The 113,913-nt window shown below is 60.6% G+C and carries 94 protein-coding genes and 6 pseudogenes (1 of these 100 cut by a window edge); 41 read left to right on the top strand and 59 right to left on the bottom strand.

Annotation, left to right across the window (positions count from 1 at the left end; all coding sequences use genetic code 11):
* The first annotated feature begins 149 nt into the window (after window positions 1–149).
* The 7 genes and pseudogenes from ILFOPFJJ_RS27895 to ILFOPFJJ_RS27925 all read left to right on the top strand — a co-directional run bounded on the left by ILFOPFJJ_RS27895 (window position 150) and on the right by ILFOPFJJ_RS27925 (window position 6,348).
* A complete protein-coding gene (locus ILFOPFJJ_RS27895) occupies window positions 150–551 on the top strand; it encodes a plasmid mobilization protein (protein WP_127518991.1) in 402 nt (133 codons plus the stop codon).
* Window positions 552–554: 3 nt separating this feature from the next.
* Complete coding sequence (locus tag ILFOPFJJ_RS27900; protein ID WP_173513817.1) at window positions 555–3,002, top strand: relaxase/mobilization nuclease domain-containing protein; 2,448 nt, start codon at window positions 555–557, stop codon at window positions 3,000–3,002.
* 6 nt (window positions 3,003–3,008) lie between these two features.
* A pseudogene (locus ILFOPFJJ_RS36285) lies at window positions 3,009–3,220 on the top strand (hypothetical protein).
* 686 nt (window positions 3,221–3,906) lie between these two features.
* A complete protein-coding gene (locus tag ILFOPFJJ_RS27910) occupies window positions 3,907–4,356 on the top strand; it encodes a thiosulfate oxidation carrier protein SoxY (RefSeq protein ID WP_173513818.1) in 450 nt (149 codons plus the stop codon).
* 45 nt (window positions 4,357–4,401) lie between these two features.
* A complete protein-coding gene (soxZ, locus tag ILFOPFJJ_RS27915; protein WP_173513938.1) occupies window positions 4,402–4,704 on the top strand; it encodes a thiosulfate oxidation carrier complex protein SoxZ in 303 nt (100 codons plus the stop codon).
* A gap of 79 nt (window positions 4,705–4,783) precedes the next feature.
* Window positions 4,784–5,077: a c-type cytochrome gene (locus ILFOPFJJ_RS27920; protein ID WP_246299839.1), complete on the top strand. Its 294-nt coding sequence runs from the start codon at window positions 4,784–4,786 to the stop codon at window positions 5,075–5,077.
* A complete protein-coding gene (locus ILFOPFJJ_RS27925) occupies window positions 5,074–6,348 on the top strand; it encodes an NAD(P)/FAD-dependent oxidoreductase (RefSeq protein ID WP_173513820.1) in 1,275 nt (424 codons plus the stop codon). The genes ILFOPFJJ_RS27920 and ILFOPFJJ_RS27925 overlap by 4 nt, the downstream gene beginning before the upstream one ends.
* A 116-nt stretch (window positions 6,349–6,464) precedes the next feature.
* Here ILFOPFJJ_RS27925 and ILFOPFJJ_RS27930 read toward each other — a convergent pair whose 3' ends face one another.
* The 3 genes from ILFOPFJJ_RS27930 to ILFOPFJJ_RS27940 all read right to left on the bottom strand — a co-directional run bounded on the left by ILFOPFJJ_RS27930 (window position 6,465) and on the right by ILFOPFJJ_RS27940 (window position 8,931).
* Window positions 6,465–6,935, bottom strand: a complete 471-nt coding sequence (locus ILFOPFJJ_RS27930; RefSeq protein WP_136509897.1) for a c-type cytochrome — start codon at window positions 6,933–6,935, stop codon at window positions 6,465–6,467.
* A gap of 13 nt (window positions 6,936–6,948) precedes the next feature.
* On the bottom strand, window positions 6,949–8,088 hold the full coding sequence (locus ILFOPFJJ_RS27935) for a metallophosphoesterase family protein (RefSeq protein ID WP_085025850.1): 1,140 nt from the start codon (window positions 8,086–8,088) through the stop codon (window positions 6,949–6,951).
* A 123-nt stretch (window positions 8,089–8,211) separates the two neighbouring features.
* Complete coding sequence (locus tag ILFOPFJJ_RS27940; protein WP_173513821.1) at window positions 8,212–8,931, bottom strand: carboxypeptidase regulatory-like domain-containing protein; 720 nt, start codon at window positions 8,929–8,931, stop codon at window positions 8,212–8,214.
* A 257-nt stretch (window positions 8,932–9,188) separates the two neighbouring features.
* On the opposite strand from ILFOPFJJ_RS27940, the gene ILFOPFJJ_RS27945 reads away from it, so the two are divergent.
* The 3 genes from ILFOPFJJ_RS27945 to groL all read left to right on the top strand — a co-directional run bounded on the left by ILFOPFJJ_RS27945 (window position 9,189) and on the right by groL (window position 12,839).
* Complete coding sequence (locus ILFOPFJJ_RS27945; RefSeq protein ID WP_173513822.1) at window positions 9,189–9,797, top strand: SCO family protein; 609 nt, start codon at window positions 9,189–9,191, stop codon at window positions 9,795–9,797.
* 36 nt (window positions 9,798–9,833) lie between these two features.
* The gene (gene hemA / locus ILFOPFJJ_RS27950; RefSeq protein WP_173513823.1) at window positions 9,834–11,117 is read left to right on the top strand and encodes a 5-aminolevulinate synthase; all 1,284 of its coding nucleotides are present in this window, start codon (window positions 9,834–9,836) and stop codon (window positions 11,115–11,117) included.
* Between the two features lie 81 nt (window positions 11,118–11,198).
* The gene (gene groL / locus ILFOPFJJ_RS27955) at window positions 11,199–12,839 is read left to right on the top strand and encodes a chaperonin GroEL (protein ID WP_173513824.1); all 1,641 of its coding nucleotides are present in this window, start codon (window positions 11,199–11,201) and stop codon (window positions 12,837–12,839) included.
* Between the two features lie 188 nt (window positions 12,840–13,027).
* Here the strand turns inward: groL and ILFOPFJJ_RS27960 are convergent, their stop codons facing one another.
* Window positions 13,028–13,270, bottom strand: a complete 243-nt coding sequence (locus ILFOPFJJ_RS27960; RefSeq protein WP_173513825.1) for a hypothetical protein — start codon at window positions 13,268–13,270, stop codon at window positions 13,028–13,030.
* Between the two features lie 427 nt (window positions 13,271–13,697).
* On the opposite strand from ILFOPFJJ_RS27960, the gene ILFOPFJJ_RS27965 reads away from it, so the two are divergent.
* From ILFOPFJJ_RS27965 to ILFOPFJJ_RS27985, 6 genes are all read left to right on the top strand, one after another.
* The gene (locus ILFOPFJJ_RS27965; protein WP_173513939.1) at window positions 13,698–15,140 is read left to right on the top strand and encodes a cbb3-type cytochrome c oxidase subunit I; all 1,443 of its coding nucleotides are present in this window, start codon (window positions 13,698–13,700) and stop codon (window positions 15,138–15,140) included.
* Window positions 15,137–16,801 carry a cbb3-type cytochrome c oxidase subunit II gene (locus ILFOPFJJ_RS27970; RefSeq protein WP_173513826.1) on the top strand — a complete coding sequence of 555 codons (1,665 nt, stop codon included), beginning with the start codon at window positions 15,137–15,139 and terminating at the stop codon, window positions 16,799–16,801. Before ILFOPFJJ_RS27965 ends, ILFOPFJJ_RS27970 begins: the two co-directional genes overlap by 4 nt.
* Before the next feature lie 151 nt (window positions 16,802–16,952).
* A complete protein-coding gene (locus ILFOPFJJ_RS27975; protein ID WP_173513827.1) occupies window positions 16,953–17,177 on the top strand; it encodes a hypothetical protein in 225 nt (74 codons plus the stop codon).
* Between the two features lie 153 nt (window positions 17,178–17,330).
* Window positions 17,331–17,453, top strand: coding sequence for a hypothetical protein (locus ILFOPFJJ_RS36055; protein WP_013845677.1), 123 nt, complete (start codon window positions 17,331–17,333; stop codon window positions 17,451–17,453).
* Window positions 17,454–17,472: 19 nt separating this feature from the next.
* Entirely contained in the window at window positions 17,473–18,204 is a 732-nt protein-coding gene (locus ILFOPFJJ_RS27980; RefSeq protein ID WP_173513828.1) for a sulfite exporter TauE/SafE family protein, read from the top strand.
* Window positions 18,201–20,387: a heavy metal translocating P-type ATPase gene (locus ILFOPFJJ_RS27985; protein ID WP_173513829.1), complete on the top strand. Its 2,187-nt coding sequence runs from the start codon at window positions 18,201–18,203 to the stop codon at window positions 20,385–20,387. Before ILFOPFJJ_RS27980 ends, ILFOPFJJ_RS27985 begins: the two co-directional genes overlap by 4 nt.
* An 89-nt stretch (window positions 20,388–20,476) precedes the next feature.
* Here the strand turns inward: ILFOPFJJ_RS27985 and ILFOPFJJ_RS36290 are convergent.
* The 3 genes and pseudogenes from ILFOPFJJ_RS36290 to ILFOPFJJ_RS36790 all read right to left on the bottom strand — a co-directional run.
* Window positions 20,477–20,621: pseudogene (locus ILFOPFJJ_RS36290) on the bottom strand (VOC family protein); the annotation flags it as partial.
* Between the two features lie 70 nt (window positions 20,622–20,691).
* Window positions 20,692–22,104: a PhoPQ-activated pathogenicity-related family protein gene (locus ILFOPFJJ_RS27990; protein WP_173513830.1), complete on the bottom strand. Its 1,413-nt coding sequence runs from the start codon at window positions 22,102–22,104 to the stop codon at window positions 20,692–20,694.
* A gap of 402 nt (window positions 22,105–22,506) precedes the next feature.
* Window positions 22,507–22,635, bottom strand: coding sequence for a hypothetical protein (locus ILFOPFJJ_RS36790; RefSeq protein ID WP_446677093.1), 129 nt, complete (start codon window positions 22,633–22,635; stop codon window positions 22,507–22,509).
* 212 nt (window positions 22,636–22,847) lie between these two features.
* Between ILFOPFJJ_RS36790 and ILFOPFJJ_RS36540 the strand changes: the two genes are divergently transcribed.
* Window positions 22,848–23,207 (top strand): AMP-binding protein, encoded by a 360-nt coding sequence (locus tag ILFOPFJJ_RS36540; protein WP_376741464.1) that lies wholly within the window; start codon window positions 22,848–22,850, stop codon window positions 23,205–23,207.
* Here ILFOPFJJ_RS36540 and ILFOPFJJ_RS36545 read toward each other — a convergent pair.
* From ILFOPFJJ_RS36545 to ILFOPFJJ_RS36550, 12 genes and pseudogenes are all read right to left on the bottom strand, one after another.
* Window positions 23,104–23,325: pseudogene (locus ILFOPFJJ_RS36545) on the bottom strand (IS110 family transposase); the annotation flags it as partial. The gene ILFOPFJJ_RS36540 and the pseudogene ILFOPFJJ_RS36545 sit on opposite strands and share 104 nt — an antisense overlap.
* A 475-nt stretch (window positions 23,326–23,800) precedes the next feature.
* Window positions 23,801–24,865 carry a VOC family protein gene (locus tag ILFOPFJJ_RS28005; protein ID WP_246299841.1) on the bottom strand — a complete coding sequence of 355 codons (1,065 nt, stop codon included), beginning with the start codon at window positions 24,863–24,865 and terminating at the stop codon, window positions 23,801–23,803.
* A 131-nt stretch (window positions 24,866–24,996) separates the two neighbouring features.
* Entirely contained in the window at window positions 24,997–26,061 is a 1,065-nt protein-coding gene (locus ILFOPFJJ_RS28010) for an OmpP1/FadL family transporter (RefSeq protein WP_173513831.1), read from the bottom strand.
* 211 nt (window positions 26,062–26,272) lie between these two features.
* Complete coding sequence (locus ILFOPFJJ_RS28015) at window positions 26,273–27,229, bottom strand: fumarylacetoacetate hydrolase family protein (RefSeq protein WP_173513832.1); 957 nt, start codon at window positions 27,227–27,229, stop codon at window positions 26,273–26,275.
* A gap of 98 nt (window positions 27,230–27,327) precedes the next feature.
* On the bottom strand, window positions 27,328–28,005 hold the full coding sequence (locus ILFOPFJJ_RS28020) for a VOC family protein (RefSeq protein WP_173513833.1): 678 nt from the start codon (window positions 28,003–28,005) through the stop codon (window positions 27,328–27,330).
* The gene (locus ILFOPFJJ_RS28025; RefSeq protein WP_312032742.1) at window positions 28,002–28,412 is read right to left on the bottom strand and encodes a VOC family protein; all 411 of its coding nucleotides are present in this window, start codon (window positions 28,410–28,412) and stop codon (window positions 28,002–28,004) included. The genes ILFOPFJJ_RS28020 and ILFOPFJJ_RS28025 overlap by 4 nt, the downstream gene beginning before the upstream one ends.
* 130 nt (window positions 28,413–28,542) lie before the next feature.
* A complete protein-coding gene (locus ILFOPFJJ_RS28030) occupies window positions 28,543–30,471 on the bottom strand; it encodes an acyl-CoA synthetase (RefSeq protein WP_173513835.1) in 1,929 nt (642 codons plus the stop codon).
* Between the two features lie 31 nt (window positions 30,472–30,502).
* Window positions 30,503–31,219, bottom strand: a complete 717-nt coding sequence (locus ILFOPFJJ_RS28035; RefSeq protein ID WP_173513836.1) for a TetR/AcrR family transcriptional regulator — start codon at window positions 31,217–31,219, stop codon at window positions 30,503–30,505.
* The gene (locus tag ILFOPFJJ_RS28040) at window positions 31,209–32,087 is read right to left on the bottom strand and encodes a 4Fe-4S dicluster domain-containing protein (protein WP_173513837.1); all 879 of its coding nucleotides are present in this window, start codon (window positions 32,085–32,087) and stop codon (window positions 31,209–31,211) included. The genes ILFOPFJJ_RS28035 and ILFOPFJJ_RS28040 overlap by 11 nt, the downstream gene beginning before the upstream one ends.
* A 10-nt stretch (window positions 32,088–32,097) precedes the next feature.
* Window positions 32,098–33,591 (bottom strand): molybdopterin dinucleotide binding domain-containing protein, encoded by a 1,494-nt coding sequence (locus ILFOPFJJ_RS35260; RefSeq protein WP_246299842.1) that lies wholly within the window; start codon window positions 33,589–33,591, stop codon window positions 32,098–32,100.
* Window positions 33,588–35,096, bottom strand: coding sequence for a molybdopterin-dependent oxidoreductase (locus tag ILFOPFJJ_RS35265; protein WP_246299843.1), 1,509 nt, complete (start codon window positions 35,094–35,096; stop codon window positions 33,588–33,590). Before ILFOPFJJ_RS35265 ends, ILFOPFJJ_RS35260 begins: the two co-directional genes overlap by 4 nt.
* 409 nt (window positions 35,097–35,505) lie before the next feature.
* Entirely contained in the window at window positions 35,506–36,090 is a 585-nt protein-coding gene (locus ILFOPFJJ_RS36550; RefSeq protein ID WP_376741462.1) for a DUF982 domain-containing protein, read from the bottom strand.
* Between ILFOPFJJ_RS36550 and ILFOPFJJ_RS28055 the strand changes: the two genes are divergently transcribed.
* Genes ILFOPFJJ_RS28055 through ILFOPFJJ_RS28065 form a run of 3 tightly spaced genes read left to right on the top strand, consistent with a single transcriptional unit; the run spans window position 36,004 to window position 41,028 of the window.
* Window positions 36,004–37,107, top strand: a complete 1,104-nt coding sequence (locus tag ILFOPFJJ_RS28055) for an HlyD family secretion protein (protein ID WP_246299844.1) — start codon at window positions 36,004–36,006, stop codon at window positions 37,105–37,107. The two genes, ILFOPFJJ_RS36550 and ILFOPFJJ_RS28055, sit on opposite strands and share 87 nt — an antisense overlap.
* On the top strand, window positions 37,100–39,901 hold the full coding sequence (rbbA, locus tag ILFOPFJJ_RS28060; protein WP_173513839.1) for a ribosome-associated ATPase/putative transporter RbbA: 2,802 nt from the start codon (window positions 37,100–37,102) through the stop codon (window positions 39,899–39,901). The genes ILFOPFJJ_RS28055 and rbbA overlap by 8 nt, the downstream gene beginning before the upstream one ends.
* A complete protein-coding gene (locus ILFOPFJJ_RS28065) occupies window positions 39,901–41,028 on the top strand; it encodes an ABC transporter permease (RefSeq protein WP_173513840.1) in 1,128 nt (375 codons plus the stop codon). The genes rbbA and ILFOPFJJ_RS28065 overlap by 1 nt, the downstream gene beginning before the upstream one ends.
* A gap of 211 nt (window positions 41,029–41,239) precedes the next feature.
* Here the strand turns inward: ILFOPFJJ_RS28065 and ILFOPFJJ_RS28070 are convergent, their stop codons facing one another.
* The 6 genes from ILFOPFJJ_RS28070 to ILFOPFJJ_RS28095 form a co-directional block, all read right to left on the bottom strand.
* The gene (locus tag ILFOPFJJ_RS28070; protein ID WP_173513841.1) at window positions 41,240–42,568 is read right to left on the bottom strand and encodes a glucoamylase family protein; all 1,329 of its coding nucleotides are present in this window, start codon (window positions 42,566–42,568) and stop codon (window positions 41,240–41,242) included.
* A 191-nt stretch (window positions 42,569–42,759) separates the two neighbouring features.
* Window positions 42,760–43,371, bottom strand: coding sequence for a sll1863 family stress response protein (locus tag ILFOPFJJ_RS28075; protein ID WP_173513842.1), 612 nt, complete (start codon window positions 43,369–43,371; stop codon window positions 42,760–42,762).
* A 381-nt stretch (window positions 43,372–43,752) separates the two neighbouring features.
* Window positions 43,753–45,045 carry an alpha/beta hydrolase gene (locus ILFOPFJJ_RS28080; protein WP_246299845.1) on the bottom strand — a complete coding sequence of 431 codons (1,293 nt, stop codon included), beginning with the start codon at window positions 45,043–45,045 and terminating at the stop codon, window positions 43,753–43,755.
* A gap of 1 nt (window position 45,046) precedes the next feature.
* On the bottom strand, window positions 45,047–48,097 hold the full coding sequence (locus ILFOPFJJ_RS28085) for an efflux RND transporter permease subunit (protein WP_173513843.1): 3,051 nt from the start codon (window positions 48,095–48,097) through the stop codon (window positions 45,047–45,049).
* The gene (locus ILFOPFJJ_RS28090) at window positions 48,094–49,191 is read right to left on the bottom strand and encodes an efflux RND transporter periplasmic adaptor subunit (RefSeq protein WP_173513844.1); all 1,098 of its coding nucleotides are present in this window, start codon (window positions 49,189–49,191) and stop codon (window positions 48,094–48,096) included. Before ILFOPFJJ_RS28090 ends, ILFOPFJJ_RS28085 begins: the two co-directional genes overlap by 4 nt.
* A 1-nt stretch (window position 49,192) precedes the next feature.
* Window positions 49,193–50,257, bottom strand: a complete 1,065-nt coding sequence (locus ILFOPFJJ_RS28095) for an efflux RND transporter periplasmic adaptor subunit (protein WP_173513941.1) — start codon at window positions 50,255–50,257, stop codon at window positions 49,193–49,195.
* Between the two features lie 201 nt (window positions 50,258–50,458).
* Here ILFOPFJJ_RS28095 and ILFOPFJJ_RS28100 point away from each other — a divergent pair, with 201 nt between their 5' ends.
* Window positions 50,459–51,088, top strand: a complete 630-nt coding sequence (locus ILFOPFJJ_RS28100) for a TetR/AcrR family transcriptional regulator (RefSeq protein ID WP_173513845.1) — start codon at window positions 50,459–50,461, stop codon at window positions 51,086–51,088.
* A gap of 112 nt (window positions 51,089–51,200) precedes the next feature.
* On the opposite strand, the gene ILFOPFJJ_RS28105 is transcribed toward ILFOPFJJ_RS28100, so the two are convergent.
* Together ILFOPFJJ_RS28105 and ILFOPFJJ_RS28110 are read right to left on the bottom strand one after the other, a co-directional pair.
* Window positions 51,201–51,788, bottom strand: coding sequence for a Pycsar system effector family protein (locus tag ILFOPFJJ_RS28105; RefSeq protein WP_173513846.1), 588 nt, complete (start codon window positions 51,786–51,788; stop codon window positions 51,201–51,203).
* 14 nt (window positions 51,789–51,802) lie between these two features.
* On the bottom strand, window positions 51,803–52,009 hold the full coding sequence (locus tag ILFOPFJJ_RS28110) for a hypothetical protein (RefSeq protein ID WP_173513847.1): 207 nt from the start codon (window positions 52,007–52,009) through the stop codon (window positions 51,803–51,805).
* A 369-nt stretch (window positions 52,010–52,378) separates the two neighbouring features.
* Here ILFOPFJJ_RS28110 and ILFOPFJJ_RS28115 point away from each other — a divergent pair, with 369 nt between their 5' ends.
* Window positions 52,379–53,038: a TetR/AcrR family transcriptional regulator gene (locus ILFOPFJJ_RS28115; protein ID WP_173513848.1), complete on the top strand. Its 660-nt coding sequence runs from the start codon at window positions 52,379–52,381 to the stop codon at window positions 53,036–53,038.
* Between the two features lie 113 nt (window positions 53,039–53,151).
* Here the strand turns inward: ILFOPFJJ_RS28115 and ILFOPFJJ_RS28120 are convergent, their stop codons facing one another.
* Entirely contained in the window at window positions 53,152–53,754 is a 603-nt protein-coding gene (locus ILFOPFJJ_RS28120) for a TetR/AcrR family transcriptional regulator (RefSeq protein ID WP_173513849.1), read from the bottom strand.
* A 144-nt stretch (window positions 53,755–53,898) separates the two neighbouring features.
* Here ILFOPFJJ_RS28120 and ILFOPFJJ_RS28125 point away from each other — a divergent pair, with 144 nt between their 5' ends.
* Window positions 53,899–54,519 (top strand): FMN-dependent NADH-azoreductase, encoded by a 621-nt coding sequence (locus ILFOPFJJ_RS28125; RefSeq protein WP_173513850.1) that lies wholly within the window; start codon window positions 53,899–53,901, stop codon window positions 54,517–54,519.
* A 1,064-nt stretch (window positions 54,520–55,583) separates the two neighbouring features.
* Window positions 55,584–56,623 (top strand): annotated as a pseudogene (locus tag ILFOPFJJ_RS36795) (IS110 family RNA-guided transposase).
* Window positions 56,624–56,856: 233 nt separating this feature from the next.
* Here ILFOPFJJ_RS36795 and pyrF read toward each other — a convergent pair.
* From pyrF to ILFOPFJJ_RS28160, 6 genes are all read right to left on the bottom strand, one after another.
* A complete protein-coding gene (gene pyrF / locus ILFOPFJJ_RS28135; protein ID WP_173513851.1) occupies window positions 56,857–57,759 on the bottom strand; it encodes an orotidine-5'-phosphate decarboxylase in 903 nt (300 codons plus the stop codon).
* 576 nt (window positions 57,760–58,335) lie between these two features.
* Window positions 58,336–58,653: a c-type cytochrome gene (locus tag ILFOPFJJ_RS28140; RefSeq protein ID WP_173513942.1), complete on the bottom strand. Its 318-nt coding sequence runs from the start codon at window positions 58,651–58,653 to the stop codon at window positions 58,336–58,338.
* Between the two features lie 70 nt (window positions 58,654–58,723).
* Entirely contained in the window at window positions 58,724–59,014 is a 291-nt protein-coding gene (locus tag ILFOPFJJ_RS28145) for a hypothetical protein (RefSeq protein ID WP_173513852.1), read from the bottom strand.
* 114 nt (window positions 59,015–59,128) lie between these two features.
* Window positions 59,129–59,710, bottom strand: coding sequence for an NAD(P)H-dependent oxidoreductase (locus tag ILFOPFJJ_RS28150; RefSeq protein ID WP_173513853.1), 582 nt, complete (start codon window positions 59,708–59,710; stop codon window positions 59,129–59,131).
* A 227-nt stretch (window positions 59,711–59,937) separates the two neighbouring features.
* Window positions 59,938–60,384 carry an alpha/beta fold hydrolase gene (locus ILFOPFJJ_RS28155; protein ID WP_246299847.1) on the bottom strand — a complete coding sequence of 149 codons (447 nt, stop codon included), beginning with the start codon at window positions 60,382–60,384 and terminating at the stop codon, window positions 59,938–59,940.
* Between the two features lie 110 nt (window positions 60,385–60,494).
* Complete coding sequence (locus tag ILFOPFJJ_RS28160) at window positions 60,495–62,822, bottom strand: heavy metal translocating P-type ATPase (RefSeq protein WP_173513854.1); 2,328 nt, start codon at window positions 62,820–62,822, stop codon at window positions 60,495–60,497.
* 207 nt (window positions 62,823–63,029) lie between these two features.
* On the opposite strand from ILFOPFJJ_RS28160, the pseudogene ILFOPFJJ_RS28165 reads away from it, so the two are divergent.
* A pseudogene (locus ILFOPFJJ_RS28165) lies at window positions 63,030–63,707 on the top strand (YoaK family protein).
* Between the two features lie 147 nt (window positions 63,708–63,854).
* Entirely contained in the window at window positions 63,855–65,105 is a 1,251-nt protein-coding gene (locus ILFOPFJJ_RS28170; protein ID WP_173513855.1) for an MgtC/SapB family protein, read from the top strand.
* Here the strand turns inward: ILFOPFJJ_RS28170 and ILFOPFJJ_RS28175 are convergent.
* Window positions 65,092–67,770 carry a cation-translocating P-type ATPase gene (locus tag ILFOPFJJ_RS28175; protein ID WP_173513856.1) on the bottom strand — a complete coding sequence of 893 codons (2,679 nt, stop codon included), beginning with the start codon at window positions 67,768–67,770 and terminating at the stop codon, window positions 65,092–65,094. The two genes, ILFOPFJJ_RS28170 and ILFOPFJJ_RS28175, sit on opposite strands and share 14 nt — an antisense overlap.
* A 12-nt stretch (window positions 67,771–67,782) precedes the next feature.
* Window positions 67,783–68,457, bottom strand: coding sequence for a BON domain-containing protein (locus ILFOPFJJ_RS28180; RefSeq protein ID WP_173513857.1), 675 nt, complete (start codon window positions 68,455–68,457; stop codon window positions 67,783–67,785).
* Between the two features lie 144 nt (window positions 68,458–68,601).
* Between ILFOPFJJ_RS28180 and ILFOPFJJ_RS28185 the strand changes: the two genes are divergently transcribed.
* On the top strand, window positions 68,602–69,057 hold the full coding sequence (locus tag ILFOPFJJ_RS28185; protein WP_173513858.1) for a pyridoxamine 5'-phosphate oxidase family protein: 456 nt from the start codon (window positions 68,602–68,604) through the stop codon (window positions 69,055–69,057).
* Window positions 69,058–69,115: 58 nt separating this feature from the next.
* Here the strand turns inward: ILFOPFJJ_RS28185 and ILFOPFJJ_RS28190 are convergent, their stop codons facing one another.
* From ILFOPFJJ_RS28190 to ILFOPFJJ_RS28200, 3 genes and pseudogenes are all read right to left on the bottom strand, one after another.
* Window positions 69,116–69,949: a universal stress protein gene (locus ILFOPFJJ_RS28190; RefSeq protein ID WP_173513859.1), complete on the bottom strand. Its 834-nt coding sequence runs from the start codon at window positions 69,947–69,949 to the stop codon at window positions 69,116–69,118.
* Between the two features lie 184 nt (window positions 69,950–70,133).
* Window positions 70,134–70,961 (bottom strand): universal stress protein, encoded by an 828-nt coding sequence (locus tag ILFOPFJJ_RS28195; RefSeq protein WP_173513860.1) that lies wholly within the window; start codon window positions 70,959–70,961, stop codon window positions 70,134–70,136.
* Window positions 70,962–71,036: 75 nt separating this feature from the next.
* Window positions 71,037–73,731, bottom strand: a pseudogene (locus ILFOPFJJ_RS28200) (bifunctional acetate--CoA ligase family protein/GNAT family N-acetyltransferase).
* 183 nt (window positions 73,732–73,914) lie between these two features.
* Here ILFOPFJJ_RS28200 and mgtA point away from each other — a divergent pair.
* The gene (gene mgtA / locus ILFOPFJJ_RS28205; RefSeq protein WP_173513861.1) at window positions 73,915–76,539 is read left to right on the top strand and encodes a magnesium-translocating P-type ATPase; all 2,625 of its coding nucleotides are present in this window, start codon (window positions 73,915–73,917) and stop codon (window positions 76,537–76,539) included.
* A gap of 30 nt (window positions 76,540–76,569) precedes the next feature.
* Here the strand turns inward: mgtA and ILFOPFJJ_RS28210 are convergent, their stop codons facing one another.
* Together ILFOPFJJ_RS28210 and ILFOPFJJ_RS28215 are read right to left on the bottom strand one after the other, a co-directional pair.
* On the bottom strand, window positions 76,570–78,447 hold the full coding sequence (locus ILFOPFJJ_RS28210) for a hybrid sensor histidine kinase/response regulator (RefSeq protein WP_173513862.1): 1,878 nt from the start codon (window positions 78,445–78,447) through the stop codon (window positions 76,570–76,572).
* Between the two features lie 16 nt (window positions 78,448–78,463).
* Window positions 78,464–79,168: a Crp/Fnr family transcriptional regulator gene (locus ILFOPFJJ_RS28215; protein WP_246299882.1), complete on the bottom strand. Its 705-nt coding sequence runs from the start codon at window positions 79,166–79,168 to the stop codon at window positions 78,464–78,466.
* A gap of 186 nt (window positions 79,169–79,354) precedes the next feature.
* Here ILFOPFJJ_RS28215 and ILFOPFJJ_RS28220 point away from each other — a divergent pair, with 186 nt between their 5' ends.
* Entirely contained in the window at window positions 79,355–80,095 is a 741-nt protein-coding gene (locus ILFOPFJJ_RS28220; protein ID WP_173513864.1) for a response regulator, read from the top strand.
* 47 nt (window positions 80,096–80,142) lie between these two features.
* On the opposite strand, the gene ILFOPFJJ_RS28225 is transcribed toward ILFOPFJJ_RS28220, so the two are convergent.
* Window positions 80,143–80,586 (bottom strand): hypothetical protein, encoded by a 444-nt coding sequence (locus ILFOPFJJ_RS28225; protein ID WP_173513865.1) that lies wholly within the window; start codon window positions 80,584–80,586, stop codon window positions 80,143–80,145.
* A gap of 307 nt (window positions 80,587–80,893) precedes the next feature.
* Between ILFOPFJJ_RS28225 and ILFOPFJJ_RS28230 the strand changes: the two genes are divergently transcribed.
* Window positions 80,894–81,898 carry a Rossmann-fold NAD(P)-binding domain-containing protein gene (locus ILFOPFJJ_RS28230; protein WP_173513866.1) on the top strand — a complete coding sequence of 335 codons (1,005 nt, stop codon included), beginning with the start codon at window positions 80,894–80,896 and terminating at the stop codon, window positions 81,896–81,898.
* A 355-nt stretch (window positions 81,899–82,253) separates the two neighbouring features.
* Here the strand turns inward: ILFOPFJJ_RS28230 and ILFOPFJJ_RS28235 are convergent, their stop codons facing one another.
* The 7 genes from ILFOPFJJ_RS28235 to ILFOPFJJ_RS28265 form a co-directional block, all read right to left on the bottom strand.
* Window positions 82,254–82,880, bottom strand: coding sequence for a DUF6448 family protein (locus ILFOPFJJ_RS28235; RefSeq protein ID WP_173513867.1), 627 nt, complete (start codon window positions 82,878–82,880; stop codon window positions 82,254–82,256).
* A 131-nt stretch (window positions 82,881–83,011) separates the two neighbouring features.
* Window positions 83,012–83,377 (bottom strand): hypothetical protein, encoded by a 366-nt coding sequence (locus tag ILFOPFJJ_RS28240; RefSeq protein WP_246299849.1) that lies wholly within the window; start codon window positions 83,375–83,377, stop codon window positions 83,012–83,014.
* Between the two features lie 405 nt (window positions 83,378–83,782).
* Window positions 83,783–85,153 (bottom strand): adenylate/guanylate cyclase domain-containing protein, encoded by a 1,371-nt coding sequence (locus ILFOPFJJ_RS28245; protein ID WP_173513943.1) that lies wholly within the window; start codon window positions 85,151–85,153, stop codon window positions 83,783–83,785.
* A gap of 77 nt (window positions 85,154–85,230) precedes the next feature.
* The gene (locus tag ILFOPFJJ_RS35270; RefSeq protein WP_246299851.1) at window positions 85,231–85,458 is read right to left on the bottom strand and encodes a hypothetical protein; all 228 of its coding nucleotides are present in this window, start codon (window positions 85,456–85,458) and stop codon (window positions 85,231–85,233) included.
* A gap of 127 nt (window positions 85,459–85,585) precedes the next feature.
* On the bottom strand, window positions 85,586–85,795 hold the full coding sequence (locus ILFOPFJJ_RS28255; protein WP_173513868.1) for a DUF2933 domain-containing protein: 210 nt from the start codon (window positions 85,793–85,795) through the stop codon (window positions 85,586–85,588).
* Window positions 85,792–87,618, bottom strand: a complete 1,827-nt coding sequence (locus ILFOPFJJ_RS28260) for a copper-transporting P-type ATPase (protein ID WP_246299853.1) — start codon at window positions 87,616–87,618, stop codon at window positions 85,792–85,794. Before ILFOPFJJ_RS28260 ends, ILFOPFJJ_RS28255 begins: the two co-directional genes overlap by 4 nt.
* 196 nt (window positions 87,619–87,814) lie before the next feature.
* Window positions 87,815–88,432 carry a glucoamylase family protein gene (locus ILFOPFJJ_RS28265; protein ID WP_173513870.1) on the bottom strand — a complete coding sequence of 206 codons (618 nt, stop codon included), beginning with the start codon at window positions 88,430–88,432 and terminating at the stop codon, window positions 87,815–87,817.
* 330 nt (window positions 88,433–88,762) lie between these two features.
* On the opposite strand from ILFOPFJJ_RS28265, the gene ILFOPFJJ_RS28270 reads away from it, so the two are divergent.
* Complete coding sequence (locus ILFOPFJJ_RS28270) at window positions 88,763–89,392, top strand: Spy/CpxP family protein refolding chaperone (protein WP_173513871.1); 630 nt, start codon at window positions 88,763–88,765, stop codon at window positions 89,390–89,392.
* A 54-nt stretch (window positions 89,393–89,446) separates the two neighbouring features.
* Here ILFOPFJJ_RS28270 and ILFOPFJJ_RS28275 read toward each other — a convergent pair whose 3' ends face one another.
* A complete protein-coding gene (locus ILFOPFJJ_RS28275; RefSeq protein ID WP_173513872.1) occupies window positions 89,447–89,599 on the bottom strand; it encodes a hypothetical protein in 153 nt (50 codons plus the stop codon).
* A gap of 371 nt (window positions 89,600–89,970) precedes the next feature.
* Complete coding sequence (locus tag ILFOPFJJ_RS28280; RefSeq protein WP_376741463.1) at window positions 89,971–90,543, bottom strand: CYTH domain-containing protein; 573 nt, start codon at window positions 90,541–90,543, stop codon at window positions 89,971–89,973.
* 527 nt (window positions 90,544–91,070) lie between these two features.
* Between ILFOPFJJ_RS28280 and ILFOPFJJ_RS28285 the strand changes: the two genes are divergently transcribed.
* Window positions 91,071–91,826, top strand: a complete 756-nt coding sequence (locus ILFOPFJJ_RS28285; RefSeq protein WP_173513874.1) for a pentapeptide repeat-containing protein — start codon at window positions 91,071–91,073, stop codon at window positions 91,824–91,826.
* Between the two features lie 81 nt (window positions 91,827–91,907).
* On the opposite strand, the gene ILFOPFJJ_RS28290 is transcribed toward ILFOPFJJ_RS28285, so the two are convergent.
* Window positions 91,908–93,410 carry a CYTH and CHAD domain-containing protein gene (locus tag ILFOPFJJ_RS28290; protein WP_312032746.1) on the bottom strand — a complete coding sequence of 501 codons (1,503 nt, stop codon included), beginning with the start codon at window positions 93,408–93,410 and terminating at the stop codon, window positions 91,908–91,910.
* A 380-nt stretch (window positions 93,411–93,790) separates the two neighbouring features.
* Between ILFOPFJJ_RS28290 and ppk2 the strand changes: the two genes are divergently transcribed.
* The 8 genes from ppk2 to ILFOPFJJ_RS28330 all read left to right on the top strand — a co-directional run bounded on the left by ppk2 (window position 93,791) and on the right by ILFOPFJJ_RS28330 (window position 103,782).
* Entirely contained in the window at window positions 93,791–94,633 is an 843-nt protein-coding gene (ppk2, locus tag ILFOPFJJ_RS28295; RefSeq protein ID WP_173513876.1) for a polyphosphate kinase 2, read from the top strand.
* Window positions 94,634–94,681: 48 nt separating this feature from the next.
* Window positions 94,682–96,790 carry a mechanosensitive ion channel family protein gene (locus ILFOPFJJ_RS28300; RefSeq protein ID WP_173513877.1) on the top strand — a complete coding sequence of 703 codons (2,109 nt, stop codon included), beginning with the start codon at window positions 94,682–94,684 and terminating at the stop codon, window positions 96,788–96,790.
* A gap of 337 nt (window positions 96,791–97,127) precedes the next feature.
* Window positions 97,128–97,919 (top strand): MarC family protein, encoded by a 792-nt coding sequence (locus ILFOPFJJ_RS28305; RefSeq protein WP_246299854.1) that lies wholly within the window; start codon window positions 97,128–97,130, stop codon window positions 97,917–97,919.
* A 193-nt stretch (window positions 97,920–98,112) separates the two neighbouring features.
* Window positions 98,113–99,258 (top strand): calcium/proton exchanger, encoded by a 1,146-nt coding sequence (cax, locus tag ILFOPFJJ_RS28310; RefSeq protein ID WP_173513878.1) that lies wholly within the window; start codon window positions 98,113–98,115, stop codon window positions 99,256–99,258.
* Window positions 99,255–99,932 (top strand): VIT1/CCC1 transporter family protein, encoded by a 678-nt coding sequence (locus ILFOPFJJ_RS28315; RefSeq protein ID WP_173513879.1) that lies wholly within the window; start codon window positions 99,255–99,257, stop codon window positions 99,930–99,932. Before cax ends, ILFOPFJJ_RS28315 begins: the two co-directional genes overlap by 4 nt.
* A gap of 235 nt (window positions 99,933–100,167) precedes the next feature.
* Window positions 100,168–101,763: an MBL fold metallo-hydrolase gene (locus ILFOPFJJ_RS28320; protein WP_173513880.1), complete on the top strand. Its 1,596-nt coding sequence runs from the start codon at window positions 100,168–100,170 to the stop codon at window positions 101,761–101,763.
* A gap of 55 nt (window positions 101,764–101,818) precedes the next feature.
* Entirely contained in the window at window positions 101,819–102,172 is a 354-nt protein-coding gene (locus ILFOPFJJ_RS35275; protein ID WP_246299855.1) for a hypothetical protein, read from the top strand.
* A gap of 278 nt (window positions 102,173–102,450) precedes the next feature.
* Entirely contained in the window at window positions 102,451–103,782 is a 1,332-nt protein-coding gene (locus ILFOPFJJ_RS28330) for a trypsin-like peptidase domain-containing protein (protein ID WP_173513881.1), read from the top strand.
* 83 nt (window positions 103,783–103,865) lie between these two features.
* Here ILFOPFJJ_RS28330 and ILFOPFJJ_RS28335 read toward each other — a convergent pair whose 3' ends face one another.
* From ILFOPFJJ_RS28335 to ILFOPFJJ_RS28365, 7 genes are all read right to left on the bottom strand, one after another.
* Entirely contained in the window at window positions 103,866–105,065 is a 1,200-nt protein-coding gene (locus ILFOPFJJ_RS28335) for an efflux RND transporter periplasmic adaptor subunit (RefSeq protein ID WP_173513882.1), read from the bottom strand.
* Between the two features lie 3 nt (window positions 105,066–105,068).
* On the bottom strand, window positions 105,069–107,432 hold the full coding sequence (locus tag ILFOPFJJ_RS28340) for an ABC transporter permease (RefSeq protein WP_173513883.1): 2,364 nt from the start codon (window positions 107,430–107,432) through the stop codon (window positions 105,069–105,071).
* Between the two features lie 5 nt (window positions 107,433–107,437).
* Window positions 107,438–108,157 (bottom strand): ABC transporter ATP-binding protein, encoded by a 720-nt coding sequence (locus ILFOPFJJ_RS28345; RefSeq protein ID WP_173513884.1) that lies wholly within the window; start codon window positions 108,155–108,157, stop codon window positions 107,438–107,440.
* 66 nt (window positions 108,158–108,223) lie between these two features.
* Complete coding sequence (locus ILFOPFJJ_RS28350) at window positions 108,224–108,670, bottom strand: host attachment protein (RefSeq protein WP_173513885.1); 447 nt, start codon at window positions 108,668–108,670, stop codon at window positions 108,224–108,226.
* 36 nt (window positions 108,671–108,706) lie between these two features.
* On the bottom strand, window positions 108,707–109,537 hold the full coding sequence (locus ILFOPFJJ_RS28355) for a universal stress protein (RefSeq protein WP_173513886.1): 831 nt from the start codon (window positions 109,535–109,537) through the stop codon (window positions 108,707–108,709).
* 90 nt (window positions 109,538–109,627) lie between these two features.
* Window positions 109,628–110,155 carry an Hsp20/alpha crystallin family protein gene (locus tag ILFOPFJJ_RS28360; protein WP_173513887.1) on the bottom strand — a complete coding sequence of 176 codons (528 nt, stop codon included), beginning with the start codon at window positions 110,153–110,155 and terminating at the stop codon, window positions 109,628–109,630.
* Window positions 110,156–110,640: 485 nt separating this feature from the next.
* A complete protein-coding gene (locus ILFOPFJJ_RS28365) occupies window positions 110,641–111,633 on the bottom strand; it encodes a glucokinase (protein WP_246299856.1) in 993 nt (330 codons plus the stop codon).
* A 138-nt stretch (window positions 111,634–111,771) separates the two neighbouring features.
* On the opposite strand from ILFOPFJJ_RS28365, the gene ppsA reads away from it, so the two are divergent.
* Window positions 111,772–113,913 carry the 5' portion of a phosphoenolpyruvate synthase gene (gene ppsA / locus ILFOPFJJ_RS28370; RefSeq protein ID WP_173513888.1) on the top strand. 243 nt of this gene lie beyond the right edge of the window, so the window shows 2,142 of its 2,385 coding nt (coding positions 1–2,142); its start codon is at window positions 111,772–111,774; its stop codon lies beyond the right edge, outside the window.

Below are 113,913 nucleotides of genomic sequence, written 5' to 3' on the forward strand. Positions count from 1 at the left end.
CTGGAGAGGCTGGAGAGGCTGGAGAGGCTGGAGAGGCTGGAGAGGCTGGAGAGGCAGGATACGGAAAAATGTGCTACGCCCTTTTCCTGCAATCGAGGGACGAGCCCTCGATCATCTGACGCAAGCGCCAGTAGGGGGCCAACGGCCAAATGGATGACGGGAAATTCAACGCTCTTCTCGAGCCGGCAAAGAAAGATCGCACTGTGCATGTCCGCGTCACGGGTGACGAACATGCGGCGATCGAGAAGGCCGCCGAGGATGCCGACATGACGGTATCCAGCTTTTTCCGGTCGCTGCTTCTGGAAGGGGCAGGGGTTCGGCCGATGCTGACCGGCGATGACCGCCTGGTCATGGCGGCTCTTCTTGAAGACATGCGGATGATCGGGATCAACCTGAACCAGGTTGCGAGGGCGCTCAACAGCGGCCGTGGTGTCCACCCGAGCGAATTGGACATCAACCTGGAGAACGTGCAGCGGGTTCAAGCGGCCGTGATGAGCGAGCTGCGTGCTCTGACGCGGCGAGCTGGTTATCAGCGTCGAGGGGAGAAGTAGCCTTTGGAAATCTTCTTCGGCGCATTCACCAGCGAATGGGAGCAGCGGCGCGCAGCGCTGCTGCACGAAATGTCGTCTGGCGGGCGAGGCGCTTCGGCAGAAGAAGAGATGCGAAAGCGCCTGAAGCAGTTGGCTCAACTCGGCGCTGCAGGTGGCGGCGGAGGCTCGGGCGGCGCTTCGGGTGTTCATGGATCCGCATCGAAGGGGAGGGGGGCTCCTCGAGCGCAGGCGACGTCGGCGACGACGGTCGCCCGCCCGATGGAGGCGCGGCTAGCGGCCATCGCAAAGGGAAGCCAGCCGGCAGTCGTCAAAATCGCGTCTTATGGCGGCGGTGCTCGGGTCGGTGCGATGCTGAACTATGTGTCCCGTGGCGGCGAGCTGAAGGTGGAGAATGAAAGCGGCAGGATCCTCGAGGGGCGGGAGGAATTGGCGCGCATCCGTGGCGATTGGGACCACCTTTTTCAAAACCGCGCAGAAAGCCGCGACATTGGCAGTTTTTCCGTCGAAATCGCAGCGTCCGGCTTTGCATCGGACGAGGCATTGCACGAGCAGGTGAGGATCACCCTCACGAGCGGCTTTGGCGACCGGCGCTATGCCTATGCGATTGCGAAAAACGAGGGCGGCTCGGTGAGCATTCAGGGACTCGTCGTATTGCGAAGCGGGCAGGGGGAACGGCTGACGGGCGACGCGAAGGCGGCTGGCATCATCCAGGGCCGATACGACGCCAGCGCGGCCGCGGGCGAGGCTGCTGCGAAGTTCTCCTTTCATGGCCACGGAAATGGCGTCGAGTTCGGCGCCAGCCGCTTGCGCGGGCTGGTCGATCGGCATGACGACGTCCGCGACGATCGCGGCCAGCCGATAGCGAATGAGAAGAACGCGGGCGACCTAGTGCAGAAGGAATGGCGCGGCGAGCTCCACAGCCGCAAAAGCCGCGACGTGATGCACGTCATCATGTCGGCTCGGGCCGGAACCGATGTCACCGCCTTCGAAGCCGCGGCTCGCGACTTTCTGGCGCATCAGTTTGCGGGCCACAGGTATGTCTTCGCCATGCACGATCCCGCCAGCGATCCGAAAGAGGCAGGGGAGGGGGGTAAACGTCCGCATGTGCATGCCCATGCCATCGTGGCGATGAAATCGGATTCCGGTGATCGAATCGAGACGACGCCTGCCGTGTTTCGCGAATGGCGATCGGTGATGGCAGAGAGGGCGCGGGAGCACGGCATTCAGATGGAAATGACGGACCGGCGCGAGTTTGCCACCTCGCCGGCATTCACGCGCACCCAGGTCCGGCCGGTGAGCCGCGAAGGCCGCACAGAGCATGTCGGGACGAGCGAGGCGGCACAGGCGCGATACGACGCCAAGCGTAGCGGCCGACGTACGATCGCGAAGAGCGATCGGAGCCGGCAGTACATCATAAAGGTGCAGGAATCGTGGCAGAAGGTCGCTCTGGCGGGTGGTGATCGTCAGACCGTGGCCTATGCCACGCAGCATCAAAAGTATTTAGAATCAAGCGTTTCGACAGCGCAGACGGAAACGAGCGGCACTGTCATACGCGCGGATTTTGGATCGAACTTCCGCATCAATTTGGCTACATTGCAGGAGATGGTTTTGGAGGGTCAGGAATTGCGCGAAATGTCACGAGCAGAGTTTGAGACCTACGAGAAGAAGGTCGAGACGGCCTTGTTCAAGTTGGAGCGGTCGGTCTCGGCAGACGATCGGGCGGACTTTGACGAGATAGCCGGCCTGGCCCGAGATTTCGTCAATCAGAAGCCTGAGCTGGTGGACCTCTACGAGAAGCGCAAAGAGGCATTGGCGGAGCAAGGTAGCGAAGCGCCTCGCAGCGAGCCGCGTGATCCGGCCAACGACGAGTGGGACGCTGCGGTCGCCAAGCACGGCGAGGCTGTTGTTGAGGCCGGCAACGAGGCCATGATCGAAATCGAGCACTACCGAGAGGGACTTGATCAGATCGAGGCCGGCGAGTTTTCGGCCGACCGCAAGGAGGGAATGCAGGCCGGGCTCAATCAAGCTTTGGGGCGGGCTGCGCAGTTGGCTATCGAGGGAAACAGTTACGTTCGGGAAGTTGCCGAGCAGGATCGTGGCTTACAACGGGCAATTCAGCAGGAGGAAAACAAGTCCGATCGTCCGGAGGATGTGAAGGACAAGGCACCGACGAATGCTGAGACAGTCGACGAACAGCAGCGGGATTTGCGTGCCCAGCAAGAGGATCGGCAGCCGATTGACGACGACGCGCGAGCCGTTCACGAGCTGGCTTCAGCCGTCGATGCTACAAATCGCCTGCAAGATCGTCTAACTAAGGATAAGGAAGCCGCTCAACCCGGCGGAGAAGCGACACGGACGGACCCTGCACAACAGCATATTCCTCGACTCGAGGACCTTGAGCGGGAGCAGATGGAACAGAGGGAACGCGACCGCGACGACCGGGATCGCTAAAGGGACATGCTGAACGATAACCGCCACAACACGTCATCCGGAGCAACGACCCCAAAGGCGACGAAGGGTTCGGGAAGTTCTTGGGTGTGATTATCGAGTTTGTGATGTTTTTAGGCGTCGTCCAGGTCGTCTATGACTCGGCTATAGCATGGTATCGCGACATGATCGTTTGGCTCGATGATACCGCAACCTATCTTGCCGGCTTCTGGCCCTTCTAAGCTCACTTCTTTTTTCGAGATCGGCGTCTATCGCGCCGATCTTATCGCCCGGACCTGACTGCTTTGGGTGGTGAACAGACGTCGAGAAGAAGATCCCTGGCCGCCCGCTAGGCGCGACGAAGCCGCCGTTCAGGGTGACGCCCGCGAAATTGGGGCGTTGTCGTTATCGCTGCGTGACGAGAGATCTGCTGAGATGCTATGAAATGATCCAAGCCGAGACCATCTTACGCGCAATGGCCCGGCAACCAATTCCGGCATAACTCAATCATCAGCCCGTCTACCCCGCGGGGATTTTATGCTTTTGGCTGATAGGGTCTGATACTCGCCGCTGTCCTCGTGACCGGGTTTGATTCAGCAGCGAGTTCGTGATTCGGCACTTCCGGTTGTCTCCTCGTGCTCCAATATCGTCCTTCCTGTAAATGACGTTGCGCAAATCCAGGGCCTGTCCCTCGCGCGCTTTTTGGTCGACCAGTGCCTGCCACCCCAACGAAGCGATATGGTTAAGTTCGATAATCGCCGCAGTCAGTAATGCGCGGCATGCTTCAATGTGATGCCGACAGACTCTGGGATCGTGCGCAATTTACGGGGCAATGGACAGGGTGTATTCTTTTCCAGAACCGCGGTGGCGACGTTTGATCGGCAGGAAATTCCTTTTGACTGCGTGCAAGCCGCCCGGAGACACAGCGATGAGCCTGACGCGACGTCATATGCTGGCCAGCACAATCGGGACAGTGGCATGTGCGGTTGCCTTGCTGGCGCCGAAGCATACCCGGGGAGCGGATGAGGTAGAGGACTTTCTCCTCCGTTTGACCGGGCGGAAGGCAACGCCTTCGAACCGGCTTCGCCTGGTGATGCCGGCGGAATTCTCGACCGGTTATACCGTGCCTATGAGCATCTCGGTCGATAGTCCGATGACCGAGGCCGACCACGTCAAATCGGTCCGTGTATTCGCTCCGAAGAACCCGCTCGTCGAAGTGGTACAGTTCCATTTCGTTCCCGGGCGCAGCCTTCCCCGCGTCTCGACGCGCGTCCGGCTAGCCGCCCCGCAACATGTGCTGGCACTTGCCGAGATGAGTGACGGTAGCCTGCTGATGGCAAAGGCCTGGGTGACGGTCGCCACCAATGGCTGTCTCTGAAAGTTACGCAAGGAGGTAGGCGTGACCACTCCCATACCCCGCGTGATGGTCCCAGGCTCGGTGGCAAGAAACGAGGTGTTCACGGTCAAGGCCATCATCCAGCACCAGATGGAGACGGGGCTGCGCACCGATTCCGCAGGCAAGACGATCCCACGGAAGATCATTAATCAGTTCGTCTGCCGCTACGGCGGGCTCGAGGTCTTCCGTACCGATCTGCACGAAGCCGTCTCGGCCAATCCGTTCCTTGAGTTCCAGTTGCTCGCGACGGAAAACGGTCGCCTTGAGTTCTCCTGGCGGGAGGACGGCGGCGCGACTTATTCGCTGTTTCACGATATAGTGGTCACCTGACATGAAGCGGAAACGGGCGGCCGGGATTGTCTCGCGTGCGAAGGGTCTCGCAGCCGAAATCCGGTGGTTGCTTAGTCTTTTGCTTTCCGCGATCCTGTTTTTTCCCGAAAGTTCCGCTCCTGCGGACGTCAGCCAAGGCGCGCAGATCGCCGCGACCTGCGCGTCCTGTCACGACCCGACTGGCGGCGGGCAGGCCATCCCGCCGATTGCAGCATTGGACGAACAGGCTATCGTGAAAGCCATGCTCGCCTTTCGTGCAAGTGAAAGCCCCAGCCTTGTGATGCATGCGGTCGCATTGTCACTCAGTGACGACGAACTGGCCGCAACGGCGCGCTATCTCGCTAACAGAGCCAACGCCGGGAGGCAGCCGTGACGGATTGGACGCGTCGCCAGATCGGCGGCCTGATCGGAGGAGCGCTGCTGGCGGTGGCTGCACCACACGTTGTTCGCGGTCAGGGACGGGCTAAGGTTGTAGTGATCGGCGGCGGCATCGGCGGCGCAACGGTTGCCCGATACCTCGCGGACATGAAGTCGATTGACGTTACACTGGTCGAACCGAACCCCACCCACGTCACTTGCTTCTTCAGCAACCTCTATCTTGCCGGTCTTCGCTCGCTCGCATCCCTGACCTTCGACTTGGAGACGCTGGCCGAAGGCCGCGGCATAACGATCATTCGCGACAGCGCGGTGGCGATCGACCCCGCAGGAAAGATTGTCGAACTTCGCGGCGGCACAAAGCTCGCCTATGACCGCCTCGTCGTCGCCCCGGGGATCGCCTTCAAGTTCGGCGAGATCGAGGGCTATGATGAGTCTGCGGCAAAGATCATGCCGCATGCCTGGATTGCCGGACCCCAGAGTGAACTGCTGCGCCGGCAACTCGAAAGCATGGACGACGGCGGTGTGTTCGTTATCGCTGCGCCTCCAAACCCGTTCCGCTGCCCGCCGGCCCCATATGAGCGGGCCTCGCTGGTCGCCTACTATTTCAAGCAGTTCAAGCCGAAATCGAAGATACTCATTCTCGACGCGAAGGATAAGTTTTCGGGTCAGGAACTGTTTCAGGACGCGTGGTCGCGCCACTATCCGGGCATGATTGAAAGGCTACCGTCTCAGTTCACCGGGGCAATCAAGGCCGTAGATGTTGCGGCGCGATCGGTGGTGACAGAAGGCGAGACGTTCAGGGCGGCGGTCGCCAATATTATTCCGGCTCAGAAGGCGGGGCTCATCGGCGAGAAGGCAGGTCTCACTGACGCATCCGGCTGGTGCCCGGTCGATCCTGTGACGTTCGAGTCGACGTTGCAGCCCGGCATCCATGTCGTTGGCGACTCAATTATCGGCGGCGACATGCCGAAGTCCGCCTTCTCTGCCAACAGCCAGGCCAAAGCATGCGCTTTTGCCATTGCGGCTTCCCTCACGGGCTCGCCTCAGTTTCCGCCGCACCTGTTCAACTCGTGCTACACGTTTCTAGCGCCCGACGACGCTTTCACCAATGCTCTCACCTTCGCACCCGAGGGCGGAAGGATAAAAACCGTCAAAATGTTCATCAGCAAGGTGGGCGAGAGCGTTGAAGCCCGCCGCCGCACCGCCCATCACGCCGTGGGCTGGTATTCCGCCTTCACTGCGGACGTGTTTGGCGGAGGCTCCTGAAGGAATACCTGAACCTGCCGACCAGCGATCTCTGGTGGATCCGGGTCTGGCAGGCACTGGAGCCGCATCGCATTCGTAACGTTCGATCCGGCCATGACGTTCGAACAGCGGCCGCCTTAAAACTTGCCTGGCTGCAGCACCGAACCAGTGTTGGACCATGTGATGTACGCTTCGAGCGCCTTCATTGCCTCGGATTCCGGATCGATCTTCACACCCTGGTTCGGCTTCTCGATGCACCAGTTGATCATGTCGCGGAGGGTAGCGAACTTAGCGATCTGCGCCTGGAACTTCGGGAAGGATTGGGGGTGTGTGTCGGACGCCATGGGATGACACATCGCGCAGGCCATGCCAGTTTTCGAGAGGTCGTCGGCAACACCTAGCTGCTCGGCCATCTTCTGGTCGCCATGGAAGAGAAGGTCACCCTTCCTGACCTCTTCCATGAACACTTCTTGGTAGAGCTTCAGCTGCTCCTGCTTTACCGGATCTTTATGGGCGCTGGTCGGTCCCGCGAAAACGGCGGCAATGGCAATTCCCCCCACCAAGCCGAAGCGCCGCAGTGAACAGCGGATTTTCGAATGGGTTGTCATGACCCTCCCTCCGCTAACGATATGGCCACATGTTGTCGGCGATCCTCGGGCGAATAACCTCCGAAACATGCTTGTCATGGTCTTCCGGGGACTGCACGAAGACTTCCTTGCGCCCCCACATGATATATTCCGTCTCCAACTGGTCGTTGGCCGCCACGTCGATCTTGCTCCAGCCAACACCATCATAAGGATCGCCGGGGTCGACACGAATCATAGGCTTGGTGAGCTTCGGCAACCCCTCCGGCGCATAGGGCCAAGGCCAGGACGTCGCCAACATCCCAATCGAGCGCAACGTCCCGATCTCGTTGTAGAGGACCTGGTGCACGTGACCGTGAATGTTCGTGACCTTGGCATAGGGTTTCAGCACCTCATGGACTTCACGCCAGTCACGCACCCAGAAATTCCACGGCGGATAATACTCGTAGAGGGGGTTGTGGCTGAAGATGACGACTGGGCGCTGCTTGTCCCAGTCGGCGAGGGTCTTTTCCATCCAGTCGAGCTGATCCCGGCCGACGCCCGCCCATGGTCCGGCGACGGTGCCGTCGAGTGTGGCCATATGGCCCATGCGCTCCTCGGGCGTCATGTTCTTGGCCGTCCAATAGTCCGGTCCGCGGCTGACGGTGTCGAGGCCAATGAAGCGCACACCCTTATGATCGAAGGTCCAGTTGGGCTGGCCAAACAGCTCGCCCCATTTCTTGCCCATGTCGAGGTACCAATCGTGCTCGCCGGGGATGTAATGTTTCGGGATCTTGATCTCCTTCAATAGGTCGACGCCGAGTTCCAACTCCTCGATCTTTCCAAGTTGGGCCAGGTCACCACCGAAAATCAGGAAATCGGCCGGCGGATCCATCGCCTGGACTTCTTGGGCCGCACGCACCACCTTGTCTACGAAGCGTGTGTTCAGGGATCTTGGATAGAGATGGGTGTCGGAGATCCAGGCGAACTTGAAGGGCGTCTCGGCCGCGTGCGCGATGTCGAGCGTGTTGAGCAGCGGCCACCAGGCGAAGGCCTGGCCGACAGTTGCCGCGCCGAATACCAGGGATCCGTGAATAAAGGTGCGGCGGGTAATTTTCAGTGAGTCGTCGGGCCGAACCCCTTCGGGTTGCAGTACCGAATGCATTTCGCGACGTATGCGATCAAGCTCGTCGGACATGACGAATCCTCCTCTCAGGCCGAAAAGAAGAACTCGGCCCCACAGAGGCAGACATGGCATGCAAGCCAGTCAGTGCTTTTCTTGTTCTTTTTTACGTTTCTCACGCCGACGCGTTTACTCGTGCTACTTCTTCTTAAGCTCGATATCGAACTTGGTGGCTTTCCCGCCCTCGACTTTAACGGGCATTTCCGTGGGTCCGATAAAGGGCTGCACTGCCACGAGCTTGTAGTCGCCCGGCGGAATGTCAGTGATGGAAAACTTGCCGTCAGCGCCGGTAACTGCGTAGTAGGGATTGTCCACCACGTAAATCCAGCCTTCCATCCAGCCATGCGCGTCGCAGTCGATGCGCACCGTGCCCGGCCGCGGCAATTCAACCGGTATGCGCTGACCTTTGTTCGGCAGGGCCAGGTTAAAGGCGGTGCGCTTGCCGTAATAGCCGTGCGTGTTGTGAAGCATCGGGTCCGAGTTGATCACGTCAAGCGGGCCTGCGGCGATCACCTGCACTTGGGGTTCGAAGCGGCATTTCAGGTTGTTCAGCTCGGGCGTCTTGCCGGGTGCCGGCCATTCCTTTCCCGACGCGACGTCGACCAGATATACAACCGCGCTTTCGACCGCCTGATCGGCGCCAACGCGGATTAGCGGTTCGTCCCGGGGTTGCCCGCAAACCTCAACATCCTTCGTCGGAATGATCTTGGTCGTCGGGACGTCGCCGCGATAGACGATGACGCCTTCAATGGACCCGCCTCCGGTTACGGCGCTTACCTCATAGGATAGGGCCGGCGGTGCGATCATCATAACCGCAGCAGTTCCAAGAAATTTAGAGAAGAAGCGGTGCTTTGTCACAGCAAGCCTCCCTCGCCTTGAAGGAAACGTTGTATTTTCATTCAGAATGATTCTAATATCAAGGCGAAATCGCGATTTTGGCAGGGCTGGCGACGAATGTAGATAGACGCCAGCGGGAAACACCCGGCCGCGTCATATCTCTACGTGTCCATTGCAAGGCTGAGCTATCGGAGCAGTTCTTCGGCCTCGCCAGGCATCCGGTTCGCATCGCCGCTGAGAGCGTGCAGCGAAGTTGGCCCGCGATGAGGAGGCACGACATGAAGAGGCGGAACGATCTGCTTTGGGCTTCGACCTGCAGACGCGTGGTTCTCCATGGATTGATTTCGGCTGCGGTATTCGTAAGCACCGTGCCTGGATTCGCAGCGTCGCCGGTCACCGTGGGTGGACCGTTCAGTCTCATCGAACCGGGTGGCGCCGTAGTGAGCGACGCGAAGTTCCGCGGCAGATGGATGCTAGTCTTCTTCGGTTACACCTCCTGTCCGAGTCTTTGTCCGACGACGCTGAGCGAGATTGCCATCGCTCTCGACAGGCTTGGCCCCGAGGCAGCGAAGGTGCAGCCAATCTTCATCACAGTCGATCCCGAACGCGATACGCCCGCTGTTATGGGGCAATATACCGGCGCCATCGACCGGCGAATCCTGGGACTGAGCGGAAGCGGGGAGCAGATCGCCGCGGTGGCGCAGGTATATGGCGCTTACAGCGACCGCCATCTGCAGGGAACAGGCGCCGACTATATCGTCGACCACAGCACCTACATCTACGTCATGGACCCTCAGGGCAAGTTCGTTCGTGGCCTGCGGGCCGGAATGTCCGGTGATTCCATGGCCGATATGCTGCGGCAAGTGATGACGAAGCATCGCGAGTGAATCGTCAATCGGTTGCAACTCGGAGACAAGGAGGCCATGTCTGAACGCTTGTCTCCCCCTCAAAGGTTCGTGACAGCTCGATACGATCGCTTCTTCGCCGACGCGACGGCCCAACTCCATGCCGAGCATCGGTACCGCGTATTCGCAGACCTCGAACGGATCGCCGGGATTTTTCCGCGCGCAATCTGGCACGGACCGAGCGGGTCGAAAGAAGTCGTTATCTGGTGTTCCAACGACTATCTAGGCATGGCGCAACACCCGAGTGTGATCGGCGCCATGACTGAAACCGTGAAGCGTCTGGGGACGGGCGCGGGGGGCACGCGTAATATATCCGGAACCAGTCATCCGCTGGTCGAGCTGGAAATTGAGCTCGCGGATCTTCATCACAAGGAAGCAGCGCTGGTCTTCACCTCAGGATATGTGTCAAACCAGACATCTATCCCCACGATTGCGAAGCTGGTCCCCGATTGTGTCATCCTCTCGGATGCGCTCAACCATAATTCGATAATCGAGGGTATACGGCACTCGGGCTGCGAAAAGCGGATCTTCCGTCATAATGATCTCGGCCATCTCGAGGAATTGCTGAGGACGGCCGGGCAGGGGCGGCCGAAATTAATCGTGTTCGAAAGCCTCTATTCGATGGATGGAGATATCGCTCCGATCCGCCACATCTGCGATCTTGCCGAATGTTACGGGGCCATGACTTACCTCGATGAGGTCCATGCCGTCGGAATGTACGGCCCGCGCGGTGGCGGCATCGCCGAAAGGGACCGCGTCATGCACCGGGTCGATGTTATCGAAGGAACGCTTGCCAAGGCGTTCGGCTGCCTTGGTGGTTACATTGCGGGAAGCGCCCCGCTCATTGACGCAGTGCGCTCCTACGCGCCGGGATTCATTTTCACCTCAGCTTTACCGCCGCCAATTTGTGCCGCGGCGACCGCCGCGATCCGCCATTTGAAGGTGTCGCACTTTGAGCGATACGCTCAACAGGACCGCGTCAAGCGAGTGAAGGCGGAGCTAATCGGGGCGAGGCTGCCCGTCATGGCCAGTGGCAGTCACATCGTTCCAGTGCAAGTCGGCGATCCCGCGAAGTGCAAGTCGGCGAGCGACATGCTGCTCGCGGAGCATCGCATCTGCATCCAGCCGATCAACTATCCTACCGTCGCGAGGGGAACCGAGCGGCTGCGCATCACGCCCTCTCCGTGCCATGACGACATCATGATCAGCCAACTTGTGGCCGCGCTCAGCAAGGTTTGGGATGAACTCGGGCTGCCACGCGAAAGTGCCGCCCCTGCGGCGGAAAGAAGAGACACCGCGTAGCCCTACAAGGACCGAGCGAATTAAAAAGCGTCATTGCGTCCTTCGGTCATCCGATGCGCGACGCAAGAAAGGGAGGGAGACATGACGGCCAAGGAGATCAGGCTCGCTTTCCAGGCCCGCGATAGCATGCTGCATGGCATTGATACGCTTGCGCGCGCTGTGGGCGTGACGCTTGGGCCGCGCGGTCGAAACGTAGCCATCAACCGCTCCTTTGGCACGAAAATCACCAAGGACGGTGTGACGGTCGCGAGGGAAATCGAACTTGAGGACAGGTTCGAGGATATGGGTGTTCAGTTGCTCAGGCAGGTCGCCATCAAAACCTCCTATCAGGCGGGCGACGGAACGACGACAGCGGTGGTCCTCGCCGACGCAATCCTCAGGGGCGGTGTGCGGGCGGTCACTGCCGGCATGAACCCGATGGACCTGAAGCGCGGGATTGATCGTGCGGTCGAGGCGGTCGTCGCGGAGTTGAAACAGAATGCAAGAGCTGTCGCTTCAAACGTCGAGATCACGCAGGTCGCCACAATTTCGGCCAACGGAGATCGGGAGATCGGCCACATCATCGCCGAGGCGATGGCGAAGGTCGGCAACGACGGCGTGATTATGATCGAAGAAGGGAGGTCGCTCGAAACCGAAAGCGAAGTCATCACTGGCATTCAGTTCGACCGCAGCTACATTTCTCCCTATTTCGTCACCAATCGAGACAAAATGCGGGTGGACATGGAAGAGGCACTTATCCTCGTTTGCGAGAGGAAGCTGTCGAGCCTTAGCGAAATTTTGCCGCTTTTGGAGAAGGTGGTACAGGCTGACAAACCGCTTCTCATCATCGCCGAAGACATCGAGGCTGAAGCCAGGGCGGCGCTTGTTATCAACAGGCTCCGTGGCGGCCTCAAAGTGGCGGCTGTCAAGGCGCCGGCCTATGGCGAGCTCCGCAAGGCGATCCTGCAAGACATTGCACTGCTCACCGGCGGAACGCTTATCTCAGAGGATCTAGGTCTTAAGCTCGAGAGCATATCACTCGACCATCTCGGGCGTGCCCGCAAGATTACGGTAGACAAACAGAATACCACGATTGCGGAAGGAGGCGGGTCAAGCGGGGAAATCGCTGCGCGGATCGCTGCGATCAAGGCACAGCTCGAACTAAGCACGTCCGACTTTGATCGCGAAAAACTTCAGGAGCGGCTGGCACGGCTCTCCGCCGGGATTGCCGTGATCCGAGTCGGCGGCGCGACCGAGTCGGAAGTCAGGGAGAAGAAGGACCGTATCCGCAACGCCATGCATGCCACCCGTGCCGCCGTAGAGGAGGGCATCGTGCCCGGCGGTGGCGTCGCTCTCCTGCGCGCAAGCAGGGCAATTGGGACTCTGAAGGCCGAGAACCTCGACCAGCAGGCCGGCATCAACATCGTCAGGGAAGCCATAACCTGGCCGGCGAAACAGATTGCGTCCAATGCGGGCGTGGATGGCTCGCTCTTCGCCGCCCAGATTCTACAAAAAGATGACTATGGATGGGGCTACGATGCGCAAGCCGGAACATTTTGCGATATGTTGGTGGCCGGTATTGTCGATCCCGCCAAGGTCGTGCGCACAGCACTTCAAGGTGCCGCCTCAATGGCCGGTCTCATGATCATGACGGAGGCGATGGTGGGCGAGGTGCCTGGCCCGCCGCCGCCCGAGCTTCCCGGCCACCACGATCACGAGGACAATCTCGACATTGATTTCTAGCTCCTCCCGCCGGTTCAACGTGGTAGAGCTCTTCCGTGACAGGTTGGAGGCCGAGAGAAGGTTTTCGGCGCCGTCATGGAGCAGGTTTGCCGGTGTGCAACGCTGTGGGGTTCCGCCATCGCCCAATTCCCCGATTGCATAAGAATTATGTCGAAGCGCGATGGGCACCGATCCCGCTCGCATCGTTCTCACGACTCCCGTTCAGGAAGGTCGAAGTTGAGCTGCAACATTCGCGCAATGTTTATCAGAATGGTCTCGCAGACCTTATCTTGATTAGGATCCAGATATTTGACAGTCCAGTTTGCCCCGTTCTCCTTGGTGTCGAGCCGCTGAATCACAAAATCGGTGACGTGCTCGCATCCCGGCTCCTTATGAAGATCCGCGAGGATCAATTCCTTGAGCTCCGAAGCTTCCTTTGTATGTCTTTGCATGGCCGCTCTCCTTCCGGATGGCAACTTTCAACGCATCGCTCAACTGCATAATCGCGATCTCCGTCATGGCTAGACATGATACTGTTTTGGCTCTATTTTTAAAAGTTGCCCTCGTCCTCATGAAGGAGGTGGCTTCTATGACGATGAGCGGGTTACTGGTGCATCGAGAAGCCGAACCACAGCGAGAAGATCGATCTTGAATCGGAGGCGATGAAGGCGCTCAAGGCGTACATCACCTGGTCGAACACCGGCTCGGTGTTGGTGCCACGCAAATACTAGTTTAGTTGACAGACGGGCACCGGCTGCAGGGAGCGCGCCGCGAGTCCGACATCGGGGTCATCCCTCGATGTCGGAAGGGTGGGGTTGAAGCAGTCGTCGTGCGGTCCAGAACCGCGCGGGGGAGGTCTATGCGGTGGCAGAGACTGGGGTGGAGCTGCGCGGCAACTTCGCGAATGTGGACCTGGATGCGCTGGTCGACAACCGAGTCGTGCGGACCTGGCTTTATTTCGGCATGTTCTGGCTGATGGTGACGCCATCCGTCGGCGTTTTGATCTCGAGCACCTTCAACTATCCCGACTATCTCGGATCGGGGAACCTCGAGCTCACCTTCGGCCGGCTGCGCCCGGTCCACGTCAACGGTGTCATCTTCGGCGCCTTCTCGACACTTTTCATCGGCCTTTGCTACTATCTCGTGCCGCGTCTGTCGGGGGTGCGGGTGATATGGTCGGAGTGGTCGGTTCTTCTCGCATGGGTCTGGAACGTCGCAACACTGGCCGGTTTGGTCGGCTTGCTGATCGGCGACAGTGACGGTTTGGAAGCCGGAGAGCTTCCGCTCTACGCGAAGGTCGCTTTCTTCATCGTGGTGGCTATTGCTACCGCGCAGTTCCTGATCACGATTAGTCGAAGGCTCGAGCCGGCGATCTATGTCGCGCTATGGTACCTGATCGCTACTTTCGTGTGGACGACGATGAACTTCGTGCTTGGAAGCTTCATCCTGCCGTACACGATCTCCGGCATCAACAGCGCCGCCTTCCATGGTCTCTATCTCCACTACATCGTCGGCCTATGGCTAACACCCGCAGGCTACGTGATCATCTACTATTTCCTGCCGGTCAGCGCCCGAAATCCGCTCTATGCCCATAAGCTCTCGCTGGTAGGCTTCTGGTCCCTGGCATTGTTCTACCCGTTCGTCGGCATCCACCATTACCTCTACAGCCCGATCGCCGACTGGGCCGAGACCTTGGCCGTTGTCACGTCGATGCTGCTGATCATTCCGGTGTGGACGGTGCTGGTGAACTTCTTCGGCACCATGATGGGCAAGTGGCATGAGTTCGGCAGGAACCTGCCGGCGAAGTTCCTGATCATGGGCTCGCTCATGTATCTCGTCGGCTGCTTCCAAGGCTCGACCGAGGCGCTGCGGCAGCTGCAGCAGCCGACCCATTTCACCGATTTCGTCATCTCGCATTCGCACCTCACCGTCTTCGGCACCTTCGTCGTCTGGGCGATGGGGGGCCTCGTCTATACTTGGCCACGGCTGTTCGGGCGCGAACTCTGGTCATTCAAGCTCGGCAACTGGTCGTTCTGGCTGATCACCGTCGGCATCGCGACCATGGGCCTGGTCCTCACAGCGGGCGGGCTGCAGCAGGGTTATCAATGGATGAATGGGGTCGAATGGCTCGATTCGCTCGTCTGGGTGAAGCCCTACTGGCTGGCGCGGACCCTGTCAGGCATCAGCATGGATATCGGCATGTCGCTGCTGGTGGTGAACCTGATGCTGACCGCACTGACCAGCCCGGCGGCTGAAGCGCGACGCGTCCGCGGGCCGGTGGAGCCGACTGTCCCGGCTCCGGCTGGAGGGCTTGCACGGTGAACGTTCGCTTCTTCGCGCTGTTCGCCGGCGTCTTCTGCATCACCCTTGCGGTGATCACGCAGGGCGTGTTGCCCTTCGTGGAGCCGTCCTCGCGAACTACGCGCGTGACCTCGGTGGTGCGCACTGATTTCGGCCAGCTGAAATGGATGGTTTCAGAGGCGACGGACTACACCGAGCAGCAGCTTCGCGGCCGCAACATTTACCTGCGCGAAGGCTGCTGGTACTGCCATTCGCAATTCGTGCGGCCAGTGACCGGCGAGATCCGCCGCTGGGGACCGGTCAGCGAGGCGGGCGAATACGCCTATGACGTGCCGCACCTGTTTGGCACACGCCGGATCGGACCGGACCTGACGCGCGTCGGCCTGAAATACAGCGACGAATGGCACCTGGCGCACTTCTACGATCCGCGAATGCTGGTGCCGGACTCGATAATGGCGCCGTATCGCGGCCTCTTCCACGAGCCCGACGCAACCGTCCGTATCGTTGACGATGGCGCTGGCAATCGGACCCCGGAAAGGACAGAGGTCACTGAAGGCCTGTTCGACTTTGACAGCCAGCAAGCGATCCAACTGACGCCGAATGCGTCCGGATTGCTGTTCGTGCCGCTGAAGGCGCGCGAAAGAAAGCCGATCATCCTGACGCCGAACGACGAATACACAGGAGAAACCGTCAGCATCGTGGCGGAGACGGAATCGGTGGCGGCGCTCGTTTCCTACCTCCAGAAGCTTGGCACGAACCGGGGTAAATGGCGTGACCTTTTCGAGCCGCAAAGCCTGGAGGTCATGGATGCGACGATGCCGCGCTCCGAGGAATGGATTGCTTATGGCAAGGAAGTCTATGAGCGCCGCTGCATCGGTTGCCACGGTGCCAAGGGCGACGGCAACGGGCCGGCCGCCACCTTTTTGTATAACCAGCGGCCCAGGGATTTCACGTCAGCAGTCTTCAAGTTCAGGCTGACAAAGGAGCCCCTGCCGACGGACGGCGACATGCTGCGCACCATTACTCGCGGCATCCGCGGCACGGCAATGCCCCCTTGGTACGAACTGCCGCTCAACGATCGGCTGGCGGTGATCCAGTACATCAAGTATGAGCTAGCGGTTGACCGTTCCGATCCCGCCGCTCCTTACGCCTTCTTCGTCGAGGAACCGCCTGGCCCACCGTTATATATCGGGCGCCCACCGACCCCGTCCCAGACGATGCTAGAACGCGGCAAGGAGGTCTGGCAGGCGGCGAAGTGCTGGGAGTGCCACGGCCAAGAGGGCAAGGGCGATGGCGAGAAAGCCGCCGGTCTCAAGGATGACCTCGGCTTCCCGATGGTGCCGGCCGACCTCACCAGCGGCCAGTTCAAGTCTGGCCCGGCCGTCGAAGACATCTTCCGGACGATAACTACCGGCCTCAGCGGCACGCCGATGCCGTCCTATCGGAATGCCTTTCCGGACGAGGACCGGTGGGCGCTTTCCTATTTCGTGGTGGCGCTTTCCGCCTATAAAGACCCGCTCTCGCTGCAGCCGCTCTCGATTACGAAGGAGGCCCGCGGGGCGCTGAACGATTTGGAACTGGTCGCTGACAAGCCTGAGCGAGCCTATGTGCCCGATCCGTCGGTGCCGGCGTCGGGCCCGCCAGCGCCGCCTGGAGAGGAACAGACACCCAGCGGAGGTTAGCGCATGCTCGGTTTTGAAGTCACCGGACCCTATGCGGGCGCCATGTTGATGAGCCTAGCGGCCCTGTTCTTGTTCATCTGGGGCGTCCTATCCGGCGCGATGAGCGGCACCGACAATGCCGCCAAGCGGTTTTTTGAAAGGGAAATGGAACATGAGCGATCTGCAGAGCAGCGATCCGGAGAGCCCGAGGCATCCGGAACTGGAAGTGCGTCAAAGCTCGCACCCTGAACTGGAAGACTATGCCGGCGGCCTGATACAGGCGCGTGTGGGATTCATTCCGCGATGGCTTCTCGTCGTCTACGTGCTGCTGTTCGCCTGGGGTCTGTATTACATGTATGTTTATTGGGGCGGGCTCGGCCCCGGCCGTCTGTTCTAGGAAGACTGTCGCAAGGGCCGGTAAGACAGGAGTGATGGAGATGTTGATAGCCAAAATTCTCCTTGGGGTCGCCGCACTGAACCTCCTATTCCTGGCCTTCGAGGTGGCGATAAACGTGCTTCGTCTTTATTTCGGCTGACATAGGAGAGGCGGATGCTACAGGACACCGTCTTCAAGCTCGCTGACGCCGGCTTGCCGCAGATGCTCGGATTCCTCATCTATGGCGGCTGCACCGTCGGCTTCATCATCTATCTTTTCTATCTTGTGCGGCAATAGCGGCGCAGCGAAAACGCCAATGATCTACTACCTCATGATCTTCGCCGCTGGATTTGCAGGCAGCTTTCATTGCATCGGCATGTGCGGCGGCTTTGCCTGCGCGCTGGGCCGCGATCAGCGAGGCGGAGGCGCAACCGTCCTTCGCCACCTGCTCTATAATACCGGCCGATTGACAACCTATTGCTTTCTGGGCGCGCTCGCGGGTGCGATCGGTCAGGTCATCTGCACCACGCAAGGTCAAACGGCGGCGCCGCTCTTGAACGGCTCCCTCGACATCGGCCAACGAATTCTCGCGATCGTCGCTGGGCTGCTGATGATTGCCATGGCGTTGCAGTTCTTCGGCTTGCTGCAGGTCTTTCATCGCCTTACGATCGGATTTGGGGGCAGTACATTCGCATTGTCCCTGCGCGGTCTGTTGACGGCCCGGAGCAGCGCCGCACCGCTCGCCTTTGGCGTTTTCAACGGCTTCCTGCCATGTCCCCTGGTTTATGCCTTCGCCGCCCAGGCGGCGAGCACCGCCGGAGCGCTTCCCGGGTTCCTCGTCATGGCATGGTTCGGACTGGGAACCTTCCCCGCGATGCTGATGATGGGCGGCGTTGGCCGAATACTCGGGCCAGCCTCGCGGCGGCGCGGCGTGCGGCTGGCTGGTGGCTTCATTCTTTTGCTCGGTCTCATCACGCTCGGCCGTGGTCTCCTGCCTAATCACGCGCAGCATATCGGCCTTGCCTGGCTGAACGGACATCCCGCATGACTGCGCATGACGATATCCTCTGTAGCCATTGTTCGCTGCCCGTCGGCCTGCGCCCGACGGAGCGCAGGCTCAACGGTGAGGCTTGCGCGTTCTGCTGCTACGGCTGTTGCATCGCCTTTCAGGTGAAGAGCGGCAGGCACGAAGAGTGGGAAGCCGCCTGGCTGCTGATCCAGCTCGGCGTGGGAGGCTTTCTCTCCATGAATATCATGATGTTCAGCCTCCTCCTCTATTCGGACGCGTTTACCGGTGTCGATGCGGGCGTGCTGCCGTGGGTTCACCTTTTGCTCTGGATCTTCGCGACGCCGGCGGTGGTGATTCTCGGCGGACCCTATCTGCGCGACATTTGGCACAATGGCATTCAGGGACGAGTGACGTCGTCGGCACTCATCGTCCTTGGCGTCGCCGCCGCTTACCTCTATTCCGCATTTGCCGTGTTCGAGGGCAGCACGCATGTCTATTTCGACACCGCCGTGATGGTGCTGATGCTATTCACCGCTGGCCGCTATCTCGAGGCTGTTGGCCGCGCAAGGGCGGCGCGCGACCTCGAACCTCTTCTGGCTGCAGAAAGCGAGCGCGCGACCGTGGTCGAGGGCGCGGCAGAGATCCGCCGTCCGGTGCGGGAGGTGTCGGCCGGCATGCTGGTGCGGGTCCGGCCAGGGGAGCGCATTCCGGTCGACGGCGTGGTTGTCGAGGGGGAATCGAACACCGATGAAGCCGTGATTACCGGAGAAAGCAGGCAAGTGATAAAGGGCGCCGGCTCCAAGGTGATTGCCGGCAGCGTCAATATCGACGGTCCGCTCCTGATCCAAAGCAGCGGTGACGGAACCGCAACCCGCTGGGCTCGGATTTGCCGGTCGGTGCGCGAAGCGCTGGGCCGTCGCAGTCCAACCCAGCGCCTTGCCGATCGCGTCGTTGGCGTGTCCGTGCCGCTCGTCCTCGCCCTCGGCGGTCTGACGGCCGTTTACTGGGCGCAGTCGTTGCCGTTCGATCGGGCGTTGCTGATTGGCCTCTCGGTACTGGTGGTTGCCTGTCCTTGTGCCGTCGGCCTCGCTGCTCCGATGGCGACATCACTCGGCATCGGCCGGCTGGCGCGGCACGGCTGCCTCGTCCGCGACCCCGGCGCGCTCGAAACCCTCGCGCGTGTACGGTTGCTCGCCTTCGACAAGACCGGCACTCTGACGGCAGGCAACGCGCGTCTCGTCGGCGTCGACCGCGAGGAGGTCGGCATCGACGAAGTACTGGCACGGGCCGCCGGTCTGGAGCGCCTTTCCGAGCACGGTCTGGCGCGGGCCATCGCGGCAGCCGCCGCTCAGCAGGATATCACGCCGCTCGTCACCCGCGATGTTCGGACGGTTCCAGGCCGCGGCATCCGCGGCAGCGCCGAAGGCCGGCCCGTGGCGGCAGGGAACGGCAGATTGATGAATGATCTGGGCTGGCCGCTTCCCCCGTCGCTGGCCGAGCGTGCGCGATCGCTGGAGGCGAGCGGTCATTCGGTGGTCTATGTCGGTTGGGGCGAGCGGGTTCACGCCGTGCTGTCGCTCGATGACTCACCGCTTCCAGAGGCGCAGGCCGCGATCGCGTCCCTGCGTGCGCGCGGGCTCGACGCCACACTGTTGACCGGCGACTTGGCGCAAGCGGCGGAGCGGATCGCGGCCCTGGTTGGAATCAAGCACGTTCAAGCGGGCCTTTCGCCGGAGGCCAAACGGCTGGCCGTGGATCGGCTCCGCCATGACCACGGTTCGGTGGCTATGGTCGGCGATGGACTGAATGACGGGCCGGTTCTGGCCGCCGCAGATGTCGGTATCGCTGTCGGCTCCGCCACCGATCTCGCCCGCGAGACTGCGGCGCTCGTGCTGCCTCCGGATGGATTGTGGATGCTGCCCTGGATCGTCGACGTGGCCCGCGCGGTCCGCAGGACCATTCTCACCAACCTTATGTGGGCGTTCGGCTACAACCTCGTCGCGCTGACGTTCGCAGCGTTTGGACTTCTGCAGCCAATCCTTGCGGCGGTGGTCATGGCCGGCTCGAGCATCCTCGTTGTGGTGAATTCGCTGCGGCTGGAGCGGCTGCCCGACCCTGTTCCAGCGTTGATCCCTGAGCAGCGATCCGGCACCAAAGCGGAGCGTATCGACGACGGCACCGGCATTGCCGCAATGGCCGGCCCGGCCGTCGAGCGGAGTTGAGTTTCAGCCAAACGCCTCGTGCGTGTGGGCGTCATACGAGCCTTCGGCCGCGCTCAGCCTGCCGCCGGTCCGATGACTGAATACCGAAACTGATACAGGCACAATGAAGCCTTACCCTTTAGGCTAAGCTCGACACCGTACGAAGGCGGTCCCTCCGGACCACAGCTACGCCGAGCGGTCCGAGCGCTTTGCTCGCTGTATAGTCGCTGACTCCGAATTGGCGTGGTCAAACATGAGTTCTCCCGAAGTATGTGGGCCTGCCTACGATTCTCACGGATAGCTGCCAACCCACAGCGTCTTCTGATCATTCGCGCTTGGCAGGAGGTGTTTGGCTTTCCATCCTGCGCGGAGGCTCGAACGGCAGAACTTCCGGCACCACGCGCACACCGGTGGTAAACTTGAGCGAATGGCCGAGCTCGTTCGGATACGCCATCTCGAGGAAAAAGGCGATCCAGCCTCGGGCTGGCGTCGCCACCTTGCCCGTATTGACGCCGTCCCCTTCGTCGTTCAGCACTGAGCTGCGAAAGGCTGGCCCGATCGTCTCGAGACGGAAGTCGCGTGCTGTCGGGTTCGCCGCCTGCCACAATCGCACGACCGTCGGCTCCGTCTGCGTCCTGACACGGATCGATCCGTCCCCTTCGAAGCTCCACTCAAATCGCGGCCGTTCCTGGCCGGCGATGATCGACTGGTAGAAGGCGAGGGCGCTCTCGGCCGCGTCCGAACCGCGCAGTGAGTGGTCGGTGTTCGGCACGTAGCGCAGATAGGTCTCGCCCTTCAGGCCATCGATGTAGAACTGCGACGAGTCCGGCAGGAAATACTGATCCCCCGTCGAATTGACGATCATCTTCGGCATCGTCAGCCGATCACGATAGGCGTAAGGATCCTCGATCGCGAGGAGCTCGCGCAATTGCGCCGCGCCGAGCCATTGCATGAGCCCGGCTTCCTGATAGGGGCCGAGCGCAGAGGCCCAGCGTCCATAGGCGCGATAGTGGTGCTCGAAGGAGGGCTCGATGTTCAGCATGTCGATCACCACCGGGACGATCGCCACCACTCGCTTATCGACGGCGGCCGTGGTCCAGGCGGTCCAGCCCCGCTTCGATCTGCCTCCGACCACGAACCGATCGACGACTGTGGCGCCGCCCTGCGTGCTGGCACAAAACGCGGTCACCGCGTCCATCGCCCGGACCGCGCTCTTCGTCATCGGCAGGCGGAGCGGCCATGCCTCATCGCCGGTCCTGAGATACTTCTCCCAGCTATAGGCGATGATCGCGTCCTCCGAGCGCGGCCTTTCCTCCCCTGCGAACGTGAGCGGCTGGTTCGGCACCATGCGCACTTCGCTCACCACCGAGCGCGTCATGATCGCAAGCGACGTGAGGAAAGGATCGACGCGCGCTGGCGGACGGCTCGAGGTTGAGCCTCCGCCTATGACGAGAACGCCGATGCGGGTCTCGACACGCTCAGGCCTGACGATGATCAGCCAATGCCTCCAGAGCGGTTTATCAACCTCCCTCGCCGCGCGCCATTGTTGCGAGGTCATGTCGAGGACGTGCGCCGTGTAGCCGTCGCCCGGTATTGTCGTCACGAGCTCATACCGGTAGGCCGGGTCGGCCGCGGCGACATAGCGGTCAAGCGCTGTCTCGCCGTGAGCCACTGCGGATGGCGTCTGCACCAGGGCCAACAGGGAAGCGAAGATAGCGGCAAGCGTTGCCTTCGGCATGAGCAGGGCTCCGGTGCTGCAGAGCTGTATTCTACACCACTTTTAGCCGTGGAAGGCTGCAGGCGGTGCAAAGCATCGCCATCTTCGAAAGGGCAATCGGGCAAGCCCCCCGGGGCACGTCTAACAAGCCCGTGAGACAGAGGGGCGCGTCGGGTGCCTTGTTGCAAAATCGGATGCCGAGGGCTCTTCTGCCTTGGCGTCAGATTGAATAGATGCCGAATTGGCCTGCTGGTTGGCGTGAGCACCTTGAAGAACTCGGCTTGCTCATATGCAAGACGATTGTCTCACAATGCACTATTGTAATTCTCCATTTCGAAGGAAACTGGGCAGCCGATTTCACCTGCCGCAGTTGACGGGCAGGATCTGGGCGCTCGCGACCTGATTGCGATCGTCACGGAATTCCTACGCGAGTTGCACCCGCAGCAGCCACGCTCGATCGATGTTGCTCCATCGAGCAGGATCGAGCGCGATCTCGGCATCGACAGTCTCGGCCGAACCAAATTGGCATTGCGGATCGAGCGCGCCTTCCATATGAAGCTACCCACCCGCGAGTGGCCGAAGCCGAAACCGTGTCCGATCTTGTGCGGGCGCTGGACCGGGCCCGACCGGCGGGCGAACGAAGCGCTCCCGGCGGACGCCTGACCGCCGTCCTTCCGACCGTCCCCGCTGCGACCGAGGCACGTACACTGGTCGAGGCGTTGGAGCGGCACGAAGCGCTGCATCCAGAGCGGCTGCACCTTACCGTGCTGGAGGACGAGACCACCACCCTCGGTGCCCTTACCCATGCTGACCTCGGCAGGCGAGCGCGCCGGCTTGCCGGCGCACTCGTCGCTCGCGGTATCGCGCCGGGCGATCGGGTCGCCCTGATGCTCCCGACCGGGCTCGATTTCTTTGTCGCATTCTTCGCCATCCTCTACGCCGGCGCCAGTCCCCGTGCCCATCCAACGCCGCTTTTGCGGCGGAAAGGTCTGTCTTGGCCTGTCGGCGCGCACGCACGACGTCCCGAATCGCCTCATGCGCCTCATCGGGAACCCAGACGGCAACGAGTTCTCCGGCGCGCAACTGACGGGCCAGCATCTGGGCATCCTTGCGGTCGGTCTTGATCCGATCGCTCGCCCGGCGCGGCATCGCAGATGGCGATATGACGGTACAGTCAATCCCGACTTTCCGGAGATAGCGATAGATGACAAGCCACAAGGGCCGGATTCGTAGCAGACGCAAAGCTCGAAACCGCCCTGAGCGATTTTCTTCAGCGCTGCGTGCAATGCTTCCGGTCGGTTCGCCACCGTGCCGAAATAGCGAACCTCCCGGTCGTCGCCTTCATCGGCCAACGCAATGGCGACCGTCTCCTGATGAACGTCGAGGCCGATGTACTTCCTTCCCGCCGACATGTGAGCTTCCTTCCTGTTGCTCGTCCACGAAGAGCACATTCAAAAAGCCCCGACCTTGGCGCAAGTGATCGTCATCGGGTCAACCTGGCGGGCGCGGGCCTTCGGCTGCTCCGCTCCCTGAGGGTCGCTGCGGCCGCTTGCCGGCCTCTGCCGGCGCGGCTGGAAAACGCCTCGCGGCCACGCTGAACTTCTCAACAGGGGTGGAGTCCGGAAGTTCGTCGGGATGGTGCCGAGTGACTGCTGTGACCACAGTTGCGGACGTTTTGTCCAAACCCCGTTTGACTGTCGACCCAGAATGCACGCATTCAAACCCTACAGGCGCACCGCTGGTCGACAGATCGATCGTGGCGACCTGGTGCGGAACGCCGATTTCCTCGAGAAGGATCCGGATCCCCAGCGAACAGGATCGGGGAGCATGAAAGAGTCGCATAAATCTGACCTTTGCTTCCGAAGTCGACTTCGCCGGCGTCCTCAGGCCTGCGCGAGGCTGAAGGCGAACTCGGTTCCCAGGCGGCGAGTTCCGTGAGCTTCCATTCGCGCGGAGCCATGGGATAGTGCCCGTGCCAGGGGCGCGCCTCGCACATGTTCAGTTCCGGGATGAACACGTCCATGTCGGTATAAAGTTCGATCAGCACTTGATCGGGGTCGTAGTGATAGCCGGCAATGTTATGACCGGCGGTATGGCGTGACGGGCCCCATTTCACCGGAAGACCGCGCTCGGCCAGCAAGTCGCACGCCATGGCGTGGCTGGCATTGCCTTTGAGCTGGAAGGCGATGTGGTGGACCCGGTTCTCCGGCATGCTCACCACGTTGACGACATGGTGTTCGCGGTTGCAGGTGATGAAGTTGGAGATGCCGGCGATCGTGTCGGTGAACCAGAAGCCCAGAAAGTCCATGAAGAAAGTCTTCAGCTTCGGACCTTCGGGCGAGATCACCGCCACGTGTCCGAGCCGGAGCGGCGACACGCCGGTGCGCTTGAAGCCGGGTGCAGGAGCATCGATGTCGGTATAGAGCTGGAGCGTGGTGCCTGGCACCGGCTCGACCTCGACCAGCTCGCGGATCCCCGGCTGGCTGTCGGACTTGATCTGAGCGCTCAGGCCGAAAGCGCCGAGTTCTCCTACAAGCTTCTTCAGATCAGTGCCGGGATTGAGCTGGAAGCCGAGATGGCCCATCGCCTTCCGCTTGGCCTGACGCAGGACGATGTTGTGGTGCTCATAGCCAATAGACAGATAGCTTTCTCCCTCATGACCGGTTGCGGTCTCCGTCATGCCGATTGCTTCTGCGTAGTGATCCTTGGCGCGCACGATATCGGGCGTTTCCAACGCCACATATCCCAGTTGGAACACTCTCGGGTCGAATTGTTTCTGCATAGTTTTCTCCATCTAGTGCTGTCTGGGTGCCGGACTATGGCCGTCCAGACGATATGCGGCATGGAAACCTTCCGATAATCAATCACGAGCAACCGCGAAGCTGGGCACTCGAGGCGTTTCCAGAAGTCCGGTCAAAACGAGTACCCCACCTTGACGGCGGCGCTGACCACATCATTGTCCGTGAAGTCTCCGAATGAACCCGAAGCGTCACCGAACTGGTAATACGAGACAGCGGTCGTCACTTTCACTTTGTCTTTCGTGTAGATCGCGCCGAGCGCTGCCCCCCACAGACCGTCTGTCGCGTCGATTGGCGCGTCAGCCGATACGTCGGTTTCTGGCTCGTAGGTCAGAGCCGTGAAACCCGCCCAATTCTGGTTGAGCATCTGGACTACGCCGAGCCTGTAGGTCGTCGTGTCGTTGAAGTGAGTCAGTGAGCCCAAAGGGTAACCCGGTGGACTGATTGTGGTTTCGCTCCATTCGGCCCAGCGAACCGTCGCAAAGAGCAGCGTCGAATGACTGACCGGAGCCTGAAGATCGATGTTAACCGATTGCGGCATCTCGACGTTCGTCGTCCCTACGTAAGCGCCGGAAGTGTCGAGATCGTAGTCGATCGCCGAGTTGTAGGTGACTGCGACCCGAACATGGGCCTCCGGGATTTCAAAGGCGCCCCCGACCACGTAGCCCGCCGCCCATTTGTCTTCAAAGTCGACGTCCGCGAACCCCGCTGGCACGCCGCCTGCAAAGACTGAGATATCAGTGTTGCCTCCGAGACGCTGAAGTCTGGGGCCGCCAAAGATGCTGAAACGATCCGTGAGCTTGTAGCGCAACAAGCCTGTGATCGCGAACGACTCGACTTCTCCCGTCAGCCCGGACAGCGGCCCGTTATTGTACTCGAGGTTGCGCCCGTAGGGATTGTCTACAATGACCGCTCCCGAGAATTGCTCGTTGATATCGGCCTTGAAGGCGCCATTGTAAAATGGAAGCATGGGCGCCGTATCGCCCGAAGCAAACGGGGGGCCGGCGGCAGTGATCTGCCCCTCCACGTTCGGACTGGCAAAACCTAACCCGAACTCTATGTAGCGTCCTGGCTCGAAGAGGACGTCATTCGGCTGCCCCAGAATATCGAACCCTCCTGCGACCGCGGGTGCTACGAACAGACAGCTAAAGAATCCAGTCAGCAAATTGATAGCTTTCATGCGGGTCTCCCTCCTCAGAGACGCGTCGCTTTTGCGCGAAGCCCAAGGTCAATGGACATTTCTCACTTTGGCTGAAGCACCTGCGGCTCGCCTCCAGCTAGGCGGCGGCCCCAGGGGGGTGGACCAGGAGGTCACACTTCGGACCTTCACCCCTCGGGGATCGGGCTTTGGTGTGGGCGGCGACGGCGCGCGCGTCCTGGTCCCGTCGAGGTCACGCGTCCACGATTTCGAGCAGTTGCCTGCCGAAATCGACGCTGCGGTCATCGGTGCGCATTTCGGCACGCAGAATGTCGCCCGCCGTGAGGTAACGTGCGCGTGCGGTCGCTTCCTCGACGATCGCATCCTTCCGCTCCGAATCCTTGAAGAGCTTGGTCGTCAGAATTTGGCCGAGAGGGGCGGTCGCTTGCAGGATCACGCCGCCCGGCGTTCCGGTCAGGACGAGGTCGCCTGCCGACAGGTCCATCAGGGACGCAATGTCGTTGAGGCAGGCTTCCGGCCGAAAGATGAGGTCTCGCGTGTGAGCGGACTGCCGCAGTTCGTCGTTCAGCCACAGACGGATCTCGATCCTGTCGAGCAAATCAGCGACCTCGTCAGGCTCCGGAATGACCAGCCAAGGCCCGCATGGGCAGAAGGTGCGGGCGCTTTTTCCACGGAACCACTGCAAGAAGGCTTCGCCGAACATGACGTCGCGGGCTGACACGTCGTTGCACAAGACGAGTCCACCGATAAAATCGCCGAGAGTCCCTCGGGTGACGTGATCGCCTGCACTTAGTGATCGCTTCAGGACTAGCCCGAGTTCCACCTCATAGTCGAGCATCTGACACCCGGCCGGCCGAATAACCGGGTCGAACGCTCCCGACAGCGAAGAGGCGGCCTTCATGAACAGCAGGTTCGTCTGACGTGGCGCATGCCCCGATTGATCGGCGTGATCCGCATAGTTCAGACCCTGGCAGACGATCTGCGCCGGCGCTGTGACGGGGCTCAGAATGTTTGCTGAACTGGCCGCGAACCGCTCGGTGCCTGCCCGCGACCTGAGCTCTGCAGGAGCAAAGCGCAAGATGTCGGCTGTTGAGAGGAAGGTGCCTCCGAGCGGTGCGATCTCGTCTCCGTCAACAATCCCCCATAAGGGTTCACCGCCGATCGTAAATCGGGCCACTTGCACTACCATTTCATTTCCTTTCTTTGGATGGGCCGCTCTTTGGATGGGCCGCATCGAAAGCGGTCCGAATGTCGTCTCAGAGCGCTGTTTGAAGGTCGGAGCGCGGGTCAAGCGCGGTCCTTGCCCTTGAGGTCCCCGTATCGCGAGCGATAGTTCTCGATCGTGTCCATGGCGCCGCAGAACTCGACATTGTGCCAGTCGGGGTCGTAGAGATAGCAGGCGACGTTGCCACCGGTTTCGCCGTCGCCCAAAGGCGGTTCGCTGTTGTGGCGGACCGGACCGTAGTTCAACTGGAAACCGTCGGCCTGCTGTTGCTTGGCAAAGGCCAGGACATCCTCCAGTTGGTTTCCTTTCACCTCGAACGCGAAATGGAAGAAGCTCATGCCCGAAGGCACGGTGATCCTGCCGGAGGGGTCGTATTCCTCGACGAGCACGAGGCATTCCTCGTGGTCGGTTGCGCTCATGTAGCAGCAGCGAATGCGCCAGCCTTCCTTGAAGGGATGCGGTTCGGGCTCACAGGTGCGGCTGTGGATCATGCCGGCAACTTTCTCGTACCAGGCCCGGCTTCGCGCGATGTCGCGCACATAAATCGAGAGCTGCCCAATGTGGGAAACGAGCGAAGGCCTGAAGACGCCGTAGTCTTCCGTCTTGTTGGAGAAACGCCGCTTGGTCAGCGTCGGCCACAACAGCACCAGTTCGCGAAACCATTTCCGCTTCAGGAGGCCGGCGAAGCGCAGTTTGAATGGCGGCAGGACGTTCGGGGGAACGAAAACGGTGTTGCTCATCTGCTGGGCTCCTCAATAATCTCAATCCAGTGCTGGTCTGGGTCCCGGACGCAAAAAGCACGCGAGACAGGGCGCGCAGAGGCAAGCATGCGCCCTTCGCGGATCGAGAGGCCCATCTCTCCTGCGCGGCGCCTGACGTCGTCGAATGCCTCTGCGTCCTTCACCGCTAACGCGAAGTGCAGCATGGAATTGTTGTCCATCTTCAGCTTGTGATGCTTCACCAGGCAGAGGTCGTGATGGTGGAAGCCGAACGAGAAGAAGTGCATTTCCTGCTGCGACAAGCGCATTGCGGCGCTGCTGTCCGGGTGGTTGAGAGCGGAGAACTGCAAGTCAAAGAGCTTGCTGTAGAAAGCCTTTGAGCGCTCCAGGTCGGTCACGTAGAAGACGTGGTGCTGAAGGTTGGTCACGGGAATCCGAGTTGGAACATTCATGACTGGTTTCCTGACTGATGGTTTGCCCAAGGGAGTGCTGGCGCCCCGTTCTCGTAACGGGCAAGATTGATCGCCATGGTCGACGTCCTCTTCTTCTCGCGAATTTTCAGAGGAACTGCGCCTTGAAGGCGTAACGACCCAGTTTTTCGCGGAGAGGGCTCGGATCGCCCTCAGTTGCAATTCTCGCCAGCAGCCCGAGCCGGGGATCTTGAGCGACCGAGAGCGAGTCCAGCTTCACGCCGGCCGACGCCGCCTCCTGGCGCACGACATCCTCGATCTCCAGCATCGACAACGCTGGTTTGAAGATCTTGCCAACGGATGTGACGGGCAGCGCGGTCAGAATCCGGACCGACTTCGGGTGTGCGGCGCGCTCTGGAATACGGCCGACGGCATGAGCAACGAGGTCCGCCTCCGATGCCGTCGTCCCCGGCTTCAACTGAACATAGAGGACTGGCAGTTCTCCGGCGCGTGCATCGGGCCGTCCAACCGCTGCCGCGAGTTGCACCGCCGGGTGGTCCTGCACGGCGTTTTCGATCAGCTTGGGGTCGATGTTGTGGCCGGCTCGGATGATAAGCTCCTTCTTACGGCCCGTCAGCCAGAAGTAACCATTCGCGTCCTGGCGGGCGAGATCGCCGGTGTTCAGCCAGCGTTCGTCGTCGATCTCAATCCAGATCCCCTTGTCGTGTTCGGGATTGATGTAGCCGGCAAAGACATTCGGCCCGCGGATCGCGAGCACGCCGGCTTCGTCCGGCCCGGCGAAGCCGGTGAAGCTGCCCGAGTCGTCAAGTCTGACGACTGCCATTTGCTGGTAGGGGAGGCGTAGGCCGATCGAGCCGACACGTCGCTCGCCTTCCGGTGGATTGACGCTGGAAACACAGGCGCCTTCCGTCAGCCCGTAGGCCTCCAGAATGCGGATTCCAATCGTCTCTTCGAAATTGCGGAACAGTGCCACCGGCATCGGGGCCGCTCCGCAAAAACCGTAGCCTACGCTCGATATGTCGCGGCCGCCGACCGGCACCTGCAGCAGTGCCGAGTACACGGTCGGAACGCCCGAGAATGCCACGACCCGATAGTGTTCGACGATCTCCCAAAAGGACGGGATAACACCCTCTCCGCGATAGCCCTGCGGCGTGCCAATGACGACATGTCCGCCTTGCGACCAGGGGATGAGGCCCGTTACCAGCTGTCCATTGACGTGGAAGAGCGGCAGGCCGCAGAAGATCGTCTTGCCCGGTGCGAAGGCGTCGCCAATGAAGGCTCGGGCGGACCAGGCGTCGAATACTTCAGACAGATGGGTGCGAGCGGCGATCTTGGGCAGTCCGGTCGTGCCGCCTGTGCAGAAGTATGAAGAGATATCTCCGGGGCTCGGCATCGAGAAGGTCAACCCGTCGCCGCGTTCCGCGGCAATTTCCTGACGCAGGCTGAGAACGGGGATCGAAAGGCCGTCGACGCTCGGAGCCTGCGCGTGTACCCCGGCCGCGTCCCCTGCGGCGTCGCGGAGATACGGCGCGAGACTGACGGTCAGAATTCCTTGCAAGTCCGGCACACTCGCCGCGGCCGTGATCGCCTTCTCCCAGATGTCGGTTCCCGGAAAGGGGGCGAGAGTAACGAGCCATTTTGCCTTCCCGGCGACGAGGAGTTCGCAGATCTGTCCCGCTTCAAGCAGCGGGTTGATCGCGAAAGCGATCCCTGCCGCCTCGCCGCCCCAGATCACGAAATGCGTTTCGGGCAGATTGGGCAGCACGAAGGCGACTGCGTCATCGCGACCGATTCCCAGCCGCCGGAGGGCATTGGCTGTCCTCGTGATGTCGGCGAGGAGCTCTGCATGAGTCCAGACGAAAGGATCACGAAAGTCGCCGGAGCGCAGAAAGAAGGACATGGCAGGTTGATCGGGCGCGATAGCGGCGCCGCGCGCAATCATCTCGTAGGTGCTTGCCGGAAGATTGCGTTCCCGCAGCGGCGTTTGCTCGAAAGCCTCGACATCTCCCAGAGTGGCAAGGGGGCGCCCGCAATCGTCAAGGGGTGTTGTGAGCATGAATGTCCTCCTCCAATCGATCCGCGCTGCCTCACTTGGGGAGCCGCGGTAACTCCAAATGCGACGGGCTTCCTCCGGCTCCATCTCCAGTGCCTGGAGCACGAACTCCGCGGCCGCTGACCCGGAGAGCCTCGATGCTGAAGGAAACCAAATCCTCGGGTGTGGTGATCGAGCGCCTGAAGTGGAAGTTCTTGATAGCTTTCGGCTCCCAGAGCGCCGCGGTTGACGCGCAAAGGCATTCGGCGGCCCGAAGACTGTCCTGTTGGCGAAATTCCTGTTCGCGGACACCCACTTCGACAAATTCAGCGACGATGGCCCTCACGCGTTTTGCGTGTGCCTCGAAGGCGGGCCAGCGCTCATCGTCGGCGTGGGTGAGTAGCTCGAAGAGGTTTGCTTCCTCGTGCATGAGAGCAAGCACACGTCGGTGCAGCTCCAGGATGAACGCTCGAAGACTTTCTGCACCCGTAAGCGTTCCGGAGCCGGGTCGCAGGACGGGAAAATTGTTGTCGAGCACGCGCGCAACAAGCGCGTCGTATATCGCCAGTTTGGAAGGGAAGAACCTGTAGACATTTGCTGGCGACATATTCAGGTAGGTGGCGATGTCGCAGACATTCGTCTTGCCGGATCCGTAACGCGCACACAAAGTCTCTGCCGCAGTGAGAATGCGGGCAACGTTCGCTCCCCGGCTCTCCCGTCGTTTTGTTTGCCAATCGGTCACGTCCGAGCGGTAATGATGGCTATCGAGCATCGGGCCCTCCAGGCGCGTCTGTGGCGCCGGGGCGGACCAACCGCAATTCGCCCAGATAGATGCTTTCGCTTAGGACACAGTCGCGCCAGACGCGGCCATTTGCGTGGGATACTTCGACGCGATATGTGCTTCCGTCACCCGGAAAACCGTCGAAGGCAAAATCGCCGAATTCGTTGGTGGTGGCCTTCGCGAGGCGCTTGCCTCCTTGGGAAAGGGTCACCTCCGCCCCCTGAACGCAATCGACCACCCCGGCACATTCGGCGCTGACGCTCCCGCCGATGAAACACGTCTCCCACCGCTCCAATCCTCGGTACCAAATGCGGGGTTTCGTCGCGAGGTTGGGTTTGAGCACCTTGAGCCCTTCCTTCTCTGCTTTTTTCTCCATCGCGGCGTCATCGAGTTTCACCGCCTCAAAGACGTTCGTCGGGCAGACCTGTTGACAGCGGGGCTGCTGCCAGCCCTGATCCAGCAGGTGGGCGTCGAAGAACCATGTTTGCGGTACCTGTTGCTCCTCGTTCCAGACGATTGCGCCATAGGGGCAGGAGCGGACGATGTCCTTGCGGCCACGCGATTTCACCGGATCGATGATGACGATGCCATCGTCGCGTTTGCGGATGGCGTCGCCGGCACGGCGAATGCAGGGCGCGTCATCGCAGTGATTGCACATCACCGGCAAGTAGGTGGTCTCCACCATGGGCGCGCTGCCCTGCGTGCGTCGCAGGATGCGGATGGGGCTATCGCCCACGGCAGCGGCCGGCGCCGCGTAGCCCGGGAAGTCGTTTCCGACGTGTTCATCCCGGTTCGCGATGACGCAGTTGTGGCAGTTCTCGCAGCGGCCAACATTGATGATCATGTTCCACTTGCTCATGGGCTTCCTCCTAAGCTGCCCGATCCAGTTTGAACGCCTCGGCGTTGCGCCACTTCTCGATCTGTACCAGGCAGGAATTGGGAGCCATGCTGCTGGTTCCGCGGGTCTGCGATCGGTCCGGGGTCAGGATGTTCAGGCAGCCGCCGACCTCGACGGTCTCCCCCGCGACGTCGATGAGCTGGAACTCGGCGCTGGCCTCGTAGGACTTGACGACGCCTGGGGTCACCAGCGGTGATATGTCGGCGGCGCAGATTACGGCGCCGCGGTCGTTGAAGATTTTTACCAGGTCACGATGGCGAATGTCCCGGGCGGCGGCATCGTCAGGGTTGAGCCGCAGCAGCCAAAAGCGATGGCCGGCAATCAGGGCGCGATGGTCTTCCACCTGATTGACCGCGCTGTTCTTGCCGTCCATGCTGGTGTGGAAGCTGTAGCGGCTGTGAGTTGCGATCATCTGCAGCGGATAGCGCTCCTTCAGCTCGGTGTTGCGCAGCCCTTCCCAGGAGGGGATGTAACGATTGACCGGTGACCGGTCCGGATTGTCTGCCGTGTTCCGCTTGAGGATCTCGGGCACGAATTCGAGTTTTCCGCTCGGGGTCTGCAGACCCATGCCGAACTCTTCGGCGTACTGGGATGGCATCGGAGCCGGTTCCGGAAGATCCTTGCGCCTTCCCTCGGCAAACCAGCGCATGTCGACGGGCTGGCGCAGTTCCGGCTTTTCCGGCGGCACGACGTAGTAGCCCTTGCGACAGAATTTCTTCCAGGAGATTTCGCCGGGCAGATCTGACGAATCGAACACGCGCTTGACCCAGTCGAGCTCGCTGCAGCCCTCGGTGAAGACAGCGCCCAGGCCCAGCCGGGTCAGGATGGCGGTGAATATGTCGTAGTCGGACTTCGATTCGCCCAAGGGCTCGATGCACTTATGCTGGAGGGTGATGACGCGATGATTGACGACGTTGACGCCGTGATGGGCATAGCCGCCGGAGTTCGCCCATTCGCCGATGTCCCAGCGCTCCAGCGACGTGCAGGCCGGCAGGATGATATCGGCAAACTGCGCCTCGCCCTCCATCCAGATGGACTGGTTCACCACGAACTCGATGCTCTCGTGCCGATAGGCATCCACCCAGCGTCCCGATCGGGTCACGGTGCTGAGCGACGAGCCGCCATAGCGGTAGATCATGTGTATCGGTGAGTAGCCCGGCATGGGATAGCTGAAAGGCGCGAACTGGGCCTCCTGGGCCATGCCGTCCCAGAGATAGCCAGTGGCGTGACCGTTGATGATCGCGTCCGGCAGTTGCTGGCGCGGCACCATCTGCTTGACGGGATTCATCGTCAGGATGTGCGGCATGCGCTGGTAATTGTTGACCGCGTTGCCGGTCCACGCCAGGTCGCCGGAAATCCCCCCGTCGGCATAGCCCGGAAAATAGAAATGCAGGTCGTGCGGGACGCCGATCTGGAGACCGCCGAAATTGACGCCCGGTTTGCCCCAGCCCTGCATAGCCATCATCGCGCCCATCGCGCCCATTGCGCGCCGGTCGCGCCGCGGCCTGCGCCGCCGAAGCCGGTGCCGGTCATTCCGACGGCAAGATAGACCTTCCTGCCGCCCCACTTGCGGGCGAGCGCGCGCACGTCCCTGGCAGGGATGCCGGTCTCGGTCTCCTGCCATTCCGGCGTCTTGGGGACGCCATCGGTTTCGCCCAGCAGGTACGCCTTCCATTCGTCGAAGCCGGTGGTGCGGGTGGCGACGTACTCCTCGTCATATAGGCCTTCCGTGACCCAGACATACATGATTGCCTGCGCCAGGGCCGCGTCGGTCTGCGGCCGGACGGGAAACCAGCGTCCGCCCAGCAACTGGGCTGTCGGATTACAATGCGGATCGATGTGCACGAAATCGATGCCGAGCTCCTTTGCCCATAAACGACGCGTCGTGCCCTCAAACCCCGCATAGGCTCCGTTGGTGCTTTCGGGGTCGCAGGACCAGAAGACGATCATCTCGGCTTCCTTCAGGCAATCCTCTACGCCGCCATAGCCCGCAGGCACGCCGACGCGCATTGAATTGCCGAAATGGTGCATGGCACCCCAGTACCAGCCTTCCCAACTGTCCGGATTGGCAGCGACCCGGGTGAAGCCGATCAGGTTGGCGAACCGCATCAGCGAGCTCAGGTAGTAGCCCACGTTTCCCCACTGGTGATGGGACGACATGGGGAAGGTGATGGAGCCGGGTCCGTGGACGCGCTTCTGCCGGTTGATCTCCTTGGCGACGATGTCCAGCGCCTCGTCCCAGCTGATTTGCACGTAGCCGGATTTTCCGCGGTTCTGGGGATTGCGTTCGCCATCGGGATCGAAATCCACCCGCTTCATTGGGTAAAGGATGCGCTTGTCCGAATAGACCAGCGATTTCATTGTCAGAGCGTGGGGGGCTACCAGCGCGCGGCGGGGCGGGCTGAACTTGCGCCCGCGGGCTTCGATCACCCAGGTGGACGGGTCGCTGCCGTCGAACTCGAGGGGAGTAACCCGCAGTATCCTGCCGCCCTTGACGTATACGAACAGGGGACCGCCGTTGGTGCAGGTGGTGTAGCGAAGGCTGCCGTCGTGCATCGGCGTCCCCATGGACAGGCCCGCAGTTTCGCTCATGTTGAGCGTCTGCGTAAACCAGACGACCAGATCGTCTGGTCCCGTGGTCGCGACCTTGAAGTTCTTGGCCGCGTGGATGATTTCCAACTGATCGCGATTGGGCATCAAGAGCTTCAACGCCGTCGCCGCGTCCTTGAAGGACATGGCCACTTCGGCCTCGGCCGGCGAACCCGCACGGGAGCGGAATCTGCCGCCGCGGATTTCCACAATGCGCCCGATGCTACCGTCCTGGAGGCCGATCCAAGCGACGAGGTTGCGCTGTTTCAGCCGTTCAGCAAATGCCGGGACGCGGGAGGCGGTGAGGTTCATCACTTTGGGCAGGGCAAAGAGGATGGCCCTGAGAACCTGCCGGTTCATCTTCGGCTTAAGGGCTAACATGTGCGCTCACCGGGTCCGAGCGCCCAGAAATTCCGGTCCTGTCGCGATTGCGCGCGCGGCTTGCTGTTTCATAGGCGTCTCCTCCCTACCACTACAATTGACTAATAAGTCATAATGACGATTAAGTCAATAACGCGGAGGTTGAGCCATAACCGGCAATTTTGATCACCGGCGTTCAGAACTTTTGAGTTGTCTCCGTGAGGGGGAGGATCCAAACGCGTGGTGGCGGAATGCCCCTCCGCCCGCTCGGTGGTTCGGCGCGTGGCGGATACGACCCTGGCACGGAGGAAATCTACCAAAATGCCAGACAAGGCACCCATAGCGTGTTGAGGGCTTTAGGGAATTGCTCTGCCGCGCCGCGCGAATGCTCGAAAGCTGGGGCGCCAAGGGTGCCCCAGCTCGACCCTTTCTAGGCAGGCGAGGGGTGGCCGCCAGCGCCAGTCATTGTCCCGAGCGGCCCATCCGCGGCCGTCGACATGCCCGCATCTCCGCAGGCATCAATGAACGCTTCGCGCGCGATGGCAACTGGCGTCACTCGGTTTAGGGCGCGGCGGCATGTTTGAACCACCCGATTATATTTTCTACCTCGGTGGCCCGACCCCCTTCGAGAGCGTCGTTGACAGAAGCGAAGACCTGAAAACAGCCGTCCTTCATGCGGACGGTGACGGGCGCCATCCAAACCAATTCCGGGTTTAGCGGAATGTCCTCTCCTTTCGCTCAATGCGGACAAGAGACCGTCCCGGGATCGCTCAATTGGCGTAGCGCCACCGCATATGTGCCATCGCAGCGTCCATTCGACCATCACGGCGCGCGTGTTTTTCGGTTGGGCTTTGACGTGGATCAAGGCTGCCCTTGCGGCGAGGGAGTAGACAGATACGTAGATTCTTTCTTTGAAGGGAATATCGCGTTGTCGATCGATCATCTGCCGACCGCGAAGGATCAGCAACAGCGTGCGGTTCCGCCAGGAGCGGAGAAAACCGAACGCGAGCACCATGCGGTCGAAGTCCAAAGGAAGGCGCCTCTCAAGCGGTACGTGACCGTGGCGGTGGTGCTGGGCGCGCTGGGCCTTGCCGGGGGCGCCGGCTTCTACCTTTGGAAGCAACAAACAGCCAGTGCCCTGCCGGAGGGCATCGTCAGCACCAACGGTCGCGTCGAGGCCACTCAATTCGACATCGCGACGAAGATCGCGGGCCGCGTCATCGAGATCGTGCCACGTGAGGGCGATGTGGTATTGGCGGGGAGCATGGTCGCCCGCCTCGATCAGGCTGAGCTCGAAGCGCAGCTGCGTCAGGCGCAAGCTGAAGTCAAACGCGCAAGTCAATCGCTTGCGGCGGCGCAGGCGCTGGTCGAAAGCCGCAAGGCCGAGCTGACATTCGCCGACCAGGAGCTTGAGCGCGCCGAAGCGCTCCTCGAGAAAGGCTTTGGGACACGCGAGAAGCAAGAGGAGCGGAGACAGCTAATTGTAAGCGCCGCAGCCGCCCTCAAGGCGGCGAACGCTCAGGTCGACGAGGCGCACGCGGCGATCGCGGCGGCGGATGCCCAGGTCGACCGGCTGAAGACAAGCCTCGCTGACGCGACAATCACCTCGCCTGGGCGCGGCCGGGTGCAGTATCGGCTGATCGAGCCGGGAGCAGTTTTGCCGGCGGGTGGTCGCATTGCCACCGTGCTCGACCTGTCGGACGTCTACATGACCGTCTTTCTCCCGGCTGGGGTTGCGGGACGACTAGCCATTGGCGATGAGGCGCGCGTAGTGGTCGATGCCGCTCCGGAATACGTCTTTCCCGCTATCGTCTCATTCGTGGCGCCTGAATCGCAGTTCACTCCGAAGACGGTGGAGACCCAGTCGGAACGCGAGCAGCTTTATTTCCGGGTGAAGCTAAATGCGCCACCCGAGTTGCTCAGAGGAATGGAGGAGGCGGTGAAGGGCGGCCTTCGCGGAATTGGCTACGTTCGGGTCGATGCCACGGCGGCCTGGCCCGCCTGGCTAGCCGTCAAGGTTCCCAATGCATGAGCGCGCCACACAGCCGAGCGTTGACATTGCGGTCGCCGCCTCGCTTGAGGGTGTCTCGCACCGTTACGGCAAGGTCGTCGCGCTCGACGACGTGAAAGTCACCATTCCGGGCGGCTGTATGACCGGGCTGATCGGTCCCGATGGCGTCGGCAAATCGACCTTGCTGGCGTTGATCTCGGGTGTGCGCAAGATCCAGTCGGGCTCAGTCTGGGCATTGGACGGTGACATGCGCGACCGGGCGCACCGCCAGCGCAGCTATGCGCGCGTCGCTTATATGCCGCAAGGTCTGGGGCGCAATCTCTACCCGACCCTCAGCGTCTTCGAAAACCTCGACTTCGTCGGGCGGCTATTCGGACAGCCGGAGGCCGAGCGGAAGGCACGCATCGACGATCTGTTGCGCAGTACCGGTCTCGATCCGTTTCCGGACCGGCCCGCAGGGAAGCTCTCTGGCGGCATGAAGCAGAAGCTGTCTCTGTGCGGCGCGCTGATACACGATCCGGACCTTCTCATCCTCGACGAGCCGACGACGGGCGTCGACCCGCTTTCGCGCCGGCAGTTCTGGGAGTTGATCGATCGCATCCGTGCGCGCCGGCCGCAGATGAGCGTCATCGTCGCGACCGCCTATATGGAGGAAGCCGATCAGTTCGCCTGGCTCGCCGCGATGGACGCCGGCCGTGTCATCGCAACCGGATCTCCCGCCGAAATCAAGGCGCGAACCGGCGCCGACACCCTCGAACAAGCCTTCATTTCGCTGCTGCCGAAGGACAAGCGCGGCGACCATAGAGGCGTCCAGATCCCGCCTCGCGTGACGCAGGCCGGCCCGCCGGCGATCGAGGCCGATGGGCTCACGAAAAAGTTCGGCACGTTCGCCGCGGTCGATCACGTGAGTTTCCGCATTGAGAAGGGGGAGATCTTCGGCTTTCTCGGCTCGAACGGCTGCGGCAAGTCGACGACCATGAAGATGCTGACCGGCCTCTTGCCTGTATCGGAAGGGAAGGCGTTCCTGTTCGGCAAGCCGTTGAACGCAGACGACATCGAGACGCGCCAACGCGTCGGCTATATGTCGCAGGCGTTCTCGCTCTACAGCGAGCTCACGGTCTACCAGAATTTGCAGATGCACGCCAAGCTGTTCGACCTGCCGGCTGCCGAGCAGGGGCCGCGCATCGAGGAAATGCTCAACCGCTTCGGCCTCAGGGACGTCGCTGACACCATGCCGGAGAGTCTGCCGCTCGGCATGCGGCAACGGTTGCAGCTGGCGGTCGCCGTCCAGCACCGCCCCGAGATGCTGATACTCGACGAGCCGACTTCGGGGGTCGACCCCGTGGCCCGCGACCAGTTCTGGGAATCGCTTGTCGATCTATCGCGCAAGGACGGCGTCACGATTTTCCTGTCCACGCACTTCATGAACGAAGCGGAACGTTGTGACCGCATTTCGCTAATGCATGCAGGCAAGGTGCTGGCGGCGGACGCGCCGCGCGCGCTCACCGAGGCGCGCCACGCCAAGACGCTCGAAGAGGCGTTCATCGCCTATCTCGAGGATGCGGTGGCCGCCGCCAAGGGACCAGCGAAAGCGCGCGAGCCTGCAGCCGAGTTGGTGTCGGCGACTCCCACCGCGGAGCGGACAAACAGTGCGCGATTCAGCCTTGCCCGGCTGTGGGCCTGCGCACGGCGCGAGACCGTGGAGATCATCCGCGATCCGGTGCGCATCGCCTTTGCCCTGCTCAGCCCCGTCCTCCTGATGTTCGCGTTCGGCTATGGCATCTCGTTCGATGTCGAGCATCTGCGCTTCGCGGTATTCGATCAGAGCCGCTCACTCGAAAGCCGGGAGTTCCTGGAGGGTTTCGAAGGCTCGCGCTTCTGGAGCCGGCAGCCGGATATCACCGCTCCTGATCAGATCCCGACTCGCCTCCGCGCCGGCGAGCTGAAGTTCGCGATCGAGATCCCACCTCTCTATGGCAGCGATTTGCTTAGGGAACGCCGCCCGGAGATTGGTATTTGGATCAACGGCGACATGCCGAACAGGGCCGAGACCACGCGCACCTATCTGGGCGGATTGACGCTCGACTATCTGGCCAAGCAGTCCGCACGCCGCGCCGGGGACATGGCTGCCTTGCCCGGCACTGCCACGGGCAGCGAATCATCTGCCCTGCCTGTCAATTTCGAATCCCGCTTCCGCTACAACCAGTCGCTCAAAAGCGTCTATTCGATGGTGCCGAGCGTCATCATGATGATGCTGATCCTGATCCCTGCCATCATGACGGCGCTGGGCGTCGTGCGCGAGGTCGAAACAGGATCTATCGCCAACTTCCGCTCCACGCCGCTGACCAGCATCGAGTTCCTGCTCGGAAAACAGGTGCCTTATCTCATCATCGGTCTCATCAGCTTTGCTACGCTGATGGTGTTGGCGCTGTTCGTGTTCGCCGTGCCGGTGAAGGGCTCTTGGCTGGCGTTGATTGTCGGCGCGTTCATTTATCTCGGGGCCTCCACTGCGTTCGGCCTGGTTGTGTCGACCCTCACCCGCACTCAGGTGGCTGCGGTGTTCGCCACTGCGATCATCGCGCTGATCCCGACTTCACAGTTTTCAGGACTCCTGGTTCCCGTCTCCTCGCTGTCAGGTGCCGGCCGCGCTCTCGGACTCGCTTTCCCGGCCTCATGGTTCCAGCAGATCAGCATGGGCACGTTCAACAAGGCGCTCGGTTTCTCCGAGCTTTGGCTCAACCATTTGGTGCTCGCCGTATTCGTCCTCGCCTTCGTTACCGCGGCAAGCCTGATTCTCAGGAAACAGGAGTCCTGATGCGCAAGCGGCTCATCAATATTCTGGCACTCGGTGTCAAGGAACTTTACAGCATCCGCGCCGACCCAGTCATGCTGGTGCTGATCCTCTACACGTTCACCTACGCCGTGTACGCGGTTGCGACTGGCGCCAAGCTCGAGGTCTACAACGCCTCGGTTGCCATCGTCGATGAGGACCGTTCCGAAATCTCGAGGCGCATCAAGGAGGCCATCCTACCGCCTTTTTTCCAGGCGCCGCAGGAAATTTCGGCCAGCGAAATTGGTCCGGCCATGGACTCCAACCGCTTCATCTTCGTCATCGAAATCCCGCCGAAATTTGAACAGGACCTGCTTTCTAATCGGAGACCAAGCGTACAGATCAACGCCGATGCAACGGCGATTGCCATTGCAGGCAATGGTTTGGGCGACCTGCAGCAGATAATTGGCCAGCAGGTCCTGAGCTATGTCCAGAATGCCAGCGGGGGACCTTCGCTGCCGGTCAATTTCGTGTTCCGCGTCATGTTCAATCCCAATCTGCACTCGCACTGGTTCACGTCGGTGATGCAGATCATCAACAATATCACCATGCTGTCGGTCATCTTGACCGGCGCCGCTTTGATCCGTGAGCGCGAGCATGGCACCATAGAACACCTGCTTTCCATGCCGGTGACACCCAACGACGTCATGCTCGCCAAGATTTGGGCGAACGGCCTTGTCATCGTCTTCGCGGCCGCAGTGTCCATGATGATCGTGGTGCAGCTCGTCCTTCAGGTTCCGATCGCCGGCTCGCTCTGGCTGTTCCTGGCAGGTACACTGCTGTACCAGTTCTCGGTGACGGCGCTCGGCATCCTGATTGCGACCTTCACGACCTCTATGGCGCAGTTCGGGCTCTTGTGTATCCCGATTCTCGTGATCCTGCAGTTGCTGTCGGGCTCGAGCACGCCGCTCGAAACCATGCCGCAATGGCTCCAGAATGTGATGCAGCTCGCGCCTACGACACATTTCGTCAGCTTCGCCCAGGCGGTCCTCTATCGCGGCGCCGGCCTCGCGATAGTATGGCCGCAGATGCTCGCGATAACTGTCATCAGCGCCCTGATTTTTGTCTTATCCGGCCTTCGCTTTCGCAAAACACTCGTCGCCATGCAGTAGGCAGCCGACAAAGAGGCCGGAACGCTGTACTTCGAACAACTCCAAATCCTCATCCTGCTTCCGAGCGTTCGATCACCTGCATGAACAACAGGGAGATCTCCGGAATGCGTGATTTCTTCGACGCGATCCTTGAACCCATGTCGATGGATATGGAGCCCGCACCGGACTCGATTCGGGCGGAGCCCAGCTTGACGCTCAAGGCAGCGGAGGATCAATGCTGTTCCAGCCACCCTCCCGAGAAGCCGGCCCTGCGCAGGCCAGACACTACCCGTGGACAGCGGCGCATGATGTTCCAAATCAAGCCCGTGCGATAGTTTTCGACCATCAAGACGACCGGCCCCTGATCGATGCCAAAATGATAGGGGCTGATCCACCATCCGGTGGGGCTATCCTCCGCAGCAAACGTCCGGTTGAACGAGGGCACGAAGCCGTAAAGTCGCGTCATCCCGAGGCTCATCGTGGCAAAGTTGCCCGCCGTCGGGATCACGATCTCCGGCGCGAAAGGGAGGGAGGCGATGACGACCCACGGTGATACCGTCCCGTCGTCGGGGCCGAACGGCGCACCGCGAGCGATGTAGTCGAAGAACTCCCGCTTGACCCCGTCCACCTCGCGCGTGACCCAACCGGGCCCGTCGCTCGCAGTGAACCCCCAACAGCGTTCTCCGTAACCGACAAAGTTCATGGGATTGCGAATCGCATATTCCTGCTGGACAAAAGTTGCGTGACGACTGTTCTCGAAATAGTCGCTGTCGTGCTGCCGCATGAACTCGTCGCGGATGCCGCGGAAGTCCACCCACATATGCGAAAGCTGATGGGTAAAGAGCGGTCCCGAATAAAGAAGTTCGCGGCCGTAAATCTTTGTCCATTGGTAGGTTTCGGTATAGGCCGCGTAGCTTTCCGACGGCAGCGCATGGGTCGGTGATCCAAGGCCGAGAAGGTACAGCAGCAGGCCTTCATCGTACCCACGCCACCGATGGGGGATGAACCCGTGTTCTGGACGCCAGCCATGCGTCAGCGTCGGGCCACCGTCGCAGGCCCAGTTCCAGTCGGCGCGCTCATAGAGCGCCGTTGCTTGCCGGCGAATTTCGGATTCGTCTGGTGTGTCACGATCGAAATACGCCGCGACAGTCAGAGCCCCCGCGAAAAGGAACGCCGAGTCGATGGTAGACAATTCGCACTGCCAGACGCGCCGCCCCGTCTCGATGTCCAGGAAATGATAGAAGAAACCCTTATAGCCCGATGCGTCCGGCTCTGGTCCCTGGGGAAGCTCCATCAAGTATCGCAGCACCCTGCGGGTGATCTTCGCCGCAAACTCGCGGATGATGATGCCGCGTTCGACGCCGACGGGGGTCGCCGCCAACGCCATGCCGATTGCCGCGATGCTTGCCGGGGCATCTGGTGCCGTCTTGTCGCGAACCAGACCGTTGTCCGGGTTCGTTTCATGAAGATAGTACAGCAATGTGGTGAACTGCAGCCGACGCCAGTCGTCGTCGGTCGGGAGTCCTTGGAGGTCAGCTTCGGTCGGCGGCATCTCCCGCATGGCTGTCAATCACGTGTTAAATGAAAGTCGCTCGGAGGGCCGTCGTCAATTGTCATGGCTGGGATCTCGTCGAGTCGGAATCGGCCACAGCAGAGAACGCATCTTTATGGCAACTTCAACTGGCTGCTCCACGACGACATCACCAAGCGTGACGGCGTCGCATTGAAATCGTTGGCTCGCGGCAACCCGGCTCAGGATCTCGGGAAAGCGGCGCGCTTGAGCGCATCCCACCCCCGCTGGTTCGCCTGATCGAACGCCTTGCGCGCCTCCGACAAGGCCGAGCTCATCGATATCCAGGAGTCGCTTCCCGCCTGCTTCAATTTCTGCAGTCGGGCTTCGGCCTCCGCCGCATCCACCCTCATCTGCTTGATAGCCGCATCCATGTCGGCGCGCCTAGTGGCGGCGACCCTGGCCGCTTCGTAATGGAGCTTGTCCGCAGCCTCGCGCCAAGCTTTTGCTTGCGCAGCGGCAACCTTGCGGAAAGTCGCTTGTTGCTGCTCAATCTGCTCGCCGATAGTCTCGAAATAGCTTTCGACCTGGGCTTCGAAGCCGTGCCACAGCGACTCCAGCTGTGCGTTGCTGGCCTTTATGGCGGTTTCGCCCGCTTCAGCCTGTGCCTTGACCTGGGCCTGAAACTCGTCGCGCCGCTTGCTCAAGTCGGACATCAGTTGATCGACCCTGCGTCGAAGCTCTGTCTTCCCCTGATCGGTCTTGGTCTCAAGCGATGCCAATACGGCGTCCATCTCGTCGAGACGTTCCTTGGTCCAGCTCAGGTAGGAATGCATACTGCTTTGCTCCGGCATGACAGCCTCCCTTTTTGAGCATATTGCCTAAACGAGGTCCTGCACACTTTGATTGAGATCAAAGCCGACACCGTTTGAAGGTCGGCGGCCCAAAAAGTCGTGAGTTGGAGGGGGACTTTGGTTAGGTCACCACATCGCTTTTCAGCCAGCTATGCAGCCGGGCATTAGACGGTTAAGGAGGGACCCACCTTCTCCACCTGCTTGCCACGGCAAACTTGCCGAGAACGGCAAGTTTGCCCGGACCGAGATCGGTCACCTCGCGGGCATGACTCCACGGGCAGGGAGCAGACCGCGCTCCCTGGCAGGACCGCACGCACGCGAAGGATCCGGGGCCCTCGCGCGGCAGCCGCCGCGGTGATGGACTGCCCAGCGGTCCTGACCTCAGTACGAGATCTGCCCGTCCACGATCTCTCCGCTCGAGGGGGAAAGCTCGCGTTTCAACACTTCGCGTGCTTCGCCGCTGATGACAGCGACTGGAGCCACGACGGCCACGCGCGCTGCCGAACCTGCGAAATTGGCTGCCGCCACGCCTGCCCGATCCACGAATGTCACCTCGCCTCCCGAAAGCGTTTGATCGGCCAGGCGCCGGCCGAGCAGACGCACGATCTCAGGGCTGTCGGCGAAGGCATTATGGCCAAGCGGATCGTTCGAGGCGATGGCGCTTGTGTCGATAACCGAAACACCAAGCTCCTCCAGCGCGGCGGCATAGGGCCTGAGATCGGACCCTCCGACCCGGTCAATTCCGCCCGACAGCCAGCGAGAAGCCTCGAGCGCCTTGTCTCGCGTCGATGTCAGGATCGCGAAATGCGGCCGTTTGGGCCCCATCTCGATGAACTGGCGGCGAAACACATCGATATCGATGTCCGGCGACGCAAGTACGACATTCTTGATTTTGGCCGGGATTGCTTTTTCGCGCATGGCAACGCCGCGCAACGCCTCCGCGGCGAGCCAGCTTCCCATCGAATGCGCAAGGATCGTCACATCGGCGACGTCGGGGCTCCTTGTCGCTTGGAGGATCAGGTCCTCCAAGGCTCGCCGCGAGTAGTTGGCGCTTTCCTTGTCATAGAGATAGTCGAAAACGCGAGCCCGCGACGGCCAGGCGAAGAGGATCGGTGTCGCATTGGTGCCTGAGTCGTGAACGATCTGGGCGAAGCGAAAAACGGCATCGGCATAGGTGTTGTTGAATCCGTGGACAAAGATGAGCACCTGCCGCTTGGCGTTCCGGTTCTTGCGAAACCATGCGAGTGCCTGACCTTCCGTAGCAACCTTGCCGACTTCAAGGACTGAAAACTCCTTTTCCGGGTTCGGCGGCATGCGCGAGGGCCATTGCACCTCGCCGATCTTGCGGTTTCGATCCGGAGGAATGGAGACGGTGACGTTGTTGAGTGAGATCGCCGTTCCACGCTCGCCCGAATAGAGGCGACCGGGATCGTCTGATGACTTGCGCGTCGTCGCCACCAGCATGTTCACCCGATTGGCGTCGCTGGCGGCCACCTGAAGAGGCTGAAGGACATTCTCCACCCGGGTAGCGCAGCCGGGTGCGACGAGGCAAAGCACCAACAGCGAAGCAAGCGCCCGCTGCGGAAACGGATGTATCGCAGTGGTCCGGTGCGGCCGGGCCTGCTGCCCCCGGGCGAAACGACGCCCGGGGAAAGAGAGACTGGAAATCGCCATGTCAGTTCTGCTCGATCTCACGCGGTATCCGGAACCAGGCGACATAGAGCGCCGGCAGGAACAGCAGCGTCAGCGCCGTTCCCACGACGATTCCACCCATCATCGCGTAGGCCATTGGTCCCCAGAATATCTCGTGCGAGATCGGGATCAGCGCCAGGGTGGCGGCGGCAGCGGTCAGCATGATCGGCCGCATGCGATGTTCGGTCGCCTCGATGACCGCCTTCCACGGCGACAGGCCCTCTGCGCGCAATTCCTCGATCTGCACGATCAGGATCACCGAGTTGCGGATGAGGATGCCGACGAGCGCGAGCACGCCGAGCAGCGCGACGAAGCCGAGCGGGGCGTTGCTCACAAGCAGAGCGGCGACAACACCGATGAGAGCCAACGGCGCAACCGAGAAGACCAGGAACAGCCTATGGAAGCTCTGAAGCTGGATCATCAGGAGCGTTGCCATGATGAGGAGCATGGCCGGCACCACCGTCGCAATGGGACCCTGCGACTTGGCGCTTTCCTCAACCGCACCGGCGATTTCAACGTGATAGCCGACCGGCAACGTCTGCTCGAACGCCGTAATCTCGTCGGCTAGCGCCTTCACGATGGTTGCGGGCTGCGTCGTATCACTGATCCCGGCTTTAACCGTGATGGTCGGGAGCCTATCGCGCCGCCAGATCGTCGGCTGTTCGAGTTCATAGCGAAACCTTGCGACCGAGGACAATGGGACAGACTGGCCGCTGCTGGATTGCAGTTGCAGATCCAGCAGCGTGTCGATCGATCCGCGCTCCGTTTCTGCTGCCCGGCCGACCACATTGACCAGATAGATGTCGTCCCTGACCTGCGTTGCCGCGTCCCCGCGTACGACGGTGTTGAGCGCCATGGCGATGTCCTGGGATGAGACGCCGAGCTGCCGCGCCTTGTCCTGCAGCACGTCGAGCTTGACGACGCGCGCCGGTTCATTCCAGTCAAAGGCGAGGTTCTTAAGGGAAGGATGCGTGCCTACGATAGAGCCCAGTTTGTGTGCGAGATCGCGCACGGTTTGGAGGTCCTCGCCGGACACGCGGTACTGAATCGGTTTGCCGACCGGCGGACCGATTTCGAGGAGCTTCACATAGGCATCAGTTCCGGGAAAAGTCCGCTGAAGATACGCCTCCACGTCCCGCTTCAGCTCGTCGCGAGCCTTGAGCCCTTTGGTGACGATGACAGTCTGCCCGAAGGCAACGTCGGCCGGCTGCACGTCGAAGGAAAGGATGAAGCGCGGCGCGCCCCTTCCGACATATGTCGACCAATGCTCGACCGCAGGGTTGCCGGCCAGCACCTCACGCTCGAACTGACCCATCTGGCGGCTTGTTTCGGCAATCGAGCTGTTCTGCGGCAGATTCCAGTCGACGATGAGTTCCGGCCGGTCGGAGCTCGGAAAGAACTGCTGTTGCACCATCGACAGGCCGACGACCGATCCGGCGAAGAGGAGGGCCGTGGCGACGATCGTTATCCAGCGCCAGCGAAGGCAGAATTGCAGCAGCCGCGAAAACGCCCTCGCGGACCAGCCCTTGTGTTCGGCGTGCTTCTTCATCGTCTTGGGCAGCAAGGTCACGCCGAGCAGGGGCGTGAACAATACGGCAACGATCCAGGACACGATGAGCGATACGGCGATGACGACGAAGAGAGAGAAGGTGAACTCGCCAGCGCTGCTCTTGTTGAAGGCGACGGGGATGAAGCCCGCGACGGTCACGAGCGTGCCGGTCAGCATTGGGAAGGCCGTGGACGTGTAGACGTAGGTGGCGGCCTTTTTCAGGCTGTCACCCAATTCCAGCCGCGCCACCATCATCTCGACTGCGATCATCGCATCGTCGACGAGAAGACCGAGCGCGATGATGAGCGCTCCGAGCGAGATTCGCTGCAGCGAAATCCCAGTATAGAGCATAACCATAAAGGTGATGGCGAGAACGAGCGGGATCGCGATCGCCACGACCAGGCCGGCCCTTAACCCGAGACTGATGAAACTGATCACGAGCACGATCGCGACCGCCTCGAACAGGGCCTTTGTGAAGCCCCCGACTGCCTCGTGAACGACTTTCGGCTGGTCGGACACCTGTTCGACCGCGACGCCGACCGGAAGGTCCTGAACGATCCCGGCCATCGTCTTTTCCAGCGTTTCGCCGAAGGCAAGCACGTTGCCACCTGTCTTCATGCCAATCGCGAGCCCGATCGCCGGCTTTCCATTGAAGCGGAAGAGCGAGCTTGGCGGGTCGACATAGCCGCGGGTGACGTTGGCGACGTCCGTCAGCGGGAAGAAGCGGTCGTTTACCCTGAGATTGATCCCGCGCAAGGTGTCTTCGGAGATGAAGCGGCCGCCGACGCGCAGGGCGATGCGCTCCGGTCCCGCCTCAACGAAACCTGACTGCGTCACGGCGTTTTGCGCCTGCAGTGCGGAGACGATCGCGGCGCGGTCGATGCCGAGAGCTGCGATTTTGCGGGTGGAGAATTCGAGATAAATGGCCTCGTCCTGTGCACCGACGATGTCGACCTTGCCCACGTCTCGAATCTTGAGGATCTGCGTTCGGGCGTCCTCCGCGAAATCGCGCAATTCCCTGTGACTGAGGCCGTCGCCAATAAACGCATAGATATTGCCGTAGACGTCGCCGAACTGGTCGTCGAAGAACGGACCGATAACGCCCTGCGGAAACTCATGCGTGATATCGTCAATCAGGTTGCGCACCCGCGACCAGGTGGGTTTCACATCCACTGCGTTAGTCTCCGGCAGCAGATCGACGAAGACGATCGTCTGACCGGCGGTGGTGATACTGCGCGTATGTTCGAGATTGTTGAGTTCCTGCAGCTTCTTTTCGATGCGATCGGTAACCTGCTGCGTCACTTCCTGAGCGGAGGCGCCGGGCCACTGGGCCTGGATCACCATTGTCTTGATGGTGAAGGACGGATCTTCCTCGCGGCCGAGGGCCATATAGGCGTATGCGCCTGCCACTGTGAAGATGATCATGAAATACCAGACGAGCGAGCGATGCCCGAGCGCCCAGTCTGAAAGGTTGAACTTGTTCACGGGCGCTGCTCCTGTTCGATTCTCACGCTCTGTCCCTCGGTCAGTTGATTCACGCCGGCGATGACAACATTGTCCCCGTCCGTAAGCCCGGAGAGGACGCGGACGGAACGGATGTCAGCGGAGGAAATGTCGAGCCGCACGGGTCTCAGTGAAACTGTGTGGGTCACCGGGTCGACCACCCAGACATGGTCGGCGCCATCCTTCTTTACGACGGCCGCCGCAGGCAGGCCGATCCGAGGCGCTTGCTGCACCTCTGGTGGAGCCGCGGTCACCACTGATCCGAGGCGGAAGACCTCCGGCGCCTGTTCGATCGCGATTTTCAGCCTGTGCATGCGGGTGCCGGCATCGGCCTGCGGTCCGATCTCGCGCAGAACGCCGGAGGTCCTGAGCGTTTCGTCGAGCTGAAGGGCGATGTCGAACCGCACCCCCAGACGCAGGGATCGCAAGTGGGTTTCCGGAACGTCGACGACAACGTCGCGCCGATCGAGGCGCGCTAGTCTCAGCACCGGCTGACCGGCGGTTACCGTCTGCCCGACTTCGGCCGAGGTGGCGGTGACAACACCATCGAACTCGGCCTTCAGCTCGGCATAACCAAGCTGCTCGCGCGCCTTGTCGAGGCTGGCATTTGCCTTTCCGACATTGGCCCAGGCCGATTTCAGCGCCTGCTCGGCAAGATCCAGATCGGCGATGCTCGCCGCGCTCGTCGAGGAAAGCCGGCGCTTGCGGTTCTCCGTTAACATGGCGTTCTCAAACTGCGCTTCAGCGTTGCGAAGGTCGGCTTCGGCGCTCCGGACCGCGAGCTCAAGAGCGAGCGGATCAATCTCGGCCAAGACATCGCCTGCCCGCACGAGGTCGCCGACATTCACTTTGCGCGCCACGACGCGCCCCAATGTACGGAACGCAAGATCGGTTTCCACCCGGGCCTGGACGATGCCGGGGAAGTGCGGTGTCTCCGCCTGCGCGGCGCTCGCCGCGACGGACTTGACGGGCCGCGCCTTGGCCGGCTCGCCAGCGTTGGCATGCTGATCGCAGCCGGCAAGAAGCGCGAGTGCTGCGACGAGTGAAAACGAGAGGTGACAGCGGTAACGAGCCATCTTACTTGCCCTTCCAGGCCACGGCTTGGCCTTCCTTGAGAAACTTTCCGCCCTCGGTGACGATCAGGTCTTGTGGGGCGATCCCACCGGCGACGATCAGATCGCTTTTGCGATAGCTCGCGACCGCAATCTTCCTGAGCGAAACGGAGCGGTTTTCGGGGTTGATGAGCCACACGGCGGGCTCGCCCATGGCGGAGGCAATCGCGCCCGCGGGCAGGATGATTCCTTTGCGCGACGGAGAACGAAATTCACCGATGACGGGCGTACCGAGCGGCCATTGCGCATCATCCGGCAGTGCCACCTTGATGCGGACCGTTCCGCTGCTCGTGTCGATGAAGGGAGAGACCTCCCTGACGGTCGCTTGCGTTTCCAATGCGCGATCCGCGATCGGTGCCACCTCGACGTCGGCTAGCGGCCTTCCTTCCAGGAAGAACGCCTCGAACACCTCGAAGACGGCGTCTCGCGGGCCGTCATGGGCGAGCGTGAAGGCAGGCTGCGCCGCGGAGACCACTCGACCGACCTCGATTTCGCGTGCGGTGATGATGCCGTCCGCGTCGGCTTTCAGTTCCGTGTAGGACAGGGCGTCCTTGGCCGTCGCCAGCGCCGCTTCGGCAGCCTCCAGTGACGCTCGCGCGGTTCGCAGCTCCTTGTCTGCCTGGTCGAAGGTCGCCTGTGAAATCGAGCGCGAACGCAAAAGCGCCTCGTACCGATCAAACGTCAGCGTCCTCTGTTTGACTATCGCTTGCGCCGACTCGAGCCCGGCTCGGGCGAGCTCCACATCGGCCCGCTGTTCTTTGTCGTCAAGGCGGGCAAGAACATCGCCGGCGCGCACATGCAAGCCGACATCGACGAAGCGCTCAATCACCCTGCCACTGACGCGGAAGGACAGGTCGGACTGAATTCGCGCCTTCACCTCCCCGGTGATCTCGGCGGCGGGCTGATACTCGGTCTGTGAGGCGCTCACGGCGCGCACCTGCTGTGGCGATGGCGTGACTTCGGCTTTCTCTTCGCAGCCGGCGAGATATGCGCAGGCGAGACCAATTCCAATCAAACGAAAGGGCTGCATTTTTTGCTCCGTTACGGTTTGCAACCAAGAGGACGATGAGCTAGTATCACTGACTAACGGGTTAGTCAATTCAGATGTACGGTGCACGTTGGCTGATGGTAAAGCGGAGGCAGCCCGGTCTAAGCCACCGGTTAACCTGTTAGGATCGCTTGAAGCAGGCGATTCGACCAAACGCCGTGACGCATCAGGAATGGAAGTGAGATGAAAAAGACCGAGAAGAGGACCTCGAGGGCAGAACAAAAAGCCCGGCGCCCTCAGGAGATCCTTGAAGCCGCGTTCGAGGAATTCACTGTCAAGGGATACGCGGCTACGCGGGTGGAAGACGTCGCTGCCCGCCTCGGCGTGACGAAGGGCACCATCTATCTTTATTTTCCGACAAAGGAGGTTCTCTTCGAGGAGATGTTCCGCCACATGTCGACGCCGTTCAAGGATGTGCTGGACTCTGTTGGCGGCTTTAAAGGCACGTGCGCCGACCGGCTGCGGACACTCCTGCTCCTCGCATACGAAAAGATCCCGAACGACCGGAAAACAAGGGAACTCCTGCGCCTGACGTTGTCTGACGGAACGCGTTTCCCCGACATCGTGGATCGACACTTTGACGAGTTCATCGCCCCGCTGGTCGCAGCTGTCCGCGCACTCGTCGACGAGGGAGTGTCTGCGGGCGAATTCCGCCGTGGAGCGGCTGCAAATTATCCTGACGTCGTCGCCAGTTCGATCCTTCACGTTGCCGTATGGCGGCTGATGTTTGCGGACCGAAGGTCGATCGATGGACCGGCATTCATGGAGGCGCACTATGATCTCGCCCTGAACGGACTTTTGCAGCGCTCGTAGCGCGCGAGGCTCGAGGGCGCGCGATCCACCTGCCATGGTCACGTCGGCTTCGGTACGGCAAAGGGCCACGGCTGCTCGCGTCCGTTCCGTCCGACCTGCCGTGCGTTCGGCGTCAGGCGATGGTGAGGCTTCGCGCAAACTGCTCGCCTCCGAGTACGATGAAAGAAATTACGGCCATCATCAGGCCGCGCCGGAAGCGCGCCTGCTTGATGATTCTGACGCGGGATGTTTTGAGCAGTTCGGCGGCGAGTACCGAAGTCCAGTCGGACCTCAGTGCCTGTTGGACGAAGTCTTTGAGATCGGTGAATAAGTCGGGATCGACATAATACACACGCTGCTCAGCTCCGCCGGACGTTTTGGCGACAAGTTGCTTATCCGCGCGCGCCCGAGTCGGATAGAGCACCTGCCCGAACTGCAGGATCGGCATCATGACGATACCCCAGACCACCGCGAAGAACATGGGGCCAAGCGGTGCACGCGTCGGCAGGAGATCGCCGAAATGCAGCACCAGATTGAGCGCAAGGATGTAGCCGGCTCCAACGATCTGCGCCTTCGTGTCGTAGGACCGCGCCGTCACTTGCGCTTCCTGCAGGGCGGCAAGCAGCATCTTGTCTGCATAGTCGCGGCTGTTCTCACGGGGTTCCTCGTGCACTGCGGCATCCGATCGAAGGAAGCGGACTGACGACGGTGTCTCCTGCATGGCTGTGCCTTCCGTCAGTGCTCGGGTGCGAAAACGAGCGCCGTTATCGCGTCCGGATCCGCGGCGTCCTCAGGGATGCGGTTCACTGCAACAAGGAGTGCCGCCAGAGAGACCAGCGTCAGCACGGTGGCCTCCGCGAGTCCGCTGACGATGGCTGACCAGGTAAGGAGGCAGGTCCAAACAACACAGGGATCAAGTAACTCGCCGGGCGACGGGCGCATGAAAGCCTCCGCTCGAGACATTCGAGGTTTTGGGTTTGAGGATGGTGAAGCGTTGAGTGGCAGGCTCAACAATATTTGAACAATAAGTCATTTCGACTAATTGGTCAATATGAGAAATAGCGAAAGGGTGCCATGCAAGGCGTGGCGGGCGAGGGGATAAAGACTGTGCTGCTCCCGGCTGTGTTTGGTTTATTGGCTTTCGTGTGCAACGGCTGGGCGCCGGAGGGCCGCTTGCATCGAGCAGATGGGGAAATGAAGGCGTGGCGCTCAGTCCTTCCGACGCAAGGCGGCCCCCGTAAAGACAGGCTTCAGACTGGACATTCTAGTCAGTATGACCTATTCGTTTGAGAGTTTGAGGATTTCTGCACTATGGCAAACATCAATCCGACCCGCCGAGCCGAAATCGGGCGCGAAAAGCGAGCGAGAACCCGAGCGCAGCTTGTTGAGGCTGCCAATTCGCTGTTCGCCAGACAGGCCGTGGAATCTGTCACAGTGGATGACGTCGTTAGGGAGGCCGGGGTCGCCAAGGGTACGTTCTATGTTCACTTCGATAGCCTGGAGGCATTGACCGCGGCAGTTGCGGAGGAACTGGTGCAGTCGTTCGACGAAATGTTGCAGCCGGGCCGGGTCTCCCTTTCCGAGCCCGCGCTACGAATTGCTTTCGGATGCAGGGCATTCATCGACAAGGCTCTCAATGACTCCCGATGGGCCGCAGTCGCGGCAAGAATGACGGCAGCAACTCCGAAGGGTGGCGAGAACATTCGCCGCCGCCTCTTCGAAGACCTCCAGCAGTTGCCGACGGGATCGCCGGAAGAGACGTCGGCGGAGCTGAAGCTGGAAGTTGTCGTGGGGATCATGCTCCAGATCTTGCGCGCGTTGGGTGAAGGCAGGTTGTCCTCGCTCGACCGTGACGCTGTCATCAACGCCATCCTTCGCGCGATCGGCCTCGGTGCTCAGGAGGCTGAGTTGGTCGTTGAGCGCTTGCCCACTACCGTGCCCGAGAAGTCCTCTCGAGCCGCAGCGAACTGACGACATGCTTGCTGACAAACTGCGCGTCTGCGGATTGCACTGCGCGATGGACACGCGAGGACGGGCATGATCGCCCTATCATGCCCGTCACGGACAGCTTCACCGGATGGCGGTCAGAGCTTGCGGTTCTCGTGTGGGGCACTCCCGAGGGCCCGAAGTGCCGCCTCCAGAGCGTGCCAGGATAGTTCGGGCGGAGCGGCTCGCTCGATAATGCCGCGTGTAACCTGCAGCCAGATTCCCACGAAGATGTCGACGGCCAGTTCCGGGTCCCGCACTGTCACGCGGCCTTGTGCAATCGCCTCGGCAAGATCGACTTTAAGATTATCTCGCACACTGCGGGCGAACTCGGTCGGCCTTTGCGACGTCTGAACGACCAACCGCGCCCATTCATTGTCAGAGATCGCTTTTTCCAAGCATTGCGTGAAGGCGAAAGACAAGCGCGCGATCGGATCCCGCAGCTCGGCCCGGGCGGGTGTCAGCAGTTCGTCGAAGCTCCGCCCAAGTTGCACGCTCACTGCTGCAACCAGCTCCTCAACGTTTTCGAAGTGATAGTAGAAGGTGCCCTTGGCGACCGCCGCTGTCTCTGCGACGGCATCAATGGTAAGTGCAGCGCCTGCAGCAAGCAACGCCGCTCCCGCTTCGAGGATTTGCGCGCGCGTCCGCGCCCGTCTGTCGCGTCCGATTTTTGCCCGTCGTGCAAGGTTAATCTTCGCCATTCGCCATCCTGTCTTGCATCTTCGCCGAATTTCGCCTTGACTATATAGTCGAAATGACCGTAACGTACAATTGAATTTGCTCCGGGGGCTGCTTGCCTCGGTTATTTCGCGTCCCCTGCTGATACCCATGTGTGAGGTTTATCGATGCCATCCCTTCTGCACCTCGACTCCAGCATACTCGGCGAAAACTCTGTCAGCCGCGCACTTTCGGCTGCGGTGGTCGCACGCCTCAAGAATCTCGATCCGACTATTGACGTGGTTTATCGCGACCTCGCGGCTTACCCGATCCCGCACCTCTCGGGCAGTTACGTGGCCGTCGTTAGGGGAGGCTTAGAAGCCGGCCACGATGCCGCGCTTCAGGCCGACCTTGAACTCGGCGGAAACGTTCTGGAAGAATTTCTGGCAGCCGAAACGATCGTTCTTGGCGTGGCGCAGTATAATTTCAGCGTGCCCAGCCAACTGAAAGCGTGGATTGATCGCATCGCGGTCCCAGGCAAGACCTTTCGCTACACCGAAAAGGGACCCGAAAGCTTGGTAGCAAGCAAGAGGGTCATCATAGCTCTGGCGCGCGGTGGCTTCTACGGGCCGGGTTCCCCAGCCGAGAATTTCGAGCATACGCTGAGTTATTTGAAGAGCGTGTTCGCCTTCATAGGTATTGCCAATCCTGAGGTCATCGTCGCAGATGGCATTAACGTGAGTTCCGAACAGCGCGACGCCTCCCTGCAGGAGGCAAAGGCGCAGATAGCCGGCCTGAGGGCGGCATAGGTCACCACCAACGCGCGTGCGCTGAAGGCCTCTAAGAGCCCAGTCAATCACCGCGAGGACGGTTTGTCAGCCTCATCATCCTTGGGCGCGAACCGGCTCCGAGCGGCCGCCATCCCGTAACGCTTCGCCATCGACCTCCTAACCTTATTTCCGCATGCGATCGCGGAACTCGGTGAGGTCATTGGTGGGATCGGGGTTGGGGCCGGCCAGATACACCTCAATGCCAACGAGATCGCGGCGGCAGCCGACGACTCGCGCAGCGCACGGAGCGTCAGGCGGCCAACCTCGAAGAGACCGCGGCTGCAGTGGAACAGGTGACATGCTCCGTGCAGCAGACGGCCGAAAGCGCAGACCAGGCGAATTCGACGGTGATGGCGGCACGTGCGAATGCAGAATAGAGCGGCGAGATCGTCAGCCACGCCATCGGTGTGATGCGGGAGATTCAGACGCATAACGTCACACACTATTCCGGCGATTCTGCCGTATCATGGCAAGGCGCTTTCTGTTGATGAATCGAAGGAGCGTCATCCCAGTGCAAATCAGACCGTGCCCCTCTTTGCGCATCGGAGGGCGTGAGTTTGATTAGGCGATTTGTGCTGCGGATATCATCATGGCCAGCGGTTTCGACCGCGCAACAGGCCGAACATATGACCGCACCGCTCCATAGATTCAAAGACAGGAGTGGCCCTTGTCAAGCAGGCCGTTCCACATATGAGGGGAGGGGGAATCGGGCCTCCCCTCAACATGATTGTGGGCCAGGTCGGTCCTGGCCCACGGTCATCGGCGGTCGTGAAAGCGGGAAGGGCCGATCACGGGGGGGAGGAACGTGACCGGCCCGCGACGGATGTCACTCAGCCGCTTGGGGGAACTGCTCGTCTTCAGCGATGCTCGTATCGGGAGCAACCACTCCCGCCAGCCATCACTCTTATAAAACTGCCTTGGGGCGAATTGCGGCGCGATTACCCCATGTTTAGCATAGCGCCGCCCGAAGGGCGGAAACCGGGACCGACATGGGATAATTGCGGTCGGTGCTATCCTGCCGCCGTTAAACCCGGGAGCAGGCCATGGAACAGTTCGTCGGATTGGATGTGTCGCAGGACATCACCCACGTGTGCGTCATTGGCAGCGATGGCAAGATCGTTTGGCAGGGCACATGTCTGTCGACACCGGAGGGCATTTCGAGCGCCATCAAAGCCAAGGCGCCGCATGCGATCCGGATCGGACTGGAGAGCGGTCCGCTGTCGACCTGGCATTGGCACGCGCTCAAAGCCGAAGGATTGCCGATCGTCTGCCTCGACGCCCGCCACGCCAAGGCGGCTTTGAACATGCAAATCAACAAGACAGACAAGAACGATGCTCATGGCCTGGCACAAATCGTCAAGGCTGGCTGGTACCGCGAAGTCGGCGTCAAAAGCCTCGACAGTCACACGGTCCGATCGATGCTGGGGGCGCGGGCCCAACTCGTCGCCATGCGCGTTGAGGTGAGCAACCAGATCAGAGGAATGCTGAAGACCTTCGGAATTGTCCTCAGGTGACGTGACGGACTGTCGTTCGAAACATTGGTCAGCGAAGCGTGCGCGCCAGGTGCTGGTCGCGTGGGCCACACCGTACGCGCTTTGCTTACGGTCTACACCATCCTGAAGCAGCAAATTCTCTGCCTCGATCGAGAGCTGGCACGCTATGCCAGGGGAAGCGAGACATGCCGCCGGCTGATGACGATTCCCGGAATAGGGCTGCTGACGGCGATCGCTTTCATCGCCGCGATCGATGATCCGGTGAGGTTCGCAAAGTCGAGCAGCGTTGGAGCCTATCTCGGCCTGACGCCCAGGCGCTATCAGTCGGGCGAGGCCGACCACAACGGCAAGATCTCCAAGTGCGGAGATCCTCTCGTGCGCGCCTACCTGTTCGAGGCCGCGACCACCTTGTTGACGCGGGTCGAGAAATGGTCGGCGCTAAAGGCCTGGGGTCTGCGGATCGCGAAGAAGAGCGGCATGAAAAAGCCGCCGTCGCCGTTGCCCGTAAGATGGCCGTCATCATGCACCGTTTGTGGGCGACTGGCGGAACGTTCCGATGGTCGTCGAGCGCAGCGATCGAGACCGCTTAGGGGCGTCTCGATCGCTCACCAGATCCGTCACCTGACGGCAGCCCTGTCCCTTGCCAGGACGAAGCAGTGGTAACCCCGCGGGGGCAGTTGCGAGCCTTCTGAAACAGAACCGCGCGACCGACATTGGGAACCACAGCATCCGATGCCATGATGTGGCGAGCGCCCGTCTCGACCACGGAGAGAACAGTGAATCCGGCAAGAGCAGACTGTGAGACAGCAGTCAGCGCTGCTGTTCAGCCAACCGCGGCCGTGGACGTCGGGCCGTGGGCGATCGCACCCTTGACGGCACTGATCCGTTCCAAGATCAGGTCGCGATAGGCTGCCGCAGAGATTCCTCGGTCTTCGATGCGAGTAAGACCGCGCGAGACAGGAATTAAAAGATCGCCCTGCTGGGTTCCACGAAGGGCATGTATGCTGCTGGCATCACCGCCTTGTGCACCAAGGCCCGGAGCCAGAATGATGGAGCGCGGGAGAAGCATTCGCAGCCGCCTTCCTTCATGCGGAACCGTCGCTCCGATAACGGCACCAATCGGGTTCAAACCTTCAGGGTCTGGAGCAAGACCTGCGATGAGATCGGCAAGGTGATCGGAGATCAGTCGGTTCCCCGTCATCTTGTCCTGCAGCCAACCAGCGCCGGGATTCGATGTGCGGCAGAGCACAAAAAGGCCTTTGCCGTAGCGTTTTGCGGTTGCGGCAAAAGGCTCGAGCGTGTCTGGGCCCATCAGCGGGTTGACCGTCAGGCAATCCGCTTCGAAGTCACCGCCTCCGCCTCCGCCTTCGGACGCCGGCGTCAGATAGGCGTGGGCATAGGCGGCGGCGGTTGCTCCGATGTCGCCCCTTTTGGCATCCAGGATCACTCCCATTCCGGCGGCCTTGGCCCGCTTCATGCCTAATGAGAGCGCCGTAAGACCGGAAAGGCCGCACGCTTCGAAGTAGGCGCTCTGAAATTTTACGAATCCGACCTGTCCCTCGATGGCATCTAAGACGAAATCGACGAAGCGGCTAATCCAGGGAATGCCGTCATCCTGCTCAAAGAAAGCAGGCATATCCACCAGCGAAGGATCAATGCCAGCAACGAGCTCGCTGAATTTAGCGGTATTGTGCTGAACTAATTCTACCCAGGGAATTGACGACATTTGCTGGATTCCTGTTGTCGCGAAAATCGTTGCAGCGGTTCACCGTGACGCGCAAGCATAATATGCCTTTCAGGCGGACATCAACTTCGCCGTGTGTGTCAGAGTACGGCATGTCATCTCACCTGAGCAGCAACAGCGGGGGAAAAAAGCCACTCGACTGGGGATCCGCAATTAGAGAACTGCCCCCGGCAAGCGGTTCATTTTGGTCTTCCACCTCTGGTGCCGGCGTTTCCCACAAGCCTTCGGCAAACCCTACGGCGCTCTCATGACGATCGCTGGTGTGCTGCGCGACTGTCGCCTGACGACGATTGATCACGCACTCATCCGCGGATTGGTTACCGCGCGACCCTGTTCCAGCGTGGACCTGCCTCCTTCAACCTGGCGGGCATCCGATTTCCTGCCCCAGCGCCGTATCGGGGATTGTCCTACGTCGATCAGACCGCGCAGCACGCCACCCAGGTCCCATGTCCTTCCCCTGAATCCCAGCGTCAGGGGCCAGAGATGACTTATTTCAGTCATTGCGCTCACACTGCGTTCTCGGTTGGAGCGTCGATCTCCGCGACAGGTCGGCTAAGATCATTTCGACTTTATGTACGCGACGAGATCGGCGATCTCGGCACGAGTCAGGGACAGGTTCGGCATGCGGGAGTGGTGAGGCGTAGCCAAGAACGCCGAAAGGCTTCTCTCATCAAACCGTTCCGATTCACCCATCTGAGCAAACGTCGGGACAGTATCAGAGCCGCGAACTTGTCCAGGTGCAACGACGTGACACTCGCTGCACCAGCGTTCGGCGATGGCGCGGCCGCGGAGTCGATCGGCCGCGGTGCTCTCGCTAGTGATCATCAGAAGGAGAGCAACGGCAACAGCGCTTTGCAGTCCACTTATTCGCTTCATTGCAGCCGTGTCCATTGAGTTCGCCGGCAAGGGTTCGCGTCACCGGCTAGGATTGCAACTGACGCCTCTCTCAAGCCGCGTCCGGATGAAGAGTCTTCCAAGCAGAAACATCAGTCGCGGTTACTGCCACGTGCCCATCGGACGTGAGCTTCTTGCCATCGAATTTGTTGGACGCGATGTCGCTGAAGACTGAGACATATTCCTGCAGGCGGCACTCGTTGCAAAGCGGCGGATCGGCGATATCGAGAAGCGCCTCCTTTGTCACCCGAACGATCTCATCGCCTCCGACATCTCTCTCCATGATCAGAAGTGCCTCGTCACCCGATGCCTTCATCATTCCACTGATCAACTTTAAGGGCATTTTCGTCCTCCCGGCACATAAGCGATTCATGCTCACTCAAGCATTATGCTTCACGCGCAGAGAAACTCCTTGATCAAGCTCAAAGACGGATTTCCAATCCTGATCCGTTTGAAGTCAGCGGGCCTGTCTGCCGTAGTCGCGCATGTCATCGATCCAGCGCGAGCGCTTCTTCTCGTCGGCAAAGGAGAGGCCGTATAAGCTCTCCCGGATGGGTTTGATTCCGGCAAAGCGCAACATGCTGCGCTCGAAACTGCGAACGCCGTATGCGCCGAAGTACCACCGGTAAAGAAGCACCGGCATTCCCATGGTGACGATTATGCGGGCGGAGCGCCCGGCAAGCAGCCGCTTCGGGAAGCCGTCCTTCTTGTATTCCATTGCAAAACCCGGCCTGAAAATATGCTCGAGAAAGCCTTTGAGCAGGGCCGGCATCGTTCCATGCCAAAGAGGAAACAGAAAGACCCAGTGTTCGGCCCAGCGCATGTCCTCCCGAGCCTGCTCCAGGCCCGGTGGTAGTGCCCCGGTCTCGAAATCTTCCTGGGTCCGCAGCAGCGGGAACTCGAGCTTTGCTACCTCTATGCGCCGCACTTCGTGTCCCGCGGCCGTGGCGGCCTCGGCATAAGCGTCAGCCATGGCGTGCAGGAGGTGCTGCCCGGCCGGGTCCGGATGGCCCTGGACAATCGTGATGTGCCTGGTCATCTGCTGTGCTCCGTAAAAACACGACGCATGCTATTGAACGCCTGTCAGCTCTTTCGCTCATGACCGCGTCGACGAAACTGCCGGTGCAGGCGCCTTTGGCCGAACAAGGGTTCCGGCACCGGATCCGGAGGGCTGCATTGTGCCTGTCTGAGCAAGGAAATCGCTAACGGCTTCCTTAACCCTTTCGCCGTGTCCGACGAGCAGATGGCCGCCGGTGTGGTAGACGATCAGCTTCGATGGCGAAACGCCAGCTCGACTGCCGAGCGCGCGCCAGCCGAGACGCCGACGACCACGGCTTCGTCGATCTGAAGCTGGGAGAGCAGCGCCACATGGGCATCGGCCCGCGCGGCGGGCGAAATATTGGCCGGAATAGGCGTTTCCAGATACCCGAAGCGAGACGGGGCGACCACCCGAAAGCCGCTTCCGACCAGATCGGCAACGTTGGTCAGACCCTGATCCCATCCACCACCTGCGCCGTGAATGGACAGGAGCGGAATGCCGTCGCCTCTCTCGGCATATTCGATGGGACCCGCGGCAGTATTGGCAATACGCGCGCCATTGGCGACTGCGGAGCGCGCGCGATCGATGTCATTGCTGAAGGACAGGAAAATCAACCCGCCTGCGACCGCGACAGCGATAGATCCCGCTGACAACATCCACCCGATCCAACCCATGGCCGCCATCCTGGAATTTCAATCTTTTGGGTATCCTAGTCGGGTTGAGCCTTGAGGACTTGATCTCGCTCAAAAGGACCGGCGATCGAGCCATTTCGATCCGGTGTTTCCTACTGCTCGTCCTCGAGCAAGCGATAGATTTCCAGCTCCTGGGCAAAGTGCAGGCGGGTGATCGCTTCGAGCCCGTGGAGCAGCCGCTGGATTTCGTAGCGCTGCGCCGGGCTCGGCCCGTGCGCACCGAGGGCCTTTCGAAGGGAAGTCAGGCTGTGGACCTGACGCTGAATCTCCATGTGAGCCCTACTCATGCCGGCAAAGGCATCCGGCGTGGCCGCCCGACTGCGCAGTCTCGGATAGAGTTCCTCGTCGTCCTGCCGCTCGTGCGGCAGAAGACGTCGACGGAGCAGGGCGTCCAGGTCCGCAAGCTCTTTACGGATTTCCGTTTTCGGCAGGTTTTGAATGCGTTCGGTCGTATGGCGTAGCTCGTCAACCACGTCCATCAGGGCACGATGCTCGGCTTCGAGCTGCATGAGCTCCGCGTGCGGCAAATGTGTTGTTTTCTGCCAGCCGTGGTTAGGGCTTCCAAGAGCGCGCAGCGCGTTCAAGATGGCAACGACGTCGATCGCTTCCTGCAGCAGTGCACCCTGGACCGGTGTCAGGTAGCCGAAGGCTGCCGCAAACATGCCAGCAACGGACAGGCCCATCCCCATGTAGACGCTCTGGAGGGCTATGCTGCGTGACCGGTGCGCGATCCGGATGGCGCTGACGAGGCGATCGAGCCTGTCCACCAGAATCACGACGTCCGCCGCTTCCGAGGAGGCAGCCGCCCCGCGCGCGCCCATGGCTACCCCGACGTCGGCGGCTGCGAGAGCCGGCGCGTCGTTGACGCCATCACCCACCATCATGACCGGTCCTGCCGATCTTTCCGCTTCCACAATCCGAGTCTTGTCCTCCGGCTTCAATTCGGCGACAACGCTGTCCAATCCCAGGAAGGACTGAAGGCTTTCCGCCAGCTCAGTGCGATCCCCGGTCGCAAGCACGATCCGGTCGACGCCGGCATCGCGCAATCGCCTCAGCACGCTGCCGGCCTCCGGCCTGACCTCGTCGGCAAGCAGAAACGCCCCCGCGAGAATTCCGTCCTTGGCGGCGAGAACCGAGACGGTGCCATCCCTCCGGATCCACTCCCGGATCTCTCGCGAGAAGGCGGTCTCCACAATCCTGGCGCTGACGAAATCCCAGCCGCCCACTGCGATTTCGTGACCGTCTATGTTGCCGGTCATGCCGGAACCTGCTACTTCAAGGGATCCCGACGGTGCGACAAGTTTCAGTTCCCGCTCGCGGGCGGCTGCGACCAACGCGCGGGCGATCACGTGATGTGAGCCCTGATCCAGCGATGCCGCGAGACGCAGCACTTCCATAGGGTCGAGATCGGTGCGGGTCTTGATCTCGATTAGACGGGCGCGGCCATCGGTAATGGTCCCGGTCTTGTCGAGGATTACCGTCTTCATGCGCGCAAGCATCTCTAGCGCACCTCCGCCCTTCACGAGCACACCTTTGCCGGCGCAGCGGGAGACGCCGGAGATGATCGCTATCGGGACCGCGAGAATAAGCGGGCATGGTGTCGCAATGACCAGCACCGCAAGCGCGCGGATCGCTTCACCGCTCGCGATCCAGGCCCCGCCCGCCAAAACGATTGTGACTACAAGAAATACGAGCGCGTAACTGTCGGCCAGCCGAACAATAGGCGCCTTCGCGGCCTTTGCGGCCGCCACCAGACTAACGATTGCCGCGTAGGTACTGTCGCTCGCCGCGCTGGAGGCTACCATTTCAAAGGCATCTCCGGCGTTCATCGTGCCGCTCGTTACGGGCTCGCCGGAGCCGCGGCGGACCGGCAGGGCTTCGCCCGTCAGGGCCGACTCGTCCAGCACTGCGATTCCATCCAGCACGTTTCCGTCGACGGGCACCACCTCGCCACGGCGTATCAGGATTCGGGCGCCAGGATTCAGTTCTTCGATGGAAACCTCCTGCAACTGCCCATCCGCGTAACGAGCGGCGGTACGCGGTACCCGATTGAGCAGCGCCGTCAGTTCCCGGCGTGCGCGCCTTTGAGCGAAATCCTCGAGCGCCTGCCCACCCGTGTACATCAGTGCGACGATGCTGCCGGTGAGGTATTCGCCGAGAAGCAGGGCGCCGCCCATCGCGAGCGCCGCGATGAGATCCAGCCCGAATTCCTTCCTTCCAAGACTGATGACGATCTCGGCAATGAGGCTCGCAAGGATAATCGCGGTGCCTGCAGCCCAGGACGAGGCGCTGAGGTCGGGTCGGTCGGCGAGCCAGGCGGCCGTGCCGGCGAGCAAGGCTACAGCGATGAGGGAGAGGAGAATCCGCCTACCCAGCTCTCTCCCTTGCCAAAACGGTTCGACAACTCGGCTCTTGGTCAACGTGCTCTCCGACTGATCTTGTGAAGGATACTGGATTACAGGATCGTTGGCTTGATCCCGCGCAAGGGCCCTACGGAATCGCTAAACGGCGGCCGAGGCAAAAAAATGCATGCCATGTGATGGCGGCGCCATTCTTCGACGATCGCGAGCTTGCAACACGGGGTCGCATTTGCTTTCCTTGCCAGGGTTTCACTTGGATCATCACAAATGACGGTACAGCGGCGCCGGCGCATCATTAAGCGTCAGAGGAGTTCTGTTGGTTTGGCGCTCGTCGCCACAATATCTTTCCTTGCAGGCATGACCGATGCGATAGGACTTATGTCCCTCGGAGATTTTGTGTCCTTCATGAGCGGCAATACGACTCGCGCATCCGTCGCTCTAATGCAGGGCGACGTCGCTCGGGGAGTGCTTCTCATCGGCGGACTGGTCACCTTCGTGATTGGGAACGCCGCGGGAGTAATGGTTGCAATGAGGTTCAGGCCGCAAGCTGTTTTGCTATTTGTATCCGTTTTGCTGTTATGCGCGGCCCTAACAGGTGATCAAAGAGAGCTCCGCTTCCTTTTGCTTATTCTGGCGATGGGCGCGATCAACGCCTCTGTCGAGCAGATCGAAGGTCTGCCCGTTGGTTTGACATATGTTACCGGGGCGCTGTCACGCTTCGGACGAGGTTTGGGACGCTGAGCGATGGGCATCCGCAACGCGCATTGGATCATCCAAATCGTGCCGTGGCTCGGCATGATGGCAGGAGCACTTTTAGGGGCGACCCTCGTGCAAGGGGTAGGGGACCTGGCATTATGGCTGCCGGTTGCTACCGCCCTGGCTTTAACAGCAGTCGCGGTCCAAATACCCCGGCATTGGCAAGGCAGGTACGTTCAACATCGTTAGCGGCTTTCCGCAAGTGATGCGGCTTGCTGCGCGGCGCTCCAAATCGGATATGCTTTGCGGCCTGACTCACCGGAGTGGTGGCGCACGACTTGGGCTTTCACGGAACTCCGACATCAATACGTTGCACGGGGGCGAAGCCGCAAGCGAATGGAACCTCTTATTCTCCGTCTAGGGCTCGCCCTTGCCATAGGCCTGCTCGTGGGACTTGAACGTGGATGGCGGGAAAGGGAAGCGCCGGAAGGCAGCCGCACGGCAGGCATCCGCACCTACGGTATTTCGGGTCTGCTTGGCGGGATCTTGGCGGCACTGTCCGATGCACAGCGGAGCGACCTGATCTTTGCGGCAGGCTTCATGAGCTTCGCGCTGAGTTTCACCTGGTTCAAGCTGCGCGAGGCGCGGCACGATGAGGATTTCAGCGTCACCGGCGTTATTGCCGGGTTGGCGGTTTTTGGGCTCGGCGGATTGGCGGTGACTGGCGATTACAGCGTGGCGGCGGCGGGCGCGGCTGCACTCGCTGGCGTGCTCGCCAGCCGCGAGCTAACGCACAATCTTCTCAAGAATCTGTCATGGATCGAGCTGCGTTCGGCTCTGGTGCTGGCGGCGATGACAGCCATCGGCCTGCCTCTTCTTCCAAACCATGCCATTGACCCATGGGGCGGCCTCAATCCGCGTGAGATTTGGCTCTTCACGGTCCTGAGCGCCACCATTTCGTTTGTCGGGTACGTCGCGGTTCGTCTGCTTGGGTCGTCGAGAGGATTGTTGGTGAGCGGGCTAGTGGGTGCGGTCGTTTCGTCGACTGCCGTGACGGCCAGCTTTGGTCAGAAGGCGCGCGCTGGTGAGCGACCAGGGCCTTTGGCGGGAGCCGCAAGCATAGCCGCCGTCGTATCGTTGTTGCGAGTGCTGACGGTCGTCCTTCTCGTTTCCCCGCGCGTCTTCCCCGTAGTCGTACTCCCGATCGTCGCGGCTGCGGTGGTTTTCGCCGCGAGCGGCGCCGCACTGATGGCAAGAACCGCACCTCACGGCGACGAACCGATCAGTCCGCGAAATCCGTTTGAGCTCTTTGCGCTTCTGGTCTTTGCGGGCCTGTTTGCCCTAACCGCAACGACCGGCGCAGCGTTGATGAGCGGCATGGGCGACGACAGCTTGATCGGCATCTCAGCGGTGTCGGGAATTTTTGACGTGGATGTCGCGATACTCACGGCGCTTCGCGCTGGCGGCGGAGCGACACCTTTGCAGCCTGTTGGTGCAGCGGTGCTTGCCGCGGTACTCGCAAACGCAGGTGGAAGGGTGTTGGTGGCTGTGGGGGCTGGAACGCTACGTTACTGGACATCGCTTGCCGCCGTTTCACTCGTCGCTGCCGGAGCCGGAGCCGCAATCCACTTCTTCATTGATCGCTAGTGGAACGGCGAACCCGCCATTTGTCGAGTTCCACGACGATCAGGGCAGAAGACGCCGCAACCAGCAGGATTGCCCACTCAAAAACCGAAATCGGAGACACTTGCAGTGTTTCATCGAGGAGGGGAGTGTACATCGCAGCAATATGGAGTGCCTGGGCAGCCGCGATGGAGAAAAGCAGAAGCGGGTTGGCAAGAAAGCCCAGCTGGAAGACTGATTTGCGCTCTGATCGGCTCGCGTAGGTCTGGAAGTTCTCGAACAGGACAAACAGCAGCAGAAGAAGATTGCGTGCCTCGGTTTCGCCGTAGCCCTGTTGGAGTGCAACGTAGAACGCCGCGAAGCCGCCGCCGCCCATGACCAGGGTAGATTGAAGAATCCGCCGGATCATAACTCGATCAAAGATCGGCTCGCTCGGCTTTCGAGGCCCTTGCAGGAGCTCGTCTCCCTCGGGGTTCTCGCCGGAGAGCGCAATGTCCTGAATGCCGTTGGTCACCAGGTTGAGCCAGAGTAGCTGCACGGGAAGAAGTGGCATCGGCATGCCGAGAGGGATTGCCAGCAGGAAGAGCAGCAATTCCGCGGCCCCTGTCGACATCAGCATGAAAATGACCTTGCGGATATTCGCATAGGCGACCCGGCCCTCCCGAATTCCGCTGACGATCGAAGCGAAGTTGTCATCGGTGATGACGATGTCGGCGCTTTCCTTGGCCACCTCCGTCCCCTTGCGCCCCATCGCCACGCCGATATGCGCGTGCTTCAGCGCCGGCGCATCGTTAACGCCGTCGCCCGTGACTGCGACGAAGTGACCGTTGCGCGCGAGCGAGAGGACAAGTGCCAGTTTCTGCGAAGGGGCCACACGCGCGTAGATGCGGCCATTGCGAGTCAGTCTGTCGACACTTTCCTGTCCATTTTCCTCAGCCCTGCGCACATCGTCTCCGGTGACGATCTGCTCTTCGGTGAAGATCAGCCCGGCCGCGGAGCCGATGGCCGCTGCGGTCTTGGGATCGTCTCCAGTGACCATCGCAACGTCCAGGCCTGCAGAGTGGCAATCGCGAACGGCTTGCGGTACCTCAGGCCGCACCGGATCCTGCATTCCGGCAAGGCCCAGGAAGACGAGATCGACGAGGAGGTGCCGACCGAAGCCTCCATCCGCCTGGATCGCCGTCTCGCCCTCTGCAAAGGCAAGCACCCGCAAACCACGCGCGGCCATCTCTTCCTTTTGCCTGATGAGAGCTTCCCGATCGATCGGTTCGGCACGACCGACCACGTCCATCCGGTCGGCCATGTCGATCAGTGTTTCCGCGGCGCCTTTGACGAAGATGCGAACGCTGTCGCCGTGGCGGTGGAATGAGGCGGCATATTTGAGGTCCGGCTCATAGGGGATCCGGGCGACAAGAGGATAGTCATTCGCGATTTCCTCACGCAGCAAGCCCGCCTTGTAGGCGGCTGCCAGCAATGCGACGTCGACCGTATCGCCGACGGCGCTCCAGCCATTCGCTTCCTTGACGATCGACGCTTCGTTGGGCAACGACGCGGCTTTGAACAAGGCAATGGCCCGTTCCCGTGCCTCCGCGGGAGGGGTCCCATTGCCCCGGATCGTGCAGGCGTCCAGATCGGCGCCCGTGTCGCACACAATATCGGTACCGTCCGGCAGGCGAATATCAGTTACAGTCAATTCGTTGAGCGTCAATGTGCCGGTCTTATCGGTGGCGATCATCGTGCAGGAGCCAAGAGCCTCGACTGCCGGCATTCGACTCACGATCACGTGCGCCTTCGCCACACGGCGCATGCTGATTGCCAACGCGACCGAGATCGCTATCGGCAGACCCTCCGGAATTGCACTCACCGCCAGTCCGACCGACATCATGAACAGCTCGTTGAGCGTCATTGCGCGGGCAATCCCGACCGCGACGAGAAGAGTCACGACAGCCGCGACGGTCCAGGCGATGAACCGGGAGAAGCGATCCAGCCTAATCATCAGGGGGGGCTTGGTGACGGACGCCCTGCCGATCTCAGTGGCAATCTTGCCGATCTCGGTTGCTGCTCCTGTCGCTGCGACTACACCCTGTCCGCGGCCGCGCGTGACGAGCGTTCCGGCAAAGGCCGTGGAGCGCTCGCCCTCTCCCGGAGCAGCCTCGAGAATCGAGCTGGGCTTGTGAACCGGTGCTGATTCCCCCGTCAGCAGGGATTCGTCGCAAATAAGATCGGTCGCTGAGAGGAGCCGGATATCGGCCGGCACGCGTCCACCTGCCTCGAGCGCGACGATATCGCCCGGCACCAACAGTCGGGCGTCGATTTCCTGCAAGCGCCCATCGCGGAAGACGCTCGCCTTCGGTTGTTCCAACCTGCGCAACGCCAATGCGGCTTTGCCGGCCGTATGCTCCTGCAAAGACCCGATGATGCCGTTCGCGATCAGCACGAGGCCGATGAAAAGGGCATCTTTCAGATCCCCCAATATTAGAGATACCAATACCGCAGCAAGCAGGATGTAGATCAGCGGGCTGCGGAACTGGCGCAGGAAAGTGGTCAATAGAGAGGGGGCTTGCGGTTCCGGAAGACTGTTCGGACCAAAACGCGCAAGCCTTAGGCGAGCCTCCTCTTGGCTAAGTCCCGCACTGCCGACCAGTGCCCCCCCGAGGGAGGCAAGGTCAGGGATTACAGCGGAGGTCATTTGACACTCCATTCAGGCATTGCGGTGCCTTTGGGGTTCTTCGATGGTCAAGTGATCCTCGACCGCCGTGACGCCTCGAGCCGACCAGGCCGCTCGTTCTGCCACGGTCCTTTCATACCGGCTTTGAACCTTGCCACGTAAGCTGACATGACTGCCGGACACTTCTATGTCGATGTTTTCGGCCTCTATCTCAGCATTGCGTTTGAGCGCCTCCCTGATGCCATGCCGGATGTCGAGCGCATCCATCATGGGGCGAATCCTGAGGCGGTTGTCGATCCCCGTGATGCCCGTCAGACGACGCACCAAACTCTCGGCCGCATTACGCTGGAAATAAAAATCGACCGTTCCCGCCAGGGTCACGTAACCGTTTTCAACCTTGACTTGGATGTCCTTGAGCTCGGCAATTGCGGCTCCCCAGGCAAGAATTTTTACCACGCGGCTGGCGATTTCGTCATCGGCGGTCTTCTTGTTCTCCGGCAGCCGCACCTCGATTTCCTCGGCGATTGCGCGCACGCCCTTCACCCGTTGCGCAACCCGTTCCGCAGTGTGTTTTTCCGCAAAGCTGTGAACATGGCCCGTTAAAGTGACGACGCCGTCCTCGACCGTTACTCCGATGTTCGCGGCGTCTATGCTTGGTTCATATTCGAGCTCATCCAGGATGTCCTGGCGCAGGCGAATGTCGCTCATGATAGTCTCCTTCCTCAAAGCCGGCAAACACTGGCTCAAGTATTGGCCATTCCCGGCTATCGGTCTTTGAGGGACATCAAGGCACAACCGCTCTCTGCAGATTTAATCTAAACTCGGAGGTCAACCTCTTAAGGAGGGGAGATCATGTTTATCAAGGAATTGTCCCGTCACGAATGCAACAGCGTGGTTCAGGCCGGCCACCTTGCTCGTCTTGCCTGTTGTAATGAGGGCAGGCCGTATATCGTGCCCATCACTTATGCCTTTGCGGGCAACTGCCTTTATTGCTTTTCCATGCCCGGCAAGAAGATCGATTGGATGCGCGCGAATCCGCATGTGTGCCTTCAAGTCGAAGAGTTTTCAGGTGAGCGGCGGTGGAAAAGCGTCCTTGTATTCGGCCGCTACCAGGAACTGTCACCGGAAGGACGATGGCAGAGAGAGTGCATGCATGGCTGGTCGCTTCTCGCGACGCGGCCAAACTGGTGGGAGCCGGGCGGGCTGAAGCCGCACCAACCGGAGATAGCAGCGGCTTCGCCGCATGTCTTCTTCTGCGTCGATATTGACGAAATGACCGGCAGAGGCGCCTTCCAAGGTGAAGTATGACGCTAAAGAAGAAGGCGCCTTATGAAAGCGGCGCCTTCAATTCTGTGTAGCGGAATGCTCAATGCAACATCAGCACCGGTACAATGGGCGCCTCGATCATCGCCTTGGTAACACCACCGAATACTCTCTCGCGAAGACGTGTATGTCCATATGCGCCCATCACGATCAGATCGGCAGAGGTGTCAATAGCATGCTGGCTGAGGACCTCCTCGACCCGGCGTCCGGCGCTCGGAAGCCGATCGACGATCACTTTAATGCCATGGCGGGCAAGGTAGGTGGCAATGTCAGCGCCTGGTTCTTCGCCGTTTTTGGCCGAAGCTGCGCTCGGGTCGACCAGCACGACGTTCACTTCCTCCGCGCTCTCCATCATTTCCAACGCTTCGCGAGCCGCTCTCGCGGCTTCCATGGTCGAGTTCCATGCGAGAAGGATCTTTTTCGGACGCAAGGTGATGGATTGGCGATTGGTTGCGAGCAGAACCGGTCGCGCCGAATAGAAGAGCGCGCCGTCTATGGCACGCGCGCGCAACGGCGAATCCATCTTCAGGCTGGCACCGATCAGTGTAATGTCGGCGTAGCGTGCACGCTCCCCAACATCGTCGTCGGCCCGTGCCATCTCGGAGTACATGCCGTTGGCGTCGAATGAGATACCGAGATCGTTCAAAGTGGCGCGCGCTTCGTCCACCGCCTTATCCAGTTGCTCCTTGTCCCGCGCCCGCTCGTCGAGCCAGGCGACCGACATTGCCGCAAACTCTCCGACAGGAGGTGGAGCGGCGAGCTTGACCAGGAGAACCGAGAGATGGGCATTGGCGGCTGTGCAGAGATCCGCCGCCGCTGTCAGATCGTTCTCATGGCGGTCAACGTCGATTACCAAGAGAATCGTCTTGTAGGTCATTGCATTCTCCTCCAAAGCATCGGCAGTTTCTTGAGCAATGTACTCTACGTGGCGGCGGCTACATTGATCGCCATCAAGAAGCTCCCGCATTCCTTGGAGTTGAATTGCCGGGTGCGGCGCTATCGCATACTCGAACTGAGCGCCGCACAAAGCGGCGCCCAGTTTCGAGGTGGCCTGAGTGATGTCAGCGGACCATCAACACCGGCACGATGGGTGCCTCGATCATCGCCTTGGTAACGCCACCGAATACCTTCTCGCGAAGACGTGTGTGACCGTATGCGCCCATCACGATCAGGTCGGCGGAGGTATCAACTGCAAGCCGGTTGAGAACCTCCTCGACCCGGCGTCCGGCGCTGGGAAGCCGATCAACGGTCACCTTTATGCCGTGGCGGGCAAGATAAGTCGCAATGTCCGCGCCAGGTTCGTCGCCGTTGTTGCGGGACGCCGCCGTCGGGTCAACCAAAACGACGTTTACGCTGTCGGCGTTTCTCATCATGTCGAGCGCTTCGCGGGCCGCCCTCGTGCATTCAAAACTTGAGTTCCACGCCAGCACAATCCTCTTCGGAAGCAACGTCATCGATTGGCCGTGGGCCGCAAGCAGGACCGGGCGCGCCGAATAGAAAAGCACACCTTCGATGGAGCGCGTCCGCAATGCCGGATCCATGCTGGTTCCGATCAATGTAACGTCAGCGTAGCGTGCCCGCTCTCCAATGAGGTCGTTGTCCCATGCAGTCTCGGTGTACTCGCCGGCGACGTCGAACGATATTCCGAGGTCCTTGAGCGTCGTTCGCGCCGCCACGACGGCCCTGTCGAGCTGTTCGATCTCGCCCATCCGTATGTCCAGGCACGCGACCGAGAGGCCCGCATCGTCCCCGAACTGAAGCGGAGCCGCGACCTTCACCAGGAGGACCGAGAGATGAGCGTTGGCGGCGGCGCAGAGATCTGCCGCCTCTGTAAGGTCCGTTTCAAACTGGTTTGCATCGAGCACTTGAAGAACTGACTTGTAGGTCATTGCTCTGGTCCCCCAGACGCTTTGGAATTCTGAAAGCCAATCTAGGCCAGATGGGGACCGCCACATTGATCCCGGTCAAGAAGTTCCCGCCTGAGGCTGCAGCGCCAGTGTCGCAATCCTCAGGGTTGAATCGGCCGGATGCGACGAAATCGCAAATCCAAACTCCCGGCACATTCTGAGCATTTTCGCATTATCACTCAGAACGAGCCCTTCGATGCGTTGCAGACCATCGGCCGCAGCATAGTCCCTGAGATGGGTGAGGAGAGCCCAGCCAAGACCGTGACCCTGCAGGTCGGTCCTGACCAGCAAGCCATATTCCGCGACCTCGTGATCGGGATCCGCGTAAAGCCTGGCAATCCCGGCGAGCGCGCCGCTTTGATTGTCGAGAGCGACGAAAGCCATCTCGCGTTCATAGTCGATCTGCGTGAGCCTAATCAGCATCTGGTCCTGGAAGTGCTTGCGCGATGACAGGAAACGAAATCGGATGTCCGTCGAGGACGTCTTTGCCAGAAAATCCGGATAGAGCGCTGCGTCTGCCGGTGTGATTGGCCGCAGATGGTAAAGCCGGTCGGTGAGCGCGACCTGCTTTTCCCAATCGCTTGGATATGGGCGGATTGCGAGATCGCGATTGGGACCGGGGCGCGCGACGGCCTGCGGATCAATTTCGATGCGTGCGTCAAGGGCGATGACGCCCTCGGCGCTGGCGACCAGCGGGTTAATATCCATCGAAAGCACACAGGGCAAATCGACGATGATTTGTGATAGCGCCTTAAGTGCTTTGCAGATCGCTGCCCTGTCCGCGGCCGGCTCGTTGCGAAAACCTGCGAGGAGCTTCCCGACCCGCGTCTGGTCGATCAAGTTGCCTGCGAGCACGGCATCAAGCGGCGGAAGCGCCACCGCGGTGTCTGCGACCACTTCCACGGAGACGCCCCCCGAGCCAAAGAGAATAACCGGACCAAAGATCGGATCTCGGGTGATGCCCAGAACCAGTTCCCACGCATGTCTGCGTTCGATCATCGGCTGAACGGCAAAGCCGTCGACCACGGCGGCTGGGTCATACATCTTGAGCCGCGCGGTAATGCTCTCGGCAGCTTGCCGACCGGCGAGGGGAGTCCGGATGTCAAGGGCGACGCCGTCCACATCGGATTTGTGTGTGATCGACTTCGATATCAGCTTGACCACCACCTTCGGTACGCTCGCAAGCAGCGAGCGGGCCGCGGCTTCCGCCTCCTCCGCTGACCTTGCGATCACGGTTTGAGGGACGGGAATGCCGTAGGCTGCGATCACCGCCTTGGCCTCCGGTTCAGTGAGCATCCGGCGACCTTCGGTCGCCACTTTCCGGAAAATGGATTGCACGAAGCCCCGCTGATGAGGCACTTCGTCGCTTTGGCTCGGGGGTACACGGACCAGCGACTCCTGCGCTTTCGACCATCTGGCGAGACAGGAAGCAGCCAGGGCCACATCCGATGGCGTCTCGTAACTTGCCAGTCCGGCATCTTGAAGCACATGACGACCGTCGCGAGCGGTCAGGCCGCCCAACCAGCATGTCAGAACGGGCTTGTCTGAGATTGTCCCGGCCCGCGCAAGGGAGCCCGACCGCTTGAGCGGCATCAACGGGCGAGGCAAGGCCGGTCGGGCAATTCATGACGATCAGAATGTCCACTCCCGCGTCCTGAACGATGATCTCGACCGTCGTCTTGTAGCGCTCGGGTGGGGCATCTCCGATTATATCAACGGGATTAGCATGCGACCAATTGGCGGGCAAAATCCGGTCGAGTGCGCGAGTGGTCTCTGGCGAAAGCTCCGCGAGCTCGCACCCGAAGTCGACCAGTCGATCCACTGCGAGGACCCCGGCTCCGCCACCATTGGTGACGATTGCGACACGGCTGCGCTCAAGAGGAGGAAAACGCGCGATGGTCTCGGTCGCGTCAAACAGTTCGCCGAGGCCGTCAATTCTCAAGATACCGGCACGGCGCAGAGCGGCGTCGACCACCCGATCGGCCCCTGAAAGCGCGCCAGTATGCGTGGCCGCCGCTTTGGCCGCCTCGGCATGACGGCCCGCCTTGATTGCGATGATCGGCTTTACTCGCGCCGCTGCTCGGGCTGCCGAGAGGAACTTCCGGGGATTGGGGATCGTCTCGAGATACATAACGATCGCCCGCGTTTCGGGATCTCCGGCAAGCAGGTCGAGAAAATCGCCAGCGTCGGCGTCAGCCATGTCACCGAGAGAAATGATCTTAGAGAAGCCGACATTGTTCTCCGCCGCCCAGTCGATCAACGAAGTCGCGATCGCCCCGGATTGCGAAAGCAGTGCTATTCCGCCATGCGGTGCCGCCAAATGCGCGAAGCTCGCATTCAGTTTCGCGGAAGGAACGATGAGACCCACCGTGTTGGGTCCGATGATGCGAAGCAGAAATGGTCTCGCGGCGTCGAGCATCGCTTGTTTCAGTCCATGATCAGCGTCGAGATCCGCCGTGATGACCACCGCGGCGCGCGTTCCCTTCGTGCCCAACTCATGGATCAGAGCCGGCACAGTCCGTGGTGGAGTCACAATGATGGCTAGATCAGGAACACCCGGAACATCTGCTACTCGGCGGTAGCAGTGGAGGCCGGAAACCTCGACATGTTTGGGATTTACCGGCCAGATATCGCCCTCGAATTCGGCCGCGAGCACGTTCTCCACGACCACGCGGCCAAGCGACCCGGCTCGGTTCGAGGCGCCGAGAATTGCAACCGACTTCGGAGCGATGGCGTGATGAAGGTTGCGTATGCCATGGCCTCATCTCCGATCTTCGCGACAGAGAATATCGCGCTGTCTCGAAGGCGCGTTGATCGCGCTCAATGCGAAGCTGTCCGCACTTTGCAAATTGACCTTCCTCAATGCGTTCGCGTTGGCGGCGGTGACATTCTCGTCAGTATCGGCCTACTCCGAGCGCCGGCAGGAATGGATTCGATGACAGTGTTATCGCCCAATTCGGGGGGAGGGAGCCCATACTGGGCCGCCCCGGCCGCTGACCTGATCGCCGAGTATGGTACGCGCGCGACAGGCCTGAGCAGCAGGGAGGCTCATGAGCGCCTATCGCGGTACGGCCGCAATTCCGTAACACGCGGGGACAGATTTCCTGCGCTTTCCGTTCTGATCAGGCAGTTCCGCAGCCCGCTCGTTCTTATCCTTGTATTCGCGGCTGGCATGTCGGTCGTCGTGGGTGAACGAAACGATGCGGTCATCATCATTCTGATTGTTCTCTTAAGCTGCGCGCTGAGCTTCATGCAGGAACACCGGGCGTCGCGAGCCGTGGAGGCGCTTCGCAAGCGCATCGCCCAAAAGGCGACGGTGCTGAGAGATGGAGCGGCAAAAATGATCCCGGCGTTGGATGTGGTGCCTGGGGATATTATTCAGCTTTCTGCGGGCAACCTGGTGCCTGCGGACGGCGTCATACTTGAAGCACGGGACTTCAACGTCAGCGAAGCAGCCCTCACGGGCGAAGCTTTTCCTGTCGCCAAGTATCCAGGAACGGTCGACCCTGGAACCCCCTTGTCGCGGAGACTGAACTCGGTCTTTACGGGCACCTCGGTTCGCAGCGGAACCGCGAAGGTCATGGCAATCAGAACAGGCGGCGCAACTGAATTCGCGGCGATTGCCGCGGCGATCGGACGGCGCAGTCCAGAGACCGAATTCGCGCGCGGGATTCGCCAGTTCGGCTACCTTATGACCGAGATCATGCTGGTGATCGTGATCCTCGTCTTCTTTGCCAACTTGCTCCTACATCGCGAGCCGATCGATTCTCTGCTGTTCTCTATCGCACTCGCCGTCGGGCTCAGTCCCGAACTCCTGCCGGCGATCATAAGTATCACGCTCGCGCGTGGAGCGCGGGCGATGGCGCAAAGCGGCGTGCTCGTCCGGCGTCTCGAGGCAATCGAGAATCTCGGCAGCATGAACCTGTTGTGTACCGACAAGACAGGGACGCTCACCGAAGGGGTCGTGCGGCTGGACGCCTGCCTTGACGTCAATGGAAGCCCTTCGTCGAAGGTTTATCTGTGGGCGGGTTTGAATGCATCGATGCAAACGGGGCTGCAGAACCCGCTCGATGAAGCGATCGTTGCCGCGGACGAGGCGCCGCCTTCTTCGCGTCTTTACTCGAAGGTGGACGAGATTCCCTATGACTTCGTGCGAAAGCGGCTTTCGGTCATCGTCCGGAAGGATGGCGGTCCCGACGGCGATCTGTTGATTTGCAAGGGTGCGGTTGAAAACGTGCTCGCGGTTTGTTCTTCCATGCTGAACGGGGAGGCGCCCGAACCTTTCACGGGTGTGGCGAGGGAGGCGATCGAGGAGAAGTTTCGCTGTTGGAGCGCCAAAGGTTTCCGAGTGCTCGGCCTGGCTGTTCGCACGTCGGCGCCGTTGCAAGCATACGGCAGGCAAGATGAAGAAGGCCTGAGCTTCGCCGGGTTCCTGCTATTTCTCGATCCACCGAAGCCAGGTATCAGCGAAAGCCTTAAAGCGCTCGCGAAACGCGGCATCGGCTTGAAGATGGTCACGGGAGACAACCGTCATGTCGCCGTTCATCTGGCGGACACCATCGGCCTGAGAGCGTCGCGTGTTCTCACGGGCGCAGAATTGTCGAAGATGACAATGGATTCGCTGTTCGCGCGGGCTCCCGAGACCGATCTCTTCGTTGAAATCGACCCGAACCAGAAGGAACGGGTAATCGAGGCCCTGCGCCGCGCAGGTCACGTAGTCGGTTATCTCGGAGACGGGATCAACGACGCGCCCGCATTGCATGAAGCCGATGTCGGCATCTCCGTCGATGGCGCCGTCGATGTCGCGAGGGAAGCGGCGGATATCGTGCTGTTGAAGCGCGACCTGAATGTCCTTCTTCGCGGCATCGATGACGGCCGAAGGTCCTTTGCGAACACGATGAAATACATCTCCATTACGACCAGCGCTAATTTCGGCAACATGATCAGCATGGCCTTCGCCTCCATGTTTCTGCCGTTCCTGCCCCTGCTCGCCAAACAGATCCTTCTCAACAATCTCTTGTCTGATGTGCCGGCGCTCGCCATCGCAGGCGACAAGGTCGATCGCGAGGAAACGCGTAACCCCCGCCGCTGGGATATTCGCTATGTACGCCGATTCATGGTGAGCTTCGGACTGATAAGCTCGCTATTCGACTTGGTCACCTTTGCTGGCCTTGTTCTGCTGGTTAACGCGGCTCCGGCGACTTTCCAGACCGCCTGGTTCGTCGAGTCCCTTCTTACCGAGCTGGCCATCGTGCTGATCGTGCGCACACGGTCCTTCTTCTGGCGGAGCAGGCCGGGCGGACTGTTATCCTTTTTGACGCTGACAACCGCGATCGTGGCCGTGGCACTTCCCTATGCGCCTTTTGCGGAGTATTTCGGGTTCGTGCCGTTGCCTTGGCCGATCATGGCAGGTCTGCTGCTGATCACGATGATGTATCTGCTGTCTTCCGAATTCACCAAGCTGCGGTTCGTTCGGTGGGACAGGCGAGCGCATGAACGATCGTATTCTCCTGCAGCTCATGCTCGAAGAAGAGCTCTGAATAAATCGGGATCGGCTTGACGCGCCGCCTGTCGGCCGCCACCTCGCACGTCAATCGAGCAGCTCTCGCAGCCGCAACGCCAACTCGCTGGCGGTGTAGGGTTTTTGCAGCCAACTCCCTGCCGCCCTGCCGGCGGCGCCCGGTTCGGCATAGCCGGACGTGAACAGCATCTTCACATCGGGTCTGAGGGCGCGCACGTGCCGGCCCAATTCGTCGCCATTCATTCTGCCTGGCATAATCATGTCCGTGAAAACGAGGGAGACCTCCGGATGCGCCTCAAGCAGTTGAAGTGCCTGCGCGCCGGCTTCCGCCTCGATGACGGTGTATCCGGCGTCGCGCAGTCGCGAGACAACGACTCGGCGCACGCGTTCATCGTCCTCCACGACAAGGATCGTCTCATGGCCTCTCGGAATGGGCTCCGGGTAGGCAGTTTCATCTACGCCAATTTGTGCCGACTGGCTTTCTCCCCGCGCGGCCGGCAGAAAGAGGCGCACGCTCGTGCCGCGGTCAGGCTCACTGTAGAGCTGAACATGCCCGCCAGATTGCTTGACGAAGCCGTAGACCATGCTGAGGCCAAGTCCTGTCCCCGCACCGGTGCCTTTCGTTGTGAAGAAGGGCTCGAAGGCGCGACGCTTGATGTCTTCTGTCATCCCTACGCCGGTGTCGGTGACGGCAACCAGAACATAGTGTCCCATTCGGACCTCCGGGTACATCTGGGCGTAGTCACGATCGAGGGCCGTAGTCGAAATCTCGATGGTTGCTCGGCCACCATTCGGCATTGCGTCGCGCGCGTTCAGCCCCAGGTTCAGGAGAGTGTTTTGAAGTTGGGAAACGTCGATCAGCGCGAGATTGCTGCTGCCCTTCACGACGGTCGATAATTCTATCGTCTCGCCCAGCGTTCTGGTCAGAAGCTTCGAAAAGCTAGAGACGAGTTCTCCAACGTCAACGAGCTTCGGCGTTAGAGGCTGACGCCGGCCGAATGCGAGCAATTGTGCCGTCAACTTTGCCCCATCGTCAGCCGCCGCCTGCGCTTCGCGCAAGAGTTCCCTGAGCCTCTCGTCTTCCAGCCGGGTCTCGATCATCTCCAGATTGCCGGTGATCACAGTCAACAGATTGTTGAAATCATGCGCCAAGCCCCCGGTCAGTTGCCCGACGGCCTCCATCTTCTGCGCTTGCCTGAGTTCTTCCTCGATGCGTTGTCGGCTGGTGAGATCCCGAATGAAACCGGTGAATATGCGGCGGCCATTGGTCATCGCTTCCCCGACTGAGAGCTCCATTGGGAACGTTGTACCGTCCTTTCGTAGCCCGGTGACGACCCTTCCAATCCCGATGATGCGCCGTTCGCCCGTGCGCAGGTAGTTGTTCAGGTATTGGTCATGCGCATCGCGGTGGGGGGAGGGCATCAGGACCTTGACGTTGTGGCCAACGACATCGCTTTCGGCGTGTCCGAAGAGGCGTTCCGCTGCTGCGCTGAAGGAACTGATCGACCCTCTTTCATCAATTACGACCATCGCCTCGGGAACCGTGTCGAGAATCGAGCGAAGATGTGCCTCTCGCGCCGCCAGATCGGCCTGAGCACGCTTGAGATTTGTAATGTCGCTGTCAGTTTGCACGATTACGAGGTGCCCGGCAGACGCGGTATCTACCCATCGGCTCGCGACAAATACGGGGCTTCCATTGCTGTGCCTTTGCACCAGCTCGCCCGACCACGTGCCATGAGAGCGCAAGTGGTCGCGAATTTGCTCGAGCGGCTGAGGGAAGGTAGTGGATAGGAGATCATGAACAACCTTGCCCTTCGCCTCAGCGCGTGACCAGCCGTAGAGCGCTTCGCAGCCGTTGCTCCAATGCGTAATGATTCCGTCGAGCCCGTGGACAATCACGTTGGCGTCGTCGAGAGCATTGACGAAGTTCGCGTCCCGTTGCTCCATCTCGCGCTGTCGCCTTTCATGCGTTGACGGATGCATGTGTCACTGCGCGGACGAGAGAGGGCATCCATCGCTCGCTTTCGTCGCCCTCCGCCAGCAGTCGAAGCGTTTCCATCTTCAAGATCTTGATCGAGCGCCGACCCGCTCCTTCAATGATACCGCTGTTCGCGAGTTTTGTTATAGTGCGAGATACCGTCTCGATCGTCATTCCCAAATAATTCGCGATATCGAGCCTTGTCATGGGGAGCTCAATAATCGAACGGTGCTCTGAGTTCCCCCTCTGCCTCATCATCAGCAAGAAGTTGGCAAGCTTCTCGTCGGCGCTCCTGCGCGAAAGCAAGACGGTTTGATCCTGCGCGGCGGTCATCTCATCGCGCAGCTTGGAGACGAGTTGCTCCTGCAAGTGTGAATTGCGTGCCACTTCGTCCTCGAACCGGCCTCGAGGGAAGCGACGAAGTTGCACGGGGGAGATTGCCTCGACTGTATAAAGATAACGCTCCTTGAGCGACACACCGAGGAGATCTCCGGGGCCCAAGAAGCCAACTATAATACGGCGGCCGTCGCCGAGCAGACGAAGCGCTCGCAGCATTCCATCCGCGACTTCGAAAACATGCGTGGCCTCGTCACTCTCCCAGAATATTGCCTCACCGGGCTCGAACCTTTCGAGCGGCTGTCGGCTGAAAAGTGAGCAAAGGTCTGCTGCCGACGGGGTCCGCGAATCCATCGCAATTGCGCGACCATCCGGCATCGCTAAGACGTGAACGCTCATGACGTCTCCTCCCTCCTTTCTAACGACAAGAGTTGAACGCTAAGCCGTCATTTCATGACGACACGCGTGCAAAAATTGGTACGATATTGTAACAAAGTGTAACGGCGCTCCGGGCAAAACGGCGCCGTTCGGGGTGGTTTAATGGGGAGTGTGCGGATCTTGCCCGAGCACATCCTGGTCGTCGATGACGACTCGAGGATCCGGCAGATGCTTTCGCGGTACTTCGAAGAGGAAGGATATCGCGTCAGTCTCGCGGGCGACGGACAGGAGATGCGCGAGTGCCTCGACAAACATTCAATCGACATCATTCTGCTCGACCTGATGCTGCCTGGCGAGGACGGGTTGGCACTTGCGCGCGATCTACGCGCGCGCTCGGACGTTCCGATCATCATGCTGACCGGTCGCAATGACGTCGTCGACAGGGTGGTCGGGCTGGAGGTGGGTGCCGACGACTACGTTGCGAAACCTTTCCATCTTCGCGAGGTATTGGCGCGCGTCAGGGTTGTTCTTCGTCGCCGGCAACCTCGGCCGACGTACGACGCCGTCGACCCGACGTTAGAAATCTACTGCTTCGAGGGACTGCGCCTCGACGTTCCTCGCCGCCAACTCCTGTCAGTTGATGGGAGCGAGATCCTGCTGACGACCGGCGAATTCGACATGCTTTGCGTGCTCGTGAAGCACGCGGGTCGCGTCCTTCAACGCGAACTGCTTATGGATCTGACGAGGGGCCGGGATCTCGACGCCTTCGACCGCACCATTGACGCGCAGATCGCTCGGCTGAGGCGGAAGATCGAGCATGACCCCAGCCGCCCCGCTTTGATCAAATCGGTGAGAGGCGTCGGTTATGTCTTCAGTGCAAGGACGACGCGGCAAGACAGCTAGAGCCATTTCGCCATGCAGCGCCTAAATGGCCTTGCGCCAAGAACGACTTACTGAACAGGGATGAGGATCCCGCCGCCGTTTCGCCCGCAAATATCTGTCGATCCCGGCCAATTGGTCGGTTGGAGAGCGGCGACGCGAATGAACCCGCAATGTCTGTTGCGAGCAATCGCCAAAAGGTAGTTCAACAGCGACCTGGACACACCACGCGAATCCGCAGCACTCGCCACGATAAAGACCGGCACGCCGAGGACGTTGCCGTAGATTTTATCGTGCGTCCGGCGCATGATGCAGACGCCCGCTATATATCCGAGCGGATTTTCTGCAGTTATAACTTCTTCGACATACGGCGACGGCCAGTTCCGTGCGAAGGCCGCCTCGCAGAAATCACGCCAAACCTGCAAATTGACATGATAGCCAACAGCCTCGATCAGCTTATAGGTCTTATCGACTTGATGGCACTTGATCGGACCGATGAGATAGGCAACGGCCATGTTGCTCTCCAATAGAATGCCGACCTGATGCCCTGGTTCCGCTGCGAGCATTGAGGAAGACTGCCATGATTCAGCGCCGCGGACCGATGCAGCTTTCTGCGCATCCACGGGCCAGCGAACAGTTTCCGGGAAGCAGCAGGCGCAGTCGTTGATGTTCGTCAAAAACGTGGAAGCGCCGCAAATTTGATGAGGGTCAAAGCCTGCGGCTCGCATCTGTTGTTCAGTTCAGTTGAAGAGCCTTCGAGCGGGAGCAATGCTCGCGACTTCGCCGTATTCCAATCCACTACCTGAACCGACGGGGCATGCGATGTCCATCAGTCTTCAAGGCCGTAGCCTCCTGACCCTCGACGAATTCACTTCAGAGGAGATCGGATTTCTGTTGCAGCGCGCCGCCGAGTTGAAGGCTGACAAGCGAAGCGATAATGAAATCCCCCGGCTCAGCGGTAAGAACATCGCGCTTGTCAGCGAGGCGGATCAGATCGGCACTTTCTTCGGATCCGAAGTTGCAGCCTATGATCAGGGCGCACGCGTCATCAGCCTGAGACTCGACGCGGGGCCACAGTGCGGATCGACCAAGGACTCGGCCCGTGCGCTCGGCAGAATCTATGACGCTATCGAATATTGCGGCCACGCCCAAACCACCGTGGAGGAGCTGGCGGCATACGCCCAGGTGCCGGTCTACAATGGATCCACCGACGAATCCTGTCCGATCCAGGCATTGGCAGATTTTCTCACGATGCGGGAGGCCGCCAAAAAAGAGCTGTCGGACATCACGGTCGCCTTTATGGGCGACGGCCGCAGTCCTATCGCCAAGTCGCTCGCCACAGGAGCGTCCAAGCTCGCGATGGATTTTAGGATCGTCTCGCCGCCGATATTCTGGCCGGCTCCGCCCTTCGTCGACCGCGTTACCTCGGAAGCGCGGAAGAATGGCGGGAAGTTCTCGGTCCTGGAGCATGTCGGCGTTGGGGTGTTGGGTGCAGACTTCGTCTACACGGCGTCGTGGCTGGGAGAACATGAGGCGGGCTGGGCCGAGCGCATCAGGCTGCTGGCGCCTTTCGGCGTCAGGGCAAATGTCCTGGAAGCGACCGACAATCCGTATTGCAAGGTCATGCATTGCTTGCCTGCCTTCCACGACAGGAGCTCAAGGACAGGAGCACGCGTCGCCAAGGAGTTCGGGCTCGACTGCATGGAAGTCTCTGACGCGATCTTTGAATCGAACGCTTCCGTCGTCTTCGACCAGGCGGAAAACCGCATGCATGCGGTCAAGGCCGTTTTCGTGGCCACAATTGAAAACCGGAAGTCTGCTGTATGAGATCGAGACTGTTGAGAACGGCATCGCTGAGGCGTGCCCGCCCATAGGCTGCGTTCGCGGGCGGGAGGGGATCCAAAAGAGGGCCACTGGCGCTCGCGACCGGATGAGCTGCATGGCAACTATCGACACCCCTTCCGGCCACAGGCCCTGAGCAGGCGCCAGTGCCGAGTACAGCCTGGCCGCCGCACTCCAGGTGCGCCTGCTGCATCCCAGCCAACGCGACGAACTCAAGCGAGCCGAGCAGAAAACAGCGTCGCAGGATGGCAGTGGCCATAACCGACGCTCGGCGTTACGGAGCGAGGTCGTCAGCTTGCCCACCGATACAGGTGGAGGCGGAACACTCCGCAGAGATCCCTCATTCCGTACCCTGGTGGTGATCCTGGGTAGGCGCTGCTTCAACGTGCATTCCGCCCTTCGCGGCGAGATGGATGCCCTCGACATAGCCTATGAAAGCGAGTTCGGCGCTTACTCGGGCACGGGCCTTGGCAACGTCGGCCTGGGCAGTTGGCTCCCTCGTAACCGCGCGGTGAGCCCTGGCCTCGCGGTATCTTTGCGCGATTCCGTGGCTGACCTCCTCACTCATGAGGGCGGTCAGCGCATCCGGCTTCCCGGTCTCGAGCGCCTCTTCGGCGGCTGGGATTGCTGGGCCGAAATCGGTACCGGCCGGTTTTAACCCGGTGTAAGGCGCTCCCTCCCCAGCACGGTGGAGCCGCACTGCGGTTTCCATGAAGTAGCGATCAGCCAATGCCTTGGCATCGGGTCCCTGCTTGCGCACGTTGAGCGACTGCTCAAAGGCCGAGCGCAACTCAGGCTCGGCCGGAGCAGGCGCAAATGGGAGTATGAGATTGACGTTTCCGCGATCAAGTGCCCGAACCGCGGCCGTGGCCACCGGACCGTCTGCGGCGTCGCAATGGGCCCGAGCGCTGATTGGAATAAGCGCCACTCCAAGCAAGATAACAACAGTTGCGAGCATTTTTGACATTCGATGCTCCTCTGGTTGATTGCTGACAGCAGGTTTAGCGGGGGAGCCACCTTCCGAGCACGAGCTTTACATAGCGGCCGACCAGGAGCGCAGCGAATAGAGGACTTCCTCGTCGGTGCGGGCGTGCAACATCAGTTTCTCCGCGAAGATTGTATATCCGGAACGTTTTTGGCCTTCGCCGCAGCCACGAGGTCGCCAAGTGCCACGACGATCTGCTTGTGCTCGCTCAGCATTTCCGGCAACTCGGCCTCAAGTCTATCTGTCAGCGTGAGAACATCGGCCATGCCCGGCACTACATTGCCCGTCGCCAAGGGTGCGAGCAAACAAAGCGGAGGTAATGTGAACTCCTCCTCCCGCACGAAATGCGGCGGATGCAGACGCATTGCGACTTCTTTCGCGGCTTCGCCTACGCGACCGCCCGCCTTCGTCGCGTCAGCCAACTCCGCGTGAAGTTTGGCATGCTCGACTTTTAGAGATTCGGGGATCGGAAATTCCATCGATTGCTCCTTTCAGGGGGGAGCGCAGCATCCGGCAATGGCACCTGAAGATGCAGTGTCGCACACCTTTGAGTTCGTCATTTGATACAGATCAATCCGGCTGACGCTTCGATAGGAATCGTCTGCCACCGTTCGGCTAGTCGCCGCGGCTTTTGAGAGCCGCAATTGCCTAGAAGCTCCTCGCCAAGGCGGGTCTTCCCGCTGAAGTAATCAACGGGCCGCCCGATTTCCTGAAAAGCTTGCGTTATGGAAAACAGATACGCTGATCGAAACTAGGCCAAGATCGCGGCCGGTTTTCCTTGCGGCCATGGGAGCCGACCGCTTGCGTGACGACAGCCAGGCATGGTGAAGCTCACGGGAAAGGTCTGCTCCTGTGTCCGACTGGCTCGGCACGTCCTTTGCGCGTTACCCGGCTGGCTTGGTCCCTGTGTAGGCAAAGACCGCCACATGCTCGCCACGCCCTCCCAATGGTTCTCGGCAAACCGCCTCCCACGAGCATTGCTGCCGTGCCCGCAATACCACGGTCTCTGAAGCTAGCAGGGCGGTATCGAACCGCTTAGTAGCCTGTTCAATCTTGGCAGCCACATTGACAGTGTCGCCAAGCACTGTGAACTCAAGTCGTTGGTCGTCACCGACCAGCCCGTAATACAGCTCACCGCTGTGGATGCCGATTCCGACCCGGACAGGCGGATCGAATCCGCGTTTAATGTTCCACTGATCCATAAGTGCGAGAAGCCGGTGAGCGCAGGCTATGGCGCGAGCGCAATCATCACTTTGGGGTTCTGGAATGCCAAACACAACAAGAGCGCCATCGCCGATAAACTTGTCGATCACACCACCAAATGCCTCAGTTGCACGCATGACGCGTCGCCGAAAGGACGAGATGAAGATGGACAGCCTCCCAGGGTCTAATTTCTCGGCATAAGCCGTGAACCCCCGTATATCGATGAACAGGACAGTGCCCTGCTGGCGTCGGCCCTGGCGCCAGGTAGCTACATCATTCTCCCCCACCAATGGCGCAATCTCGGCTGGCAGGAAGCGAGCCAGGTTTGCTCTTCTGGCTGTCTCACTGACCTCGCGCACGAGAAGGCGCCGAGAGCGCGCCATTGCGAATGCCGTCGTGAGGCCGATGAGCATCAGCATGACGGCCCGCATAAGATAAGCAGGTAGTGAAAAGAGGCGGCCGACACTTTCTCCCAATGCGCCGATTGGCGGGGTCTCAATGCCAGACGGAGACAAGCGAAAGCCAAGCACGGAAGCGACCCCGACTACAGCGATCATTGTTGCCGTGGTGGCCCATATTTGCACGAGCGGTCGATATCGAAGCGCGCCGACCGCAAGGAGGAGGGGTACAGCCCAGATCGTCGGTAGGGCCGCGACCCAATTGCCCGCTAAGCCAATGCCGTGCAGGGCAAAATAGAGGCTGACGCCAAGAATTGCTGCATCGCCGGTAACGAGGACGAATGCCATCCAGGGCCTGAACCTGCCGCTGACAACTAGGAGAAACGATGTGATGCCGAGGGCCAAAAAGGCGAATACCGTGATCAACGCCGCGGCGCGAAGTTGGTTTAGGTTGTTCTCTTGGGTGAGCTCAGTCGTCCCAGAAGAGACCAGGAGACCACTCGCAAACAGGGCAATGCCCAACGTGATCCTTACCCAACCGATCGTGTATTCGGCCTCGCTCTCCGATTCCCAGAACAGCTTTTCGACAGGGGTTCTGGCGAGGGCCGAGCGGCTTGCGTCGGATCGATGGGCATTAAGTTGAAAAAATCCCATAAACAAACCTCCTCTCCTAATAGGCTTCACCCCGTCGGCGAGGCCGATGAGGACTGCTCGCCAATACCTCGGCAAAGCTATCCGGTTGACGTACCAGCGGGGTAGATCGTGCCGAACAGCGGGCCAAGGAGCTTGCCCGCGAACGTTGCCGGATAATCAAAATCGATGAACACGCGCAGTCGCGAAGCCTCCCCAGAAGGGCGGATCTCGAATCCCATTCGGTAGGCGCCGATGACGAGGAGCTTCGGTTGCCCACGCGTCTCCAACACTTTGCGGCATGGCGGCTGATGCTCGATGACCTCCACTCGCCGAGCATCATCATCGACGGCTTCTGCACGTGCGAGCCAAGGTTCGCCTGGTCGTCGAGATAGGCGAACAGCACCTGTGCGGGCGTCGGGACGTCCGCAGTGGCTTGTGCTGCGTAGGCGTAGGTCATGTTGGGTCGTCCGTCTTCGTGCGATGGTCGCCAGCGCCATGGCGATGTCGACCGTGGCCATGGAAGAGATGCATCAGCGGGCAGGCAAGCAACAGCAGGTAGGATGCGAGACCCAACGCATGCTGCCAGTGCTCACGAAGGACGAAGAACGCGGCAATTACCGTGAGCGAAGCGGCAAACAGTGTCCATCTGCGATCCCAGGTCATATCCGGGCACTCCTCAATCTGAGCGAATTGCCGATCACGCTGACCGACGAGAGCGCTATGGCGGCGGCGGCGATGATCAGCGACAGTAGAAGTCCGAGGGCGGGGTAGAGCACGCCAGCCGCAACCGGGACGCCAGCGGCGTTGTAGATGAAGGCGAAGAACAGATTCTGCCGGATGTTCCGCATCGTCGCGTGACTGAGCTGCCGCGCCCGTACAACCCCCTGCAGGTCGCCCTTCAGCGGCGTCACGCCAGCACTCTCGATTGCCACATCGGTTCCGGTGCCCATCGCGATGCCGACGTCAGCGGCGGCAAGGGCAGGAGCATCGTTCACGCCGTCGCCCGCCATGGCAACGATCCTGCCCTCATTGCGCAGACGAGCGACGATCTCGCTCTTATGCTCGGGCAGGACTTCCGCCTCGACCTCGCTGATCCCAAGCTTGCGGGCGACCGCATTGGCGGTGGTCTTGTTGTCCCCGGTGAGCATGAGCACGCGCACGCCGTCCTTGATCAGCGCCTCGACGGCGGTGGGTGTCGTCCCCTTGATCGGGTCGGAGATCGCGAACAACCCGCCGAGACGACCGTCGATGGACGCGAAGATGACCGTCGCTCCTTCGCCGCGCAGCTCCTCCGCCTTTTGCGAGAGGGCGGAGACGTCCACCCCTTCCTCGGACATGACCTGGTGGCTGCCGATAATCATCCTGCGGTCATCAACGAGACCGGTCACACCCTTGCCAACCGGGCTGTCAAAATCTTCCGCCTTCCCGAGTACCATTCCGCGCTCATTTTCGGCCTCGACAATGGCGGTCGCCAACGGATGCTCGCTCGAACGCTCCAAGGTAGCTGCCAATCGCAGGAGGGCCTCCTCCGGAGTGCCGTCCGACGCGACAATCGAGGTGACCTTCGGCTTGCCCTGGGTCAGGGTCCCCGTCTTGCCGACGCCAACCATGATCGACATCGGGGTGGCGAGGCCGAGCGCACAGGGGCGGGCGATGATCAGCACCGCCACTGCGGCTACCAGTCCATGGGTGAAGCGGGGTTCCGGCCCGACAGCCATCCACGTGGCGAAGGCGACGATGGCGATCAGAATGACAGCGGGAACGAACCAGCCAGAGACTTCGTCGGCCAGGCGTTGGATGGGAGCGCGAGACGGTTGGGCTTCGGCGACCATGCGGACGATCTGCGATAGCATGGTGTCGCGGCCGACCTTGCCCGCTTCCATGACGAAGCCGCCCGTCTTGTTCATCGTGCCACCGATCAGCTTCGCGCCGACCACCTTGGTGACCGGCATCGATTGCCCGGTGATCCTCGATTCATCGGCGGTGGCGACCACGCTGTAGACCAAGGCGACGCCCGTGCCCATGGCGATCAGGGTGAACATGTTCAGGTGTCGCGTGACGAGGGACCGCCAAGCCCGCTCGACGAAGGGAGCGCCTGCCCAGAGCACGACAGGCGTTGCGAAGACGAGTTGCAGCCAGTTCGAGGTCTGAGGGCTGACCATCATATGCAGATCGAAAAGGTGGCCTCCCATTTCTAGGATCAGAACGGGTACGGTGAGCGCCAGTCCGATCCAGAACCTCCGTCGCATGTCGACCAGCTCTGGGCTGGGACCCGTTTCGGCGGTCACGACTTCGGGTTCGAGGGCCATGCCGCAGATCCGGCAGTTGCCGGGACCGATCTGACGCACCTGCGGGTGCATCGGGCAGGTGTAGATTACCTCGTCACGATCTTCCTTGCGGACGTTCCGGCCGCTTGCCGCAGTGACGTTCTCGCTTGCATGATGATGCTGATGATGGTGCTCGTGACGGTTCTCGTGCTCACTCATGGCGAAGAGCTCCATGAAAGGACTCGCTCATCCAGCAAAGATGAAGCCAGATGCTTTACGGCAATGTTGCCCCCAAAACGGTTCGCGCGAGGCCTTGGCGCTGGTTCAAGCACATTGGGGCGAGTTCACCACGCGTGCCTTGATCTTCGTCAACGCAACCGACGACGTTATCCCGCATTCCTTTCGCAGTGACCGATCATTTAACTTCCAGCCAACCGCCGTCGAAGCCGGCGCGCCGCAATCCCGTCAGCACATAGGGGCAGGTCCGCATCAACCGCCACAACAGGCCGCTCCAATGGTTCTCGATCATCAGCACGATCGGTCCCTGATTGAGTCCGAAGTGCCAGGGCGACACCCACCAGCCATAGGGGGTCGCGATCTCGCTAATTTCCCGTTCGCGAGCGTCCGCCAAGTCGAAGTACGCCGCAGCCGACAGGGCCCCGGCCAGGAGCAGGGCGCTATCGATCGTCGACAGCTCGCATTGCCAGGCGCGACGCCCGGATGCCATGTCAAGGAAATGATAGTAAAAACCTTTGTACCCGGTGGCATCAGGCTCCGGTCCCTGAGGGCTGGATGAGAAGAAACGAAGCGTGGCTAACGTTCGCGCGACGGCGCCTGAGCGGCTCATCAGTCCGTTCTCCACGGCGACGGGGTAGCAGGCGAGGGCGAGACCTGTCGCGGCGATGCTCGATGGCCAGTTCTCGGCCGTCTTGTCGAGGATCAGACCGTTGGCGGGGTTCACTTCCTTGAGAAAGTAGTCGAACGCCTCCCGCTGAAGTTGGCGAAGGTCATCCGTAGACCTGGCTGCTTCCATGTTCGGCTCCTGCCGCGAAATTGCATCGTGGAGAAATCGTGACGCGATGGATTTCGCAGTATACCGCATCGGGAGCTGTGAAGCGCTTATGCTCGGCACCGATGACCTTGTCGCTCCGGTTGCCCGGATGGCGTTTCTGCGCTTCAGAGCGGAGCAAAAGGTCCGCGGCCATGATGGTTCCCCTGGTGTCAGTTCCTGACCAGACGGCTGTGATCGGCGCAGCTTGATCCGCATCAAGGTAGATTTGTTGCCGCAGCGATATTTTCGAAATGATGCGGGATAATCGCTGATTGGCGGCTACCCATTCAGACAAATGTCGGGAGGTGAGAAATGGCGACCTTGCGAACTATGCTGCTTACGAGTGCACTTGTCCTGGTTGGCATGCCTGCCTTTGCCGAAGACGCACACCATCCCCAGGCCACGGCCGGCCAAGGGAGCGGAGACGCGCAAATTCAAGCACCCGCCGCGAGTTCGAGCGCCGTGACGCCGTATGGCATGATGTCAGGTGACATGATGAGCGGAATGATGGGCGGTGGCCGGGATCCCATGGGCATGATGGCCGCAGGACAAGGCCCGACGGGACAGGGCGGCATGGGGTGGGCGATGGCCCAGATGATGGCCCCTGAACATATCGAGGGCCGGATCGCGTTCTTGAAGACAGAGCTTAAGATAACGCCCGAGCAGGAGTCTGTTTGGAATGCATTTGCCGAGGCGCTGCGTACCAATGCCGGCGGCGCGCAGAATGGTATGATGCAGATGCCGGGCGCAATGGGCGGGCCGGGTAGAACGGCGGCGACTCCATTGCAGCGTATCGAGCTCCGGGAAAGCGCTCTCGCCAGGCGCCTCGAAAGCGTGCGCAAGCTGAAGGCATCCCTCGTTCCTCTCTATCAGGCGCTGGATGGAACGCAGAAGCAGATGGCCGACAAGCTTCTCCTACCTCCAATGATGGGAATGATGTAGGTGGCAGGGCAGCCACTTCGATGAGCAGCGTTATGACTACCTAAGGCACGAGTTCTAGGAGCGGATGCTGAAGGCATAGAAACCAACACCCGCATCGACCTCCGCGTTTCCGGTCTCGACCGCCGTTCCCAACTGCTCACCTCGATCGATGAAGTGGATCGTCTTGCTGAAGGGAACAAGGATGCGGATCAAACGGCGCTTCTCCATACCGTCGAGATCGCCTGTCCAAGCACTATTTCCACGCGTTGGCGCTGCATGCCCGGCATATGAACCGTCCATTGAAACGCCGATGGCGGCCATAACGGCAAGAATGAGAGGGACACACCTACGCGCAACGAAAGCGAGACGCGTCAGCATCGCCTGAAAGCCCCTGTGCGTCGGCTCACATCCGATCGCTTCACACATCGCCGCTGACCAAGCACCGCTCAAATTGAGACTACACCCTGCGGAATCGATGGCAAGCGACACAAAATGCAATCTTCAGGCGATCGAGCATTATTCTGTTCGGGTCAGGGGGCGCATCATTATCGATCAAAGTGCGTATTGACGGATCAATTCGCCGCAAGAAGCGCCGCCAGCTATTTGATAGGTTCATAAGCTGTGGAGCGAGCGACTTTCTTCGCTTCTCGAATTTGACTGTGCGTGTTCAGGCTACCTCCCTCGATCCGGCGCGTATTCATTGCCAACGCTCGGTTCGAATAGGAGCGGTTTCCCGTTATTTCCGGTCCTAGCCATATCGGGCGTGGCGGATCCTCGTCTGCATTTCGGAGTTCGACCTCCGCGATGACAAGGCCGCGGTGCAGACCGGTGTAGACGTCGATTTCCCAGCAATGGCCTTGATAATCCACCTCGTAACGAGTCTTCTCGACTACGCCCAGAGCGTGCTCGAACAATCCTATCGCGTCAGCATAGGGGATTTCGTACTCGTACTCTTCACGTCTCGCAGGGCCGATCCGGATCTTGAGGGCCAGTGTTGCCCGAACCGCGTTTACGGTCCTGACGCGAACCACGCGGTTTCTCGTACTCACAATGTAAGCTTGCCTAATTTCAGAAGCTCTGGAGGCGTGTTTCCGCCAACGATCGTCCAAGACGTGGAATTTTCGCTCAATCTCAACCCTCATTTTAACCTCTCGCGGATCATGATGCAGCATCGCCCGACCAAGGCGATCGGCTAGCTGCCGCTGCCAAGGTTCATTCTCGTGACATGACTGGCGTAACGTCCTTGTATTCGTCGATGCTGTCGTATCTCTGCAGAAGGAAACCGACACCGGGGCGCCAGAAGACGCCATTCTATGGAATGGCGAGCGCACCGAAATTGATTTGCAACAAAGTCAGTTCCTGGACACGCACCTTTCCTCCTCGCTCGAGGTACCCAAAACCTAGGCCAAGCGCCATACACATGCTCGGCGTGGCTCGACATCGGGGCTCCTGGGGCCGGCGCAACGTTGCGAAAGGCAGCCCCTATTACACGGCTCCAAGACTTCGCATGGCTACACGTTGCCAGATCGGAAAATCCATCGGTTGCTGACGAGGAGGAAGAAGGGCTCCGCAAGATTGACGCGGGTCAAATTGTCCCGATGAGATTTCCGGTACTTTGCAAGAGCCTCATGGATCGGCTCCCCTTGTCGGCGCGCACCGGTCCGGACCTAAATGCACGCTCTGGTAAGACGATATGCGAATGGGTGATGAAATTCTGAACTGTTTCGACGACGGCACCGCAAACGTCGCTACCGTACATAGAGCCTCCACATCCGTCTTTCCCGCCCTGTTTGGCGCAGTTCTTGCCCTGGCGTGGGCGGATCCGGCGGCCGCCGAGCATTGCAAGAACTCTCCTGCGCCAGGGCTGGACTGGAGCGAGTGCAGGAAGAGCCGCCTTATGCTCAGCGAAGCTGACCTCGAAAGCGCCAATCTCTTCAAGACCAACTTCACCCTCACCGATCTGCGCCGCGCTAATCTCAAATCGGCTAACCTCGAGAAGGCGAAACTAGTCCGCGCCTCACTCGTTGGTGCAAGTGCTGAAAAAGCGAACTTTGCCCAGGTCGAAGCGCACCGGGCAAATTTCGCGGGCATCTCCGCGAAAGGCGCCTCCTTTGTCAATGCTGAACTGCAGCGCGCGGACTTCAGCCAGGCGCGCCTGACGGACGCGAATTTTGAGAAGGCCGAACTCGGGCGGGCCACGTTCCACGGAGCGAAACTGAAAGGCACCCGGTTTTCGCGTGCCAACCTTTCACGCGCCGACTTCAGCGGCGCTTACATCGAGGGGGCGATTGCGTTAGACGGATCAATCCTCTTTTTGACCAGGATTGAGGGAGTGGACCTCTCGGCCGCAACTGGCCTGCAGCAGGCGCAGGTCGATCAGACCTGCGGCGATGCTGCGACCAAACTTCCACCTGGACTTGCCGTCCCAGCAAGGTGGCCTTGTGAATTCGATTAAGGAACAAATACTGCAGGACATCTCGAATGGCCCGTGCCTGCGCTTGCGAAATGAAATAATAGCATCTGCTTCTCAGCAGAATCACCAGAAGCGCTTGGTGTTGGCAAAGGCATCGTGCGCCTTGGCGGCTCGGCGCAGTAGCCTTGCCTTCTCATCCATGCCGAACAGATCCTCCGTCCCGACCGCACCGGACAGTCCGAGCTCGGAAAACATATCGCTGGCAACGGCGAGGTCATTGAGATTTCCAAGTTGGTCCTGAAGACCTGCCAGCACAGTGGTGAAGCGGTGATGGCGCTTGACTTGGGTCTTGCTCAAGTAAAGCAGTTCAAAGAACTCCGCCGCGTAGCGCAGTTTTTTGGCGGCGATGCGCAACCTGTGCCGGGCCTCGTCATCCGCGTCGATGAGGTTGCGGCCGCCCTTTACTACTTTCTTCCGAAGTCGATTCAGCGCCACGGAGGCGAAATCCCTGACGAGTTCCGCGTGAACGACCTTGGATGATGTATCTGCTCTCCGGTCGTCAATGGAAAACCATTCGACAAGATCAATCATAAGGGATCGGACGCGCACGGAGGATAAGGACGTATTAAGCGCTCGGTAAGCGTCCTCGCGGGCCGCTTGCAGGCGGGCTATTAGCTCTTCATTCGTCGCTCGACTAAGCATGACGTCGATGTTGCGCGCCCGCCCTGTCTCTGCGGCCAGCCAGCGCAATTCTTCACGAAAGCGATCGAATCTGCTGTCTAGCAACAGGGGCTTACAGATGGAGAAAAGCGAGCGCAGTCGTCGCAGCGACACGCGAGCCTGATGCAGGACTTCCGCGTCACGTGACCAAGTCAGCGCCATTTCGTTCAAACGAAACTGCTTGAGAGACTCGGCGGCAATTTGTACGAAGGCCGTTGCGGCGCTCATATGAGGCGTAAGCGGTGCCGGCTTCGCCTTGACAGCGCCTGGCGCCGGCCCAAGGAGCCGATAGCCGCGCTCTGCCTTGCTTAAGACGCCGAGACGAGCGGGGGCGACCAGGTCGACCTTTCGTGCGAGCTCGAACAGCGCGGCCGGCGTGCCTGCCTTCTTTTCCAGCTCGATCTCACAGACGGGTGATTCCCGATCGGCCGCCACGATCTTCCCGAGGTCCAGGCTGACTTCAACCGTGGCCTCGCTTGAGGTGACGTTCCAACGATGCCGTCGGACTTGTACCTCGAATAGGGGTACCAGTCGCGGCGCGGCACCCGCAAGCAGGGCGCCAATCTGTGGATCGTCGAGGACTGGCTTGTCGCCGGTGACCGGCCGCTCCCATTCGTCGCGGATGAACGGTCCGGCGGCGGTTCCGTCGCCAGCTTTTACGGTCTGCACCCGTTCATTTCCCGATTGCCTGATGCGCAGCGACAAACCGCGCTTGGACAAATCCCGGCCAAGCGTGTCGAAATAGGTGGATGTTTGCTGAAGGACCGTGGGCGAGGTTCCGAACGGATTAGTCTTCAGCAGCGTCTCTGCCCCCGCCTGTGAAAGCTCGAGATTAAGTTCCGTCTCTTGCATGAGCACCTCCGCGGCAGCACTTCGTCGTAACCTGATTGAGCGTTGCGCTCTCATTGTTCATACGGCCGACAGAAATTCTATCGCGCCACGAACCTCACGCAGGCAACCTTTCTCCGTCCATGCGCGACAAGCGCATAAGCTTTCCTGCTGGACCTTTTTCAGGATGCCCTCATTGCACCAGCTTATTTACCTCAAGGTGAGATGCGCTGTCGTGTCCTTTATCCGCATCGCTCCTCTTTAAACCCAGGTAACATACAGCCGCAGCGGAATTGGAACTTTGAGGCTAATCAATGCTGAAAGTACCGTTTTTCTTATTCTGCTTCGACTGCGTGTCAGGTTGACGTCGCATTGCTTCGAAGGCTGGGCGTTCCCTTAGAATCGGATGCGTTGACCGCTCGCGTTGAAAATGTTCCCGCAACGAGGGAGAAGAGGCCATGACCAAAAATGGCAAGGACAAACTGAGGAACAGGAGCAGCGATCCCGCCGCTGCAGATACCGCCGACAGCCAGTCGAGCAGCGATTACAAGAAGGAGCTCGCTCGATTGCAGGTCGAAATCGCCCACCTTCAGGCGTGGGTGAAGAAGTCGGGAGCGCGCATCGTCATCATTTTCGAAGGCCGGGACGCGGCCGGCAAAGGCGGCGTGATCAAGCGCATCACCGAGCGCGTCAGCCCACGCGTCTTCCGCGTCGTCGCACTGCCGGCGCCAACCGACCGCGAGAAAAGCCAAATCTATATGCAACGCTACATTCCGCATCTGCCGGCCGCAGGCGAGGTCGTGATTTTCGACCGCTCCTGGTACAACCGCCCGGGCGTCGAGCGGGTGATGGGTTTTCGCAGCGATCGCAAGGCGCGGCGGTTTCTCGAACTCGCACCGCGTTTTGAAGCAGCCATCGTCGAGAGCGGGATCATCCTGCTGAAGTATTTCCTGGATGTCAGCGAAGAAGAGCAGGAACGGCGCTTCCGCCAGCGCATTGGCGATCCGCTCCGCCAATGGAAGCTCAGCCCGATGGACATCGAATCCTATAGACGTTGGTGGGACTACTCCCGCGCCTACGACGAGATGATCCGAATGACCGACACCGAATATGCGCCATGGTGGATCGTTCGCTCGGACGACAAGAAGCGAGCACGCGTGAACTGCATCTCGCACATCCTCGGGTCGATCTCCTATGAACGCGTAGCATTCGACGAACCCGAACTCGGAAAGCGCCAGAAGCGTCCCGACGATTACTCGGAGATGAAGCACGTTTGCCGGTTCGTCCCCAGTGTTTATTGACCCGGGGCGGGTCAGTCTTGCATTGAATAAAGTAGATGGGCAGTCCCGATGTGCAAGTGCCGTTACAGGGCGATTCTTTTCGTTTCGCTCCTTCTGCTTCTCTCAGTGATTTTCGGCTTCGCCGTTCCTCTGGCGGCGCAGGAACCGGAAACGGCGGCGCCTCCGGCGAAGGTCAAACAACTGGTCGCACTGCTGAATGACCCCGAAGTGCGTCAATGGCTGGCGGCTAAGGATGCGCCGCCGAAGTCCATTGCGAATACCCCCCAAGGAGGGATCGCCTCCCGGTGGGTTGCCGAGATCAGGAGACGTCTCTTCGGACTCCGCAATGCCGTTCCGCGCGTTCTGCCGGAATTGCGGGCAGCGAGACAACGCATAATCAACCACACGCAGGGCCATGGAACGATGCCGGTTCTCAGGGGCTTCGCCATCGTCATCTTCCTCGCCTATGCTGCGGAGTTTCTGTCGCGCCGCCTTCTGTACCGTAACGCCACGCGGAACAGCGCCCAGCCGGGGCGTGCTCTCGCAGCCTTCCTTAGTATCGCGCCGCTTGTCGTTTTCGCAATTGTTGCGGTTGCGGCATTTGTATTCGCGGACTGGCCTTCCGAATTGGAGGCGGCGGTCGCGCCGCTGTTGATCGCTTGGATCGCCGCACGGTTGCTGGTTTCGATAACATCGGCCGTGCTGGAACCCGCGATTGCGGGTGACACGGGGGTCGAGGCTTCCTCGCAGCAGGTTCGGCTCGCCCCAATTCTGGCTGGCTTCTGGTACAGGCGGTCCGTCCTGTTTATCTGCGTGCTGATATTCGTATTGGCCGCGAGCGATGTGATGCAGGCTCTGTTGTTCCCGGAGGACGTCCGCAATCTTTTCGCGGCCGGCCTCGGTTTGGTACTCCTTGGTCTGGCAATCGAAACGACGCTACGGCGACCCGCTAACGATTTGACGCGCTGGCGACCGACGCTGACCAATGCGCTACTCATCGGTTTCCTGAGCCTGTTGTGGCTTGTATGGGTCGCGGGCATGAAGGTATTGTTCTGGGTGGCAATCTACATTTTCGCATTGCCGCCGCTATTGCATTTCACGAGTTCCGTGACCCGGTCGATGCTCGACACCGACGCTCAAAACTTCCTGCGCGTTACTCGGAACGTCATGATCGATCGCGGTGCGCGTTTCATCACCATCGGACTTGCCGCCTTTTGGCTCGCCGTTGTCTTCCGCTTCGACGGTAGCTCGATGTTGCAGGACGATGTCTTTGATCGCACCTTCAGGGGAGTGCTCGCCGGGGTCATCATATTGCTTGCCGCGGACCTTATCTGGCAACTGACGAAGGAGTTCATCAATCTCCGCATGAGACAGGCGAGCGTCGACATCGGGGACCCCGCTCAATTAGCCCGCAACACGCGCCTGCGCACGCTCCTACCGATCCTGCGCAATTTTCTCGCAGCCTTTATCGCCGTCATGGCCTGCATGATGGTGCTCTCCGGCCTCGGCGTCGAGGTTGGTCCGTTGATCGCCGGCGCCGGCGTCTTCGGTGTCGCCATCGGCTTCGGATCCCAAAGCCTGGTCAAAGACATCATCAGCGGCGTGTTCTACATGATGGATGATGCCTTCCGGGTCGGCGAATACATCCAGAGCGGCAGCTATATGGGCACCGTCGAATCCTTCAGCATCCGCTCCGTCAAGCTGCGCCACCACCGCGGCCCAGTTTTCACCGTTCCCTTCGGCTCGCTCGGAGCCGTCCAGAACATGAGCCGGGACTGGGTCATCGACAAGTTCAAGATCAACGTCTCCTATGAGACCGATGTCGCCAACGTGAAGAAGGTCGTGAAGGGTGTCGGGGCGAAATTGCTCGAGGATCCAGAGCTCGGCCCTTTGATCATCGAAACGGTGAAGATGAAGGGCGTCGAGCAGTTCGGCGACTACGGCATCACCCTGAGCTTCGCCATGACCACCAAGCCGGGCCACCAGGCCCAGGTCCGGCGTCGAGCGCAGGCAATGATCAAAGATGCGTTTGACGCAAACGGCACTCACTTCGCCTCGCCAACGGTTCAGGTCGCCGGCGACGAAGCCCAGGCGGCGGCCGCCGCCGCAACGCGTGACGCTATCGCAAAGAAGAACCTGGTCGCCTTGGAGGGGCAAGGAGCACCGCAGAGTATTTGACCGGAGCCCGGAACTCCACTGCATTTCTCTTTGTTGCCGGTGGACGGCAACCATACTCGCGACTCTACTCTGACACCGTTCCAGCACTCGCTCGGACCGGCAGCGCTCCGAGATTGCCGATCCGGTCGTCTGCATTGAAGCGGAACGATAGGTGATGAATAGTTTCGGCGTGCGTGCGGGCGTTCCGCCTTATCGCCTTCGGCTTTCAAAGGAAGAGCGCTGTGCTTGGGCGCTTGCCATAGCCATGGGAGAGTATAGCTTAAATTCTGCGGGGACGGGGACGCGATGTTACGGTCGGCGAGCGGCCAATCTGGCGTAGAAGTTCTGGTGGACGCAAATGGCGACCATTGCCTGCGAATACATCGTTGGATGCAAGGATCTGGCGTTACGACAGTTCGGCCGAAGGCGCATAGGTTTATTTTTTTATGCTGGCCTCGCTATGCTCGTCTCCACGTCAGCCTTCGCGCAAGTGTCGTCTACTCAAGGCGCCCAGATGCCCGAAATCAGTGCCCGGAAAATATTCTTCATGCTGTTTCTGATGCTGGGACCGATCAAGATCCTGGTCCCCTTCGTAGGCCTGACGCGCGATTTCGACTCCGTCTTTCGCCGTGCTTTGGCGCGGAGAGCGATTCTGTTTTCCGCAGCGGCGCTTGCGCTTGCCGGGATCCTTGGGCGCAGCATGCTCGAAAATTTTGAGATTGCCTTACCTGTGCTGGCCCTAACCGGCGGCGTGATACTGTTTCTCGTGGCTCTGCAAACCGTACTGCAGCAATCCGCTGGCGCCGCGAACCTCCCAAGCGCGATCGACAGGTCGCCTGATCTCAAACTGGCCTTCACGCCGCTCGCGTTTCCCACGATTGTGACGCCTTACGGAATAGCAGCGGTGATCGTATTTGCGACGTTGGCCGGCAATCGATACGATGCAGGACTGACCGTAGCTGGGATTGTGCTCTTCATCCTCGCATTGGACTGGGCGGCCATGCTGTTTGCCGAAACCATACTGAAATGGGTGGGAACGGCCCTTCAGGTATTTGCCGTCGTTCTCGGCGTAACCCAGGTGGCTCTGGGTCTCCAAGTGATCCTCCATAGCCTCGCGATGATGGGCGTCTTTGCCGAACTTCCCCTCTAGCCGATCGCCTCTCCGGGACGTGCCGCTCCTCAGGTTCGCAGTATCTCTACGGAAATCGTACCTCTGACCAGGTCACCCAAAAGTCCACGAGCGCATAAGCACGAATTGAGGCGCATCAATGCGGAACACCGGTCGGGGGCCGATTCTACGGGGACATTCTCCGTGAGGTTCCACTGCTGCTGAGGATAATCCGATGCGCAATTTCAAGGAAACGAGCATCATTCCGTCGCCGCGTTCCTGGATGGGAACAGTCTTGGCCGAGGTTCGGCGAACCCCTCTTTTCCCGCTCACCGTCTTCGTGCCCCTCGTTTTTCTTTTAGAGCAGGCGCTGCCCGAGGCGCGTACCTGGCTTTTCCTCCTCTCAGTTGCGGCGATTGTGCCGCTCGCGGCGCTGCTCAGCCGCGCGACCGAGTCGGTGGCGGCGAAGACCGGCGACGCGGTCGGCGGCTTGCTAAACGCCACGCTTGGCAATTTAACCGAACTCGTGATTTCGCTCGCTGCCCTGCAGGCTGGGCAGTACCTGTTGGTCAAGGCCTCGATCGCAGGCGCTATCGTCACCAACACCCTCTTCATGCTGGGTGGCGCCTTTCTCGTCGGCGGGCTCAAACATCACCTGCAGGAATTCAATCGGGTGAACGCACGCTTCCAGGCGAGCCTGTTGTTCCTGGCGACGATCGCAATTCTGGTTCCCTCGTTGGTCGGTGAAGTGGATCAGGCGCCCGCGGCCGCCTTCTCCCAGAGGCTGAGCCTCGGGTTGGCAGTCCTTCTCATCGCCGTCTATGCTCTGGGGATGCTGTTCTCATTGAGGACGCACCGAGAGCTTTTTGCCAGCGCCGGTCATGCCGGAATCGACGAGAAACCTTGGCCGCTTCCGGTGGGCGTCGCGGTGCTGATCGTCGTCACGCTCCTGGTCGCGTTGGTCAGCGAAATATTCGTCGGTTCCGTGCAAGTCGCCGCGCAGCATCTCGGAATGACGCCCGCCTTCGTCGGCTTCATTGTCGTCGCCCTCGTGGGGGGAGCCGCGGAGATGACCAGCGCCTTTTCGGCAGCGCGCGCCAACCGCCTCGACCTGAGCGTCGGCATCGCCCTCGGAAGTGCGGCGCAGATCGCTCTCTTTGTTGCACCCGTCCTGGTGCTTGTCAGCTATTTTATAGGTCCGGAACCGATGTCGCTGCAATTTTGGCCAGGCGCGGTCGCAATGATGCTGATTGCAACGATGGCCGCCACTCTTCTGTCCAATGGCGGACGTGCAGCGTGGTACGCGGGCGTGATGGCCCTCGCAGTCTACGGCATATTCGCGTTGACCCTGTTCCTCCTGCCGCCCGGAGCGGGGCAATGATCGACGGCCCGGCCGGGAGCGGAGCCGCAAAGCGCATCTTCCGCGGCGCCCTCGACCCTGTCGACCGATCGAGTGAAGTTCTTTTCGGACTCATCATGGTGATGACATTCACGAACTCGTTGAGCGTCGCGGAGGCGGGACGTGCGGACGTGCGCTCAATGTTGATCGGAGCTCTCGGCTGCAACTTGGCGTGGGGGATTATCGACGCGACGATGTTCTTCATGAGCTCGATGGCCGAGCGAAAGCTCGCCGAGCAGACCCTACAGCGAGTGCGTGCAGCGCACGATGAAGCAACGGCTCGCGACATCGTGAGAGAGGCACTTCCCCCCATCATTCGACCGGTTCTCTCATCCAGCGATCTGGATCGGATTCGGCTGCACCTGGCCCAACTACCAGCAGACAAGGTGCGGGCGAGGCCGGGCGCATCCGACTTTCTGGGCGCTGTGGGCGTCTTTCTTTTGGTGTTCTTGTGCACGCTGCCTGCGGTCGCGCCTTTTATGGTTGTCGCGAATGTCACCATGGCCATGAGAGTCTCCAACGCGATTGCTTCCGGGCTATTGTTTCTGACCGGGTATTCCTTGGGCCGCCGCTCCGGCAATCCGTTCCGCCTCGGGCTTTCGATGGTTGCGGTTGGATTGGCTCTGGTCGCCGTAGCTTCAGCTCTGGGGGGATGAACTCCATGACCTTGCCGGGCAGGTGCTATCAGCAAGCACGTCGGCGACGGCAGTAGCCGTCGTTAAGATTTCAAGCTCCCTCGCTTACTCACTTGTCGGTCTGACGCCCGAACGTCGCGGCCCGATAACGGCTGAGGATGTCTCAAATGGCGTTTCATCTTTGATTGACATCAAGTCGCCTGCCTAGGGAAGCGTGCATGCTCAGACATTCCGTCTTTCCAATCAGGTCCACGACATGGCGATTGAATCCATTATCCGATTCCATGGTGCCGCTGGCACCGTTACAGGCTCCTGCCAGCTCGTGGAATTCGGCGCCACGAGGATCCTCGTCGACTGCGGTCTGTTCCAGGGATCGAAGACGGAGAAAGAACTGAACTACCGTCAATTTCCCTTCGATCCCAAGAAGATCGACGCCGTCATCCTCACACATGCGCATATCGATCATTCCGGCCTGCTGCCGAAGCTTGCCCGGCTTGGCTATGACGGCCCGATCTTTGCGACGCCCGCGACGACAGACCTCTGCTCCGTCATGCTGGCGGACTCCGCTCACATTCAGGAGAGCGAAGTCGATCAGCTCAATCGCCGCAATCTGCGCCGGGGCCGTCAGACCGTGACACCCATCTATACCGCCCGCGATGCCGCCGTCGCGGTCGAGCTGTTTCGGCAGGTGCGTCTTGGGGCCTGGGAGGAGGCGGGGGAGGGAGTCCGTTTTCGATTCTGGAATGCGGGACATCTGCTCGGATCCGCGTCGGTCGAGATGGAGATCGATACCAGGCCATCAGCATTGCGATTGCTGTTTTCGGGCGACATCGGTCCTCGCCACAAGCTCTTGCAGTTCGATGCAAAAGCGCCGACAGGTTGGGACTATGTCATTTGCGAGAGTACCTACGGCGATGTCGAGCGCGAGGAAGCCGACGATTCCGCCCGGCGCAATATTCTGCGATCGGAGGTCTTAAACGCGACGCATCCAAACGGCGCACTTCTCATCCCCTCTTTCGCGGTGGAACGCACGCAGGAACTGCTGACCGATCTTGTCCATCTGATAGAAGTCGGCGCCGTTCCCAGATGTCCAATCATTATTGACTCTCCCCTCGCGACTCGTGCCAGCGAGATTTTCCGCAGACATGCGCGCGAGCTTGAAAACGGCGACGCCCTTGTCAGGGCCACCGAGTCGAAAAACGTTCGCTTCACCGAGACGGTGGAGCAGTCAAAGGCCGTCGACCTCGTCAGGGGATTCCATATCGTCATCGCCGCTAGCGGAATGTGCGAGGCGGGGCGGATCCGGCATCGATTGAAGAATTGGCTCTGGCGCGACGAGGCGACAGTGCTGCTGGTCGGGTATCAGGCGGCCGGCACGCTCGGGCGCTTTCTCGAAGACGGCGCCTCGACGGTGCGCATCCAGGGCGACGATATCCGCGTCCGTGCCCGCATCAGGAAGTTGGACATCTATAGTGGCCATGCCGACGGCGGTGAGCTTGCCGACTGGGTGAAGGCCCGGCAGCCGATCAGCGCTGGTGTCTTTCTCGTCCATGGAGAGGACGAGGCACTAGAAGGGCTCAGGGGACGTCTGTCCATCTTTTTACCGGAGAATCTTCTGATCCGGCCGAGGCTGGACAGTGCATTTCGTCTTGGGTCGCACGGCGCGGTGGAGATATCCGAAGCAGTGGCTCCGCCGCGTATCGATCCTGTTCGGGCCGGAAGAACGGATTGGCACAATGACTTCCAGTCGCTCGTCCTCGATCTTCAGGACGAACTGGCCAAAGCCGCTGACGACAAGGCGCGTGGGGTCGTCATCCGTCGTCTGCGGCGCGCCTTGCAGGACGAAGCGTGAGATGTGCTTGCTCGACGGACGTGACGCAAGATCGGGGGAAGCAAATGTGAGCGCTATGCCGGCGCCCGACGATTGCTACACGATCCTGATCCGCGTCGACCAGGTTGCGCGTCTTTTCAATTCCCTCGACCCGACGCCGTTTCGGAAGCGGGACCTGGACGACGATGCCGAGCGATTCATCGTCGAATGGGCTCAAGAGGCTCCCAGCAACGCGCCCATAGAGATCATCGTCCACTTACTGGCGACGGAAGCAAAGCCGGAATACACGCACGCTCTGCAGGCGGCGGTGCGGTACAATTTCGAGAGTCGCGCTAATCAGGCACACCGGGAATTACGCGAACTCCTGAGAGAAGGGCGACGCGTCCTGCTCATCGGCATCCCAATGGGTCAGCCTAATCGCCAGCCATGATCAGCGATGCCGCGGGAACGGCAACATATTCGCGGGTGATCGGGGAAAGCCTGCTGATCTTCGGCTGGGTGGCTAATTGGCGCGCCCTGGAGATCTTCCTCTACGGCTGGTGGCCGATTGTACGCCGGCACCGACTTTATCGCCGCCTCGCTGCAGCAACGGTCAAGGCCTTGTGGGTCGGATCTTTCTCGTCCTCCCCCAGCGCGAGTTGATGCGCATCAATGCATCGCCGGGCAAACTCGGCTGAAATTTCGGGCATTGCTGCATGGAGCGCGAAGATGCTCAAGATCTCAACGCTGCTAGCCTTGGCCGCGCTACTCAACAGCTTAGGAGGGTCGGCCGGAGCAACCGAAATCGAATCGGGCGTGTCCGCGGTGTTGCAGCGGGTACAACCGGCGGTCGTCAGTATACGCACGATAAGCAGTGGAATTTTCAGAAGCGAAGCGCTCGATGATCCGAATGTGCGGAGAGTGTTGGGTCTTCCCGACGATATGGTTATCTTGCAAACCGGTGTGACTGCGACGGGGTCAGGAGTGATCATCGATCGGGAGAACGGCTACATCATCACGAGTCGTCACCTTGTTGCCAACGCCGACGACGTGTCCGTGAAGCTTGCTGACGGACGGGTATTCCAGGGCGACAGGGTGGGGGAGGATGCACCGACCGACCTCGCGGTGGTCAAAATCGAGGCACCAAACCTTTCGTCGGTCAAGTGGGGACATTCATCCGAACTGAAAGTCGGTGACTTCGTCATCGCGGTGGGCAGTCCTTTTGGTCTGACGCAAACGGCGACCTTCGGCATCGTCAGCGGTTTGGGCCGCTCGGGCTTGGGTGCCGATGAGTACGAGGACTACATCCAGACCGATGCGGCCATTAATTCAGGCAATTCGGGCGGTGCGCTGGTCAATGCCTCCGGTGAGTTGGTCGGTATTGCGCGCGGGATTGCTGCGTCAGGCGAAGCGAGTACCGGCATAGGTTTTGCGATTCCGTCCGACATCGCAGTGCAAATCGTGCGGGAGCTGATCGCCCACGGCGAATACAAGCGCGGCTGGCTTGGCCTCTCGGTCACAGGCGCCGCAGACATTCGGGTAGGCAGTGCCGCTGAGACGCACGGGTTTGTTGTTAGTGAGCTTGTCTGCAATTCGCCGGCGGAACGACAAGGCGTCCGCCTCGGCGACATCATCGTCGCATTGGATGGCCGGACGTTCCCGACGGACGCAGCTTTCAGGAACGCGATCAGCCTGCTCCCGGCGAACGCCCGCATCACTCTTGATGTTCGTCGAGGAGAAAAGTCGCAGAAGCTGAGTGTCACGCTTTCTGACGCGGCCGCTCGGCGCGATTTGGACTTGGACCAGGAAGCGGTCGTCGTTGAGTTTCCCTCCGCCAATGGCTCGCCGGCTTGCGCTCCGGCGGGAGCAGTCTTCGTTGACGTTGCATCGGGTAGCGTCGCCTATTCGATGGGGCTGAGAACAGGCGATTATCTGACGGCCATCAACGGCGAGCCGCCCGTCTCGGTTGATCAGATCCGAAGCGTTCTGGAAAGCACACAAGGGAGCGCTTCCGTCGACATCCTGCGCGCAGGTACCGCGTACCGGCTGGAACTCGAATAAGCGCAAGCTGGTGCATGCCTCCTTAAAAATCGTCGACGCACTTCAAAGTGCTACAGCATCCTTTGCGCGGCGCGGCAGGCGGGCTAGCGCTCCACGATAGCGACCCCGTCCTTGACCCGGTCGCTCGGGTACAGAATAACTCTGTCCCCAGGACCGAGTCCTTCCCGGATTTCCACGGAGAGCGTGTTTCGCTGGCCGACGGCAACGCGGCGCAATAGCGCCCGTCCCTCTGCTGCGACAAACACGGCCCATTCGTCGCCCTGCCGGAACAGAGCGCCAAGCGGCAGGTTCAGGACTTCGCCTTCGAACAGGATGACCCGCACGTCGACGCGATAACCATGCCCCAGCGAACGCCAACGTTCCGGCGGATCGGCAAAATCCAGCACGACGTCTACTCGCTGTTCCTCGATCCCGAGTGCCGACACCTCGGTTTGTCCGAAGGGCTCGATGCGCCGCACCACCGCGTTGAGATCCTCTCCGCCCCAGCCGGTGATGATCGCCTTCTGGTCCGGCCTGATCTGGACCGCATCCTCCGAGAGAAAATTGGCGACGATCTCCAGATCCGCAGGATCGCCGATATCGAGCAGCGGCGTTCCGGCTTCCACGACGCCTTCACTGCGGCGCATGATCTGCAGCACCACACCACTCACCGGCGCGGTTACAGACATGCATTCGCAGTCGTCACCAAGGCTCCGGATCTCCTGCCGCGACAGGAGGCGTGATTGCGCCTGATGAAGCTCGTGCTCTCGCACTTTCAGCGCCGCTTCGGCGGTAGCGAGATTGGCTTGTGCGACGTTGTGGGCACGCTCGGCATCTTCGAGGGCGCGCTGAGAGATCGTCCTGCGTTCGATCAGCAGTCGGGCGCGGGCGCGCTCTCCTTCGGCGAACGTCAAGTCGGCTTTGGCCTTGTTGAGTTCGGCCGCGGCGAGGTTATGAGCCGCCCGCGCCGCCTCGACGGCCGCCTGCAGCTCCGCCTCGATGCGCACGTCCAGGAAGGCTGGCGGAGCGGGCTCGATTTGTGCGAGCTGGGTCTTTCCCGCCTCGACGAAATCGCCGGCCTCGGCGGTGATACGCTGCAATTGGCCACGCAACGGTGCATGAAGCGTGTAGACGTCGCGCACGCGCGTTTCGCCCTCCTCGTCGAGGGTGACGCGGAGCAAGCCCTTCTCCGCCGTGGCGAGGTCGACCGGGATCGGCTGCGATCGCAATGCGTAGGCGATGCCGGCTACGAGAAAAGCCAACAGACCACCCCAGATCACCAACCTGCGTTTCACAACGTTCACGGACTACTCCCTTGTCTTCAGCACTGCGATCAGGTCCAGACGATCGAGCCGCCGACGCACGACCGCGGCGCAGACCAGCGTGGCCACGAGCGCGATCAGCGCAGCCTTGCCGTAGGTTGCATCCCTCAAGACGAGCGGCACGCGGTAGAGCTCCGTCTCGAAGGCGCTCGTCATGTACCATGCAAGGCCATAGCCGATGATTGCGCCGAGCGGGATCGCGAGCCATGTCAGAATGCCGACTTCGCCAAGCAGGATGTAGGAGATTTCCCAGCGGCTGAAGCCGAGTACGCGGAGCGTCGCCAATTCGCGCGCCCGTTCGGAAAGCGCGATGCGGATCGAATTGTAGGTGACGCCGACTGAAAGCGTCATCGAGAAGGCGACGAAAAAGCCGATGAAGATAAAGATCGTTTCTCCCATCGTGTTGTAGAACGTGTCGATCGCGGCCTGGCGGAAAAGCACAGCGGCGATGTTGGGGATGTCCTTGAGCCTCGCCAGCAACGTCGCGCGGCTCGGAGCATCGACGCGCATGTGCAGGCCACTCACGACGCGGCCGTCGCCGGCCATCCGGTTGAGCGCGGTCATGTCCATATAGGCGGGTGTGCCGAGATAGGTTTCGAAGACTTGCGCTACGGGCAGGCTCAGTCGCTTCTGTCGCCCTTCCAGGAGTTCCACGTCGACGGTGTCGCCGGCGTTCACATCAAGAAGCTCGGCGAGCTTGCGTGAGACCATGAGCCCCCCGGGAGAGACCTCGATGCGTCCCCGCTTGACGTCGAAGACGGGGCTGAGGATAGCGCTGGGCGGGACGCCGATGATGCCCTGCCGCTCGGCGAGATGGCCGTGCCTGATGCGTGCCGAGACATAGCGATAGGGCTCGGCCGCCAGGACGCCGGGCAGGTTCTCGAAGTCTGCGACGGCGTCGATCGGCTGCAGGTCGTTAAACGCAACTGTCGCGTCCTGGTGCTGTCCACGCTCGAAGGCCGTCTCGGCAAGAGAATCGATGGCGTCGACCCATTGCAAGGCCATGATCAGCACAGCGACCGACAGGGCGAGGCCGAGGCTCGCGAGGAAGGCCCGCACAGGCCATCGGATGATGCGCCGGAAGATCATGCGCGATGGCTCGTCCAGCGCACGGGCGAGTGCGGTCCGCGATGCCCAAATGCGCCGATAGACCGGCGGGGAAGGGGGTAGCATGGCTTCCGCAGGCGGCAGCCGCACGGCCCGACGTACCGCGGCGAGGCTGCCGGCGAGCGCCGCACCGAGGCTGACCGTGCCGGCAATCACAAAGCCGGCCGGGCCGGGGCGGTAGAGCAGGAAGGGAAAGCGATAGAACTTGGTGTAGAGCTCCGTGTTCCAATGAGCGAGCCAGGCGCCGATCAGGGAGCCGATCAGGATACCGATCGCCCCGATGACGAAGACCATCTTGGCGTAGTGCCAGCCGATAGCCCAATTTCCATAGCCGAAGGCCTTCAGGAGTCCGATTTCGCGGCGTTCCGTCTCGATCAGCCGTGCCATAACCATGTTGGTCAGAAAGGCGGCGACCGCCAGGAAGATGGTCGGCATGATCCGCGACATGTTCTTCTGCTGGGCGATTTCGCTCTCCAGGAACCAGTTCGAGGTCTGGTCGGCGCGACCGTAGGCACCGATGCCGCCGAAGGGAGCCAGGAGGCCGTCGAGCCGGCGGATGACGTCCTTTTCGTCAGCGCCGGGCAGTAGGCTGAGTGTGATACTGTTGAAGGATGCCTTGAGGTCGAAGGCAGCCGCCAGTGCATCGTGCCCCATCCACAGGATGCCGAAACGTTCGTCGTCCGGCATGAGGCCGCCGGGGGCAATCGCGTAGACGAATTCGGGGCTGAGTGCCGTGCCAACGACCTGCAGCGTGCGTTTACGCCCCCTCAAGACGGCATCGAAATTGTCGCCGGGCTTCAATTGGTGAGCCTCGGCGAAAGGCTCGCTGACGACCACCTCGTCAGGCCGGGCCGGGTCGGCCAGGCGTCCGGATCTGACAACCAACGCGTTCAGAAGCTGGAGCCCCCGTTCCGGCAGCGAGAGCAGTTGCGCAACGACCGGCTCGGCAAAGCCGGGCATGTCGAGAATTGCACCTTCGACGATACGCGTCTCCACGAGGCGGACGCTTGGAATATCCGCGATTTCGCGGCCAAGACGTTCGGGCGCGCGCTTTGCCTGGGCAAACACATCGGCAAAACGCGTCCGCTCGTAATAGGCGGCAGTCGTCTCCTCGAGCGCCTCGATCGTCGTCAGCGCCATGATGAGCAGGGCGGTACCGGACGCGATCACCAGCGCGATCGCAAGAACCTGCGCCTTCAGTCTCCAGAGTTCACGGATGAGCTTGCGATCGAGACTGCTCATCATGTTCACCAGGCGAGTTCGCCGGGGGCGCGTTGGGCGGCGTTGGTCCGCGTTTCGACGATGCGCCCGTCGGCAAAGTAGAGCACGCGATTGGCAATCTCGGCAATGACGGCGTTATGAGTAATGAGCGCCGTGGTCGTACCGAGTTCGCGATTGATCCTGAGGATCGCGTCGAGCACGAGGATTCCGGTCTTGCTGTCGAGTGCGCCTGTCGGCTCATCGCAGAGAAGCAGGTCGGGGCGCTTGGCGATTGCGCGGGCAATGGCAACGCGCTGCTGCTCGCCGCCGGAAAGTTGCGCGGGGAAGTGATCGAGTCTGTCGCCGAGCCCAACGATCGAAAGCGCCTCAACGGGCGACATTGGGTCTCTGGCGATCTCCGTCACGAGGGAGACGTTTTCGCGCGCCGTCAAGCTGGGGATGAGATTGTAGAATTGGAAAACGAAACCGACGTGGTTGCGCCGGTAAAGGTTGAGTGCGCGTTCGCTATCCAGCGTGAGGGGCTCTCCGCGAAACCTGACCGTTCCGCCAGTCGGCGTATCGAGGCCGCCAAGAATATTGAGCAGGGTCGACTTGCCGCTGCCGGATGGGCCCAATAGCACCACCAGTTCGCCCTCGCGAAGGGCCACCTCCACTCCGCGCAGGGCGTGAACTTCCACCGCACCCATCCGATAGACCTTGGTGAGTTCGCGCGCCTCCAGGGCGATGGCCGATGCCTCGTTCTCCACCACTCACTCCTCGGGTCGGCGGCGTATCACCGGGACCGCGAACCTCGCTCCCGTCTCAGGGGGGTGTCATTGCAAAAGATAATGCTCGATCTTGGGAATTGGAAACCCCACCAGATCCTTGGCCACCTCAGCGATGACTAAGGCGCGGGCCGAGGAATCCAGTTGCTTGCGCAGAGGGCCAAGAACACGCGGCGCTGCAACGCGAACCAGTTTATTGATGCCCTCGTCGCGTGCGAATGCGACAAGTTTCTCGCAAACGTGGGAGACGAAGGCTTCCTCTGCCCGGTCATGCCAGTCCGTTTGCTGGACTGCGCTTCGAGCGCCACCCTGCGACTGATAAACTCGCCCCTCACGGTGCGTTCCGAGTTCCCGCGCCGGAGGCTGATATTCCGATTCGACATTAACCGGAATGAGATTGATGAGCTTGGCATCCCCTTGGTTACGCAGGATGAGAGCCTTGGCTCCATCACACACCAGCACTACGCTGCCGTGCGGAATTCTTATCGTCGACATGATACTGGCCTCAGTCGCAAGCGTTCGAAATCTTCATCATCGCGCGATCAAGACGGGGAGCCGGGCTTCGGTGAGCATCGATTGTGTGACGCCACCGAATACGAGCTCACGCAGCCGTGGGTGACCATAGGCGCCCATGACGATCATATCGGCCGCAATATCAACGGCATGTCGCTGCAGGACCTGCGCCACGGTCCGGCCCTCGCTCGGCAGCGCATCGACGGTCACATCGATGCCGTGGCGCGTTAGATAGGCGGCGACATCTGCTCCGGGTTCTTCTCCGCTCGCCCTAAGCGTCGCCGTGGGATCCACCATGGTGACGTGAACGGACTCGGCGTCGGCCATCAACTGGAGTGCTTCTCGCGCCGCATGTGCGGATTGAGCGCGCGAGTCCCAGGCTAACAGGACGGTCTTCGGCTTAAGCGTCGGGCTACATGCGGGCGGGATAAGCAACACCGGACGTTCCGATTGAAAGAGGCCACCGCCAATAATCTGCTTCTTGAGATCGTCGTCTTCGAAGGCGCCGGGACCGATCAGGATAAGATCGGCATAAAGCGCCCGTTCGCCTATGTCGTAATTGGCGCCTGCCACCTCCGCATAGATGCTGTCGACATCAAATGAAATCTCCCGCTTTGAGAGTTTGTCGCGAACCTTCTTTACGGTTTCGCCAAGCGCTTGCAGGTTTCGCTCGCGCTGTTCGAGCCATGCCGGTGCAAGCGTTGCATACCGTCCGGTCGGTTGTTGCGCAAAGCCGACGATAAGAGCGCTTAAGTGCGCGGAAACTTGTTCGGAGATATCCGTCGCCACCTGCAGGTCGCGGTCGGTCTGCGGAACGCCAATGACGGCAAGCATCGTCTTGAACGGCATGTTCTCCTCCATTGAAACGTCGAAGTGTGACCCGAGAATGAACCAGCAAGACGCGCCAGCCGGCGCGTCCTGCTCTCCCAGTACGAAATGCTAGGCTGGTTTGATCTGGATCTTGCGTTCGCTCTGCTGCGCTTCGCGAGTCTTTGGCAGGCTCACGGAAAGAACGCCCTTGGAAAAATTGGCGGCGATGTTGTCGGCATCAACACCATCAGGCAATCGGAAGGCTCTCTGGAATGAGCCGTAGCGACGCTCCGAAAGGACGTAGTCCTTGTTCTTCTCTTCTTTCTGCTCCTGTTTCTCACCCCGGATCGTCAGGGTTCCGTTGGAGACGGCGACCTCTATGTCCTTTTCCTCCATCCCGGGCAGCTCGCAGGTAATTTCGTAGCCCTTCTCTGTCTCCGCGACGTCGACGGCGGGCGCGATCTTGAACTCCGGCAGCCGCGGCATCCGACGCATGAATGCGGACGCAAGGGGGCGATGCCATAGGGTCGGAGCGAAATCGTCGAACAGGCGGTCGATTTCGGATCGGAGGCTTTCGAACGGGAGCCACGGCTCGCCGCGATGCTCGACGGCTTTCTCGTCCGACTTGACAGGCAATTTGGTTACAGGTTCAGCCATGGCTGGTTCTCCTTCAAAGCAGAGTTGCAGGCTCATCGGGCCGCTCGTTGAAAGCACGACCGCAAAGCCGTCCTGGCTGGGCCTGTCGCGTTTTTCGCCGGTGTTCCAGCCAGTTCTGTGTATTAGAGCCCTATGTGGCACCAGCCTCATTGATGCGCGTCAAAGACGGCACAAGCTGTAGAACCGAGAACCCGCCCGCCATTCGCTTTTTGACGGAGAACAAGGCGCGCTTCTAGGATGTGTGATGTGCTTGTACGCGGTAGCCGTCGTTCGTGGGTGACGGTGAAGGTCAGCGGAAATCGACAATGACCAGGCACAACCTATTTCACGCTATGCAGACAGCCATTACGAGCAGGCTGCTTCTGATCATCATAGCGCTCATGATTGCCTCGCTTTTCAGCGTGCTGCCGATCAAGGGCTGCCCCACCACAGGCAGGCAGAGAGCAGACACGACAGAGATTTCGGCACTTCCCCACGCTGACCAGTCAAGCGGCGTTTCCGTCAGGCTCCGAGAACGGAGAGGTTAGTCCATTTGTTGATTGAGGGCCTTTGCTGCTCCGCGCAGGATGGCGTCTTCGCTTCTGATCAGCAAAACGGGTATTTGCGACAGCCAGCCCGATCGTCTCCCTTTCGCCTCGAATGCGAGACGGAAGGCACCGTCGTGCAGGAGCTTCTCCATGTTCCGCAGTATCGGGCCCCCACAGATAAACTCCGCCTCGCGCTTCATAACGGAGGGCTATATCGCCTGCAAATCTGCCGAGCCGGGTGGCGAAATAGTTTATCGCCGTTGTCGCGCAGCCATCGTGCCCCTGCAAGCCGGCGCCGACAATGTCAGCGGCCTGAACGGAGCGCGCTGGTTGTCCCGAACTCTCAAGCAGGATCTGGTAAAGGTGTGCTAGTCCCGGGCCCGACAACAGATGCTCGACGGAAACATGGCCCACGTCGCTGCGAACGCGCTCCAGGATGTCAAGTTCCTCGTGCGTTCGGGGTGCAAAGGACATGCTTCCGGCGTGAGTGTGGAAGTGGGTGCAAGAGCCATTGATTTGAGTGAGTACCCCTACGCCGACTGCGTCGCCAATGCTTGCGACAGCCTTCGCCGCGTCGCGACGGCCCTCTGCCCCTCCGAATTGGACGACGTCATGCGGAGCGAGATCGGGCAAGATCAGCGAAAGCGCGTCGATGGAATCGATGATTTGAACGTGGTGCCATTCACCGGCATGTCCTTCGGCGAGCCTGCGTTCCAAATCACTGACGGGCAACAATTCGCTGTTTGCGATTGTGATCCCCAAGGCAGGTGGACAGATTGGTAGAGAGCGCCGGTAAGCGGCCAGCGCCTCGACCACGGATCCAAATACGTTCTTTCCGAACTGCACATAATCTTCGATCGTCAGCCTGTCAGTATGGACGACGGCGAAGCGCATGTGGGTCTCGCCAATGTCGGCCACATCATGTGTGAATTTGTTCACCTCGGCCTCCAACATATTCTGCTGAGAGTATGCGGCAGGCTAACCCCTCGCACTTTGATGGACGTCAAGGTCACCGATGTCGTGAAAGCATAGGGTATCGCTGTTTCGATGCGGAGCCTTGAGCGGGCAGTCTCAACACAGGAGGTGAAAATGGTCGCTTCAATCATCTGGTTCGAGGATGTGACGCGGCGCGATATCGCCAGTGTGGGAGGCAAGAACGCGTCACTCGGCGAGATGATCTCCGGACTTTCCGCGCATGGCATCAAGGTGCCGTGCGGCTTTGCGACGACAGCGGAGGCCTATGGGGACTTTATCGACGCCAATGACTTGCGCGCACCGATTACTGCCTTGCTTGAGAAATGGGAGGCCGGTGGAGCCACGCTCGCTGAGACGGGTGCCGCAGTACGCGAGAGCATTCTCCGGGGTAGCTGGCCCACCGAGATCGAAGCGGAAATAACTGCCGCCTATCGTGCGCTGTCGCGCAAGCTCGACATCGAGGCGGCCTCGGTTGCTGTTCGCTCCAGCGCAACCGCCGAGGATCTCCCGACGGCGAGCTTTGCCGGGCAGCAGGAAAGCTTTCTCAATGTCGTCGGTGAGCGGGCACTGATGACCGCCTGTCGCCGTTGCTATGCCTCGCTCTTTACCGATCGAGCCATAAGCTACCGCAAGGTAAATGGCTTCGATCACATGAAGGTGGCTTTGTCCGTCGGCGTCCAGGAAATGGTCCGTTCCGACCTCGGCAGCGCAGGCGTCATGTTCTCGATCGAAACTGAGACTGGCTTTGATAAGGTCGTTCTGATCAATGCAGCCTTGGGTCTCGGAGAGTATGTCGTCAAAGGAACCGTCGATCCCGACGAATACCGCGTCTTCAAACCGTTGCTTGGCGACACAGCCCTTGTGCCTATTATTCAGAAGAGATGCGGCACGAAGACCAGTAAGCTCACCTATGGCGACAGTTTCGAGCCGACCCGGGGTGTCTCCACTTCCCGAGAAGAACAGACCACGCTCGTCCTCACCGATGAGGAGGTTCTTCAACTCGCCCGCTGGGCGATAGCGATCGAGGAGCATTACGGCTGCCCCATGGATATCGAATGGGCCAAAGACGGCCGCGACGGCCAGCTCCACATCGTGCAGGCTCGGCCCGAAACGGTGCAGGCGAAAGCAGCCTCCGATCAACTTCCAACCTATCGGATCGGCAAGAAGGGGCGCCTCCTGGCAAAGGGCCTTGCGATAGGCAATGCCATCGCGGCGGGTCCCGTGTGCATCATCGAGCATCCCGACGACATCGGCAAGTTCAATGACGGCGCTATTCTGGTGACCAAAACCACCGACCCGGACTGGGTGCCGCTGATGAAGCGCGCCTCGGCAATCGTCACCGATCATGGCGGACGCACCTCCCATGCAGCGATCGTCAGTCGCGAGCTTGGCCTGCCTGCAGTCGTCGGTGCAGAGAGCGCAACGAAGCTTTTGCACACGGGAGCGATCGTCACCGTGTCCTGCGCCGAGGGCGACGAGGGCCGCATCTATGAAGGGCAGGCCGAATTCAAGGCGGAGACGATCAGCCTCACTGACATTCCGGAAACGCGGACGAAGGTCCTGTTGAACCTTGCCGATCCGCAATCCGCATCTCGTTGGTGGAGGCTCCCGACCGGCGGTATCGGGCTTGCACGCATGGAATTTGTGGTCAGCAATGCGATACGGATCCATCCCATGGCCCTCGTGCACTTCGACCGGCTGCGCGATCAATCCGCAAAGCAGAAGATCGCCGCGCTGACATCGGGCTATGCGGAGCGGACCGACTATTTCGTCGAGGAGCTTTCGCGGGGCCTGGCGCGTCTCGCTGCAGTTGCCTATCCCAGGCCGATCATCGTGCGCATGAGCGATTTCAAGACGAATGAATATGCGGGGCTATGCGGCGGCGCCGAGTTTGAGCCGCAAGAAGAGAACCCGATGATCGGTTTCCGCGGCGCATCGCGCTACTATTCGCCCAAATATCGCGACGGCTTCGCGCTTGAGTGCCGGGCGATCAAGCGGCTGCGCGAGGTGATGGGCTTTGGAAACGTCGTCGTGATGATTCCCTTTTGCCGGTCGGTCAAGGAAGCCGAGAAGGTCCTTGAGGTGATGACCGAAAACGGTCTTCAGCGCGGGGTCAACGGATTACAGGTCTATGTCATGTGCGAGATACCGTCCAACGTCATTCTCGCGGCCGATTTCGCGCGGCTTTTCGATGGCTTTTCGATCGGCTCGAATGACCTCACCCAATTGACGCTCGGTGTCGACAGGGATTCGGAG

The sequence above is a fragment of the Sinorhizobium psoraleae genome (genome assembly GCF_013283645.1).
In the GTDB taxonomy this organism is placed as follows: domain Bacteria; phylum Pseudomonadota; class Alphaproteobacteria; order Rhizobiales; family Rhizobiaceae; genus Sinorhizobium; species Sinorhizobium psoraleae.

What these genes read in the sequence shown, in the direction of transcription:
- ILFOPFJJ_RS28225 (WP_173513865.1), bottom strand. Translation starts at nt 80,586, where the DNA reads ATGGCCGTTGCCTATCTCATCGGTCCGATCAAGTGCCATCAAGTCGAT.
- ILFOPFJJ_RS27985 (WP_173513829.1), top strand. Translation starts at nt 18,201, where the DNA reads ATGACTGCGCATGACGATATCCTCTGTAGCCATTGTTCGCTGCCCGTC.
- ILFOPFJJ_RS28300 (WP_173513877.1), top strand. Translation starts at nt 94,682, where the DNA reads ATGTGCAAGTGCCGTTACAGGGCGATTCTTTTCGTTTCGCTCCTTCTG.
- ILFOPFJJ_RS27930 (WP_136509897.1), bottom strand. Translation starts at nt 6,935, where the DNA reads ATGACAACCCATTCGAAAATCCGCTGTTCACTGCGGCGCTTCGGCTTG.
- ILFOPFJJ_RS28255 (WP_173513868.1), bottom strand. Translation starts at nt 85,795, where the DNA reads ATGACCTGGGATCGCAGATGGACACTGTTTGCCGCTTCGCTCACGGTA.
- ILFOPFJJ_RS36055 (WP_013845677.1), top strand. Translation starts at nt 17,331, where the DNA reads ATGCTACAGGACACCGTCTTCAAGCTCGCTGACGCCGGCTTGCCGCAG.
- ILFOPFJJ_RS36550 (WP_376741462.1), bottom strand. Translation starts at nt 36,090, where the DNA reads ATGGTGCTCGCGTTCGGTTTTCTCCGCTCCTGGCGGAACCGCACGCTG.
- ILFOPFJJ_RS27980 (WP_173513828.1), top strand. Translation starts at nt 17,473, where the DNA reads ATGATCTACTACCTCATGATCTTCGCCGCTGGATTTGCAGGCAGCTTT.
- ILFOPFJJ_RS28185 (WP_173513858.1), top strand. Translation starts at nt 68,602, where the DNA reads ATGTTTATCAAGGAATTGTCCCGTCACGAATGCAACAGCGTGGTTCAG.
- ILFOPFJJ_RS28180 (WP_173513857.1), bottom strand. Translation starts at nt 68,457, where the DNA reads ATGAGCGACATTCGCCTGCGCCAGGACATCCTGGATGAGCTCGAATAT.
- pyrF (WP_173513851.1), bottom strand. Translation starts at nt 57,759, where the DNA reads ATGTCGTCAATTCCCTGGGTAGAATTAGTTCAGCACAATACCGCTAAA.
- ILFOPFJJ_RS28115 (WP_173513848.1), top strand. Translation starts at nt 52,379, where the DNA reads ATGGCAAACATCAATCCGACCCGCCGAGCCGAAATCGGGCGCGAAAAG.
- ILFOPFJJ_RS28120 (WP_173513849.1), bottom strand. Translation starts at nt 53,754, where the DNA reads ATGGCGAAGATTAACCTTGCACGACGGGCAAAAATCGGACGCGACAGA.
- ILFOPFJJ_RS28260 (WP_246299853.1), bottom strand. Translation starts at nt 87,618, where the DNA reads ATGAGTGAGCACGAGAACCGTCACGAGCACCATCATCAGCATCATCAT.
- mgtA (WP_173513861.1), top strand. Translation starts at nt 73,915, where the DNA reads ATGACAGTGTTATCGCCCAATTCGGGGGGAGGGAGCCCATACTGGGCC.
- ILFOPFJJ_RS28100 (WP_173513845.1), top strand. Translation starts at nt 50,459, where the DNA reads ATGAAAAAGACCGAGAAGAGGACCTCGAGGGCAGAACAAAAAGCCCGG.
- ILFOPFJJ_RS35275 (WP_246299855.1), top strand. Translation starts at nt 101,819, where the DNA reads ATGCCGGCGCCCGACGATTGCTACACGATCCTGATCCGCGTCGACCAG.
- ILFOPFJJ_RS28020 (WP_173513833.1), bottom strand. Translation starts at nt 28,005, where the DNA reads ATGAGCAACACCGTTTTCGTTCCCCCGAACGTCCTGCCGCCATTCAAA.
- ILFOPFJJ_RS36790 (WP_446677093.1), bottom strand. Translation starts at nt 22,635, where the DNA reads ATGGAAGGCGCGCTCGATCCGCAATGCCAATTTGGTTCGGCCGAGACT.
- ILFOPFJJ_RS28330 (WP_173513881.1), top strand. Translation starts at nt 102,451, where the DNA reads ATGCTCAAGATCTCAACGCTGCTAGCCTTGGCCGCGCTACTCAACAGC.
- ILFOPFJJ_RS28090 (WP_173513844.1), bottom strand. Translation starts at nt 49,191, where the DNA reads ATGGCTCGTTACCGCTGTCACCTCTCGTTTTCACTCGTCGCAGCACTC.
- ILFOPFJJ_RS28015 (WP_173513832.1), bottom strand. Translation starts at nt 27,229, where the DNA reads ATGGTAGTGCAAGTGGCCCGATTTACGATCGGCGGTGAACCCTTATGG.
- ILFOPFJJ_RS28140 (WP_173513942.1), bottom strand. Translation starts at nt 58,653, where the DNA reads ATGAAGCGAATAAGTGGACTGCAAAGCGCTGTTGCCGTTGCTCTCCTT.
- ILFOPFJJ_RS28035 (WP_173513836.1), bottom strand. Translation starts at nt 31,219, where the DNA reads ATGCTCGATAGCCATCATTACCGCTCGGACGTGACCGATTGGCAAACA.
- ILFOPFJJ_RS28350 (WP_173513885.1), bottom strand. Translation starts at nt 108,670, where the DNA reads ATGTCGACGATAAGAATTCCGCACGGCAGCGTAGTGCTGGTGTGTGAT.
- ILFOPFJJ_RS28265 (WP_173513870.1), bottom strand. Translation starts at nt 88,432, where the DNA reads ATGGAAGCAGCCAGGTCTACGGATGACCTTCGCCAACTTCAGCGGGAG.
- ILFOPFJJ_RS28125 (WP_173513850.1), top strand. Translation starts at nt 53,899, where the DNA reads ATGCCATCCCTTCTGCACCTCGACTCCAGCATACTCGGCGAAAACTCT.
- ILFOPFJJ_RS28175 (WP_173513856.1), bottom strand. Translation starts at nt 67,770, where the DNA reads ATGACCTCCGCTGTAATCCCTGACCTTGCCTCCCTCGGGGGGGCACTG.
- ILFOPFJJ_RS27935 (WP_085025850.1), bottom strand. Translation starts at nt 8,088, where the DNA reads ATGTCCGACGAGCTTGATCGCATACGTCGCGAAATGCATTCGGTACTG.
- ILFOPFJJ_RS28040 (WP_173513837.1), bottom strand. Translation starts at nt 32,087, where the DNA reads ATGAGCAAGTGGAACATGATCATCAATGTTGGCCGCTGCGAGAACTGC.
- cax (WP_173513878.1), top strand. Translation starts at nt 98,113, where the DNA reads ATGCGCAATTTCAAGGAAACGAGCATCATTCCGTCGCCGCGTTCCTGG.
- ILFOPFJJ_RS28355 (WP_173513886.1), bottom strand. Translation starts at nt 109,537, where the DNA reads ATGCCGTTCAAGACGATGCTTGCCGTCATTGGCGTTCCGCAGACCGAC.
- ILFOPFJJ_RS27945 (WP_173513822.1), top strand. Translation starts at nt 9,189, where the DNA reads ATGAAGAGGCGGAACGATCTGCTTTGGGCTTCGACCTGCAGACGCGTG.
- ILFOPFJJ_RS28305 (WP_246299854.1), top strand. Translation starts at nt 97,128, where the DNA reads ATGGCGACCATTGCCTGCGAATACATCGTTGGATGCAAGGATCTGGCG.
- ILFOPFJJ_RS28235 (WP_173513867.1), bottom strand. Translation starts at nt 82,880, where the DNA reads ATGTCAAAAATGCTCGCAACTGTTGTTATCTTGCTTGGAGTGGCGCTT.
- ILFOPFJJ_RS35260 (WP_246299842.1), bottom strand. Translation starts at nt 33,591, where the DNA reads ATGATGGCTATGCAGGGCTGGGGCAAACCGGGCGTCAATTTCGGCGGT.
- ILFOPFJJ_RS28155 (WP_246299847.1), bottom strand. Translation starts at nt 60,384, where the DNA reads ATGGGTTGGATCGGGTGGATGTTGTCAGCGGGATCTATCGCTGTCGCG.
- ILFOPFJJ_RS28230 (WP_173513866.1), top strand. Translation starts at nt 80,894, where the DNA reads ATGTCCATCAGTCTTCAAGGCCGTAGCCTCCTGACCCTCGACGAATTC.
- ILFOPFJJ_RS28220 (WP_173513864.1), top strand. Translation starts at nt 79,355, where the DNA reads ATGGGGAGTGTGCGGATCTTGCCCGAGCACATCCTGGTCGTCGATGAC.
- ILFOPFJJ_RS27895 (WP_127518991.1), top strand. Translation starts at nt 150, where the DNA reads ATGGATGACGGGAAATTCAACGCTCTTCTCGAGCCGGCAAAGAAAGAT.
- ILFOPFJJ_RS27910 (WP_173513818.1), top strand. Translation starts at nt 3,907, where the DNA reads ATGAGCCTGACGCGACGTCATATGCTGGCCAGCACAATCGGGACAGTG.
- groL (WP_173513824.1), top strand. Translation starts at nt 11,199, where the DNA reads ATGACGGCCAAGGAGATCAGGCTCGCTTTCCAGGCCCGCGATAGCATG.
- ILFOPFJJ_RS28170 (WP_173513855.1), top strand. Translation starts at nt 63,855, where the DNA reads ATGGAACCTCTTATTCTCCGTCTAGGGCTCGCCCTTGCCATAGGCCTG.
- rbbA (WP_173513839.1), top strand. Translation starts at nt 37,100, where the DNA reads ATGCATGAGCGCGCCACACAGCCGAGCGTTGACATTGCGGTCGCCGCC.
- hemA (WP_173513823.1), top strand. Translation starts at nt 9,834, where the DNA reads ATGTCTGAACGCTTGTCTCCCCCTCAAAGGTTCGTGACAGCTCGATAC.
- ILFOPFJJ_RS28210 (WP_173513862.1), bottom strand. Translation starts at nt 78,447, where the DNA reads ATGGAGCAACGGGACGCGAACTTCGTCAATGCTCTCGACGACGCCAAC.
- ILFOPFJJ_RS28145 (WP_173513852.1), bottom strand. Translation starts at nt 59,014, where the DNA reads ATGCCCTTAAAGTTGATCAGTGGAATGATGAAGGCATCGGGTGACGAG.
- ILFOPFJJ_RS28285 (WP_173513874.1), top strand. Translation starts at nt 91,071, where the DNA reads ATGGGTGATGAAATTCTGAACTGTTTCGACGACGGCACCGCAAACGTC.
- ILFOPFJJ_RS28315 (WP_173513879.1), top strand. Translation starts at nt 99,255, where the DNA reads ATGATCGACGGCCCGGCCGGGAGCGGAGCCGCAAAGCGCATCTTCCGC.
- ppk2 (WP_173513876.1), top strand. Translation starts at nt 93,791, where the DNA reads ATGACCAAAAATGGCAAGGACAAACTGAGGAACAGGAGCAGCGATCCC.
- ILFOPFJJ_RS35265 (WP_246299843.1), bottom strand. Translation starts at nt 35,096, where the DNA reads ATGTTAGCCCTTAAGCCGAAGATGAACCGGCAGGTTCTCAGGGCCATC.
- ILFOPFJJ_RS28275 (WP_173513872.1), bottom strand. Translation starts at nt 89,599, where the DNA reads ATGGAGAAGCGCCGTTTGATCCGCATCCTTGTTCCCTTCAGCAAGACG.
- ILFOPFJJ_RS28195 (WP_173513860.1), bottom strand. Translation starts at nt 70,961, where the DNA reads ATGACCTACAAGTCAGTTCTTCAAGTGCTCGATGCAAACCAGTTTGAA.
- ILFOPFJJ_RS28290 (WP_312032746.1), bottom strand. Translation starts at nt 93,410, where the DNA reads ATGAGAGCGCAACGCTCAATCAGGTTACGACGAAGTGCTGCCGCGGAG.
- ILFOPFJJ_RS28005 (WP_246299841.1), bottom strand. Translation starts at nt 24,865, where the DNA reads ATGCAGAAACAATTCGACCCGAGAGTGTTCCAACTGGGATATGTGGCG.
- ILFOPFJJ_RS27990 (WP_173513830.1), bottom strand. Translation starts at nt 22,104, where the DNA reads ATGCCGAAGGCAACGCTTGCCGCTATCTTCGCTTCCCTGTTGGCCCTG.
- ILFOPFJJ_RS28110 (WP_173513847.1), bottom strand. Translation starts at nt 52,009, where the DNA reads ATGCGCCCGTCGCCCGGCGAGTTACTTGATCCCTGTGTTGTTTGGACC.
- ILFOPFJJ_RS28360 (WP_173513887.1), bottom strand. Translation starts at nt 110,155, where the DNA reads ATGGCTGAACCTGTAACCAAATTGCCTGTCAAGTCGGACGAGAAAGCC.
- ILFOPFJJ_RS28245 (WP_173513943.1), bottom strand. Translation starts at nt 85,153, where the DNA reads ATGGGATTTTTTCAACTTAATGCCCATCGATCCGACGCAAGCCGCTCG.
- ILFOPFJJ_RS28105 (WP_173513846.1), bottom strand. Translation starts at nt 51,788, where the DNA reads ATGCAGGAGACACCGTCGTCAGTCCGCTTCCTTCGATCGGATGCCGCA.
- ILFOPFJJ_RS28080 (WP_246299845.1), bottom strand. Translation starts at nt 45,045, where the DNA reads ATGGCGATTTCCAGTCTCTCTTTCCCCGGGCGTCGTTTCGCCCGGGGG.
- ILFOPFJJ_RS28240 (WP_246299849.1), bottom strand. Translation starts at nt 83,377, where the DNA reads ATGGAATTTCCGATCCCCGAATCTCTAAAAGTCGAGCATGCCAAACTT.
- ILFOPFJJ_RS28340 (WP_173513883.1), bottom strand. Translation starts at nt 107,432, where the DNA reads ATGAGCAGTCTCGATCGCAAGCTCATCCGTGAACTCTGGAGACTGAAG.
- ILFOPFJJ_RS28070 (WP_173513841.1), bottom strand. Translation starts at nt 42,568, where the DNA reads ATGCGGGAGATGCCGCCGACCGAAGCTGACCTCCAAGGACTCCCGACC.
- ILFOPFJJ_RS28215 (WP_246299882.1), bottom strand. Translation starts at nt 79,168, where the DNA reads ATGGATTCGCGGACCCCGTCGGCAGCAGACCTTTGCTCACTTTTCAGC.
- ILFOPFJJ_RS28010 (WP_173513831.1), bottom strand. Translation starts at nt 26,061, where the DNA reads ATGAAAGCTATCAATTTGCTGACTGGATTCTTTAGCTGTCTGTTCGTA.
- ILFOPFJJ_RS28030 (WP_173513835.1), bottom strand. Translation starts at nt 30,471, where the DNA reads ATGCTCACAACACCCCTTGACGATTGCGGGCGCCCCCTTGCCACTCTG.
- ILFOPFJJ_RS28075 (WP_173513842.1), bottom strand. Translation starts at nt 43,371, where the DNA reads ATGCCGGAGCAAAGCAGTATGCATTCCTACCTGAGCTGGACCAAGGAA.
- ILFOPFJJ_RS28280 (WP_376741463.1), bottom strand. Translation starts at nt 90,543, where the DNA reads ATGCTGCATCATGATCCGCGAGAGGTTAAAATGAGGGTTGAGATTGAG.
- ILFOPFJJ_RS28095 (WP_173513941.1), bottom strand. Translation starts at nt 50,257, where the DNA reads ATGCAGCCCTTTCGTTTGATTGGAATTGGTCTCGCCTGCGCATATCTC.
- ILFOPFJJ_RS27975 (WP_173513827.1), top strand. Translation starts at nt 16,953, where the DNA reads ATGAGCGATCTGCAGAGCAGCGATCCGGAGAGCCCGAGGCATCCGGAA.
- soxZ (WP_173513938.1), top strand. Translation starts at nt 4,402, where the DNA reads ATGGTCCCAGGCTCGGTGGCAAGAAACGAGGTGTTCACGGTCAAGGCC.
- ILFOPFJJ_RS27960 (WP_173513825.1), bottom strand. Translation starts at nt 13,270, where the DNA reads ATGCAAAGACATACAAAGGAAGCTTCGGAGCTCAAGGAATTGATCCTC.
- ILFOPFJJ_RS28190 (WP_173513859.1), bottom strand. Translation starts at nt 69,949, where the DNA reads ATGACCTACAAGACGATTCTCTTGGTAATCGACGTTGACCGCCATGAG.
- ILFOPFJJ_RS28320 (WP_173513880.1), top strand. Translation starts at nt 100,168, where the DNA reads ATGGCGATTGAATCCATTATCCGATTCCATGGTGCCGCTGGCACCGTT.
- ILFOPFJJ_RS28270 (WP_173513871.1), top strand. Translation starts at nt 88,763, where the DNA reads ATGGCGACCTTGCGAACTATGCTGCTTACGAGTGCACTTGTCCTGGTT.
- ILFOPFJJ_RS28065 (WP_173513840.1), top strand. Translation starts at nt 39,901, where the DNA reads ATGCGCAAGCGGCTCATCAATATTCTGGCACTCGGTGTCAAGGAACTT.
- ILFOPFJJ_RS28150 (WP_173513853.1), bottom strand. Translation starts at nt 59,710, where the DNA reads ATGACCAGGCACATCACGATTGTCCAGGGCCATCCGGACCCGGCCGGG.